General features: G+C 67.9%; 101 protein-coding genes and 6 pseudogenes (1 of these 107 only partly in view). 36 read left to right on the top strand and 71 right to left on the bottom strand.

The annotated features are described in order from the left end of the window. Positions 1 to 53, bottom strand: the start of a protein-coding gene (locus MMSR116_RS01055) for an anthranilate synthase component II (protein ID WP_010686813.1). 562 nt of this gene lie to the left of the window's left edge; the window shows 53 of its 615 coding nt (coding positions 1–53); its start codon is at positions 51 to 53; its stop codon lies beyond the left edge, outside the window. Beyond that, positions 50 to 1,438, bottom strand: coding sequence for an aminodeoxychorismate synthase component I (gene pabB / locus MMSR116_RS01050; protein ID WP_010686814.1), 1,389 nt, complete (start codon positions 1,436 to 1,438; stop codon positions 50 to 52). Before pabB ends, MMSR116_RS01055 begins: the two co-directional genes overlap by 4 nt. A gap of 375 nt (positions 1,439 to 1,813) precedes the next feature. On the opposite strand from pabB, the gene rimO reads away from it, so the two are divergent. The 3 genes from rimO (at position 1,814) to MMSR116_RS01035 (ending at position 4,874) form a co-directional block, all read left to right on the top strand. Continuing rightward, positions 1,814 to 3,160 (top strand): 30S ribosomal protein S12 methylthiotransferase RimO, encoded by a 1,347-nt coding sequence (rimO, locus tag MMSR116_RS01045; RefSeq protein ID WP_010686815.1) that lies wholly within the window; start codon positions 1,814 to 1,816, stop codon positions 3,158 to 3,160. Positions 3,161 to 3,371: 211 nt separating this feature from the next. Beyond that, positions 3,372 to 4,454, top strand: a complete 1,083-nt coding sequence (gene dinB, locus MMSR116_RS01040; RefSeq protein WP_010686816.1) for a DNA polymerase IV — start codon at positions 3,372 to 3,374, stop codon at positions 4,452 to 4,454. 162 nt (positions 4,455 to 4,616) lie between these two features. Then, complete coding sequence (locus tag MMSR116_RS01035) at positions 4,617 to 4,874, top strand: hypothetical protein (protein ID WP_010686817.1); 258 nt, start codon at positions 4,617 to 4,619, stop codon at positions 4,872 to 4,874. A gap of 45 nt (positions 4,875 to 4,919) precedes the next feature. Here the strand turns inward: MMSR116_RS01035 and MMSR116_RS01030 are convergent, their stop codons facing one another. The 3 genes from MMSR116_RS01030 to MMSR116_RS01020 form a co-directional block, all read right to left on the bottom strand. Further along, the gene (locus MMSR116_RS01030) at positions 4,920 to 5,120 is read right to left on the bottom strand and encodes a hypothetical protein (RefSeq protein WP_010686818.1); all 201 of its coding nucleotides are present in this window, start codon (positions 5,118 to 5,120) and stop codon (positions 4,920 to 4,922) included. A gap of 109 nt (positions 5,121 to 5,229) precedes the next feature. After that, positions 5,230 to 5,856, bottom strand: coding sequence for a bifunctional nicotinamidase/pyrazinamidase (gene pncA, locus MMSR116_RS01025; RefSeq protein ID WP_010686819.1), 627 nt, complete (start codon positions 5,854 to 5,856; stop codon positions 5,230 to 5,232). A gap of 9 nt (positions 5,857 to 5,865) precedes the next feature. After that, a complete protein-coding gene (locus MMSR116_RS01020) occupies positions 5,866 to 6,843 on the bottom strand; it encodes a quinone oxidoreductase family protein (protein ID WP_010686820.1) in 978 nt (325 codons plus the stop codon). A 191-nt stretch (positions 6,844 to 7,034) separates the two neighbouring features. Here MMSR116_RS01020 and MMSR116_RS01015 point away from each other — a divergent pair, with 191 nt between their 5' ends. From MMSR116_RS01015 to mfd, 3 genes and pseudogenes are all read left to right on the top strand, one after another. Beyond that, positions 7,035 to 7,331 carry a succinate dehydrogenase assembly factor 2 gene (locus MMSR116_RS01015; RefSeq protein ID WP_010686821.1) on the top strand — a complete coding sequence of 99 codons (297 nt, stop codon included), beginning with the start codon at positions 7,035 to 7,037 and terminating at the stop codon, positions 7,329 to 7,331. Positions 7,332 to 7,356: 25 nt separating this feature from the next. Next, positions 7,357 to 7,587 carry a hypothetical protein gene (locus MMSR116_RS01010; protein ID WP_010686822.1) on the top strand — a complete coding sequence of 77 codons (231 nt, stop codon included), beginning with the start codon at positions 7,357 to 7,359 and terminating at the stop codon, positions 7,585 to 7,587. A 397-nt stretch (positions 7,588 to 7,984) separates the two neighbouring features. Next, positions 7,985 to 11,588: pseudogene (gene mfd, locus MMSR116_RS01005) on the top strand (transcription-repair coupling factor). A gap of 72 nt (positions 11,589 to 11,660) precedes the next feature. Here mfd and MMSR116_RS01000 read toward each other — a convergent pair. The 3 genes from MMSR116_RS01000 to MMSR116_RS00990 are packed head-to-tail and all read right to left on the bottom strand — an operon-like array spanning position 11,661 to position 18,386. After that, the gene (locus MMSR116_RS01000; RefSeq protein WP_010686824.1) at positions 11,661 to 12,560 is read right to left on the bottom strand and encodes a transglutaminase family protein; all 900 of its coding nucleotides are present in this window, start codon (positions 12,558 to 12,560) and stop codon (positions 11,661 to 11,663) included. Then, the gene (locus tag MMSR116_RS00995; protein ID WP_010686825.1) at positions 12,557 to 15,094 is read right to left on the bottom strand and encodes a circularly permuted type 2 ATP-grasp protein; all 2,538 of its coding nucleotides are present in this window, start codon (positions 15,092 to 15,094) and stop codon (positions 12,557 to 12,559) included. Before MMSR116_RS00995 ends, MMSR116_RS01000 begins: the two co-directional genes overlap by 4 nt. 13 nt (positions 15,095 to 15,107) lie before the next feature. Continuing rightward, positions 15,108 to 18,386 (bottom strand): DUF2126 domain-containing protein, encoded by a 3,279-nt coding sequence (locus MMSR116_RS00990; RefSeq protein WP_010686826.1) that lies wholly within the window; start codon positions 18,384 to 18,386, stop codon positions 15,108 to 15,110. Positions 18,387 to 18,602: 216 nt separating this feature from the next. Between MMSR116_RS00990 and MMSR116_RS00985 the strand changes: the two genes are divergently transcribed. After that, the gene (locus tag MMSR116_RS00985; protein ID WP_010686827.1) at positions 18,603 to 19,799 is read left to right on the top strand and encodes a zinc-binding metallopeptidase family protein; all 1,197 of its coding nucleotides are present in this window, start codon (positions 18,603 to 18,605) and stop codon (positions 19,797 to 19,799) included. A gap of 15 nt (positions 19,800 to 19,814) precedes the next feature. Here MMSR116_RS00985 and mntR read toward each other — a convergent pair whose 3' ends face one another. Further along, positions 19,815 to 20,276: a manganese-binding transcriptional regulator MntR gene (gene mntR / locus MMSR116_RS00980; protein WP_010686828.1), complete on the bottom strand. Its 462-nt coding sequence runs from the start codon at positions 20,274 to 20,276 to the stop codon at positions 19,815 to 19,817. 156 nt (positions 20,277 to 20,432) lie between these two features. Here mntR and MMSR116_RS00975 point away from each other — a divergent pair, with 156 nt between their 5' ends. Continuing rightward, complete coding sequence (locus MMSR116_RS00975; protein WP_010686829.1) at positions 20,433 to 21,761, top strand: Nramp family divalent metal transporter; 1,329 nt, start codon at positions 20,433 to 20,435, stop codon at positions 21,759 to 21,761. Positions 21,762 to 21,899: 138 nt separating this feature from the next. Continuing rightward, on the top strand, positions 21,900 to 22,643 hold the full coding sequence (locus MMSR116_RS00970; protein WP_010686830.1) for a dienelactone hydrolase family protein: 744 nt from the start codon (positions 21,900 to 21,902) through the stop codon (positions 22,641 to 22,643). 25 nt (positions 22,644 to 22,668) lie between these two features. Here MMSR116_RS00970 and MMSR116_RS00965 read toward each other — a convergent pair whose 3' ends face one another. The 4 genes from MMSR116_RS00965 to MMSR116_RS00950 form a co-directional block, all read right to left on the bottom strand. Continuing rightward, positions 22,669 to 24,357, bottom strand: coding sequence for a thiamine pyrophosphate-binding protein (locus MMSR116_RS00965; protein ID WP_010686831.1), 1,689 nt, complete (start codon positions 24,355 to 24,357; stop codon positions 22,669 to 22,671). Between the two features lie 72 nt (positions 24,358 to 24,429). After that, positions 24,430 to 24,606, bottom strand: a complete 177-nt coding sequence (locus tag MMSR116_RS00960) for a hypothetical protein (RefSeq protein WP_010686832.1) — start codon at positions 24,604 to 24,606, stop codon at positions 24,430 to 24,432. Positions 24,607 to 24,623: 17 nt separating this feature from the next. Beyond that, positions 24,624 to 24,968, bottom strand: coding sequence for an MliC family protein (locus tag MMSR116_RS00955; protein WP_010686833.1), 345 nt, complete (start codon positions 24,966 to 24,968; stop codon positions 24,624 to 24,626). Between the two features lie 180 nt (positions 24,969 to 25,148). Beyond that, positions 25,149 to 26,033 (bottom strand): LysR substrate-binding domain-containing protein, encoded by an 885-nt coding sequence (locus MMSR116_RS00950; RefSeq protein ID WP_010686834.1) that lies wholly within the window; start codon positions 26,031 to 26,033, stop codon positions 25,149 to 25,151. Positions 26,034 to 26,553: 520 nt separating this feature from the next. On the opposite strand from MMSR116_RS00950, the pseudogene MMSR116_RS00945 reads away from it, so the two are divergent. Further along, positions 26,554 to 27,654: pseudogene (locus tag MMSR116_RS00945) on the top strand (HD-GYP domain-containing protein); the annotation flags it as partial. 246 nt (positions 27,655 to 27,900) lie between these two features. After that, on the top strand, positions 27,901 to 28,926 hold the full coding sequence (locus tag MMSR116_RS00940) for a histone deacetylase family protein (RefSeq protein WP_010686836.1): 1,026 nt from the start codon (positions 27,901 to 27,903) through the stop codon (positions 28,924 to 28,926). A gap of 168 nt (positions 28,927 to 29,094) precedes the next feature. On the opposite strand, the gene MMSR116_RS00935 is transcribed toward MMSR116_RS00940, so the two are convergent. From MMSR116_RS00935 to MMSR116_RS00865, 15 genes are all read right to left on the bottom strand, one after another. After that, on the bottom strand, positions 29,095 to 30,066 hold the full coding sequence (locus MMSR116_RS00935) for a class I SAM-dependent methyltransferase (protein ID WP_051072298.1): 972 nt from the start codon (positions 30,064 to 30,066) through the stop codon (positions 29,095 to 29,097). Between the two features lie 319 nt (positions 30,067 to 30,385). Further along, positions 30,386 to 31,012, bottom strand: a complete 627-nt coding sequence (locus MMSR116_RS00930) for a response regulator transcription factor (protein ID WP_039894650.1) — start codon at positions 31,010 to 31,012, stop codon at positions 30,386 to 30,388. Between the two features lie 59 nt (positions 31,013 to 31,071). Then, positions 31,072 to 31,596, bottom strand: a complete 525-nt coding sequence (locus MMSR116_RS00925) for a hypothetical protein (protein ID WP_010686839.1) — start codon at positions 31,594 to 31,596, stop codon at positions 31,072 to 31,074. Then, a complete protein-coding gene (locus MMSR116_RS00920; protein WP_010686840.1) occupies positions 31,593 to 32,624 on the bottom strand; it encodes a YncE family protein in 1,032 nt (343 codons plus the stop codon). Before MMSR116_RS00920 ends, MMSR116_RS00925 begins: the two co-directional genes overlap by 4 nt. Next, on the bottom strand, positions 32,621 to 33,154 hold the full coding sequence (locus MMSR116_RS00915) for an SRPBCC family protein (protein ID WP_010686841.1): 534 nt from the start codon (positions 33,152 to 33,154) through the stop codon (positions 32,621 to 32,623). Before MMSR116_RS00915 ends, MMSR116_RS00920 begins: the two co-directional genes overlap by 4 nt. 2 nt (positions 33,155 to 33,156) lie before the next feature. Beyond that, entirely contained in the window at positions 33,157 to 34,167 is a 1,011-nt protein-coding gene (locus MMSR116_RS00910; protein ID WP_039894613.1) for a vWA domain-containing protein, read from the bottom strand. A 14-nt stretch (positions 34,168 to 34,181) separates the two neighbouring features. Further along, a complete protein-coding gene (locus MMSR116_RS00905; protein WP_010686843.1) occupies positions 34,182 to 34,778 on the bottom strand; it encodes a hypothetical protein in 597 nt (198 codons plus the stop codon). Further along, positions 34,775 to 35,875 (bottom strand): vWA domain-containing protein, encoded by a 1,101-nt coding sequence (locus MMSR116_RS00900; protein ID WP_010686844.1) that lies wholly within the window; start codon positions 35,873 to 35,875, stop codon positions 34,775 to 34,777. The genes MMSR116_RS00905 and MMSR116_RS00900 overlap by 4 nt, the downstream gene beginning before the upstream one ends. 1 nt (position 35,876) lies before the next feature. Beyond that, the gene (locus tag MMSR116_RS00895; protein ID WP_010686845.1) at positions 35,877 to 36,785 is read right to left on the bottom strand and encodes a hypothetical protein; all 909 of its coding nucleotides are present in this window, start codon (positions 36,783 to 36,785) and stop codon (positions 35,877 to 35,879) included. Positions 36,786 to 36,789: 4 nt separating this feature from the next. Continuing rightward, complete coding sequence (locus MMSR116_RS00890; protein ID WP_039894655.1) at positions 36,790 to 37,671, bottom strand: DUF58 domain-containing protein; 882 nt, start codon at positions 37,669 to 37,671, stop codon at positions 36,790 to 36,792. 20 nt (positions 37,672 to 37,691) lie between these two features. Then, the gene (locus MMSR116_RS00885) at positions 37,692 to 38,723 is read right to left on the bottom strand and encodes an AAA family ATPase (RefSeq protein ID WP_010686847.1); all 1,032 of its coding nucleotides are present in this window, start codon (positions 38,721 to 38,723) and stop codon (positions 37,692 to 37,694) included. A gap of 68 nt (positions 38,724 to 38,791) precedes the next feature. After that, a complete protein-coding gene (locus tag MMSR116_RS00880) occupies positions 38,792 to 39,082 on the bottom strand; it encodes a methanol dehydrogenase [cytochrome c] subunit (RefSeq protein WP_010686848.1) in 291 nt (96 codons plus the stop codon). 79 nt (positions 39,083 to 39,161) lie between these two features. Beyond that, positions 39,162 to 39,761 carry a cytochrome c(L), periplasmic gene (gene moxG / locus MMSR116_RS00875; protein ID WP_010686849.1) on the bottom strand — a complete coding sequence of 200 codons (600 nt, stop codon included), beginning with the start codon at positions 39,759 to 39,761 and terminating at the stop codon, positions 39,162 to 39,164. 51 nt (positions 39,762 to 39,812) lie between these two features. Beyond that, on the bottom strand, positions 39,813 to 40,715 hold the full coding sequence (gene moxJ, locus MMSR116_RS00870) for a methanol oxidation system protein MoxJ (RefSeq protein WP_010686850.1): 903 nt from the start codon (positions 40,713 to 40,715) through the stop codon (positions 39,813 to 39,815). Between the two features lie 185 nt (positions 40,716 to 40,900). Next, positions 40,901 to 42,790, bottom strand: a complete 1,890-nt coding sequence (locus MMSR116_RS00865; RefSeq protein ID WP_010686851.1) for a methanol/ethanol family PQQ-dependent dehydrogenase — start codon at positions 42,788 to 42,790, stop codon at positions 40,901 to 40,903. Positions 42,791 to 43,188: 398 nt separating this feature from the next. On the opposite strand from MMSR116_RS00865, the gene MMSR116_RS00860 reads away from it, so the two are divergent. Beyond that, entirely contained in the window at positions 43,189 to 43,950 is a 762-nt protein-coding gene (locus MMSR116_RS00860) for a S1 family peptidase (protein WP_010686852.1), read from the top strand. 115 nt (positions 43,951 to 44,065) lie between these two features. Further along, the gene (locus MMSR116_RS00855) at positions 44,066 to 44,476 is read left to right on the top strand and encodes a hypothetical protein (protein WP_010686853.1); all 411 of its coding nucleotides are present in this window, start codon (positions 44,066 to 44,068) and stop codon (positions 44,474 to 44,476) included. 41 nt (positions 44,477 to 44,517) lie between these two features. Here MMSR116_RS00855 and MMSR116_RS00850 read toward each other — a convergent pair whose 3' ends face one another. From MMSR116_RS00850 to MMSR116_RS00840, 3 genes and pseudogenes are all read right to left on the bottom strand, one after another. Beyond that, positions 44,518 to 44,874, bottom strand: coding sequence for a hypothetical protein (locus MMSR116_RS00850; protein WP_010686854.1), 357 nt, complete (start codon positions 44,872 to 44,874; stop codon positions 44,518 to 44,520). Positions 44,875 to 45,193: 319 nt separating this feature from the next. After that, positions 45,194 to 45,388: a hypothetical protein gene (locus MMSR116_RS00845; protein ID WP_010686855.1), complete on the bottom strand. Its 195-nt coding sequence runs from the start codon at positions 45,386 to 45,388 to the stop codon at positions 45,194 to 45,196. A gap of 993 nt (positions 45,389 to 46,381) precedes the next feature. Next, positions 46,382 to 46,902 (bottom strand): annotated as a pseudogene (locus tag MMSR116_RS00840) (DDE-type integrase/transposase/recombinase); the annotation flags it as partial. Between the two features lie 112 nt (positions 46,903 to 47,014). Here MMSR116_RS00840 and MMSR116_RS00835 point away from each other — a divergent pair. The 3 genes from MMSR116_RS00835 (at position 47,015) to MMSR116_RS00825 (ending at position 50,466) form a co-directional block, all read left to right on the top strand. Further along, positions 47,015 to 48,031 (top strand): hypothetical protein, encoded by a 1,017-nt coding sequence (locus MMSR116_RS00835; RefSeq protein ID WP_010686859.1) that lies wholly within the window; start codon positions 47,015 to 47,017, stop codon positions 48,029 to 48,031. Positions 48,032 to 48,482: 451 nt separating this feature from the next. Beyond that, on the top strand, positions 48,483 to 49,301 hold the full coding sequence (locus tag MMSR116_RS00830; RefSeq protein ID WP_010686861.1) for a hypothetical protein: 819 nt from the start codon (positions 48,483 to 48,485) through the stop codon (positions 49,299 to 49,301). Positions 49,302 to 49,584: 283 nt separating this feature from the next. Continuing rightward, the gene (locus MMSR116_RS00825; protein ID WP_039894618.1) at positions 49,585 to 50,466 is read left to right on the top strand and encodes a hypothetical protein; all 882 of its coding nucleotides are present in this window, start codon (positions 49,585 to 49,587) and stop codon (positions 50,464 to 50,466) included. A 1,401-nt stretch (positions 50,467 to 51,867) separates the two neighbouring features. Here MMSR116_RS00825 and MMSR116_RS00820 read toward each other — a convergent pair. The 6 genes and pseudogenes from MMSR116_RS00820 to MMSR116_RS00800 form a co-directional block, all read right to left on the bottom strand. After that, positions 51,868 to 53,396 (bottom strand): annotated as a pseudogene (locus tag MMSR116_RS00820) (ISL3 family transposase). A gap of 63 nt (positions 53,397 to 53,459) precedes the next feature. Continuing rightward, positions 53,460 to 54,740, bottom strand: a complete 1,281-nt coding sequence (gene tnpC / locus MMSR116_RS00815; protein WP_158168483.1) for an IS66 family transposase — start codon at positions 54,738 to 54,740, stop codon at positions 53,460 to 53,462. A gap of 334 nt (positions 54,741 to 55,074) precedes the next feature. Further along, positions 55,075 to 55,359: pseudogene (locus MMSR116_RS31640) on the bottom strand (transglutaminase family protein); the annotation flags it as partial. Positions 55,360 to 55,996: 637 nt separating this feature from the next. Next, on the bottom strand, positions 55,997 to 56,602 hold the full coding sequence (locus tag MMSR116_RS00810) for a hypothetical protein (RefSeq protein WP_039894154.1): 606 nt from the start codon (positions 56,600 to 56,602) through the stop codon (positions 55,997 to 55,999). A gap of 357 nt (positions 56,603 to 56,959) precedes the next feature. Next, positions 56,960 to 57,472: a hypothetical protein gene (locus MMSR116_RS00805; RefSeq protein ID WP_010685792.1), complete on the bottom strand. Its 513-nt coding sequence runs from the start codon at positions 57,470 to 57,472 to the stop codon at positions 56,960 to 56,962. A gap of 638 nt (positions 57,473 to 58,110) precedes the next feature. Continuing rightward, complete coding sequence (locus MMSR116_RS00800; RefSeq protein WP_010685790.1) at positions 58,111 to 58,341, bottom strand: hypothetical protein; 231 nt, start codon at positions 58,339 to 58,341, stop codon at positions 58,111 to 58,113. Between MMSR116_RS00800 and MMSR116_RS00795 the strand changes: the two genes are divergently transcribed. Further along, the gene (locus tag MMSR116_RS00795; protein WP_010685789.1) at positions 58,340 to 59,092 is read left to right on the top strand and encodes a hypothetical protein; all 753 of its coding nucleotides are present in this window, start codon (positions 58,340 to 58,342) and stop codon (positions 59,090 to 59,092) included. The genes MMSR116_RS00800 and MMSR116_RS00795 overlap by 2 nt on opposite strands. 33 nt (positions 59,093 to 59,125) lie before the next feature. On the opposite strand, the gene MMSR116_RS00790 is transcribed toward MMSR116_RS00795, so the two are convergent. Further along, complete coding sequence (locus tag MMSR116_RS00790) at positions 59,126 to 59,272, bottom strand: hypothetical protein (RefSeq protein WP_010685788.1); 147 nt, start codon at positions 59,270 to 59,272, stop codon at positions 59,126 to 59,128. 430 nt (positions 59,273 to 59,702) lie between these two features. On the opposite strand from MMSR116_RS00790, the gene MMSR116_RS00785 reads away from it, so the two are divergent. Beyond that, the gene (locus tag MMSR116_RS00785; RefSeq protein ID WP_051072267.1) at positions 59,703 to 60,347 is read left to right on the top strand and encodes a hypothetical protein; all 645 of its coding nucleotides are present in this window, start codon (positions 59,703 to 59,705) and stop codon (positions 60,345 to 60,347) included. A 556-nt stretch (positions 60,348 to 60,903) separates the two neighbouring features. Here the strand turns inward: MMSR116_RS00785 and MMSR116_RS00780 are convergent. The 10 genes from MMSR116_RS00780 to MMSR116_RS00735 form a co-directional block, all read right to left on the bottom strand. Further along, complete coding sequence (locus MMSR116_RS00780) at positions 60,904 to 61,914, bottom strand: transporter (protein ID WP_010685786.1); 1,011 nt, start codon at positions 61,912 to 61,914, stop codon at positions 60,904 to 60,906. Positions 61,915 to 62,314: 400 nt separating this feature from the next. Continuing rightward, positions 62,315 to 63,154, bottom strand: coding sequence for a Pnap_2097 family protein (locus tag MMSR116_RS00775; RefSeq protein ID WP_039894150.1), 840 nt, complete (start codon positions 63,152 to 63,154; stop codon positions 62,315 to 62,317). Positions 63,155 to 63,311: 157 nt separating this feature from the next. Then, on the bottom strand, positions 63,312 to 64,580 hold the full coding sequence (locus MMSR116_RS00770; RefSeq protein ID WP_010685784.1) for an MSMEG_0569 family flavin-dependent oxidoreductase: 1,269 nt from the start codon (positions 64,578 to 64,580) through the stop codon (positions 63,312 to 63,314). 38 nt (positions 64,581 to 64,618) lie between these two features. Beyond that, positions 64,619 to 64,900: an MSMEG_0570 family nitrogen starvation response protein gene (locus MMSR116_RS00765; protein WP_010685783.1), complete on the bottom strand. Its 282-nt coding sequence runs from the start codon at positions 64,898 to 64,900 to the stop codon at positions 64,619 to 64,621. Continuing rightward, on the bottom strand, positions 64,893 to 66,068 hold the full coding sequence (locus MMSR116_RS00760) for an MSMEG_0565 family glycosyltransferase (protein ID WP_010685782.1): 1,176 nt from the start codon (positions 66,066 to 66,068) through the stop codon (positions 64,893 to 64,895). Before MMSR116_RS00760 ends, MMSR116_RS00765 begins: the two co-directional genes overlap by 8 nt. Continuing rightward, positions 66,065 to 67,060: a sll0787 family AIR synthase-like protein gene (locus MMSR116_RS00755; protein ID WP_010685781.1), complete on the bottom strand. Its 996-nt coding sequence runs from the start codon at positions 67,058 to 67,060 to the stop codon at positions 66,065 to 66,067. Before MMSR116_RS00755 ends, MMSR116_RS00760 begins: the two co-directional genes overlap by 4 nt. After that, entirely contained in the window at positions 67,060 to 67,605 is a 546-nt protein-coding gene (locus MMSR116_RS00750; protein ID WP_010685780.1) for an MSMEG_0567/Sll0786 family nitrogen starvation N-acetyltransferase, read from the bottom strand. The genes MMSR116_RS00755 and MMSR116_RS00750 overlap by 1 nt, the downstream gene beginning before the upstream one ends. Next, positions 67,602 to 68,705: an MSMEG_0568 family radical SAM protein gene (locus MMSR116_RS00745; protein ID WP_039894181.1), complete on the bottom strand. Its 1,104-nt coding sequence runs from the start codon at positions 68,703 to 68,705 to the stop codon at positions 67,602 to 67,604. Before MMSR116_RS00745 ends, MMSR116_RS00750 begins: the two co-directional genes overlap by 4 nt. Further along, positions 68,659 to 69,735 carry a Nit6803 family nitrilase gene (locus tag MMSR116_RS00740; RefSeq protein WP_010685778.1) on the bottom strand — a complete coding sequence of 359 codons (1,077 nt, stop codon included), beginning with the start codon at positions 69,733 to 69,735 and terminating at the stop codon, positions 68,659 to 68,661. The genes MMSR116_RS00745 and MMSR116_RS00740 overlap by 47 nt, the downstream gene beginning before the upstream one ends. 83 nt (positions 69,736 to 69,818) lie before the next feature. Next, positions 69,819 to 70,301: an MSMEG_0572/Sll0783 family nitrogen starvation response protein gene (locus tag MMSR116_RS00735; protein ID WP_010685777.1), complete on the bottom strand. Its 483-nt coding sequence runs from the start codon at positions 70,299 to 70,301 to the stop codon at positions 69,819 to 69,821. A gap of 363 nt (positions 70,302 to 70,664) precedes the next feature. Between MMSR116_RS00735 and MMSR116_RS00730 the strand changes: the two genes are divergently transcribed. Further along, positions 70,665 to 72,104, top strand: a complete 1,440-nt coding sequence (locus MMSR116_RS00730) for a PLP-dependent aminotransferase family protein (RefSeq protein ID WP_039894180.1) — start codon at positions 70,665 to 70,667, stop codon at positions 72,102 to 72,104. Positions 72,105 to 72,173: 69 nt separating this feature from the next. On the opposite strand, the gene MMSR116_RS00725 is transcribed toward MMSR116_RS00730, so the two are convergent. From MMSR116_RS00725 to MMSR116_RS00680, 10 genes are all read right to left on the bottom strand, one after another. Beyond that, entirely contained in the window at positions 72,174 to 72,575 is a 402-nt protein-coding gene (locus tag MMSR116_RS00725; protein ID WP_010685775.1) for a DUF983 domain-containing protein, read from the bottom strand. Positions 72,576 to 72,680: 105 nt separating this feature from the next. Continuing rightward, complete coding sequence (locus tag MMSR116_RS00720; RefSeq protein ID WP_003603363.1) at positions 72,681 to 72,839, bottom strand: hypothetical protein; 159 nt, start codon at positions 72,837 to 72,839, stop codon at positions 72,681 to 72,683. 144 nt (positions 72,840 to 72,983) lie between these two features. Next, positions 72,984 to 74,786 (bottom strand): NADPH-dependent assimilatory sulfite reductase hemoprotein subunit, encoded by a 1,803-nt coding sequence (locus MMSR116_RS00715; RefSeq protein ID WP_010685773.1) that lies wholly within the window; start codon positions 74,784 to 74,786, stop codon positions 72,984 to 72,986. A gap of 65 nt (positions 74,787 to 74,851) precedes the next feature. Next, the gene (locus MMSR116_RS00710; protein WP_010685772.1) at positions 74,852 to 75,781 is read right to left on the bottom strand and encodes an oxidoreductase FAD/NAD(P)-binding domain protein; all 930 of its coding nucleotides are present in this window, start codon (positions 75,779 to 75,781) and stop codon (positions 74,852 to 74,854) included. Between the two features lie 51 nt (positions 75,782 to 75,832). Next, complete coding sequence (locus MMSR116_RS00705; protein ID WP_010685771.1) at positions 75,833 to 76,789, bottom strand: carbon-nitrogen hydrolase family protein; 957 nt, start codon at positions 76,787 to 76,789, stop codon at positions 75,833 to 75,835. A 49-nt stretch (positions 76,790 to 76,838) separates the two neighbouring features. Further along, positions 76,839 to 76,976, bottom strand: coding sequence for a DUF2474 domain-containing protein (locus MMSR116_RS00700; protein ID WP_003603371.1), 138 nt, complete (start codon positions 76,974 to 76,976; stop codon positions 76,839 to 76,841). Further along, positions 76,976 to 77,983 (bottom strand): cytochrome d ubiquinol oxidase subunit II, encoded by a 1,008-nt coding sequence (gene cydB, locus MMSR116_RS00695; RefSeq protein ID WP_010685770.1) that lies wholly within the window; start codon positions 77,981 to 77,983, stop codon positions 76,976 to 76,978. Before cydB ends, MMSR116_RS00700 begins: the two co-directional genes overlap by 1 nt. A 10-nt stretch (positions 77,984 to 77,993) precedes the next feature. Continuing rightward, positions 77,994 to 79,412: a cytochrome ubiquinol oxidase subunit I gene (locus MMSR116_RS00690; protein ID WP_010685769.1), complete on the bottom strand. Its 1,419-nt coding sequence runs from the start codon at positions 79,410 to 79,412 to the stop codon at positions 77,994 to 77,996. A gap of 43 nt (positions 79,413 to 79,455) precedes the next feature. Next, complete coding sequence (gene hemA, locus MMSR116_RS00685; RefSeq protein WP_010685768.1) at positions 79,456 to 80,682, bottom strand: 5-aminolevulinate synthase; 1,227 nt, start codon at positions 80,680 to 80,682, stop codon at positions 79,456 to 79,458. A 99-nt stretch (positions 80,683 to 80,781) separates the two neighbouring features. Then, positions 80,782 to 81,159 carry a DUF983 domain-containing protein gene (locus MMSR116_RS00680; RefSeq protein WP_010685767.1) on the bottom strand — a complete coding sequence of 126 codons (378 nt, stop codon included), beginning with the start codon at positions 81,157 to 81,159 and terminating at the stop codon, positions 80,782 to 80,784. A 219-nt stretch (positions 81,160 to 81,378) separates the two neighbouring features. Here MMSR116_RS00680 and MMSR116_RS00675 point away from each other — a divergent pair, with 219 nt between their 5' ends. The 4 genes from MMSR116_RS00675 to MMSR116_RS00660 all read left to right on the top strand — a co-directional run bounded on the left by MMSR116_RS00675 (position 81,379) and on the right by MMSR116_RS00660 (position 85,703). After that, complete coding sequence (locus tag MMSR116_RS00675; RefSeq protein WP_039894142.1) at positions 81,379 to 82,770, top strand: PLP-dependent aminotransferase family protein; 1,392 nt, start codon at positions 81,379 to 81,381, stop codon at positions 82,768 to 82,770. 1 nt (position 82,771) lies between these two features. Next, positions 82,772 to 83,791 carry a dicarboxylate transporter/tellurite-resistance protein TehA gene (gene tehA / locus MMSR116_RS00670; RefSeq protein WP_083920287.1) on the top strand — a complete coding sequence of 340 codons (1,020 nt, stop codon included), beginning with the start codon at positions 82,772 to 82,774 and terminating at the stop codon, positions 83,789 to 83,791. Between the two features lie 169 nt (positions 83,792 to 83,960). Further along, positions 83,961 to 85,040 carry an acyl-CoA dehydrogenase family protein gene (locus MMSR116_RS00665; protein ID WP_039894141.1) on the top strand — a complete coding sequence of 360 codons (1,080 nt, stop codon included), beginning with the start codon at positions 83,961 to 83,963 and terminating at the stop codon, positions 85,038 to 85,040. 150 nt (positions 85,041 to 85,190) lie between these two features. Then, positions 85,191 to 85,703, top strand: a complete 513-nt coding sequence (locus MMSR116_RS00660) for a c-type cytochrome (protein WP_010685763.1) — start codon at positions 85,191 to 85,193, stop codon at positions 85,701 to 85,703. 526 nt (positions 85,704 to 86,229) lie between these two features. On the opposite strand, the gene dctP is transcribed toward MMSR116_RS00660, so the two are convergent. The 4 genes from dctP to MMSR116_RS00640 all read right to left on the bottom strand — a co-directional run bounded on the left by dctP (position 86,230) and on the right by MMSR116_RS00640 (position 90,862). Beyond that, complete coding sequence (dctP, locus tag MMSR116_RS00655) at positions 86,230 to 87,255, bottom strand: TRAP transporter substrate-binding protein DctP (RefSeq protein ID WP_010685762.1); 1,026 nt, start codon at positions 87,253 to 87,255, stop codon at positions 86,230 to 86,232. A gap of 162 nt (positions 87,256 to 87,417) precedes the next feature. Next, positions 87,418 to 89,391, bottom strand: coding sequence for an aconitate hydratase (locus MMSR116_RS00650; RefSeq protein ID WP_010685761.1), 1,974 nt, complete (start codon positions 89,389 to 89,391; stop codon positions 87,418 to 87,420). A 136-nt stretch (positions 89,392 to 89,527) separates the two neighbouring features. Beyond that, positions 89,528 to 89,791 carry an aldehyde dehydrogenase family protein gene (locus MMSR116_RS00645; protein ID WP_083920286.1) on the bottom strand — a complete coding sequence of 88 codons (264 nt, stop codon included), beginning with the start codon at positions 89,789 to 89,791 and terminating at the stop codon, positions 89,528 to 89,530. A 6-nt stretch (positions 89,792 to 89,797) separates the two neighbouring features. Then, on the bottom strand, positions 89,798 to 90,862 hold the full coding sequence (locus MMSR116_RS00640; RefSeq protein ID WP_010685759.1) for a catalase family protein: 1,065 nt from the start codon (positions 90,860 to 90,862) through the stop codon (positions 89,798 to 89,800). Between the two features lie 256 nt (positions 90,863 to 91,118). Here MMSR116_RS00640 and MMSR116_RS00635 point away from each other — a divergent pair, with 256 nt between their 5' ends. From MMSR116_RS00635 to MMSR116_RS00595, 7 genes are all read left to right on the top strand, one after another. Next, complete coding sequence (locus MMSR116_RS00635; protein WP_010685758.1) at positions 91,119 to 92,201, top strand: catalase family protein; 1,083 nt, start codon at positions 91,119 to 91,121, stop codon at positions 92,199 to 92,201. A gap of 37 nt (positions 92,202 to 92,238) precedes the next feature. Then, positions 92,239 to 92,808 (top strand): type 1 glutamine amidotransferase domain-containing protein, encoded by a 570-nt coding sequence (locus MMSR116_RS00630; protein ID WP_010685757.1) that lies wholly within the window; start codon positions 92,239 to 92,241, stop codon positions 92,806 to 92,808. Between the two features lie 58 nt (positions 92,809 to 92,866). Then, positions 92,867 to 93,631 (top strand): SDR family NAD(P)-dependent oxidoreductase, encoded by a 765-nt coding sequence (locus MMSR116_RS00625; protein ID WP_010685756.1) that lies wholly within the window; start codon positions 92,867 to 92,869, stop codon positions 93,629 to 93,631. Between the two features lie 245 nt (positions 93,632 to 93,876). Further along, on the top strand, positions 93,877 to 96,225 hold the full coding sequence (locus tag MMSR116_RS00620; protein ID WP_244625583.1) for an HWE histidine kinase domain-containing protein: 2,349 nt from the start codon (positions 93,877 to 93,879) through the stop codon (positions 96,223 to 96,225). Between the two features lie 20 nt (positions 96,226 to 96,245). Next, positions 96,246 to 96,611, top strand: coding sequence for a response regulator (locus MMSR116_RS00615; RefSeq protein WP_010685754.1), 366 nt, complete (start codon positions 96,246 to 96,248; stop codon positions 96,609 to 96,611). 304 nt (positions 96,612 to 96,915) lie between these two features. Next, a complete protein-coding gene (locus MMSR116_RS31635; RefSeq protein ID WP_051072266.1) occupies positions 96,916 to 99,753 on the top strand; it encodes a GAF domain-containing protein in 2,838 nt (945 codons plus the stop codon). A 22-nt stretch (positions 99,754 to 99,775) separates the two neighbouring features. Then, the gene (locus MMSR116_RS00595) at positions 99,776 to 100,141 is read left to right on the top strand and encodes a response regulator (RefSeq protein WP_039894174.1); all 366 of its coding nucleotides are present in this window, start codon (positions 99,776 to 99,778) and stop codon (positions 100,139 to 100,141) included. A 236-nt stretch (positions 100,142 to 100,377) separates the two neighbouring features. On the opposite strand, the gene MMSR116_RS00590 is transcribed toward MMSR116_RS00595, so the two are convergent. The 3 genes from MMSR116_RS00590 to dps all read right to left on the bottom strand — a co-directional run bounded on the left by MMSR116_RS00590 (position 100,378) and on the right by dps (position 103,013). Beyond that, positions 100,378 to 100,791, bottom strand: a complete 414-nt coding sequence (locus MMSR116_RS00590) for an ester cyclase (protein WP_010685751.1) — start codon at positions 100,789 to 100,791, stop codon at positions 100,378 to 100,380. A 213-nt stretch (positions 100,792 to 101,004) separates the two neighbouring features. Beyond that, positions 101,005 to 102,084 carry a molybdopterin-dependent oxidoreductase gene (locus MMSR116_RS00585; RefSeq protein ID WP_010685750.1) on the bottom strand — a complete coding sequence of 360 codons (1,080 nt, stop codon included), beginning with the start codon at positions 102,082 to 102,084 and terminating at the stop codon, positions 101,005 to 101,007. A 392-nt stretch (positions 102,085 to 102,476) separates the two neighbouring features. Beyond that, entirely contained in the window at positions 102,477 to 103,013 is a 537-nt protein-coding gene (gene dps, locus MMSR116_RS00580) for a DNA starvation/stationary phase protection protein Dps (RefSeq protein WP_010685749.1), read from the bottom strand. 295 nt (positions 103,014 to 103,308) lie between these two features. Here dps and MMSR116_RS00575 point away from each other — a divergent pair, with 295 nt between their 5' ends. Then, on the top strand, positions 103,309 to 104,115 hold the full coding sequence (locus MMSR116_RS00575) for an SDR family NAD(P)-dependent oxidoreductase (protein WP_010685748.1): 807 nt from the start codon (positions 103,309 to 103,311) through the stop codon (positions 104,113 to 104,115). Between the two features lie 36 nt (positions 104,116 to 104,151). Here MMSR116_RS00575 and msrA read toward each other — a convergent pair whose 3' ends face one another. The 3 genes from msrA to MMSR116_RS00560 all read right to left on the bottom strand — a co-directional run bounded on the left by msrA (position 104,152) and on the right by MMSR116_RS00560 (position 106,181). After that, positions 104,152 to 104,670 carry a peptide-methionine (S)-S-oxide reductase MsrA gene (msrA, locus tag MMSR116_RS00570; protein ID WP_010685747.1) on the bottom strand — a complete coding sequence of 173 codons (519 nt, stop codon included), beginning with the start codon at positions 104,668 to 104,670 and terminating at the stop codon, positions 104,152 to 104,154. A 255-nt stretch (positions 104,671 to 104,925) separates the two neighbouring features. Beyond that, positions 104,926 to 105,138, bottom strand: coding sequence for a hypothetical protein (locus tag MMSR116_RS00565; protein WP_010685746.1), 213 nt, complete (start codon positions 105,136 to 105,138; stop codon positions 104,926 to 104,928). A 170-nt stretch (positions 105,139 to 105,308) separates the two neighbouring features. Continuing rightward, complete coding sequence (locus MMSR116_RS00560) at positions 105,309 to 106,181, bottom strand: LysR substrate-binding domain-containing protein (protein WP_010685745.1); 873 nt, start codon at positions 106,179 to 106,181, stop codon at positions 105,309 to 105,311. Between the two features lie 328 nt (positions 106,182 to 106,509). Between MMSR116_RS00560 and MMSR116_RS00555 the strand changes: the two genes are divergently transcribed. From MMSR116_RS00555 to MMSR116_RS00545, 3 genes and pseudogenes are all read left to right on the top strand, one after another. Further along, complete coding sequence (locus tag MMSR116_RS00555; protein ID WP_010685743.1) at positions 106,510 to 107,214, top strand: YoaK family protein; 705 nt, start codon at positions 106,510 to 106,512, stop codon at positions 107,212 to 107,214. A gap of 222 nt (positions 107,215 to 107,436) precedes the next feature. Then, positions 107,437 to 108,069, top strand: a complete 633-nt coding sequence (locus tag MMSR116_RS00550; protein WP_010685742.1) for a tyrosine-type recombinase/integrase — start codon at positions 107,437 to 107,439, stop codon at positions 108,067 to 108,069. A 200-nt stretch (positions 108,070 to 108,269) separates the two neighbouring features. Beyond that, positions 108,270 to 108,728: pseudogene (locus MMSR116_RS00545) on the top strand (IS110 family transposase); the annotation flags it as partial. Positions 108,729 to 109,133: 405 nt separating this feature from the next. Here MMSR116_RS00545 and MMSR116_RS00540 read toward each other — a convergent pair. After that, complete coding sequence (locus tag MMSR116_RS00540; protein ID WP_010685740.1) at positions 109,134 to 109,364, bottom strand: hypothetical protein; 231 nt, start codon at positions 109,362 to 109,364, stop codon at positions 109,134 to 109,136. 353 nt (positions 109,365 to 109,717) lie between these two features. Between MMSR116_RS00540 and MMSR116_RS00535 the strand changes: the two genes are divergently transcribed. Beyond that, positions 109,718 to 110,281 (top strand): fasciclin domain-containing protein, encoded by a 564-nt coding sequence (locus tag MMSR116_RS00535; RefSeq protein WP_010685739.1) that lies wholly within the window; start codon positions 109,718 to 109,720, stop codon positions 110,279 to 110,281. A 33-nt stretch (positions 110,282 to 110,314) separates the two neighbouring features. Here the strand turns inward: MMSR116_RS00535 and MMSR116_RS00530 are convergent, their stop codons facing one another. Both MMSR116_RS00530 and MMSR116_RS00525 read right to left on the bottom strand, forming a co-directional pair. Beyond that, positions 110,315 to 111,010, bottom strand: a complete 696-nt coding sequence (locus MMSR116_RS00530; protein ID WP_010685738.1) for an anti-sigma factor — start codon at positions 111,008 to 111,010, stop codon at positions 110,315 to 110,317. Continuing rightward, positions 111,007 to 111,564 (bottom strand): sigma-70 family RNA polymerase sigma factor, encoded by a 558-nt coding sequence (locus MMSR116_RS00525; RefSeq protein ID WP_010685737.1) that lies wholly within the window; start codon positions 111,562 to 111,564, stop codon positions 111,007 to 111,009. Before MMSR116_RS00525 ends, MMSR116_RS00530 begins: the two co-directional genes overlap by 4 nt. Before the next feature lie 132 nt (positions 111,565 to 111,696). On the opposite strand from MMSR116_RS00525, the gene MMSR116_RS00520 reads away from it, so the two are divergent. After that, the gene (locus MMSR116_RS00520; protein ID WP_010685736.1) at positions 111,697 to 112,128 is read left to right on the top strand and encodes a hypothetical protein; all 432 of its coding nucleotides are present in this window, start codon (positions 111,697 to 111,699) and stop codon (positions 112,126 to 112,128) included. Positions 112,129 to 112,183 lie beyond the last annotated feature (55 nt).

Below are 112,183 nucleotides of genomic sequence, written 5' to 3'. Positions count from 1 at the left end.
TAGCGGACGACGTTGAAGACGAACGAGTCGTAATTGTCGAGGACGAGGATCATGCGAAGGCCTCGAACACGCGGGCGGCCTTGGCCAGGGTCTCGTCGTATTCCGGGCCCGGCTCCGACAGCAGGGTCACCCCGCCGCCGGCCTGCAGGACCGCCTGGCGGTCGTCCATGAACACCGTGCGGATCGCGATCGAGGTGTCGAGGGCCCCGTCGAAGCCGATCCGGCCGATGGCGCCGCAGTAGAGTTCCCGGGCGTCGCCCTCGATCTCCGTGATGATGTCCATGGCACGGATCTTCGGGGCCCCCGTGATCGAGCCGCCCGGAAAGGTCCCTTCCAGGAGGTCGAGGGCGTCGAGCCCGTTGCGGAGTTGTCCGGTCACCACCGACACCAGATGGTGGACGTTGGCGTAGGTCTCCAGTCCGCACAGGGTCGGGACGGCGACGCTGCCCGGCTTGCAGACCCGGGACAGGTCGTTGCGCAGCAGGTCGACGATCATGACGTTCTCGGCCCGCTCCTTGACGCTGGCCTGGAGCGCCTCGGCCACCGCCCGGTCGGCCTCCGGATCGTCCAAGGGGTTGTCCGCGCGGCGGGCGGTGCCCTTGATCGGCCGCGTCTCCACGTGCCGGCCGTCGAGGCGGATGAACCGCTCGGGCGAGGACGAGGCGACGGTCAGGCCCTCCAGTTCCAGGTAGGCCCCGAAGGTCGCCGGGTTGGTGGCGCGCAGGCGCCGGTAGAGGGCGAACGGGTCGAACCCGGCCGGCAGGTCGGCGGTGAAGCGCTGGGCGATGTTGGCTTGGTAGATGTCGCCGGCGCGGATGTAGGCACGGACCTTTTCGACAGCTTCCTCATAACCTTGTCGGTCGAAGTTCGAGTGCCAAGCGAGCGGTTCCGACGGCGCTTCGGAGGTCCCGAGGGGGGGTTCCGCGGCGCCGAGCCGATCCGCGAAGCGGGCGAGCCGCGCCGCCGCGCGGGCCTGCCGGCTCTCCGGGTCGCGTTCGGGAAAGCCGGTGGCGACGAGCCGGCAGGTGCCGGCGGCGTGGTCGATCACCAGGGCCGTGTCGTAGAGGTTCAGGGCGATGTCGTCGGTGAGCCCCGCCCGCCGCGCCGGGGCCGCGACCCGCTCCAGTGCCGCGCCGAGATCGTAGGCGAAGTAGCCGATCGCCCCGCCGGGGAAGGGGTGTTCGGCGTCGGGGTCGATCCGGTACGGCGCGAGGCACGCCCGCAAGGCCGCGAACGGACCGCCCGGGACCGGGTTCCCGTCCAGGGTCGCGCGCTCGTCGCGGTAGCGGAAGCGCGCGAACGGCTCGGCCGCCACGATCGAATGGCGCCCCAGGGAGTCGTGCCGCATGGCGCTGTCGAGGAAGGCGAGCCCGGGCAGGGCGCGCAGCCGGGCGGCCGCCGCGACGGGATCGATGAAGGGGATCTCTCGGGTCCACATGACCGGGTTCGGGCTATCGTCCTGGGCGCGGGTGGGGCGGATCGTGTCACGCTGCCGTCGCACAGGCGATGCCGCGGGGGAAGCGGCAGTTGCACGCAGGGGCCGCCTCGGAGGCGCAGACGGGGCGCGCGCCCGACGCAGGCCGCCGTTCCGCGTCTTCATGTGGGATCTCAGGACCGGCGCGCAAACGCCTTCCGAACAGCCAAGTTTCCGGCTCGACGTCAGACTCGCGCACGAGGCCGGTCACCCCTGCGGCGGCCGGTCTCGCGCCGGGGGCCGGGAGCCTGTATAGAAAGCGCGACCCCGATCCTTTTCGTCCTCAGCTCCGGGCGACCGACCTTCGGTCGCCGGCCGGGACCGCCCGATCCGAAGGCCATGACCGCCACGCCCGCCCCCCGCGGCCCCGCTCCCGGAGCCGCCCCCAAAATCTCGTTCGTCTCGCTCGGATGTCCGAAGGCGCTCGTCGATTCCGAGCGGATCCTCACGCACCTGCGGGCCGAGGGCTACGAGCTGGCGCGCCGGCACGACGGGGCCGACGTGGTGATCGTCAACACCTGCGGCTTCCTCGATTCGGCCAAGGCGGAGTCGCTCTCGGCCATCGGCGAGGCCATGGCGGAGAACGGCCGGGTGATCGTCACCGGCTGCATGGGCGCGCAGCCGGAGGAGATCCGCGAGAAGTACCCCGACCTCCTGGCGGTGACCGGGCCGCAGGCCTACGAGTCGGTGGTGGCGGCCGTCCACGAGGCGGTGCCGCCGGCCCACGACCCGTTCCTCGACCTCGTGCCGCCCCAGGGGATCAAGCTCACCCCGCGCCACTACGCCTACCTGAAGATCTCGGAAGGGTGCAGCAACCGCTGCAGCTTCTGCATCATCCCGTCTTTACGCGGGAACCTCGTCAGCCGCCCGGCCGCCGACGTGCTGCGCGAGGCCGAGAAGCTCGTGAAGGCCGGCGTGAAGGAGCTGCTGGTCGTCAGCCAGGACACCAGCGCCTACGGGGTCGATATCCGCTACAGTGAGAGCCCGTGGCAGGACCGCCAGGTCCGCGCGAAGTTCTACGACCTCACCAAGGAACTCGGCGCGCTCGGGGCCTGGGTCCGGCTGCATTACGTCTACCCCTATCCGCACGTGGACGAGGTCATCCCGCTGATGGCCGAGGGCAAGGTGCTCCCCTATCTCGACATGCCGCTCCAGCACGCGAGCCCGTCGGTGCTCAAGCGCATGCGCCGCCCCGGCAACCAGGAGCGCCAGCTCGACCGGATCCGGAGCTGGCGGCAGACCTGCCCGGACCTCGCGATCCGCTCGACCTTCATCGTCGGCTTCCCCGGCGAGACCGAGGCCGAGTTCGAGGAGCTGCTGGCCTGGCTGCAGGAGGCCAAGCTCGATCGGGTCGGCTGCTTCGAGTACGAGCCGGTGGCGGGCGCCACCGCCAACGCGCTCGGCGACCTCGTGCCGCCGGCGGTGAAGGCCGAGCGCAAGCGCCGGTTCATGGAGACCCAGAACGGCATCGCGCTCCGGCTGCAGCGGGCCAAGGTCGGCAAGCGGCTGCCCATCATCGTCGATGCCGTCGAGGGCGGGGTCGCGAAGGGCCGGTCCAAGGCCGACGCGCCGGAGATCGACGGGAATGTCCACGCCGCCTTCCGGCGCCCGGTGCGGGTCGGCGACATCGTCACCGTGAAGATCGACCGGGCCGAGGCCTACGACCTGTACGGCAGCGTCGCCTGACGGCGGCCCCCGTCTTTGCGAGCGCCGCGAAGCAATCCAGGGTGACGCTACGCTGCCGGGAGGTCCCGCTGCCCTGGGTCGCTTCGCTGCGCTCGCGATGACGGGCGCGGACAGGACTCCTGTTGAGCCCTGACCAATACACCTTGACCCCACCCTCCCGCCGCCGTCTCTGGAACAGAGCAGGAACTCACGGCGGATCTCCGAGGCAGCGATGGATCCGGAGGTCGCGCTCCGAAAAATCATCCACATCGACATGGACGCGTTCTACGCCTCCGTGGAGCAGCGCGACGATCCCGCCCTGCGCGGCCTGCCGCTGGCGGTGGGCGGCTCCCGGGAGCGGGGCGTGGTGGCGGCGGCGAGCTACGAGGCGCGCCGGTTCGGCGTCCGCTCGGCCATGCCGTCGGCCACCGCAAGACGGCTCTGCCCGGACCTGCTGTTCGTGAAGCCGCGCTTCGAGGTCTACCGGGCGGTCTCCGACGAGATCCGCGCGGTCTTCGCCCGCCACACGGCGATCATCGAGCCGGTCGCCCTGGACGAAGCCTATCTCGACGTCACCGAGAATTTTTTTGGACTCCCGACCGCGACGGCCGTCGCCAAGGCGATCCGGGCCGAGATCCTGGAGCGCACCGGGCTCGTGGCCTCGGCCGGGGTCTCGTACAACAAGTTCCTCGCCAAGGTGGCGTCCGACCACAGGAAGCCCGACGCCCTGTTCGTCATCACCCCCGCCATGGGGCCCGACTTCGTGGCCGCCCTGCCGATCGGCCGGTTCCACGGCGTCGGCCCGGTCACCGAGGCGAAGATGAAGCGGCTCGGGATCGAGACCGGGGCGGATCTGCGCGCCTGGACGGTCGAGCGGCTGCGCGAGACCTTCGGCTCCGCGGGGGCCTACTACCACGCGGTCGCCCGCGGGATCGACGAGCGGCCGGTGCGCGCCCACCGGGTGCGCAAGTCGATCGGAGCGGAGACCACCTTCTCGGACGACACCGCCGCCTTCGAGATCCTGGCCGCCCGGCTGGCGCCGCTGTTCGACAAGGTCTGGGCCGGGGCCGACGCCAAGGGCATGCGCGCCCGGACCGTGACCCTCAAGCTCAAGTTCTCGGATTTCGCCCAGGTCACCCGGGCGAAGTCGCTCCCCGGCCCCGTAGCCGACCGGGCCGGCTTGGAGCGGATCGGCCTCGACCTGCTCGCCGGCCTGTTCCCCCTGCGGCGCAGCGCGCGGCTGATCGGCGTGTCGCTGTCGGGCTTCGCGCAGGACGAGCCGGACGGGCCGCTGCAACTCGGGTTAGAACTCTGACGCAGAAGTCAATTTCCGGCTGCAAGTCCTAGTCTATGACCCGGCGCCTATTGTGCGATGTCGCACTTTCGCACCGGCAAGACGTCTCCAGATTGCCGATACGGCGTGCGGCGCCGTACGGATAGGCGCCGCCGGACCTGAACCCCTGCGAGGACCCGCCTCATGTCGAAGCCTGCTTCCCTGGTCGCGGCCTGTGCGCTGACCCTGGCCGCCTCGGCCGGTGCCGCCTTCGCGGACGGCAATTCCGAGTTCAGCGCCTCCAATACGGCCCTGCTGAGGGGCTACACCGCGAGTCCCGGTCGCCTCTATGTGCCGACGACCGGTGACGAGGCTCGGCTCGTGACCGGCTCCGTCGGTACATCCGCCCGCTCGCCCGTCCTGCGGCAGGAAAAGGCACCGGACCGCGTGCCCGTCCGCTGAACGAGCCGCAGATCCGGGCGCTCGTCCAACGCCCGGTGAGGCCGATCAGGCGTTCTTGCGCGGCCGGTGGTCCGGGTCGATGCCGCCGTCGAGCTTCGTCTCGTTGTCCACGTCGCCTTCGAAGGTCGAATCCGCCTGCAGATCCGCGGGATCGGCGCCGCTCATACCCTTCGAGGTGCCGATACCGGGATTGCCCTTGAGATCGGCATCCGTGGGCGTCTCGGTCTTCGGGTGCTTGCCTGACATACTGGCTCCTTGCGGGTGCTGCTGGCAGGCCAACGCCTCGGGACGGAGGCGGTCTCACGCGTCCCGTGCGGCGGTTCGCCTCCCGTACCTGGAGGAGCTCAGCCAAGGCTCAGCCGATCTCCGCCGCCGCGATCCGGCGCACGCCCGCCGCGTCCATCCGCGCCCAGGCCTGCGCGAGCGACCCGTCCACGTCGATCCCCCGCACCGCATCCTCCACCACCCAGACCTCGAAGCCCGCGTCGCTTGCGTCCAGCGCGCTCCAGGCGACGCAGAAGTCGGTGGCGAGCCCGCACAGGGCGACGCGGGTGATGCCGCGCTCCCGGAGCGCCCCGGCCAGCCCGGTGCGGGTCGTCCGGTCGGCCTCCAGGAAGGCCGAGTAGCTGTCGACCCGGGGATCCAGCCCCTTGCGAACCACGAGGCTCGCCCGGTCGGTGGCGAGGTCCGGCGCGAACCGCGCGCCCGGGCTGCCCTGCACGCAGTGCCGGGGCCACAGAACCTGCGGTCCGTAGGGCAGCGCCACGGTCTCGAACGGCGCCCGCCCCGGATGGGTGTCGGCGAAGGAGACGTGGTCGGCCGGGTGCCAGTCCTGCATCAGCACCACGTGCCGGAAGCGGTGCTGGATCGCGTTGATCGGCCCGATCACCGCGTCGCCCCCCGGGACGGGGAGGGCGCCGCCCGGCAGGAAATCGACCTGCACGTCGATGACGAGGAGCAGGTCGGCGCTGCCGGGCGTCACGGCCGGTCCCTACGGCAGCATCACGATCGAGCCGGTGGTCTCCCGGCCCGCGAGGTCGCGGTGCACCTGCTGCGCCTCGGCCAGCGGGTAGGTGGCGTTGACGGCGATCTTCACCGCGCCGTCGCGGACCACCTTGAACAGGCGGGCGGCGGCCTCCTCCAGGGTGGCGCGGTTCGCCGAGAAGGTCGCGAGCGTCGGGCGCGTCACGTAGAGCGAGCCGCGCGGGGCGAGCAGGCCGAGGTCGAGCCCGGTGATCGCCCCGGAGGCCGAGCCGAAGCTCGCCAGCAGGCCGAGCGGCGCGAGGCTGTCCAGCGAGCCCATCAGGGTCGCCTGCCCGACGCCGTCGTAGACCACCGGCACGCCCTTGCCGCCGGTGATCTCGCGCACGCGCTTGGCCACGTCCTCCTCGCGGTAGAGGATGACGTGGTCGCAGCCGTTCTGCTTGGCCAGTTCCGCCTTCTCGGGGCTGCCGGCGGTGCCGATCACCGTGGCGCCGAGGTGCTTGGCCCACTGGCAGGCGATCAGGCCGACGCCGCCGGCGGCCGCCTGCCACAGGATCGTATCGCCGGGCTTCACCGCGTAGGTCCGGTGCAGCAGGTACTCGACGGTGAGGCCCTTGAGCATCATCGCGGCGGCGGTCTTCTCGTCGACCCCGTCGGGGATCGGCACGGCCGCGGAGGCCGGGATCACCGGCTCCTCGGCGTAGCAGCCGTCCGCCACCGAGCCGTAGGCGACCCGGTCGCCGGGCTTGAACTGGGTCACGCCCTCGCCGACCGCCGTGACGGTGCCGGCACCCTCCTTGCCGGGGGTGTAGGGCATGTGCGGGGACTTGTAGGCGCCGGTGCGGAAGTAGATGTCGATGAAATTGACGCCGATGGCGGCCTGCTTGACGCGGATCTGCCCGGGGCCGGGCTCGGCCAGGGGCACGTCCTCGAAGCGCATCACCTCGGGACCGCCGTATTCGTAGACCCGGATCGCCTTCGGCATCGTTGGACTCCCGCTCGCCGCCCCGTCCGGGGGCGTTGGCCTCCGAGATAACGGAGCGTCCGGCGGAGGCAATTTCTTTTTGCCCGCCCACGCTCCGGTTGTAACCCGTCCGGCAGAAGCCCCGTTCTGGATCCGCCGGCCCCGGACGCCTATCTAGGCCCTGCCATTCTCCGAGCCGAGGTCCGACATCCATGTCCGGCACCACCCGCACGAGCGCCGACCTCGATCCGCGCCGCCGCCGACTCCTCTACCGCGCCTGGCACCGGGGCATCCGCGAGATGGACCTGATCATGGGCCGCTTCGCCGATGCCGAGATCGGCGACCTGTCGGAGGACGAGCTCGACCAGTTCGAGGCGCTGATCGAGGTCCCGGACCGCGACCTGTTCAAGTGGCTCACCGGCGAAGTGGAGACGCCCTCGAACTACGACACGTCGGTCTGGCGGCGGGTGCGGGCGTTCCACCGGCACGACGCGCCGATCCATTCCTGAGAGAGCCCCTTCGAGAGAGCCCGCGATGGACGAACCGAAGCCCAATTACGACCACCCGGCCCGGTCGATCGCCACCGAGCTGGTGGTGCGGATCATGCTGGAGATGATGGAGCGCTCCGACCCGGCCCTGCGCGCCGAGATCCTGCGGCAGGCGACGGGCCGGGCCGCCGCGATGACCGAGCACATGCCCAACGCGGATTTCTTCCGCGGCCGGGTCGAGGCGGCGCTGGCGGAGATCGTCGGGCCGGACGCGTGAGCGGCGTGGGCCGCAGGCTTCCGTCGCATCCGATCGAAGCTCTCGGCCATTGAAGCTCTCGGCCGATGCCGCGCGCTGCGTCATCACGCGCGCAGTGAAGTGACCCAGGGCAGCGCGACTTCCGGAGGTGCGGCGCTGCTGGATTGCTTCGCTGCGCGCGCAAAGACGGTGCGGCCGATCTCTTCCGCCTGGAAGAGGCGATCCGCAAGGCGCTCCGGGCCGGGCCATGCGTGTCCCCGAAGCGCGGCCGAACAGCCGTTCCATGCCGCGGCGGAGCCGCCATATAGGGTGCGTTCAGCCGTGACCGCGGGAACGCTTTATCGCGCTGGCCCGATGGGCTAACGCCACCCGACATCTGCCCCTGATGCGCCCGGCGGGATTCCCCGCGAAAGACCCGATGGCCAAGCCGCAACCCAAGCCCCCCGCGTCCGCCCCAGCCCCCAAGCCTCAGGTCGCGCGCTTCGCGCTGCCGAAATCCTCGGCCCTCGCCCGGGCGATCGACGCCCTGAAGCGCGGCGACAGCCCGGTCCTGGCGAACGCCCCGGAGGGCTTCGACGCCCTGGCCCTCGCCGACCTCGCCCGCGCCCTGGCGCCCACCGTCGATGCGCCCGCCGTGCTGGTCCACGTGGCCCGCGATTCCGGGCGCTCCGCCGCGTTCCAGGCGGCTCTGGGCTTCGTGGCGCCCGAGATGGACGTGATGAGCCTGCCGGCCTGGGACTGCCAGCCCTACGACCGGGTCTCGCCGACGACCGCGGTCGCCGCCGCCCGGATGACGGCGCTGGCCCGCCTCGCCCGCACCCGCTCGGCCGAGGACCGGCCGCGCATCCTCTGCACCACCGTCAACGCCCTGGTGCAGCGGGTCCCGCCCCGCACCCACATCGCCCGGGAGGCGTTCTCGGCGGCGATCGGCAACGTCGTGGCGATGGACGACGTGGTGGCGTGGGTCGAGGCCAACGGCTTCCTGCGCACCGGCACCGTGCGCGACACCGGCGAGTACGCGGTCCGCGGCGGCATCCTCGACCTGTCGCCGCCGGGCTTGGCCGCGCCGATCCGCCTCGACTTCTTCGGCGACACGCTGGAATCGATCCGCGCCTTCGACCCGGAGACGCAGCGCACCACCGGCCAGCTCCGCTCGCTGGACCTGATGCCGATGAGCGAGGTCCAGCTCACCACCGAGACGATCCGGCGCTTCCGACAGAACTACATCCAGAGCTTCGGCGCGGCGACCCGGGACGACCGGCTCTACGAGACGGTGAGCGAGGGGCGGCGCTACGCCGGCCTCGAGCACTGGATGCCGCTGTTCTACGACCACCTCGACACGCTGTTCGACTATCTCGGCGGCGTGCCGCTGGTCTTCGACCCGCAGGTGGAGGACGCCGCCGCCGAGCGGATCGCCCTGGTCCAGGACTACTATCAAGCCCGCGAGGGCGCGATGAAGACGCCGCAGGCCGGCGTCGCCCCCTACAAGCCCCTGCCGCCGCGCGCCCTCTACCTGACGCCGAACGAGCTCAAGGAGCGGATCGCCACCGCCACCGTGGCGCGGCTGACGCCCTTCGCGCAGCCGGAATCTCCCGAGCGTGCGGTCATCGATTGCGGCGCGAAATCCGGACGGAACTTCGCCCCCGAGCGGGCCGACGAGAACGCCAGCGTGTTCGACGCCGCGGTGGCGCATATCCGCGACCTCCAGGGATCCGGTCATCACGTGATCCTGGGAGCCTGGTCCGACGGGTCGCGCGACCGGCTCTGCGGCGTGCTCACCGACCACGGCCTCAAGAAGCCCGTGGCGATCACCCGGCTGACCGACGTCTACGCGCTGAAGCGCGGCACCGACGCGGCGGTGGCGGTCTGGGGCCTGGAGGCGGGCTTCACCGCGGGCGAGCTGGCCGTCGTCTCCGAGGGCGACATCCTGGGCGACCGGCTGGTCCGCCAGAAGCGCAAGGCCAAGCGGCCCCAGGACGTAATCCTGGAGGTGCAGGCGCTCCAGCCCGGCGACATCGTGGTCCATGCCGACCACGGCATCGGCCGTTTTTCCGGATTGAAGACGATCCACGCGGCCGGCGCCCCGCACGATTGCCTGGAACTCGCCTATACCGGCGGCCTGCTGCTCCTGCCGGTGGAGAACATCGAGCTCCTGACCCGCTACGGCTCGGAGGATTCCGAGGTCGCCCTCGACCGGCTCGGCGGCGGCGCGTGGCAGGCCCGCAAGGCCAAGATGAAGCGCCGCATCCTCGAGATGGCGGGCGAGCTGATCAAGGTCGCGGCCCAGCGCTTCGTCAAGAAGGCCCCGTCGCTCAAGGCGCCGGAGGGCCTGTACGAGGAATTCGCCGCCCGCTTCCCCTTCGAGGAGACCGAGGATCAGGCCAACGCCATCGACGCGGTGCTGGACGACCTCAACGCCGGCCGGCCGATGGACCGGCTGGTCTGCGGCGATGTCGGCTTCGGCAAGACCGAGGTGGCGCTCCGCGCGGCCTTCGCGGCGGCGATCGCCGGCAAGCAGGTGGCGGTGATCGTGCCCACCACGCTGCTGGCCCGCCAGCACTACAGGACCTTCGCCGAGCGCTTCAAGGGCCTGCCGGTCGAGGTGGCGCAGCTCTCCCGCTTCGTCTCCGCCGGGGAGATGAAGCAGACCCGGGCCGGGACTCATCGCCGGCACCGTCGACATCGTGGTCGGCACCCACGCGCTGCTCGCCAAGAACATTGCGTTCAAGGATCTCGGCCTGATCATCGTGGACGAGGAGCAGCATTTCGGCGTGGCCCACAAGGAGCGGCTGAAGGCGCTCCAGGCGGACGTGCACGTGCTGACCCTCTCGGCGACCCCGATCCCGCGCACGCTCCAGCTCGCCATGACGGGCGTGCGGGAACTGTCGATCATCGCCACGCCCCCGGTCGACCGGCTGGTGGTGCGCACCTTCGTGACGCCGTTCGACCCGCTGACCATCCGGGAGGCGCTGCTGCGCGAGCGCTACCGCGGCGGTCAGGCCTTCTACGTGGTGCCCAGGATCGAGGATCTCGCCGAGGTCAAGAAGTTCCTCGACGCCGAGATGCCCGAGATCAAGGTCGCGGTGGCCCACGGCCAGATGGCGGCGGGGCAGCTCGAGGACGTGATGACCGCCTTCTATGAGGGCAAGTTCGACGTGCTGCTCTCGACCACGATCGTGGAATCGGGCCTCGACATCCCCACCGCCAACACGCTGATCGTGCACCGGGCCGACATGTTCGGTCTGGCCCAGCTCTACCAGCTGCGCGGCCGCGTCGGCCGCTCGAAGGCCCGCGCCTACGCGCTGTTCACGACGCCGGCGAACCGCCAGCTCACCGCCCAGGCCGAGCAGCGCCTCAAGGTGCTCCAGAGCCTCGACACGCTGGGCGCGGGCTTCCAGCTCGCCTCCCACGACCTCGACATCCGCGGCGCCGGCAACCTTCTCGGCGACGCCCAGTCGGGCCACATCAAGGAGGTCGGCTACGAGCTCTATCAGCAGATGCTGGAGGACGCGGTGACCGCGCTCAAGGCCGGCATCGAGGACGTGCCCGAGGAGGCGTGGTCGCCGACCATCGCGCTGGGTGCCCCGGTCACGATCCCGGAGGATTACGTCGAGGATCTGGGGGTGCGGCTCGCGCTCTACCGGCGGCTGGCCACCCTCCAGGACGATGCCGAGATGGAGAGTTTCGGCGCCGAGATGATCGACCGGTTCGGGCCGCTGCCGCCGGAGGTGGAGCAGCTCCTCAAGATCGGCACGATCAAGATCCTGTGCCTCAAGGCCAACGTCGAGAAGGTCGAGGCCGGCCCGAAGGGCGTGGTGGTCCATTTCCGCGACCGCTCCTACGCCAACCCGCAGGGGCTCGTGGCCTTCGTCGCCGAGCAGGCGTCGTTCGCGAAGGTGCGGCCCGACATGAGCGTCGTGTTCGTGCGCGAGCTCAACACCGTCCCGGCGCGGCTCAAGACCGCCACCGAGGTGCTGCGCAGCCTCGTGAAGATCGCCGAGCGGGGGAAGAAGGCGGCGTGAGGGCAGGGGACTTGAGGGCAGGGGACTTGAGGGCAGGCGGGCGCTGCCCCCCGCGCCCGTCTCCGGTGGCCGTCACCCGACCAGCGCGAGATCCTGCGTCTCGGTGTCGGGAATGACGTCGACCTCGACCTTGAGGCGCTGCTTGCCCGAGCCGCTGACGATGCCGTCGACCGGCGCCACGTCGCCGTAGTCGCGGCCGCGGGCCACCACGATGTGGTCGTCCCGCACCGCGACGCCGTTGGTCGGGTCGAGGCCGAGCCAGCCGTCGCCGCACCAGACCGCCACCCAGGCGTGGCTCGCATCCGCGCCCCGCAGGCGCGGCCGGCCCGGCGGCGGCACGGTGCGCAGGTAGCCGCTGACATAGGCCGCCGGCAGGCCCATGCCGCGCAGGGCCGCGATCATCACGTGGGCGAAGTCCTGGCAGACCCCGGCCCGCAGCGCGAAGGATTCGGCGAGCGGCGTGTAGACGGTGGTGGCCTTGGCATCGAAGCGGAAATCCTGGCGGATCCGCAACATCAGGTCATGGGCCGCCCCGTAGGCGCTGCGGCCGGGCGCGAAGCTGGCGCGCGCGTAGTCGGTGACCGCGGGCAGCAGCGGGACGCGGCCGCTCGGGAACAGGAAATGGACCGGCGCCCGGCCGCCGAGATCACGCCCGGCCACCACGCCCGCGCGGACCTGCTCCCAGGGGATCCCGGATTCCGGCGGCGGTGGGGCCGGACGCTCGACCCGCACGGTGGAGAGCGCCTCGACGCTGAAGGTCGTGTGGGGCACCTCGAGGGTGAGCGCCACCGCGTCGATCCCGAAATAGTCGCGCCGCATCACCGCCCGGGTGGGGCTCGGATCGATCGTGACGGCGCTCGCCAGCACGCTCTGCCCCTCGCCGTCCTGCGGCTTGAGCCGCAGGGTGCAGCGGGCGAAGTGCACGGGCTTGCCGTAGCGGTAGGTGGTGCGGTGGCGCAGCGTGTAGATCACGCGAGCCCCGTCAGCTTCTCGGGACGCAGCGCGTTCGGCCCCGTGGGGAAGTAGCGGGCCGCGATGCCGTCGGCGAGGCGCTCCAGGTCGGTTCCGAGGGCGGTGAGGCGTACGGCGTCGAAATCGGCGGCCTCGCCGCTGCGCAGCTCCGACAGGATGCGGATGGCGAGGCGGCGATGGGGCTCGGGAATGCCGTCCGCGGCCAGCGCCGGCAGGTCGGCGAGGTGCCGGGTGATCGCCTCCGCCTGGAAGGCGATCGAGCGCGGGTTGTAGGGATCGAGAAGGACCATGTCGCGGACCGGGTCGAGGGCCGCCCCCTGCAGGTAGCGGCGCCCGTAGCTGATCTGCGAGTCGCTGAGCGACAGCATCACCCCGAGGCAGCCCGGCGTCGCCTCGTCGTTGGCGAAGGCCAGCGCGAAGGCGCAGGTGTTGATCGCCCGCTCGATCCGCCGGCCGAGTTCGATGAAGTGCCAGCCCTCGGCGCGGCTCATGTTCTCGTGGGTGAGGCCGGCGAGCGCCGCGAGGTGGCTCAGGGCCCGCTCGGCGCGGCCCGCGAGCTGCGACTCGGTGAAGGCCCGCTCGGCGTTGAGGGACAGGAACTCGTTCAGGTCGGCCAGCACTCGCCAAGCCTCGCCGGACAGGCGGGCGCGGAGCGCGGCGGCGTTGCGGCGGGCCGCGCCGATGTGGGACCGGGCCGAGCCCGGCCGCTCGCGCCCGGCGAGCGCCTCCTGGGCGAGGCGGGCGGTGGGCAGGTCGGCCGCGCCGGTGGCACCCCAATCGTGCAGGAGGGCCCGGAGTGCCAGGGCCGCCGGGGTGTCGAGGGCGCCCGAGATGTCGGTCCCGACCGCGTCGCCGACGCTGCGCAGATGGGCGAGCACCAGCCGGATCACCGCCTCGCTGCGCTCTAGGTAGCGCCCGAGCCAGAACAGGCCGTCGGCGGCCCGGGCGGGGAGGTGGCCGCCGACCCGCCGCACCCGCGGGGCCGCCTGCGCGCCGATCAGGGGCGCGGCGACCGGCTTCTCCGACAGGACCCAGACATCCGCCGAACGGATGCCGAGCCGCAGCTCGATCGGGTCGACATCCTCGCGCTCCGCGACCCGGCAGAAGCCGCCGGGCATCACCTGCCAGCCGAGCGGCGTCCGGGTGGCGAAGACGCGGACCACGAAGGGGCGGGGCACCAGGGAAAGGCCGTCCGCGCCGCGCCCCCACCCCGGCATGGTCGAGAGCGGCGCGGCCTCCTGGGCGACGTAGTCGAAGGGCCGGTCGCGCAGGGCCGCCACGACCCGCTCCCGCTCGGCCGCCAGGACCGGACCCGCCAGGATCGCGTCGCGCCCGGCCCCGCGCTGGGGCGTGGCGGCCGGGCGCAGGGTCAGGCTGTCGAGGTTCGCCTGGGCGTGCGCGAGACCTTCGAGATCGCCGCACCACCACGCCCGCGGATGGCCGAGCCGCAGGGGTTCGCCGAGCACCCGGCGGGCGATGCCGTCGAGGTAGGGCGCGAGCGCGGCCGATTCGACGAGTCCCGATCCCGGCATGTTGGCCATCACCAGGGAGCCGTTGCGCAGGGCCTCCAGGATGCCCGGCACGCCGAGCCGCGAGGCCGGGTTCAGCTCCAGGGGGTCGAAGAAGTCGGCGTCGATCCGCCGCCATAGGGCGTCGGCGCGCTTCAGGCCCGAGACGGTGCGCACCTGCAGGCGTCCGTCCTGCATGACGAGGTCGTCGCCCTCCACCAGCATCAGCCCGAGATAGCGGGCGAGCGCCGCCTGCTCGACATAGGTGCTGCTGTAGGGCCCCGAGGTCAGCAGGCAGATCCGCGGGTCCGACCGCTCGGCGCCCAGGGCCAGGCCGTCGCGGAACGCCTGGAAGAAGGCCGGCAGGCGCTCGACGTGGAGATCCTGGACGAAGTCCGGAAACGTCCGGGCCAGGACCATCCGGTTCTCCAGCGCCCAGCCGAGGCCCGAAGGCGCCTGGGTCCGGTCGGCCAGCACCTGCCAGCGGCCGTCCGGGCCACGGCCGAGATCGGCGGCGTAGAGCTTCAGGTAGTGGCCGCCGGGGGGCGTGACGCCGTGGAGCGGGTGCAGGAATTCGGGCGTGCCGGCCACGATCGCGGCGGGCAGGAGCCCGTCGGCGACCAGCCGGCCCGGGCCGTAGACGTCGGCGAGGATCGCCTCCATCAGCTCCGCGCGCTGGACGATCCCGGCACTGAGCGCCTCCCACTCAGACCCCTCGATGACCAGGGGCAGGCAGCCCAGAGGCCAGGGATGCTCGCGCTGGTCGCCGGCGATGCGGAACGAGATGCCCGCGTCCCGGATGTGCCGCTCCGCCGCGACGAACCGGGCCATGATCTCCGGCTCGGTGAGGCTGCCGAGTGCGTCGAGCAGGCGCGGCCAGGCTCCGCGGGGCTGTCCGTCCGGGCCCAGGAACTCGTCCGGCCGGCCGGGGGCGGGGCGGTACCCCGCGGCCCAGCGGGCGACGCGCGCCCGCGGATCCTCCGCCGGCTCGGCCCGGGCGGGGCTCGCCGCGAGCGCCGCCTCCATCACCGTCTCCCGGTCATTGCGGGGCCGGTGTCCGCAGGTCGAGGGTGAGCGGGAACTCCGCGCTCGATTCCGCCCGGGGCATCTCCACCCGGCCCGGGGTGTGGCCGTGCGGCTGGAACCGGGCGAGGCGCCGCCCCTCCGCCTCGTAGGCGTTGACCGGATGGGTCTCGTAGTTGCGCCCGCCCGGATGGGCCACGTGGTAGCGGCAGCCGCCCAGCGAGCGCCCGCTCCAGGCGTCGAGGATGTCGAAGGTGAGCGGCGCGTGGGCGGGAATGGTCGGGTGCAGCGAGGAGGCCGGCTGCCACGCCTTGAAGCGCAGGCCCGCCACGGCCTCGCCGCCGCGGCCGGTGGAGGTCATGGGCAGGCGGCGGCCGTTGCAGGCGATGACGTGCCGCTCCGGCACGAAGCCCTCGACCTTGACCTGCAGCCGCTCGACCGAGCTGTCGACGAAGCGCACGGTACCCCCGCTGGTCCCTTCCTCGCCCATCACGTGCCAGGGCTCCAGCGCCTGGCGCAATTCCATCCGGACCCCGCCCTGCTCGACCGTGCCGAAGACCGGGAAGCGGAACAGGGCCTGCGCCTCGAAGGCGACCGGATCGAAATCGTACCCCGCCGCCCGGAGATCCTCCAGCACCCCGAGGAAGTCGGACCAGAGGAAATGCGGCAGCATGAACCGATCGTGGAGGTTCGTGCCCCAGCGGACACAGCCACCGACCTGCGGCTCGCGCCACAGCCAGGCCACGAGGGCGCGGAGCAGCAGTTGCTGGGCGAGGCTCATCCGGGCGTCCGGCGGCATCTCGAAGGCGCGGAATTCCAGGAGGCCGAGGCGCCCGGTCGGCCCGTCCGGCGAGTAGAGCTTGTCGATGCAGATCTCGGCCCGGTGGGTGTTGCCGGTGACGTCCACGAGGATGTTGCGGAACACCCGGTCGACCAGCCAGCGCGGGATGTTGGGCGCGTCGGGGGCGGGGATCTGGGCGAGGGCGATCTCCAGCTCGTAGAGCCCGTCGTGGCGGGCCTCGTCCATGCGCGGGGCCTGGCTGGTCGGGCCGATATAGAGGCCCGAGAACAGGTACGAGAGCGCCGGGTGGCGCTGCCAGTAGAGCACGAGGCTCTTCAGCAGGTCGGGCCGGCGCAGGAACGGGGAATCGTCGGGCGTGACGCCGCCCATGACCACGTGGTTGCCGCCGCCGGTGCCGGTGTGGCGCCCGTCGGTCATGAACTTCTCGGCGCCGAGCCGGGTCTGGCGCGCCTCGCCGTAGAGGTCGGTGGTGATGGAAACCGCCTCCCGCCAGGAGGCGGCCGGGTGGACGTTCACCTCGATCACGCCGGGATCGGGGGTGACCTTGATGACGCCGATCCGCGGGTCGTAAGGCGGCTCGTAGCCCTCGATCTGGATCGGCAGGTTCAGCTCCGCGGCCGTCGCCTCCAGGTGGGCGGCGAGCTCGAGGTACTCGTCGACGCGCTGCACCGGCGGCATGAACACCCGCACCACCCCGTCCCGGGGCTCGATCGACAGGGCCGTGCGCACCGCGACGCCGGTGATCCCGGAGCCGTTGGCCGTCGTCGCGCCGGGATGGCCGTCGGGCAGCGCCGCGCGGGGTTCCAGCGGGTCCTGCGGCTGGTAGTAGGGATAGTGCTCCGGCGGCACGTAGGGCAGGGACGACAGGGGCAGGCGGAAGCCCACGGGGGAGTCGCCGGGCACCAGGAAGGCGGCGCCGCGCCGGAATTCCCACGTCTCCGAGATCCAGACGCGGTCGGCATCGCCGTCCTGGCCGGTCGGCAGGCTGGCGAGCGGCAGGACGTAGCCCGCCGCCTCGCCGAGGCCCCGCGCGTAGACCCGCTGGATCCGCGCATCGAACTCGGCCGAGCCGGACCGGGCCTCTGCGGGCGTGACGTTGACCGAGAGCGCCGCGACCTTCTTCTCCCAGAGCTCGCCGTCCTCGAAGGCCGGCATGACGTAGTCCGCCAGGCCGAGGCGGCGGGCCAGCCCGTCGGCGAGCGCCTTGGCCTGCGCGATGGTGGCGGTCCCCTCCGCCCCGGGCGCCGCCTCCGGGGCGATCAGGTCCGGGTTGCGCCAGATCGGCCTGCCGTCCTTGCGCCAGTACAGGGCGAAGGCCCAGCGGGGCAGGCTCTCGCCGGGATACCACTTGCCCTGGCCGTAATGGAGCAGGCCCCCGGGGCCGAACCGGTCGCGCAGGCGCCGGATGAGCTGGTCGGCGAGCCCCCGCTTCGTGGGTCCGACGGCCGCGATGTTCCACTCGGGCGATTCGAAATCGTCCACCGACACGAAGGTCGGCTCGCCGCCCATGGTGAGCCGCACGTCCTGCGCGGCGAGGTCGGCGTCGACCCGCTCGCCCAGCGCGTCCATGGCCGACCAGACCGCGTCCGAGAACGGCTTGGTGATCCGCGGCGTCTCGGCGACGCGGGTGATGCTCATCCCGAAGTCGAAGGTCGTCTCGGCGGGCTCCATCGCCCCCGAGATCGGCGCGGCCGAGTGGTGGTGCGGCGTCGCGGCGAGCGGGATGTGGCCCTCGCCGGTGAGCAGGCCCGAGGTCGCGTCCAGTCCGACCCAGCCGGCGCCCGGCAGGTAGACCTCGGCCCAGGCGTGCAGGTCGGTGAAGTCGGCCGACGCGCCCGTGGGGCCGTCCACCGCGGTGGTGTCGGGGACGAGCTGGATCAGGTAGCCGGAGACGAACCGGGCGGCGAAGCCGATCCGGCGCAGCACCTGCACGAGGAGCCACGCGGAATCCCGGCACGACCCGCTCCTGAGCCGCAGGGTCTCGGCGGGGGTCTGGACGCCGGGCTCCATCCGGACGCCGTAAGCGGTCTCCCGGGCGATCAGGCCGTTCAGCGCCACCAGGAACTGGACGGTGTTGGGCTCTTCCGGAAGGCGGGCCAGCAGCGCCTCCATCTCGGGGCACTCGGCATCCACGGCGGCGCGGTAGGGCGCCAGTTCCTCCGCGAGGTCGGCGTGGTACGGGAAGGGATGGGTCTGGGCGTAGTCCTCCACGAAGAAGTCGAACGGGTTGATCACCGCCATGTCGGCGGTGAGGTCGACCTCGATCTTCAGCTCGTCGGTCTTCTCCGGGAAGACGAGGCGGGCGAGCCAGTTGCCGCTCGGGTCCTGCTGCCAGTTCAGGAAGTGGTTGGCGGGCGTCACCGTCAGCGCGTAGGCCGGGACCTTGGTGCGCGCGTGCGGGGCCGGGCGCAGGCGGATCACCTGGGGACCGAGGCTGATCGGCCGGTCGTAGCGGTAATGCGTGACGTGGTGCAGGGCGGCTTTGATCGACACGATGGCTCCGTTTGAAGGATGAATACGGCCTCGTAGCCGGTACCGGACATCGCGGCAGGTCGAGCGTCGGCCCCCACCGCGCGGTTATGCGACACAGATCGGGGCACAAGCAATTTTCGTGCGGTGACGGCGGCTCCCCGCAGCTTTTGGCAGGAACTTTGCCGGCCGGCCCCGCTTGACCGGCTGGTGGACCGCCGGCCGGTCCGGGACCGCACGATGAAGATCTTCCAGTGCCAGGCCTGCGACCAGCCGGTCACCTTCGAGGCGACCGCCTGCGAGAGCTGCGCGCGGCCACTGGGCTATACCTGCGCGGTCCACGAGGTCTCGGCCCTGGAGCCGCAGGGTTTCTCGGCCCATCCGCTCATGGGCGGCGCCCAGGTCTTCCACGCCTACGCGGATCCCGGCCGGCGCTACCGGCGCTGCAACAACGCCCTGTCGGAGGCCTGCAACTGGCTGGTGCCGGAGGACAGCCCCGACATCTACTGCACCGCCTGCCGCCACAACCGCGTGGTGCCGGACCTGTCGCAGGGCTGGAACCTGACCCGCTGGCGGCAGATCGAGGCGGCCAAGCACCGGCTGTTCTACTCGCTGCTGCGCCTGGAACTGCCGCTGGCAACCCGCGCCCAGTACACCGACGGCCTGGCCTTCGACTTCCTGGTCGATCCGTCCGAGAGCTTTTCCGGCGGGCCGCCGGTGCTGACGGGCCACATCAACGGCCTGATCACCATGAACATCGCCGAGGCCGACGATGTCGAGCGGGAGCGCCGCCGGATCCTGTTCGGCGAGCATTACCGCACGCTGCTCGGCCATTTCCGGCATGAGATCGGACATTACTTCTGGTATCTGCTGGTGCTGAACAGCCCCTCCTGGGAATCCTTCCGGGCGCTGTTCGGCGACGAGCGGCTGAACTACGTCCAGGCCCTGCAGGACCACTACGCCAGGGGCGCGCCGGCCGACTGGGACGAGGCCTACGTCTCGGCCTACGCCACCGCCCATCCCTGGGAGGATTTCGCCGAGACCTTCGCGCATTACCTGCACATCGTCGACACGGTCGAGACCGCCTCGACCTTCGAGCTGCACGTGCGCCCGCGCCTGCGTCAGAGGGCGCATGCGGTGCCGCAGGCGCCGACCGTGATCGACTTCGATCCCTACAACACCCTGGATCTCGACCGGTTGATCGCCGCGTGGCTGCCGCTGACCTACGCGATCAACTCGCTGTCCCACAGCATGGGCCAGCCGGCGCTCTACCCGTTCAAGCTGACGCCCGCGGTGATCGCCAAGCTCGCCTTCGTGCACGAGCGGATCTACGCCTCCCGCACCGGCACCCTGCCGGATGCCGGCGAGGCCGGGGCCGAGATGCTCCGGGCGGTGATCCTGGGCCTGCGCCAGAAGGTGGCGGCGCCGACGGTGTGAGGGCGGGGCGGCCGGTCACGTCCGCCCGTGCCGCTCCGCGAAGGCCCGGAACGCCTCGAGCGTCTCGGCGCTGACGTGGTGCTCGATCCCCTCCGCGTCCCGCCGGGCGGTCTCGGGGCTCACCCCCAGCGCGCAGAGGAAGCGCTCCACGATCCGGTGGCGCTCCCGGGCCTGGACGGCCAGCCGCCGGCCGGCCTCGGTCAGGAAAACGCCGCGATAGGGCCGCTGCTGGACGAAACCGTCCTCGCACAGGCGCTTGAGCATCTTGGCGACGGTCGGCTGCGCCACGCCGAGGCGGGCCGCGATGTCCACCTGCCGCGCCTCGCCGCCGTCGCCGATCAGGTCGTCGATCAATTCGACGTAATCCTCGACCAGCTCCGAGCGCCTCGCCTCGCGCGCCTGGCGGAAGCTCTCCACGTGCCGCTCCGGATCGACCAGCACGGTCTCCGGCGAGCCCGGCTCGGATGCGTCCTGCATCGGCTTCCCCCTCTCGGCTCGCATGCGCCGCCCCCGCCCTGTCTAGCAAACACCGGGGCCGGCAGGGGAGTCCCGTGAGAGCGGCACGCACCTCTTGCATCCGACGGGCTCAGCCGCGAATATAGCCTACGCTATATCTTTGAGGTGGGGGTGATCATGGTGGCGCCGAACGCCGCGACGGCCCCGGGCGGCGCCGCGCCCGGAGCGATGAGCCGGCGGACCGAGGGCGCCATCCGCGACGTCCTCGACGGGCGGAAGGGCGGCCGCGGCCGGTTCCTGCTGTTCGCAGGTCCGGCCGTCACGGCGTCGATCGCCTACATGGACCCCGGCAACTTCGCCACCAACATCCAGGCCGGCGCCCGCTACGGCTACGGCCTGCTCTGGGTGGTGCTGCTCGCCAACCTCACGGCGATGCTGTTCCAGGCGCTCTCGGCCAAGCTCGGGATCGTGACGGGAAAGAACCTCGCGGAGCATTGCCGGGACGCGACGACGCGGCCGGTGCGCCTCGCCCTCTGGGGCATCAGCGAGGTCGCCGCCATGGCCACCGACCTCGCGGAGTTCCTCGGCGGCGCCATCGGCCTGTCGCTGCTCACCGGCATGCCGCTGATGGCCGGCATGGGGATCACCGCGATCGTCACCTACGCGATCCTGCTCCTGGAGCATGAGGGCTTCCGGCCGCTGGAGATCGCCATCGGCGCGATGGTCGGCACGATCGGCCTCTGCTACGCGGTCGAGCTGCTGGTGGCGCCCGTGGCCTGGGGCGAGGCCGCCAAGGGCCTCGTCACCCCAAAAATTCCGGACGCGCAGGCGCTCACCATCGCGGTGGGGATCATCGGCGCCACCGTGATGCCGCACGCGCTGTTCCTGCACTCGGGCCTCACGCAGAGCCGGGGCAATCCCCGCACCGAGGCCGACCGGCGCCTGCTGGTGCGCTACTCGAACCGCGAGGTGGTGGTGGCGCTGCTGCTGGCGGGGCTCGTCAACATGGCGATGGTGATCATGGCGGCGGCGGCCTTCCATCTCGGCCACAGCGAGGTGGCGGAGATCGGCGAGGCCTACCGCACCCTGACGCCGCTGCTGGGTCCCGCCGCGGGGGCGGCCTTCCTGGTGTCGCTGCTCGCCTCCGGGATCTCCTCCTCGGTGGTGGGCACGCTTGCCGGGCAATTGGTGATGCAGGGCTTCACCGGCTGGCGCATCCCGCTCCTCGTCCGCCGGCTGGTGACGATGCTGCCGGCCTTCGTGGTGGTGGCGATCGGCGTCGACCCGACGCAGGCGCTGGTCCTGTCCCAGGTGGTACTGTCGCTCGCCCTGCCGGTGCCGATGGTGGCCCTGGTGGTGTTCACCCGGCGGCGCAGCGTGATGGGTCCCTTCGCAAACGGGCCGCTGACCCAGGCGGCCGCGGTGGCGGGGGCCGCGGTGGTGCTCGCGCTCAACATGGTGCTGCTGGCGGCGGCCTTCGGGGTGCCGGTGCCGGGACTGGAGTGAGCCCGCGCGCCCGCTGCCGGCGCGCCCGTCCTGGATCCGGACGGGCAGGAACGGGTGTTCGACAAACCGGCCTCCGCCCCCTGGCGGTTTCCGGTGACCGGGCGCAGAAGGCCTCACCGCCCGGTCGAGGAACGCCCCATGGTCGTCCAAGAAGTCGCGATCCGAACCCAGGACGGGACGTGCCCGACACACGTCGTCACGCCCGAGGGCGCCGGGCCCTGGCCCGCGGCGATCCTCTACATGGATGCCGGCGGCATCCGGCCGGGTCTGCTCGACATGGCGCGGCAGCTCGCGGCGGGCGGCTATCTCGTGCTGCTGCCGGACCTCTTCTATCGCTACGGACCGTACGAGCCATTCGTGCCCGCGGAGGTGTTCAAGGGCGACTTCCGCACCATCCTGGGGCCGCTGATGGCCACGACCGACAACGTGAAGGCGGCCGCGGATACGGGTGCTCTGCTCGCCTATCTCGATACCCGGGACGACGTCGCGGGCCGCGTGGTCGGGGCGGTGGGCTTCTGCATGGGCGGCCGCATGGCGCTGACGGCGGCCGGGACGTATCCCGAGCGTTTCGCGGCCGTGGCCAGCTTTCACGGCGGCAATCTGGCGACCGATGAGCCGGCGAGTCCCCACCGCCTCGCGCCGCAACTGAAGGCGGAGGTCTACATCGCCGCGGCCGAGAACGATCGCAGCTACCCGCCCGAGATGGCCGAGCGGCTGGAGGCGGCGCTGAGCCAGGGGGGTGTCCGGTACGGGGCGGAGACCTATCCCGCCGCGCATGGCTGGATGATGCCGGATTTTCCCGTCTACGACCCAGCCGCCGCCGCGCGCGGCTGGGACGCGATGCTCGGACTCTTCGGGCGCACGCTGCGCCGCGCGGGCTGAGCGAGCGCCCGCGCGCCGGGTCCGATCACGTCGCCCGCACCACCACCTCCACGAGGTTGGCGCCCCCCGACCGGATCCCGGCCTCGATCGCCGGGGCGATGTCGGTGGCGGCCGTCACCCGCCGGGCGGGCACCCCCATGGAGGCGGCGAGCGCCAAGAAATCGACCCGCGGGTCGGTGAGGTCCATGGCGATGAAGCGGTTGGCGCGCACCGAGGCGTAGTGCGCCTGGCCCTTCATGAACGTCTTGAGGATGTTGTACTCGGCGTTGTTGATCACCACGAAGGTGACCGGCAGCTTTTCATGCGCGGCGGTCCACAAGGCCTGCGGCGAATACATCGCGGCCCCGTCGCCCACGACACAGACCACGGGCGCGCGGTCGAGGCCCAGGGAAAAGCCCACCGCCGCCGGCATGCCCCAGCCGAGGACGCCGCCGCGCATCGCCGCGTATTGATGCGCCGAGGGGCTGTCGAGGAAGGTGCGCAGGTGGGTCAGCGTCGCGGGCGCCTCGTCCACGATGGTGGTCTCGGCCCCGACCGCGCGGGCGACCTCCCGGGCGGCGACCAGCGGCGCGATCACCGGATCCTCGAAGGCCGCGTCGGCGGCGGCGGCGAGCTTCGCCCGCCGCTCGGCCCGGACGGTCACGGCTTGGCTGCGCAGCTGCGCGAAAGCCTCGGCCCGGTCGGCGAGGCGGGGAGCCAGCAGCGGCAGCAGGGCGTCCAGCGAGGCGCGGATGTCGCCCACCGTCGACAGGCAGGTGGCGTAGGTGCGCCCGAGGTCGCGGACGTCCGCCGAGAGCTGGAACACCTGAACGCCCGGCGGCACCGCCGAGACGTCCGAGTAGAGCACGGTGATCAGAGACTTGCCGCCGAGCGCGAACACCGCGTCGTAGCGCCCGAGGATGTCGGCGATGGCGTCGGCCCGGGTCGGGAGGTTGCCGGCCCAGAGCGGGTGCGCGGTGGGGAAGGGGATGTGGGCCGGCCAGGACGAGCCGTAGACCGGCGCCGCCAGCAGGTCGGCCAGCGCCACCATCTGCGCCGAGGCGTCGGAAGCGTCGATCTCGTCGCCCGCGATCAGGGCGAGGCGGCCCGGCGCGATGGCGGCGAGCTTTTCGGCCAAGCGGTCGAGGGAGCCAGCGACCGCCCGCTGGTCGATGGTCGAGGTCTCGCCGGCCGGCACGGCGCTCATCGCCTCCATCACGTCCATGGGCAGGGACAGGAAGACCGGGCCGGAGGGGGCGGCCCCCGCATCGTGGAAGGCGCGGCGCAGCAGGATCGGGATCTGGTCCGGGCTCGTCACCTCGCGGGCCCATTTCATCACCGGGTCGGCGATGGCGACGAGGTCGCCCATCAGCAGCGGGTCGGTCAGCGCGTGGCGGAGATCCTGCTGCCCGGCGGTGACCACCAGCGGCGTGCCCGAGACCTGGGAGTTCACCAGCCCGCCCATGGCGTGGCCGAGGCCGCCCGCCGTGTGCAGGTTGAGGAAGGCGGGCCGGCGCGCGCCCTGCGCGTAGCCGTCCGCCATGGCCACCGCGGTCGCCTCCTGCAGGGCCAGGATGTAGGCGATGTCCGGCGCCTCGGTGAGGGCGTCGATCAGCGGCAGTTCGGTGGTGCCGGGATTGCCGAAGATGTAGCGCACCCCCTCCGAGCGCAGCACCTCCACCAGGAGATCGGCGCCCCGGCGGCGGCCGGCGGCCTCCACGGTCTCGATCGGCATCGTCCCAGTCTCCTCCGACGGAATCAGCCGGAGGCTAAACCAAGGGCGGTCCGGGGCAATGCCCCGGCGGCTCTACGGCCCCTGCGCGAGGCCGTCGGCGTCGAGGCTGGCGCGCAGGCTGCGGAGGCCGCAGTCCCGCTTGACCGGGTCGGCACAGAAGGCCGCGATCGTGTCCCGGCCCATGGTGGCCCGGCCCATGCCGGGCGTGGCGAGCCGGGACGGCCCGTGGACCCGAATCGGACAGGTCATCGCGACATCCGCGGCACTCACTCGCCGGCGCCGGACTCCGTGCAGGTGAGCGGGGGCTTGCCCGCCTCCGTCCACGTCACCGTGCGCCCCCGGCCGCGCAGTTCGTGGCGCGCATCCCCGTACCAGATCCCGTCCGCGTGCGGCTGGACGGGCAGGGTGAGCGAGGGACCGGCGGGCGGGTTGACGACGGCCGGCGCGTTCAGGTCGCCGGTGTCGAACGCGACCCTGAGGGTCTGCCCGGCGGGGCAGGCGAAGGCGACCCTGCGGATCGCGGACGATGCGGCCCACGCCGGAACCGCCGGAACCAGGAACCCTGCGGCGAGAAGGAGCGCAATGCCCCTGCGTGACGGCGGACGGTTCACGATGGCTCCTGCGATTCGGCTCCGGCAGCCGTCAGTTTAGGGCAGCCGGATCGCGGCGGGCAGCCTGCCGGGAGACCCGTTTGCGCGGGTCGCGTCGGCAGCCCCTGTCCCGCACGGCATCAGACCCCTGATGACGGCGCTTCCTGATGCCGAACCGACCTCCCGTCGGCGGAGCGCGCTCTAGCCCCGAAGCTCCGCCACAAAGGCTCGGATGAACGGCGGCAGCCCGTCGAGGTCGCGCAGGCACAGGGTCAGGTCGCGCTTCGCCCAGGGGTCGGCGAGGGGCACCACCGCGAGGCTCAGCCCCTGCGCGGCCCGGGCGGCCGCGCTCTCGGGCAGGACCGCCAGGCCGACCCGGGCCTCGACCAGACGGCAGACGGCGTCGAAGCCGCGCAACTGCACCCGCAGGCGCATCGGCCGGCCCTCGCGCACCGCCTGCGCGACGAGGAACCGGCTGATGGCGCTGCGCCGGTCGAGGCCGACGAGGTCGTGGCCGAGCACCTCCGCGAAGGGGATCGCCCCGCGCCCCGCCAGGGGATGGTCCCGGGCCGCCACCAGCACGAACCGGTCCTCCCGGAACGGGAAGGTCTGGAGCGAGCCGGTATCCACGGTGCCCGACAGGATGCCGAGATCGGCCACCCCCTCGGCCACCAGTCCGACGATCTCCTCGGAGGTGCGCTCGTCGATCTCGACGCCGATCCCGGGATGCCCGGCCAGGAAGGCCGAGAGCGCCTCCGGCAGGAATTCGGTCAGCGCGTTGGTGTTGGCCAGCACCCGGATCTGGCCGAAGGCCCCGCCCGAGAAGGCCGACATCTCCTCGCGCAGCCGCTCGACCCCGGCCAGGACCTCCCGGGCGTGGACGAGGAGTGCGCGCCCGGCCGGGGTCGGGCTGACGCCCTGCCGGCTCCGGGTCAGGAGCGCGGCGCCGAGGGAGTCCTCCATCAGCCGGATCCGCGTCGAGGCCGCCGCCAGGGCGAGGTTCGCCCGCGCGGCCCCGTGGGTGATCGAGCCGGCCTCGACCACGTGCCGGAACAGGCCGAGATCGACGAGATCGAACCGCATCATCGCGCAGGCGCCTCCCGACGCGCCCTCCCCGCCGGCCGGGGGCCGACCGTAGCGCCGGCCCCTTCCGGTGTCAGCGTATCCCCCCGCCGCACAGGCCCGGAAGCCGAACCGCACACGCACGGCCGGGCCGATCCTGTTCATAAGCGCTCCGACAGGCCAGAGTTGTAAATACCTTCATTCTCGGAATTGTATCCGCCGGTTGACAGCATTTCCAGTATTTTCTGGAAAAATCACGCCTTGTATTTGTAGTTATTCAGATGTATTTATGTATTGAATTTTCGACAAATCAAAGACGATTCATCATCCCTTAACTCGCGCCGAACCAACATTTTCTACGAAATTCAGAATCCTTTGTGGCGATGGCAAAGTCCCCAATCTGGTCTGTCAGCGCGATGCGGCGCGTGCCGCGGCGGGGCCGCGGCGACTCCGTCGCTCGCGGGGCCGGCCTGCCGAGTTCTTCGGCTCACCTCCAACCCGGCCCCGCGCCCCGCGCGCCCGCGATCCGGCACGAGAGCCCATGATGGACGCGCTCCTGATCGACGACAGCGCGACCATGCGCCTGCGGCTGCGCCGGCTGCTGGAAGCCGAGCCCGGCGTGAGCGTGACCGATCACGCCGAGCTGGCCACCGCCCTCGTCGAGGCGCAGATGCGCGCCTTCGATCTGGTGCTGGTCGACTGCCACACCCGCGCGCGGGACGGGATCGCCTTCATCCGGTGCCTGCGGACCATCCCGCACTACGCCCAGGTGCCCATCGTGATGATCACCGACGACAGCGCGGACGCGGTGCGGCTCGCCGCCCTGGAGGCGGGGGCGACCGACGTCCTCGACACGTCCATGCGGGGCGTCGAGCTGACCGTGCGGCTGCGCAACGTGATCCGGCTCGCCAAGGCGGTGCGGCGGCTGGCCGAGCAGGCGGCCTGGCTCGACGGCGAGGTGGAGGCGGCCCTGCGGCACATGCGGGAGCGCGAGGAGGAGATCATCTTCCGCCTGGCGCTCGCCGTCGAGTACCGCGACAACGACACGGGCGACCACACATGGCGGGTCGCCCGCTACAGCCAGATCGTCGCCGAGGCGCTCGGCCTGACGCCGGAACTCTGCCGCAACCTCTACCTCGCCGCGCCGCTGCACGATGTCGGCAAGGTCGGGATCCCGGACGGAATCCTGCTGAAGCCCGGCCGGCTCGATCCCGACGAGTTCGCCCAGATCAAGACGCACGCGGCCATCGGCCAGCGCATCCTCGGCGGCAGCGCCTCCGCGCTGATCCGGCTGGCCGCCGAGATCGCCGCCGCGCATCACGAGCGCTGGGACGGCAGCGGCTATCCGGAGGGGCTCGCCGGAGCGGACATTCCCCTTGCGGCCCGGATCGTCGCGGTGGCGGACGTGTTCGACGCCCTGACCACGCCGCGGCCCTACAAGGAGGCCCTGTCGTTCGAGGCCGCGCTGGCCTGCATCCGCGCCGAGAGCGGCCGCCACTTCGACCCGGCCTGCGTCGAGGCCTTCTGCGCGCGCTGGCCCGCCATCCAGGCCGCCGGCGGCTCGGAGCGGGCCGCGCGCCGGCCGAACGTCCGGCCGGTCACCGAGCCCTGGGCGCGGGTCCCGACCCTGCTGCGCGAGATCGCGGCCACCCCCGCACCGTCGGGGTGGTGCGTGCGCGACCCCTCTTCCCCGGTGGACCGGGATGACGGACCGGCGGAGCCGGAGTCGGCCGGGTCGCGGGCGGCGCCTCGGCCAGAGGCCCCGTCGGAGGGCGCCGGCGCGCGGAGCGGGCGGGGTGCGCGGCCCGGCGCCCGCGCGCGGATCCGTCTTGCACGGGCGGCCTCGGTCCGGACGGATGACGCGCAGCCCGTGGGGGCCTAACCTTCCGGGATGCGCATCTTCCACACGCCCGACTCAGGCCGGCACGATCCCGAGCACTACTGGCGGCGCGGCACGCCGATCCCGCATCCCGAGCAGGCCGCGCGCTACGCGATCCTGCACGACGCGGCCCGGTCCGCCGGGCACGACCTCGTGGTCCCCGGCGATCACGGCCTCGACCCGGTCCGGGCGGTGCACGATCCGGGCTACGTGGCGTTCCTGGCCGAGGCCTGGGCCCGGCGGACCGAGATGCCGGGGATCGGCGACGAGATCCTCACCGGCGTCTTCGCCCGGCCGCAGATGCACCGGAAGCCCGCGGGCCTGCTCGGGCTCACCGGCCTCTACATGGCCGACACCTCGACGCCGATCCGGGCCGGCACGTGGCCGGCGGTCTACGGCTCAGCCCAATGCGCCGTCGCGGCCGCCGACGCGGCCCTGGCGGCGGGCCACGCCTACGCCCTGTGCCGCCCGCCCGGCCACCACGCCTACGCGGAGTCGGCAGGCGGCTTCTGCTTCCTCAACAACAGCGCGATCGCGGCCGCGCGGATGCGCGCCGCGGCGGGCGGCCCGGTGGCGATCCTCGACATCGACGTCCACCACGGCAACGGCACGCAGGGGATCTTCTACGCCCACGCCGACGTGCTCACCGTCTCGGTGCACGCGGACCCGTCGGACTACTTCCCATTCTACGCGGGCTACGCCGACGAGGCCGGGGAGGGGGCCGGCCTCGGCTTCAACCGCAACCTGCCGCTGCCGCCGGGCTCGGGCGACGCGCCCTGGCTCGCCGCCGTGGAGGCGGGGCTGGCGGCGGTCGCCGCCTGCAGGCCGCGCGGGCTCGTGGTGGCGCTGGGCCTCGACGCCTCGGAGGACGACCCGATCGGCGCCCTGCGGGTGACCCGGGCGGGCTTCGCGGCGGCGGCGGAGCGGATCGCCCGGGCCGGGCTGCCCACCGCCCTGATCCAAGAGGGCGGCTACCTCTGTGCGGCCCTGCCGGAGAACCTGACGGCGTTCCTCGGCGCCTTCGAGGCGGCGCGCTGAACCGTTTCCGATTGAACGCTTCGGTCGATCCGGCCGGCTCCGTCATCGCGAGCGCAGCGAAGCGATCCAGGGCAGCGGGAGGCCGAAGAGCGTGGCGCTGCTGGATTGCTTCGCTCCGCTCACAATGACGGTGGAACCGATCTGATCAACCGGAAACGGTATGCGCCCTCACCCGGCCTTGCGCGCCACCAGCAGGATCGCGTTCGTGGGCGTCCGATTCGGCAGCTTTAGCCAGCGATCGAGCCGGGACCCGACCGCGTAGGCGAAGGCCAGGGAGGCGAGCCAGCCCCAGTTGAACCGGAAGAACCGGTCCCGGCAGCGGACCGGCGACATCTTCACCATCCAGTGCACGATCGAATCGTGCTGGTCCATGCCGATCGGGTGGACCGCCTCCGGGGTGCAGCCGATCTCCCGGGCCAACACCTCCAGGGCGTTCGGCGTCCACCATGTCAGGTGATGGGGCGGCGCGTTGATCACGAAGTTCGGCAGCGTGGTGTTGGGCGAGGGCCAGAGCGGCGTGCCCAGGAGGACGAGCCCGCCGGGCTTGACGCAGGCCGCCATCGCCCTGGCGAACCCGAGCGGATCGGACACGTGTTCGAGCACCTGGAACGCGCAGGCCACGTCGTAGACCGGGCCGACCCGCCGTCCGTGCGCCTCGACGGTCTCGTCGAGGATCGCTCCGCTCGGATCGATGGCCGCGAAGTTCGGATCGAGCCCCGTGTAGTGGGCGCGGGGCACGTAGTGGCGGAACCCGCCCTCGCCGCAGCCGACATCGAGCACGCGGGCGCCGTCCGGAACCTGCTCGGCGGCCTTCTGGAACTCGCGGCGGACCGTCGCGGTGCCGGCGAGCTTCTCGTGTGCGCTGATGTGCTTGTAGAACCCCCGGTAGAAGGCTTCGTCGCCGTCCACCGGCGGGTGGAAGAACGCGAGACCCGTGGGCGATTCCCAGAGGCGGATCGGCCCGGCCCGCATCAGCAGCGGGCCGACATCGACGCGGCCGCAGACATGCCACAGCGCCGTGAGGAAGGTGGTGTCCAGGCGCTCGATGCAGCGGATCGCCGGCGCGCCGGTGATCGGGCAGGGCGGGATGTCGACGGATTCGGACGCGGCGAGCGTGGCTGTTACGTCGGCCGATGGCATCGCTTCTCGCACGGTGACGGCCCCGCAGAGCAGGGTTCCGAATCTCGCCTAGTCGATTCGACCCAGGTCGTCAAATGCGATACTTGATCGATCGCCGTATAGACAAAGACGAACATTGATCACGCGCTGACCTACGCCGTCGACATCTGAACAGGCAATCTGGACACGACCTCGACCTTCGCCGCGTCGCCGAATGCTGCGCGACTGCGGAGCGATCCTGGACGGGGCGACGGGAAGCCCTCGTCGGTGACGGGCGTCGCGCCCGCGAGCCCATGTCGAGACAGCCCTGACGCTTGGTCCCAGGCCCGGCTCATATCGCCTAAAGACCCAGAGATTTGTGCGATTGAGCGAACTGGATGAGATCGAAAATGTTCTTCGCTCCGACCTTGGCCCGCACGTTGGAAATTTCACTGATAAGCCTTCGATACTTGATGGGGATCTTCTTCGCGATTTCGGGATACGACTTGCCCTGACCGACGAGGGAGAGGATCTGCAGCTCCCGAGCCGTCAGGCTGGCGAGCGGAGCCGGCTGGTCGCGGAGATCCAGCATCGCGACCAGCGTGGCGATCTCATGCGGAAGGTATCCGCGACCCGCCCGCACCTCCGCGAGGGCCTCCAGCAGGATCGTGATGGAGGCGTGCTTCACGACGAAGCCGCCGGCACCGACCCGCAGCGCGTGCGCCACCAGGATCGGATCGTCGTGCATGCTGAAGACCAGAATGCGCGCCGCTGGATTGGCGGTCCGTATCCGGCGGATCAGGGTGAGGCCGGAGAGGCCGTCCTCCTCGAAGTACAGATCGGTCACGACCAGACGCGGTCTCTGGCTGTAGAAGACATCGTATCCAGCGACGATATCGGCCGCTTCCAGAACCCGGCCGATGCCCAGTTTCCCGGCGATGTGGCGGAAGCCCTCGCGGACGACCGGGTGATGGTCGACGACCAGCATGGATTCCTGGCCGCGGGAGGCGGTGCGGACGGTCCTCTGCGTCCCCACCGGGAGCGCAGTCATGGCCTCCTCCCCTCGCTCCGACGCTCGTCGAGCGGCCGCACGTCATGCGCGGCGAGATCCTCCAGCGCGGCGTGATGATCGAGTCCCCGGTTGCGCGTGTTGAAGTAGTGCTGGCACATCTCGCCATAGAGGCTCTTGTGCCGACCGCGCAGGGCCGCGACCTGCCCGAGTCCCTCGATCAGGCTGCGGTAGCTTTCCGTCTTTCCGACCTCGGCGAGCATCTGGCCAAGCTGGAGGGTCCGGTTGGCGATCATGCGCGGGTCCTCGATGAACCCGGCCGACGCGGTCGTCAGCGTCGCGCGCAGGGCGCGCACCGGCGGGGCATCAGCCGGAAGCGGATGCCCCGCCTCGCGACCGGCGAGCCACCGGGCCGGGTCTGTTCCGTCCGTGGGCGCGAGCCAGGCGGGCAGCTCGGATTCCGAGGTACGGGCGACGACCGATGGGTCCGTGTTCTCGGCCTCCGTGCCGCGGTCACAGGCCGACAGCGTCAGCACGGCGAGGGCAGCGCGCAGCGCTCTCATCGGGATCGTCCCTCGGCCGCCGTCCCGGCCGCAGCTCCGGCTGCCGGCCCGGCACTGGTACCGGCCGGCGGCAGGGCGACGATCGTGCGCGGGCCCTCGGCGACCGGGATCCGCCCCATCGCGCGCTGGCTGTCGAGATCGATGACGGACACATCGTCCGAGAACCAGTTGGCGACGTAGGCGCGCGTCCCCAGCAACGCCACGCCCTCCGGATATCGGCCGACCGGCACGGTTGCGACGACCGACAGGGCGGCGGCATCGATCACCGAGACCGACGCCGCGTGCTGGTTGGTGACGAGGACGCGGGCCCCATCCCCGCTCACAGCCACGCCGTAGGGGCTCGCCCCGACCGTCACGCGCCCCAGCACGCGCGCCGCCGCGGCATCGATCACGGTGACGTCGTTGCTGCGGACATTGGCGACATAGAGCCGCTGACGGACCGGGTCGTGGGCGAGCGCGAACGGCCCGTCCCCGACCGGCAGGCTGGCGACCCGCTCCATCCGCCCGGTGTCGATGATGCCGACGGAGCGGCTCTCCCGCTCGGCGACGTAGAGGCGCCCGTCCGCGCCGAGGACGAGGCCGGCGGGGTCGCGTCCGACGTCGACCGCCGCTTCGACCGCCCCGGTCGCGGCCGAGAGGCGCGCGACCCGGTTGCCCGACCAGTCGCCGACATAGATCGCCCGCCCGTCCGGCTCGACCGCCAGTCCGAAGGCTTGGCCGGCGAAGGGCAGCCGGCGCAGCGCGCCGTCCGGCTCGACCACCGTGATCGCGTGCCCGTCCGGATGGCTGACGTAGAGGCGTCCGCCCGCATCCGCGGCCACGACGGCCGGGGCGGGCGCCACCGCCACCGCGGCCGACAGGGCCCCTGCCGCGATCCGCGAGACCCGCGCGCCCTGCTGGCTCACCACCGCCAGTTCCTGCGCCCCGGCGGATCCGAGGAACGCCGACAGGGTGGCCAGCAACGCCGCCAGCGTCGCGCCCCGGCCTATCCCCGGAGGTCCTCCGGCGGCGGTCCTGGCGGCACTCATCGCGTCGCCCCACCCTCCACCTTGGCCTTCAGGCCCTTCAGGCCGTCGGCGAAATAGCGGTTCATCGCCGCCCTGCCGGCCGCGTCCGAGAGGTTCTCGGGCGGCTCGTTGCCGGTATCGCCGCGGTAGAAGCGGCCCATCCATTCGACCTTCGACCCGTCCCCCTCCGGCGTCACGGTCACGGTCGCCGAGTAGGACGAGACCGGCAGCGCCTTCAGGTCCGGATCGGACATCCGGTAGGAATAGGTGCGCCCCTCCGCCTTCCACTCGTCGAGGCCCTCGACCAGGGTGCCGCCGGCCTTGAGGGTCACCTTGCGCACGCCGCCCTCGGAATCCCCGCCGGTCGCCTCCACGGACGCCACCCCGGGATGCCAGGAGCCGATGCCGCCGAAGGGGCCGACCACCTTCCAGACCGCATCCGGGCTCGCCCGGATCGTGATCGTCTGATCGACCTTCTGGGGGGTCGGGCCGTGGGCCAGGGCCGTGCCCGCCGCGAGGGCCAACAGGAGGGCGGGGGCGGTTGGGCGCATGGTCAGGCACTCCGGGTACGCGGGACGGGAAGGCGAAGGGGATTGCCGCGCGCGGCGAGCAGCACGCCGAGCACGAGGAGGAGGGACGCGGCGGCGAGGTACGGCCGCGGATCGATCCGTCCCGGGAGCGGCCGGGGCGTCGCCGCCGCGAACAGGGCGGTCGCGAGGCCCCCGGGCCCGTCGAGATGCGCGTAGGCGAGGCCGGTGGCCGCCGCGAGGCTCTTCAGGTAGCTCTCGCGCACCGACGAGAGGTGCTCGGTGCCGTGCGCGGCCGCCGCGCCGAACGGGGCGTTGCGCGGATTGTAGCCCTCCCGCGTCTCCGCATCCTCCGGCGGCGGCCCGAACCGGTTCTCCTGCGGCACGTCGGTCTCGGCGTAGAAGCCGCGCTCGCGGCCGCGATCGTCGAATCTGGGGATCGGCGAGAGCCCGTATCCGCCGACGCCGACGATCAGACCGCGCACCGCGCCCGGCTCCGCGTCGAAGGCCGGCCTGCGTCCGGCGGGCAGCGGCGGCGACTCCTGACCGTCCGAGATGAACAGCAGGTCGGTCCCGAGATCGGCCGCCATCGCGAGGGCCCGGTCGAGGCCGGCGGCGATGCGGCTGTCGCCTTCCCAGGCCATGCGCCAGTCCAGGGCCGCCAACGCCCCGTCGAGCGGCGTGACGTCGGCGCAGACCTCGACCGGCGTGAACAGCAGGAACGGGCGCCGCTCGGTGAACAGGCCGAGCGCCATCCGGGAGCCGCAGGGCAGGTCGGCCACGAGGCGGCGCAGGGCGGTCTTCACCGTCTCGAGGCGACTCTCGGGTTGACCGTCGCGCACGGAATCGCGGGTGTTCATCGATCCGGTGATGTCGACGATGGCGAGCACGGCGACGCCGGTGCGCGTGACCGGCAGCGGTGGCGTCACCAGCGCCACGAGCACCAGCACGAGGGCGAGGGCGAGGGCCTGGAAGCGGCGTCCGCGCAGGTTGCGCGCCACGGGTAGCCGGAGGGCCGAGGAAGGCCGTGCGGTCATCGAAGGCCGAGCAATCATGGGCCGCCCTTCGGCTGACCGGGGATATCCGTCCAGATCTGCTTCGGATCGGCTTGAAGCTCCTCGCCCGCCTTGCGTTCGAACTCCGGGTAATCCCGGATCAGGCGCGAGGCGACGTCGAGGTTGAACTTGGCGTCCCAGAAATCCGGCCGGTCGCGCAGGGCGCGGCGATAATCCTGGCGGGCGAGCGTCACCTGCGGGCCGGCCTTGTCGAGCGCGCTGCGGGTGATGAGGGTGAAGGCGTCGCGCACCCGCGCGTTGGCGACGAGATAGCGCGCCCGCGCGGCGGACTCGGGCGCCTCCGCCCGATCGAGGGCCGCCACCAGGGGCTCGGTCTCCCCGAGCCGGTCACGCTGGGCCAGGAACCGGACGCGGGCCGCCAGCACCGGGGCCGGCGCGTCCAGGGCGACGTCCGCATCGGTCCCGGCCTCAAGGGCCGCGATCGTGCCGTTCGCCCGTTCCGCCCGCCAGGCCGCGGCGCCGAAGCCGGCGGCGGCCAGCGCGAACAGGATCGGCAGCGCGAGGAGCAGGTTCGGCCGCACGCGCCCCCAGCCGCGACGCGCGGCCTGCCGAGGATCCCGGGACGCGCTCATGCGGTCTTCCTCGCGGCTTCGGGCAGCGGCTTCGCACCGGCACCCGGTCGCGCCGGTGCCGGCCGCCGGGCCAGATCCGCCTCGGCCAGGGCGGCCGCGACGAGGAGCGCGAGCCCGAATGCCGCCAGCGCGTCGCCGATCCAGGTCAGGTCCCGGCGGGGATGCACCTCCGTGTAGGGGATCGGATCCCGCTCCAGCGCCTCGATCTGCGCGATCGCGTCGGCGACCGCCTGCGGCCCCTCCGCCTCGAACGCCCGGTAGGGCACGCCGAGGCTCTTGAAGAACAGGTCGAGATGGCGCTCCGGCGCCGCCTGCGGGGTGTCCTCCCCGGCCGGCCGGTCGTGGATCGACGGGGCGCCCTTGGTGCGCAGGAACAGCCAGTACAGGTTCGGCCGCAGCTTCGCGAAGGCGGCGCGGAGCTGATCCTGCACCCGGGGATCGATCACGGCGGCGCCGTCCGAGATGAACAGCAGCACCCGGGAGCCGCCGCCCTCCGGCCCGAACTGCGACAGCGCCATGGCGAGGCCGCGGGCGACGTTGGTGTAGTCGAGGCCCGGACGGTCGATCGCCGCGATGGCGGCCCGCACCGCGTCATGGCGGTCCGTCATCGGCATCACCAGCATCGGGGCGGTCGAGAACGCGGTGACGGCGAACAGGTCGTGGCTGCGGGCCCCGACGAAGCCTGCAAGCAGGCGCCGCGAGGCGGCCGCCTTCGATTCCTCCAAACCCGAGGGCTGACGTCCGGCGAAGGTCTCGTTCATGCTGCCGGACCGGTCGATCAGCATCGACACCTGCGCGCCGATGCCGATCCGGGTGACGCGCTCGCCCAGCCGGTAGGGGCCCGCCAGCGCGACCACGAGACCGCCGACCGCCAGGATCCCGGCCGTCGTCAGGGCGCGGCTGATCCACCGGGACACGGGATCCTCCGGGACGGCGGAGACGGCCGGGATCGCGGCCCGGCGCCGGCCGGAGACCACGAGCGGGATCAGGGCGAGCGGCAGCAGCGACAAGGCCCAGGGCGCGGCTGCGCCGAAATCGGTGACCCAGCCGGCGGCCAAACCGGCGGCCCAACCGGCGAACGCGGAACCCGTACCCATCTCAGGCCGTCCGCTCGACCGCCGCGAGACGACGGAGACTCGCCTCGATCTCGGACCGGGGGCACACGGCCCGGGCGGCGGCCGGATCCCGGCCGAAGAAGGCGCGACGCGAGGCGGCGAAGAAGCGGTCGAGCGCCGCCGCCTCGCTCCGGAAGGCGGGATGCCGCGCGAGGAAGGCGGGCAGGTCATCGGCCAGCACGCGGCGCGCATCGGTCTCGTCCAGCCCGCGATGGACGAGGCGCAGGGCCTCGCGGTAGCCGCCGTCGCCGTCCCGTCCGAGGCCGCGCAGGGCCCGCGCGGCACGGGTGAAGGGACGCTTGCGGCGCCGCCCGAACCACGCCCGGTCATAGGCGAGCGCGGCCAGGGACAGGACGGCCAGGACGAGGCAGAGCAGCGAGGCCTGCTGGAGCGGTGCGGGATCGAGGCGCCGCGCCCGCCCGTCCGGGCGCAGGTACTCCGCCGGATCTTCGCGCTGGGGCGGCTGGATCTCGCGCAGGGACGCCATGCCGAGCGACCATCCCGGGATCTCGGCCCTGGCCGATGTCGTCCCGCCCGCGGCCGCGCTCTCCAGCACCACCGAGAAGCCCGGCACCGCGACCTGGCGCGTGTCGAGGGCCGCGTAGAAGGTCTGATAGGTCAGGTTCAGGCGGATCCGACCCGCACCGGTCGCCACGTCGATGGCGCGCAGGTCGAGCCAGTACGTCACCGGGCCGGGCTGCGGCAGGGACGCCCTCTGCAGGCTGAAGCCCGGATCGACGGCGATGTCGACCTGGGCGTGCAGGAGATCGCCGAGGAAGTAGCCGAACGGCCGCGGCACGCGCACTTCGATGTCGCGGACCTGCGCGCCGGCCGTCCCGGGATGGAACGGCAGCGCGATCAGGGCGAGGAGGGCGAGGGAGGCCAGCCGCATGTGATCAGGTCGCCAGGAGATGACGGCTGAGGGCGTCGGCGTCGAACCGGTCGGCGAGGACGAACGGGGTGCGGGCCCCGGCGGCGAGAGCCGCGACCCTCAGCTCCTCCCGCCGCTCGCGCTCCCGGTCGAGCCAGCGCCGCCGGAGGCTCGGCCGCAGGAACACGAGACGGCGGCCGCCGCCCTCCAGATCGTCGAGTTCGACCAGCCCCCAGGCCGGCAGGCCCGCATCCTCGGCGCTGTCGGCGAGGAGCACCGGCACGGTGTCGTGCAGGGCCAGGGCGCCGAACACCGTGCCGACCAAGGTCTCGGGCCACCGGAAGTCGGAGATGACGAAGACGAGTTTCGGCCGGCCGGTCAGCTGGCGCGCGGCGTCCAGCATCCCGGCGGCGCTGCTTCCCCGGCGGGGGACGCGCGTCAGCCGGTCGGCGGTCGCCAGCGCCGGTCCGCGCCGGCGGGTGGCCGGAAGGTAGAGGTCGGCCCGGATCGCGGCGTCGCAGCCGATCACCCCGAAGCCGTCGCCGATGCGCGTCGCCGAGGCCGCCAGGCCGGTGCAGAGGTCGCGCGCCAGCATCATCCGGTCGGCCGCCCCCCGGTAGCGCATCGAGCCCGACAGATCGACGAGGGCCCAGATCTCGACCGCGGTGCGGGCCTCGAAGCGCCGGACATGCACGCCCTCGAACGGGTCGCGCAGGGTCGCGCGCATGTCGATCCGGCGGGCATCGGGCAGGCTCAGGAACGAGACCTGATCGCGGTAGGTGCCGAGCCCGCCGGCGTCCCGCCCGCGATGGGCGCCGACGCGGCTGCCGTGCGGCCGCCAGCGCGGCAGGTAGAGGATCTCGGCGGTCGGCCGTCCGGTCGTGGGACCAGTCGCGGGGCCGGTCATGAAGCCGGTCATGAAGCCGGTCATGGGGCCGGCACCGTTTCGAAGACTGCCCGGCACAGCGCCGGAACGATCTCGGAGCGCCGAATCTCGTGGATCGGTTCGAGGAAGACCCGGTGGGCCATCACCTCGGGAAAGACCGCGCGCACATCCTCCGGCACCAGCCAGTCGCGCCCCTCCAGCCAGGCGCGGACCCGGGCGGCCCGCACGAGGAAGGCGACGCCGCGCGGCGAGGCGCCGCCCTGTATGAGCCCGCCCATATCGACGTCCGGGAGGCGGATGCCGGCCTCGGCCGGCCGCACCAGGGCCTCCCAGAGCGCGACCACGTAGGCCTCGATCTCGGGCGCCGCCTGGATCGCGTGCTGGATCGCCGCGCTGATGCCGCCGATGCCCGCGTGGTCCAGGACGCCCTCGGCCACGGTCTCGATGAGACGGTCCGTGTCGTGGAACCGCGGGTCGAAGACCAGGGCGCGCCGCGCCTCTGCGTCCCGCGGCGCCTCCATGCCGATCTCCATCAGGAACCGGTCCCGGGCGGCGGCCGGCAGCTCGAAGGTCTCCTCGCGCTCGACGCGGTTGCGGTCGGCGAAGACCTGGAGGTTCGGAAACCGGTACTCGCGGTTGAAGGCGCTGACCGTCCGCTCGGCCATGATCCGCAGGAGCAGCGCGTGGACCTGCGGACGGGCGCGGTTGATCTCGTTGAAGAAGAAGACCGACAGGTCCTCCGCCCGGCGCAGCACCGGCCCGGGCTCGACCCGGGGGCGGCCGTCCTCGGCGAGGTAGGTATGATAGACGAGGTCGGTGGGCATCATGTCCACCGTTCCCTCGACCCGCTCGTAGGCGCCGCCGAGGGCCCGGGCCACGGCCCGCAGCAGCGTGGTCTTGCCGACGCCGACATCGCCCTCCAGCATGACGTGGCCGCGGGCGAAGATGGCGATGGTCACGAGGCGGATCGCCCGCTCCTGACCGACCACGGCCTTCGCGACCTCCTCCTCGAACCGGGCGGCCGCGGCCCGCCAGTCGATCAACATCGCGTCGCCGGAGCGCGGAGTGTTCATGGGTGCTGCTCGGACGCGTGGGTCAGCACGGACGGCCGCCGAGGCGCGCCGCCCGTGCCGGAGACCGGTTACTTGGCGGAGATCTTGGCGACGTCGTACTCGAACTTGCCCGTCTTCTGGGCGTGGTCGACGCGCTGCCTGTTGCGCTCCTCCATCTGCTTGATGGAGTCGGCCTGCTTGCTGACCTCCTTCGGGTCGTGCTTCGGATCGTACTTGGATCCAGCGACCTTCTCGGGGAAGCCGGGCTTGGGCTCCCAGCAATTGCCCGGCGCCTTGCAGGTCTGCCCGTCATAGGCGACGGCCGGTGCCGCCAGGATCGTTCCTGCGGCCAGAACCGCCGCCGTGATCATCATCCGCATCGTCAGGCTCCTTCTCTCCCTGGATGGCCGGTCAGGCCGTTCGACCGCGTCCCGGGTGGGCGCAGCATCGCGCGAACGCTCACTCCGGCAGCGGCTTGCACTGTCCGGGGGCGTCCTTGGCGAAGGTCTCGCCCTCCTTGAAGGGCTTGTAGTTCTTCTTCTGGTCGTCGCTGAGCCAGGCCGCATCCTTCACGGGGCCCGTGTAGAGATGCCGGATCCACGCGATGACCTGCAGCATCTCATCGGGATTGAGGTCCTCGTTGTGCGGGCCCATCATGCCGTTGGCGCCGCCCCAGAGTGTCGAGAACAGGCCAACATCTTCGGTGTTGGCCGGGTAGGTCCAGTAATTGTCGTTCAGGCCTGGCCCGACCTTGCCCTCGGCGAGGTGCCCGTGGCAGCCCGAGCACGAGGTGAGGAACAGGCTCTCGCCGTTGCGCAGGCAGGACTTGTCGTCGATGTAGACGTTCTTGCCGGTCTGGAAGAAGGTCTGAACGGCCTTGGTATCCCGGCCGCCGGGCTTGCCCTCGCTGGTGTCCATCACCTCGCCGGTGATGGTGTTGTGGAATTGGATGCCGGTCTGTGGCCCCGCCTGCGGCTGGGCGAGCACGGCCCCGCCACAGGCGAGGGCCGCGAGGCCGAGACTGGCGATCAGCGCGAGATGAGGAATGCGATGAGACATGCGCGGTCTGCGAACTCTGGGAAATCGTGATGTGAGCGGTGCGACGCGACGCTAGTTCGTCGCCGCGACGGGCACGCCGTCCTGCTTCAGGATCGCGTCGATCTGCGGCCCGGCCTTCGCGACGGCGGCGTCGAGGGCGTCCTTCAGGGCCGGGTCGTCCTTGCGCACGCCCATCGCCTGATCGAACATCTGCGGCATGGGACGGCCGTCGCTGCTCACCGTGTCGTTCGGCACCAGCGTGATGCGCAGGGGCACGGTCGAGGCCTTGACGTAGCGCGCCACGTCCGGGGCGAAGGCCACGCCGACATCGGCCTTGTCGTTGGCGACCTCGCTGACGATCCGGGCCGGGTCGATCTGGGTGTACTGGTTGCGCGGCGAGCGGAAGTTCACGAGCGAGTAGAGGTAGGCCATGTCCTCCTCGTAGCGGCCGATATCCTTGAGCATCGCCTCGCCGGGGGAGCCGAACGGCACCACCATGTGATCGACGCTCTTGAGCCGCGGATCGGACCAGGACTTCACGTCGAGATCCTTGTCGGCGCGCGTGATGAAGACGTAGCCGCTGCGGTAATAGGGCTTCGTGGTCAGCACCCGCGGGTCGTCGCTGTCGAGGCCGACCACCACGTCGCAGATCTTCTTCTCCAGGCCGTCGCGCACGAGGTAGATCGCCGGCTTGTCGATCCAGGCGAAGGCCGGCTTCCGGCCCATCGCCTCGGCGACGGCGACGGCGATCCGGTTCTCCAGTCCCGAGCCGTCCCGCATCGAGAGCGGCGGCTGCTTGGCGGAGGCGCAGATGCGAAGGGTGGACGGATCCGCCGGCGGCGTCACCGGTGCGGCGGGCGTGGGCCGACGGTCCGCCTGCGCCTCCGATTCCTGCGCGGCGGCCGGTGCCGTCGCGAGGGCGAGGAGTGTGGCGCAGAGTCCCGCGCGCAGCATCGATCTGCTGGACAGCGGCATGGGTTCTCTTCCCTCATCTGATCTTGTTCTTCTGCGGACGCAGGTCCCGATCCGCTTCGGCGCGCTCGCTGGGGCCGAACCGGTGTCCATTTCGGCGGAGCGCGCTCCGGGACCCAGACCGGTCCGGCGCGCGGGCCGCTCGGTCGAGGGCACCGCCGGCCGGGGGCCGGCGGTGCCGATGCGCGTTACTTGGCGGCCGCCTGCTGGTACTCGCCGACGCTCGGGTCGTCGTAGGGGCCCTTGCCGTCGAGCGAGAAGACGACTACGCCGCCGCCCATCTGGGTGTAGTTGGCGAGCTTCTTGAAGGCGCCCACCGCGCCGAGGCCGGCGGTCGGGTCCTGCAGGTCGAAGACGAGGCCCACGCCCGGCCAGCCGCCGACGCCGTAGTAGATGGCGACGTACTGCGTGCCCTTGTGGCTGTAGGTGATCGGGTAGCCGATCGCCCCGGAGGGCAACTTGAACTTCCAGAGCAGGTCGCCGTTGTCGGAGTCCCGCGCCTTGATGAAGCCGTCCAGCGTCCCGTAGAGCACGATGTTCCCGGCGGTGGCGGTGGTGCCGCCCCAGACCGCGAAGCGCTCCATCTTCTCCCAGTTGAACTTGCCGGTGATGGCGTTGTAGCTCTTGATCTGGCCGAGCCCCTCGTAGTTCTGGCGGTCACCCTTCGGGCCCGGATACATGTTCAGCGTCGCGCCGACGAAGAACTGGCCCGCCCGGTAGGGCAGCATGAAGGGCTCCCAATCCATGCAGATGTGGTTGATGCCCATGAAGAAGGCCTGACGCTTCGGATCGTACGAATCGTGGCCCTGGTTGTGGTAGCCCATCGCCGAGGGGCAGATGTCCTTGGCGAGGTGGTCCATCCGCGTGCCGTATTCCGGATCGCGGACCGGGGTGCCGGACTTCAGATCGACCGACTTGAACACGTTGACGGTGTCGTCGATCTTGTTGGCCGAGACCAGCGAGCCGTCGGTCCGGTCGAGGGTGTAGACGATGCCGTTGCGGTCCGGATGGGTGAGGAGCTTCCTCATCTTCCCGTCCTTGTCCTTCTGCTCGGACAGCATCATCACGTTGACGCCGGCATAGTCCCACTCGTCGTGCGGCGTCTTCTGGTAGCCGAAATGGGCCTTGCCGGTATCGGCGTCGCGGCCGAAGATGGTCATGGTCCACTTGTTGTCGCCCGGCCGCATGGTCTCGTTCCACGGTGCCGGGTTGCCGGTGCCGAAGTAGATCATGTTCGTGCCCGGGTCGTAGGCGTACCAGCCCCAGTTGGTGCCGCCGCCGATCTTCCAGGCATCGCCCTCCCAGGTGGCCGTGCCGAGGCCCTTCTGGCCGTAATGGGCGTTCTTGACGTTGAAGTCGTCGGCGAGCAGCAGATCCTGATCCGGACCGGTGGCGTAGGCCCGCCAGACCTGGGCGCCGGTCTTCACGTCGTAGGCTGTGAGATAGCCGCGCACGCCGAGCTCGGCGCCCGAGGAGCCGATGATCACCTTGTCCTTCACCACGTAGGGGGCGATGGTCAGCGTCGAGCCGACCTTGATGTCGGAATTCTCGACCTTCCAGACCGTCTCGCCGTTCTGGGCGTTCAGGGCGGCGACGTTGCCGTCGAGCTGGGTCTTGAGGATCAGCGGCGGGGTCTTGCCGTCGCCCGGCCAGTAGGCGAGCCCGCGATTCACCAGGTCGCAGCAGGCGACCGAGCGGGCGGCCGGGTTCTGCTTCGGCTTGTCCTGCCAGAGGATATGGCCCGGATCGTCGAGGCCGATGGCGAAGGTGTTGTTCGGAAACGATGTGTGGATGTACATCTTGCCGTCGACGACGAGCGGCGCGCCCTCGTGGCCGTTGAGCAGGCCGGTGGAGAAGGTCCAGGCCGGCTTGAGCTGCTTGACGTTGTCCTTGTTGATCTGCGTCAGATCGCTGTAATTGTTCGAGTCGTAGTTCTTCCCGGGCATCACCCAGTTGTCGTCGCTCTTCGACAGCTGCTCGAGCTTGTCGTTGGCGGCCGCCATGCCGGCCATGGCGACCGGCGCCATGGCCAGGATCGCCAGGGTCGAGACTGAACGCGCGAGCCTTCTCGTCCTCATCATGCATCTCCTCACCAAGCCGCCTCGCCTCACGGCATCGCGGCTATAATAATTATTGCGGTGCGGGATATCTTGAGATCTATCCTGCCGCCTGCACGCCTCTCTTGCGAACTTCAGAAGTTATTCTCTTATGAGAGACTTATTACAGACGTTTACGCATTTGATCTCTAGCAAGTTCAACTGGGGACTGTCTCTAGGAATTTCCAATTTTTACTCCGGGAACATTCGGCAATTCGGTCAGGAACAATGAGGCGCAGCCGAGCGGCTTGACCGGCCTTCAAACACCGTCACGAATACGCGGTGCTGAGCGCCTGAAATCACGCGGTGTCCCGGAGGTCTTGATGAGGTCGAGTTGGACTTGGCGCTTCCGGCTCCGGGCCGCGGCCGCGATGACGACGATGCTGATCCTTGGCCCCTCCGCGGCGGAGCCGCTTCGGGTCGCGGCCCTCTACCCGCGCGACGGCCGGCGCGACCTGCAGAGTGCCGACTTCGCGCTCTACAAGGGGGCGGGCGTTCTCTGGTGCCAGCGCCCCGACGGCGTCCCCCAGAAGGCGGCGGCGGCCTGGCTCATCGCCGATCCGTCGATCGTCGTGCTCAACGCCCACAATTTCCGCACGCGAAAACTTGAGGTGACCCGCTCGGTGTCGGACTGCTACTTCCAGATCGCGGGACGTAACTATGATTTTCTGGCCGACAGCCTGCACCTCGGGACGGGGGCAGAGGCGCGCAGCCTGCACATCACCGACGATTGGGCGATCCTGCGGCTCGCGCAGCCGGCCGACGTCATGCCCCAGCCGCTGCCCGAGCTCCCCGACCTGCCGTCCGGCGAAGTCGCGCTGCCCGTGACCCTGGTGTCGCCTGCGGGCCACGAGAATTATCGCGGGCCCAGCAGCTTGGAGCACTGCACGATCCACCGGATCGATCCGCCGAGCGAGGACGCGATCCGCCGCGTGCGGCACGATTGCAACGACGGCTACGGCGGCTCGGGCTCGGGCCTGTTCGATGAGGCGGGCCGCCTCATCGCCATGCAGAGCGCGTCCTCGGTCATGAACGCCAAGCATGCGTTCGATCCGGAATTCCACTACGGATCGGCCCTGATCTTCGAGGGCGAACTCCTCACGGCGCTCCGCAAGGAAGCCGGCCGCACCCGCCCGCGCTGATCTGCGGGAACGCGGTCGTACGGCGCGCGCCGCTGCACCGACCGCGGCGATGCGCGACCCGTCCGGGTGACGGGATGCGCGGCCTTGATTTGTCAATCTTCGGGAGGGGAACGGGATGGGTCCGCACGGTTGGCGCAGCAAACGCCCTGTCGTCGCGGCGGTGCTGGCCGTCCTGTCGGCGATGCAGGGACCCGTCCTCGGTCAAACAGTCGAGGACGGCTCCGACGCCGCCCTCGGCCCGGCCGACACCGGAACCGTCCTGCCGCTGATCGGCCGCAACCTGAACAGTCCAGACGCCAAGGTCTCCGTGCTGCGGCGGCGAGACGGCCTGTATGTCTGCGGGTCGGTCAACGTCAAAAATCGCGACGGCTTGTACACGGGCGAGCGCGGATTTCTGGTCGATCTGAGGACGCGGGAATTCGGCCGGGTCCCCGACGGCCCGGAACTGCTCAACCCCCGCGCCGAGGGGTTCCGCGAGAAGGAGGCGATCCGGGCATCGTATTTCCGGCTCTGCCTGAATGACTGACGGGCTCGCGGCGTTGGCCGGCAACGCTCCGGGATGCGCCCCTACCGCGGGAGGAACAGGCCGGGAATGACCTTGCCGCCCGGGCCGAACAGATCGTCCGCCCGCTGGCAGCTGCTCGGGACGTCCTTCTCGTACGCGGCGAGATAGGACCGCGCCTCCAGTAGCAGAGCATCCCGGTCGAGCTCGGCCGGATCGACGCCCAGCGCCTGAACGGCGCGCTTGAACCTGTCACTGTCGGTCCGAAGCTGCCCGCAATGAACATTCACGAAGCCGACGAGACCGGCGATCTTGGCGGCGTTTCGCTTGGGAGCCGGGAGATCCGGCGGCGCCTCGGCGCGGGCGGTGGCTGCGCTCAGGATCAGGACGGCGGCCGCCCCCAGGATCGCGTGACGTCGCATGGCGGGTTTCCTCCGGTTGGACCGCGGCGCGGGAAGAGAAGCCGGTCGGGGGCGTCTGGCGGGAGACGGTGTTGAACGCGCAGAACAGGGCCGCGGTCGCCGTCCGGGGCGTGGCAACCATGTGTCCAGCCCCCACCGGAATCGGGCCCGAACCCGTCTCGGATGGGCTCGATCGGACGATGAAGGCGACCGTCAGCGCCACAAGGACCGCGGCCGAGACGATCGACGTGAACAGAAGGCGCCACACGGAAGAGCGCCGCCAATGGCCGACATGGCCATTCCCGCCAAGCTCTGACGGGTGCGGCGAACACCGGACGGATCAGGGATCATCGGAGGGGGGAGCGCCCTGCAGCGACACGCATGTGCGGACCATGTCGCTCAGCGTCAGCTGCTTCGTATCGCCGACATTGGCAGTCTCTTCCAGGCAACGCATGAAGTATTCGCGTGTCAGATCGGGCGAGAGAGCGCTCATCGCCTTTCCCATGCGGTTGGTGAAATCGATCTTGTCGGACATCGACGCACGCGGCCATGAGGACGCCAAATCGTCTATCTTGAGACGCGCCAGAGCCGGCCCGGACAGGAAAGTCGATGAAGATAATAATATCATTATAAATCTTATCATCGACTCACCCCATTCGACGCCGTACCGTTAATAGAATGCTTGATACGTGTCGAGAGTGACTGGAGGACGCCGCGACAAAGTGGAGCTGAGCGTGAACGCATGCTGTCGTCGCACCGATGGGCGGGACGCAAATGCTCCGTCCACCTGCGCCACCGCGCCCGGCATCCGGAGGCCAACCCGGTCTTTAGAGAGCCCCCCTGCACGTCCGGAGGCGATCACGCAGGCCGTTGGCGGCAAGCCGATGGAGACCTGCTTTGCCGATGTCCCTCGACAGGCTCGGGATCAGGACCTGTGACGGTTCATGCGCGGCGACCGGCTCGGGAACCGCGCCTCCGAATCGTGCGCCGACATCCGCGATCCCTGCTGCGATGCCCGGAACGCCCTCATCATCCGACCCTGGGGCATCAGGTCCTTCGGAGGGCGCACCGGGACCTGCAGGTTCTCGTCAACGAGGTTTGCGCTTATCCGGCACAGCATCCGCCTCCGCACCTTGAGCGTGGATCTGGCCGAACACCGGCGGACGCTCTCGGGCGGTTGATCCGCGCGGCTGCTTCCGGAGCAACGGTGTCTGGACGATCGCGGGTGCCGGCGGACCGGTTTCTGGCGGAAGCGGATGTCCGCCTAGGTCGCCAATTTTATGCTATCTCCTCAGTGGCTTAATAGAATAGGCAGATCTCCTACCCACATTTCAACCCACCAACGTGATATGGCTGCAAACGCATGCCGTCGGACGACATCGGACGATACTCAGTCAGAAAAGGTGCTTCAAAATATCGCGGCGAGGGACCTGAAGCGACGCGATGCTTGCTCTGTTGCGGCAACGATAATGCTATTCGACGGCCGGCCCTTAATTTCCAGCGTCGAAGCCCGGAAATAGCGCACGGCCTAGCTGTCTGGATGTGAGACCTCCTTTGCGTCTTCAACGATACGGAGGGCGCGTTTCATGAGGCTGGGATTCGGTGGTCTCTGTGTTGGGTTGGCCAATGCGGGATCGGCTTCGAGACGCTGGCGCAGCACCATTTCGGGCGAGATCCCACACAGTACGCGCTGCCGGCGGCCGTTGTAGGCTGCGTTGAAGCCACGCAGCACGATCTCCAGGTCAGCGTGGCTGTCGAGGGTGAGCCCACCACCTCCCGCTGGACGCGGCCATTGAAGCGCTCGACCATGCCGTTTGTTTTGGGTGTGTAGGGACGCGTCTTGCGATGCTGCACACTCTGCCGCTCGCAGGCGGCCTCGAATCCATCCGCCGTGAAGCAGAAGCCGCGGTCAGTAAGCACGTGCGTGACCCTGAACGGAAAGGCCCTGAGGGCGTCCCTGAGGAAGGCCACCGCCGAGGCGGTGGTCTCGTCGTCTCTGACGGCGAGATGCACATAGCGGAACGCCCGGTCGATGGCGACGTACAGGTAGCCGCCCATTTGCCCCACGCGGTAATAATTCTGGAAGCGCCACTAGATGCACTCTATTTTTCGCATACTATACGTGAAACAATCATTTTAAACACCAACGGCTGAGGAAATGATGACTAAGCGTTACGCTCCTGAAGAGAAATTAGAGTACAATCGACTTTTTCTCGATGATTTCCTGGCGGAACTAACGGTCGATCAGATTGCTGAGAAACACGGCGTATCGAAAGCGTCAATATATCGTTGGAAAAGAGAACAAGATCAAGTTATTTCACAGCTCGGAGTATTTAAAAATTTTGATATCGAAATCGAAAGCGCTTTTGACATAGTTCATAGACGCAACAGCACCGATCTTTGGACACTCAAAGATGCTCTGTTCCGCATTGCTATCTGGATAAGATGGCCCAGCGAGCCACACCAACAAAGGGCAATGTTGATAACATGCATTTGTAATTATCTAAGGCAGCATTACTCCTCTCCGGAGATACAAAAATTGAGTATAGATGAGCAGAAATTTCTGTACAAATATGTCGACCTTGATTTTCTCGGCTCAATTGCGACGCCGAATGCTCCGTATTTCGATTTCTTCAACATCCAGTCACATGGCAAGGCACGATACTCTGATCTCGATTTTTTTGGAGCCATCACGAAATATATGCTTTCACCGCTAGCTGTGCGCGGCTCGACAAGTAGATATATTCAACTCGCCGAAGTACATCATTTGATTCAAAACGAGGTCTTTGGCCCTACTTGGATTATGTCTAAACGGACATTCGAAGATATTTGGGCAAAACGGGCAGCAACATTCCCGTTTTTATTTGTCGAAAGGCACAACAAACCCGAATACAAAGTTGACTGGAATTTTGAGCCTCAATCGCCTGAATTCCATCAAGATTTTGACGATATTATTGAGAATGCGGGGCACGTTAAGCGCTATTTATCGCATTGTCGTTGGGCGACCGAGACGCTTCGCTCCCGACTTCACCCTCGAACTCTAAAGCACATCCGCTTTCCGAATTTTCCTGATGGGCTCGCGTCGATCGCACTGCCAACGGAGCCCTTCGATGCCGCCGAGACGGCGAAACTGAAAAGGGCAGGTACGGATTTTTATAAAGCAAAATCAGACACTTAGCTTGGCATCATTCCGCGGAAAGTTCTCGCGTCCAAGAATGTGCCGAGAAGCCTCATCATGTCCTTCATCGAACCAACAGTGGTTCGAGAGATACGGTGAGCACATGGAACGTAAAAGTAGATCATCTGAAGTGAAAGATCAGCAGATCTTCCCAAAGACGGGCCTAGTACGACTTCGACAGATTCTGGCACCAATTGGGCCTATCCCTGTCAGCCGCTCGGCCTTCTGGGCGGGCGTAAAAGTCGGGATCTATCCGGCCCCGATAAAACTGTCACGACGTGTCACCTGCTGGCGTGCCGAGGAAATTCAGAACCTCTTCGACGGCAAACCTGATGCCTGAAGCATCATAGTCAGGCAATCATCCCACCTGCCGAAGCTCACAAGAGCTTCGGCAACTCTCAAAATATTCGGATCCCCAAAAATTGCTGTCCGACGCGGCGAAGGAGAACTCATGTCAAACCTGCGAGAGAAGTCCAAAATTAATCCGAATTGGAGCGACGACTCGGAATTTTTCGACGAAATTAGGCCCATGATCGATGAAAGTCCGATCAAAGCTGTCAACCTACTTCGTCGGTTTCATCGTCAGTCGCTCAAGGGACATCACAAGCGCGTAAAACACACTATCGTGCATGCTTACGCTTGTGCCATAAAACTGAAGAAAAGCGAGAAGATGACCAAAAAATTCTACGGCCAAGACTTCTTTTTAAAGAGAAAGTACAAATTAGATGAAACGAATCTGCTTCGTATGACTATGTGCTACATATTCGGAAGCCTCGAAGGAAGCAACTACGGGCAGGCTCTAAGCTACGAACGTGCAATTCGACCGTTTTTTATGCGGCAAGCAAGTAAAGACGAGGTCGCAGAGGCTCTTTCAAACAAGAGTTTGGATAAACTTGAACAGGAAGCTAAGGCTGAAATTGAAGAGCATGAGAATGCCGAAACAGGTCAGTCTGCCGCTGATCGCGAAGATGATCCCAGTACAAACAAAAATGACGCTATAGATAACCAGGAGGAAGAAGATGACGATGAGGAACAATCCGAAGAATCATCAAATTCTAATTCCGCACCTCAAGATACTGAAACGCGAAGCACCACTGCTCCCAAACGTGAAATCAGATTGAGTGACCTACGGCTAGTATCGACGGATCAGATATCGCTCCAATTATTCAATGATCCGGCCTACAAACGCGGTTCAATCGACTACGAGCGCGAAGAGAATTCCTCAGGATTCGTTCGTATTATCGTAACTGAAGTGCACCCTAAGCCGTAAAATCTGACTGGCTAGTGAAGGCACAAATGCCTTCACTAGCCTGGCATGGTTGAAGTATTCGTACGAAGCGAGATTTGATGAGGCAAATCCCCGGCGAAATGCTTCGAGTTTCACATCTCACACATACCTTATAGCACCTATCACCTCATCAATGCAGGCAACTCATGCTCGATTATGCCCATTTCCTATCACCTTCACGCTCGTACAGGCCAACAAGACAGGTTTTCGAAATTCGACCCCCCGACCTTACGAACCACGGTCACCACTGCCCACCATCGTGGATATGCCCACCTTTGCCGAGGTTCACCTGCGAACGGATGACCGGATCAAGGACTACCTCGAATACCCGCGTAAGAACTACAAGCAGGTCGCCTGCCGCGATGCGATCGATGAGCTTCAGCGTTCCAACGCGTACGCACTCTATGCCAACAACGCCTATTCTCGGATCGCCTTCGCCGAAATCGCCTTGAAGCACGTCGCCGCTGAGCCGGGCATCGTTTACGGCCCGCGCTGCTTCGTGACCATCTCCCCGGCGCGTTTCGCTTTCTCTCTTGCAGACCGCGGAATGCTTGATCCAGAAAATCGCTCCATAATGCGACGTTTGAGCGAAGCCGCGCACTTCAAGATCCACCACCTGCAGCAAGTGGCCCGTCAGGCGTTCGGTGATCTGCCCTTCATCGGCATGGTCGAGGTCGCGCTGTTTCCCAGTTGGACCTCATCGGGCTGGGCCGTGTTCGACTCGGCGTCCTGGCACTGTCACCTCCTCGCCTGGGGGGCTACGCATGAGGAGCTTAACGGTACTCTCCGGCCACTTCGTGAGCGGCATACCAGCATCAAAGAAGGCGTCACCTCGGTGCACATTCAAGCGGTGCCTGACGACGACCTCGTGCGCCAGTTCGTTTACGCCCTGAAGGCCCCACAGAAGGTCTATCGCACCGCCTTTTTGCGAACCGTCTCGCGCGACCAGGCATTGACCGGCTTCGACACTCGGGCTTGGCGGATCAAGAAGGATTGGCTGCGCACCGGTCAGCGGGTCCGCCTGCTCGACATCATGGTTGGGCGCACCCTCGATGGACTGCTGTTCGGCAACCGCGAGGGCACCACGCTAGCGAGGGCCATCCGGGATGAGGCGCTGAAGCCGTTTCGGGCCTGTGAACAGCGGTAGCCCTTAGTATTGGGGCTGAAGAGCGACAGGGGGCGATGTCGCTGTCCTCACCAGCCACGCGTTTGCCATCGGTAGGCCCGAAATCCGTATTCGATGGGCTAGGGAGAGGCCAGTGATTTCACATCGGCCCCTCGCTGCAGCGGCAACCGGTCCTTTCGGCGAAGCTCAGCTGTTAAAGGGCGAACTGCCATTCGACGCGACCACGAATAGCGTGCGTTTTTGTTCGATGGCATGAGTTCAAAATCAGATTAATGATAGATCTTGGTGTCGAATATGCACATCACACCAAAGTGATCAGGTCAAACTCGGTTGCCATCGGTCATATATGGATGGGCCTGGACAAACTATAGATCCTTGTAGTGTTTGACAAGACTGAAATATGATTGCTTGCCTTCACCTCCATCAACCGGAGGCAACCTATGACTGACTTCAAGGCTTATATATCTCGCTACGAATCTCTCGAAATTTGCCGACGAGCAGCCAGCCGCACCATAGCGCGCTTAGCGCTAAACAGGGGTCGAGCGGGTCAAGGGATCCTTGAGAGACTGAAAAGCTGCCGAAAGGGCAGCCGATGCTTTTCTGGAGTTTGCCCTGTGTGCGCACGGCGATATCGGCTGCGGCTCCTCGCGCAAGCTGAGCATGTCCTCGGGGAGGATGATCCGTGGGTCCAATTGTGGTGGACTCCGCCCAGCGCACTAGTGGCAAAAGGCTTGCTCGTCGATTTTGATCTTGGAAGACTACTCGATCAGCAAAAGCAAGCTTTGCTCGAATCGATGCCCGGTGCCATCGCAATCGGTGGCATCGATGTCTCGCTAGGAACTAGAGGTAGCATCGCTGCAGTATGGCGGGTTTCTAGTTGTGTGCTCGTTTCTGGTTCAATCAGTCAAGAGGCGTTCGACCGGCTCACCCATACATTCCGACCCGGTAGCACCTCCTGTCACTCTTTCAGTATTGAACCGGTACTAAATCAGCCTCATATGCTTTCTTACGTCTTCAAGCACCGCATCTTCGCTCGAACTTACGATGACAACACGTCATCCGAGAGGCGACCAAAATTTAATCCCCTACATCCTTCTTTCGCAGACGAGGCAGATCTATTTCAAGAACGATGGCCCTTGTGGAACCGGCTGCTCCTTCACAACGTGAGCGCGGGTGAGGATCCTCACCGGCCTACGTTGCGCCGGCTCATCTAACCGGAACGTGCCTGCACTTGGCGGGACTCAGTCCCGCCAAGTACTTGACGCCCAAGTTGGACCTGAAAAATAAGCTGTTGCCTTTGCTCCGTCCGCGCGCCTGATACAGATCCCTTCGAGTGACCGTGTCAAACGGCACTGAACTTTGGTTCATCCGCACTTTCGGTGCTGAGGGTCTCTCGTCCATTCAAGCTCTGCCGGTCTCGGCTCACGCGGCATGTAGGACGCGCTGGCGCAGGAGATCGAATCCGGCTCGGCCGTACATGCTGCGCTTGTTCAGTTTCAGGCGGTTGACATGCCCCTCAACAGGACCGTTGCTTCAAGGTTCGACGATGGCCGCGCGTACGGCTGCCTCGTCCTGGCGGAGCCCGGTCACGAAGCCACCGAGATCGGTCGCGGCTGCGACCTCCAGCCGATGTGTCAGTCCGGCGAGATCTCCCTGGCGCAGGAGGTCGGCGAAGGCACATACATCCTCGGCGGCCTGCCTCAGTTTCGGCGCGGCAATGCAGAGCGCTTCAGTGCAGTCGCGATTGTCCCGCGATAATGCGGCTGGATCGCTGGTGAGCCATCGAGTGACGCGTCGATGGGATCCGGGCGGACGGTGGTCGCGCCATTGCACCCTGCTTCCGTCGCGCGATCCAGCGTCGGACGATGTCGTAGCCGCCGGTGACTCCTTGCGCGCGTAGCTCGCGATGAAGGACGGTGGTGCTATGCTGGCCGTCCTGCCAGCGCGCCATGACAAAGGGGAGATGGCGGTCGAGCTAGCTCGATCCCGGTGCTCGACGGTAGGGCACGAACCGGCCAGCCCAGACCCAGCGGCGCACGGCGTTGCAGGACGCACCGATACCGAGAGGGCTGCTTGGTCGGCAAACCTTCGCCGTGGAGGCACAGGGCCGCCTCGCAGCAGCCGCGTCGCCGGCTGTTCACCTCCGGCGTGGGTGCAATCTTGCTCAGGTCAAGGTAGGCAGAGGCGGCATGCACGGCACGGTGCGCCACGCCCCGGATCTTGAGCTAGTGCCGTTCGACTATGCTTCGTAACGCCTCGGACGCGTTGACGAGCAGGTGCCAGCGATCCGCGACCTGCGTCGCCGCCGGCGCTCCTGCGCGCGCGGCCTCGGCGTAGGGCCTCGAACGGTTACGGCTGATGACGGTCACGCTCGAATGGACGGCGAGCCAGTCTCGCCCCGGTACCGAAGAGCGGCCAGGCAACAGGTTGATGACGCGTCGGCGTTCCAGGTCGCACGCGATGGTGCCGTAGGACCGGCCGCGCCGCCAGGCCCAGTCGTCGATGCCGACCACTCGCGGCGGCGTAGACAGTACGGTCTCGCGACGACGAACTAAGCGCAGGACGGTGTCGCCGCTGACCGGCATGGCCAGTCGCCGCGACAACCTTGCGCCGGCCTCACCGACCAGCACCATGCCGATGTCAGTCTGCACCTCGGCCAACCGGTCGCTGCGGCGCGCCTTGCTCGTGCCCAGCACCGGCACGTATTCGGCGAAGATCCGCCCCGGGCAATGGCCGCAGCGGAAGCGGCGCATCTGCACCCGCCACATTACTGACTGGTTATGCTAAGCCAAGTCGTTGAACGTCCGCTAATACCTACTGTGCACCCGGGTCGAAGCGCGTCTGCAGCCCCGACAGGACGCCTGAGTCTCCGTAGTCCGGGCGGTGATCAGCAATCCCGTTTTATCCAGCATCAGGTCATCGACGTGCAGGCCGTCCAAGACCGACGGCAGCGACCGGTTCGAGATCGGTATCGCGCTGCCCTCGGTAATTACCCACGCGTTTGATGGCAGGGTTCAAGCGCCGATGGTTTTGAGGATGGCGTCGAAGGAACTGCTGCCTGTGAGGCGCGCGGTGTCGACGACGGTGCGGATGGCGGCCTCGCCCTCGGCCGCCCACATGGCGCGGTAGCCGTTGGTCACCTTCCGCTGCACGACGGCCGGACGAAGCAGCCGCTCGGAGCCGTTGTTGGTCGGCTCGACCTTTCCGGGATAGGCGAGGAAGACCAGGAGCTGATCGCGCGCGCGGCTGATCTTGGCCTGCAGGTCGCGGGTCAGGTCACAGCGGCTCGGCGTGGCCAGGATGGCGCCGAGCTGCCGATCAAGGCTCCGGCGCTTGGCCGAGAGCGTCGAGGCAGCCAAGTCTGTGACGCGCTCGGCCAGGGCGAACACGTTCTGTAGCCAGAGTTGCAGACGCCGAGGGGACGGATCGTCGCTGGCCTCGACGGCGTAGGCAACGTCGCGGGCCAGATGAGCCAGGCAGGTCTGGTGCTCATCCGCATGGCCCTGTTGGGCGGTGTAGCGATCCGAGATCCACACTGCGGGCCGATGCCCGTCCATCATCTCGCGCACCACGACAGCACCGCGCGTCGGCGAGGCCGTGTGCACCACGGCTTGCGCCGAGTGGAACAGCCAGTGATAGGCGTTCGAGCCCTCGATGCGCACGCCGGTCTCGTCGCAGGCGACGACCTCAGCCTTGCGCAGGGTCGTGATGGCCGCGTCGCGACCAGGATGGAAGCAGCCCTGCGCGCGGCGGAGCAGGTTCATCAGCCCGCCCTGGCTGAGCGTGAGGCCGAACAGGTCGGAGAGCGCCGCCTGCAGCCGCTCATACGAGAGCGCCTGAAAGGTCTTCAGGTACGTCGCCACCGCATGCAGCCGCGGACCAAACGCGGTGCCGCGCGCCGCCTCCGGCACCGGTGCCACCACCCGCTCTCCACAGCGCGGGCAACGGACCGCGAGACGCTGGTGCTGCGTCACGATCGGCTCCACCGCGGGCAGCTCGATCTGCTCGGCGACGCTGATGATCTCTGCCGGAAGAGCGGCGTGCAGGCTGGCGCCGCAGCACGCACACGCCTCGGGACGATGCTCGACGACTGCGTCGGGATCATCGCTGACGACGCGGCTATGGCCCTCGTGACCGGGCTTGGCGCCGCCGGGCTTTGAGTGCTCCCGCTGCTCCTTGCGATCGGTCGCGGGCGGCTTGGACGAGGTCCGCGAGGTCTTCTCTGGCCGCTGCAGCCGCAGCACCAGCTCGATCAGCTCCTCGCGGCTCAGCCGTTCCAGTTCGCTGCGGCCCATCCCACGAAGGAATCAGCGAAATTCGCCCCGCGCAAGAGACGACCCGCGCAAGAGGCAAGCTTGGCTCGGCAGGAGCGCAGCCGCGGGCGTTCAACCGACGACCAAGCTACCCCGTGGGTAATTACTGCCCTCGGGCCACCACGCGAATTGACGACCGAACCAACACTCAGCAGCGAAAGTGTGGATAGACCAAAGCTGCACGCCGAAACATATCGCGTTCCAGGGAGACAGGAACGGAAGCCCGTCGCCGCCGAAGCGTCGTCTTTTACAAAATGTCGTTGGGTTGACCGTAAAATCGTGACGCTGTCCCAAGACTAGAGCAGTTCGACCATGCCTAAAGTGGTTCGCATCTCGTCCAGCCCACAGACCAGCTCGGTTCGACCTCGTCTGCATGCACCTTGAATGCCGCCAATAGCGAGGGCCCGAAATTCGTTGTGATCGCGCAGTCCGTGGCGTCGCGATCGTAGGCCATGACGATGCGGCTGATGCGAGGACGATTGTGCCGGGCGTCGAACGTGTATCAGCGTGGGCCGGAGCACCCGTCGAGGTAGACCTTGAACTAGGCGGAGAAATCTATTGGCGTGGGTTCCGTCGGCACGCCGATGTCGGCGAGGTAGCCAACTCGGAGGCTCACAATTCGAAAAAACCAAGATCCAGGGCTGGAGCAGAGCGTGATTTATCGACCGCCACAACAGCTAGTCAGACAGCTTCTATCCCATTACTCCAGTAGATTAGAAACGTTTTTGCGTTGGCATTTAAATTTCGTTGATCTCTCGTATGACAAAGATATTTTCGCCGGTAACTTCGATTGTGAAAATTTCTGATACTCTTATAATCCTAGAAATTAAATTTGTAGAAAGATGTCTCTCGGATTCATCGAAACAAGATCCAAAATCCATATTCCCCTCCTTATTAAGTATAAACGGATAAGTTTCGATGACTCCTCGCCCATCACTTCCCCTGAATGTGCTGAAATCTAAGTAATTCCATCGCTGAACGACTTTTTCATCATCAATGACGAGATCGAAAGCGTAGGTGTAAGGTTTGCCTGGGCCTCGCAGAAATTCGCACTTCAGTCTGACAAAGCGTCGTCCCACGGGCGGCCCCCATTTCGATCCAAAAGCTGCGCTATATAGCTCACGTTTATACGATTTGGTTAGATATGAGCCGCAAGAGCCATCGGTATTTTTCTACACCTTCAGCCGTGGTGGGGCGGGGGGGGACGCTAACGATAGCCGCCAATTAGTCAGGGCAACTCACGCTGCCGCGCTTGCACATAACCGCTCAGACTGCATTTCGCCCGCGGTGCGCGGGAGCACGATCAGACCGTCGACGCCGATCGAGGCCCGTCTGACCACGGTTTTGAAGCCGTATCCGACGACGTAGCGCTCCTCGGTCTCGATCCGACTGATATGCATCCGTAAGAGCTCGTGCTGTCCGTGGATGTAGATATGCATTAGGTCGGCGAAGTGGTCTTCTATGCTGCACGTAAACCGCCGGTCGCGGTGATACAGGGCGGCGACGTGCAGGTGCAGGCCGTCGTTGATCCGCACCTCGTCGAGCAACACTTTCTCATGTTTGGCAACGGGATAGTCGGGCGAAGCGATCCAAATCGGCAGCTTGCCGCGGTTGGCGGGTGCGTTTGGCCGGCGGAATAGGCGGCTGAGGTGGGTGGCGTACACCCGGTACAGCTCCTGTTCCATCACCCGCAACTTAGCCGCTTCGGATCCAGGGATTTGCTTGAACATCAGGGTGATGAGGTAGCCTTCCCACCCAGCATCCATCTTTTCCTTGAAGTATGTACCCCATTCCTCGATGTAGGCTTTGCGGGTGGGGTAGCTGTCTGTATCAGGCATCGTCATTTCAGCTGTTCCTTGTCCCATCAAGCAAAAGGCCGCCATATACACAGCAGGTCTGCAGTGCATTGGCTCGTCTGATGAAGTAGGGTCGGCGCAGCGGGCGCTTCCACGCATTGCCTTAACCTACATTTTCAATTGGCTTTTACGAGTTTGGCAAAGGCCGCTTCTTGGCCTCACAGTTGCGCCTCTAGAGATCTCGACAAACACGCGATGGCGGGTACAAGCTATTTCAGTCGGCCTACCCAACTGATGGGCGCGCCGATGTCTGTGTTTTGGGCGTTACAACTACTTGAGCATCCCTACGTAACGGCAGCTGCCGGGATCGATCGACCAAAACCGTTCCCGCCAGCCATGAAGTGCCTACTGATCCGCCGCTACAGTCCAGCTCCAGTCCGCATCAGCTTCGTAACGGACGCTTCCGACGAGTTCGACCGAACTTAAACCGCGCCGGCACATGGCATCTCGTCCCGATTTTATGGGTTTTGAGCTCGCACCTATGCCCAATCTGGCAATCTCGGTAAGACACTCTCGTGCCAGCCTAGCCGAACTTGCTTCAGACGGCGCCGTTACTAACGCGTTGAAGGCGGAAAACATCGCAGCTACAGCGAAATCGCATGGCCCCGCAAACCTACGAAGATCACGAGCGCCTGTTGCCTCAATCCATTCGACGAACGCATCTAAATTTTCGATCTTGAATTTGAGCGCAGGATCGCTCGCACCAAGCCCCTCGATCTCGACCGCAGAACAAGGCCACTTTAAATTAAATGTGTTTTCGCAGTTGATATGAAGTTCAGAAACTGCAGTCCTGCCTCTGCCGCAGAAAACCGGACGAGTGATCGCCATGGCGATGGAACTTGTAAACAGCTCTATCATTATTAACCTCCTTGGGTCGATCGCGAATGGATCACCCAAAGATATTTTACGAGTTTCAATTTTGCTGGATCTGCCCATAATACTGCAGCAAGTAATTTCAAGCGACAACTTCCGGGCGACAATACCACGATAATGATTCCGTAATTATCAATAAATTTAGCTTATAGCTTTTAAATCTCCTGGTGACGCAACTCGTAAATATTAAATGCCGGTGAAGTATGGCCGGCGCCAGGAGGTCGTCATGCATTTATCAGGACAGAAACTGCTATCTTACGCAGGATGGACTTGGAGCAAGCGCCAGATTGCGCGTAACGACGTCCTCAAATTTTTGAACCGTCGCGTTTTCAAACGGTTAGGCGCCTACGGTTCGAGGGTCGGTCGGTTGCAGATCGTGATTGGGATTATGGCCGAGTACGTGGTCCGCGTGAGCAACCGCGATATCGCCGTAAGCGTACTGTGCGATGTCCTGGAAGAAGTTCGGAACGGACCGGAGATGTACGAGCCTGAAAACGACAGTTGGTACCGATAGGTCGTGCCGATGGGCTCGGTCTCGCGAAATACGGAGAGGCATGTAACCGCTTCTCGGCTGCCAGTTGATCAGAAGCGGACATCGGGAAGGTGGCTCTGAAGAGTCCGAGTTACATGCCACGCCTATGCGAAGCGATGCCAGTCAAGGCATTGTGAGCGCGGATCTTCGGACTGAGCGTGAGGGCGTCGCAGCTTCTCACGTTCAGCGCAATTGCACGCAGATGCATTTTGGAACAAAGTGTGAGCATGTCGCTGCCCGCGGAGGCACGCACCGCGGGCAGCGACATGTAATCTCCGAGTTCCGGCCGCACGCTGTTCTTCGTCGAGAAGCCATCGGCCATGCGGCAGCCGCAGCGTTTCTTCAGTTCGCCGAACACCGTCTGCGTGGCCGCCGACCCAGCTATTGAGGTGACCGAGGTCGGGCTGGCCTTCATGACGGCGGTGCGGCGCGTGTTTCCGACCTCCAGCGACCCGGTCGGACGCGCCCTGTTCGAAGCGGAACTGGCCGAGATCGGTCGTGCGGCCACGCGTGCCGAGGCCGTCGAGCGCGCGAACGCCTTCCGGCAGCGCACGCGCACGCGCCTGGATGAGCTGATCGCCGCGATCGCGAACTCACCGGTCGTCAGCCTCGATCCGAGCCTGATCCCGCCCGGTCAGGCCGACAACCGGCCGCCGACGCCGGCCATGGTGTCGTTTGCGGCGAGCTTAGCTGAGAGAAAGGGCGTGAAGCTGCCGCGTGGCTGCAAGAGCAGCATCAGCGTGTGCCGGGCTTTTCTCGACACCCACGCCGAGCCACGCGTACCTCAGGAGCGCGACGCCGATCAATCCCGCGACCGCGGGACTCCGAGCGCGGCGATGCTCAAGTACGCACACAATCTGGCCCAGCAGCGTGGCATCACCTGCCCGCCGGAGGCTGAGACCGACTTCGACGCATGCCGGCGCTTCCTCGACGCGCACGCCGCTCGGCCGCAGCGTGGAGCGGAGACGCCGAGTTCCGGCGCAGCCAAAGCCAGGGAGCCTGCCGGGCGAGGCAAGCGGCGTGGCAGGGCGGCACCGGCGTCGCGACAGCCAGCACCACGACGTCGAGCCTGATGGGACCGGCGGAGAGTTTATGCCTGGGCGCCGTCAGTCCCTCGGCATTTTGGCGGGATCATCACCGCCCAGCTGGTCGGTGCCCTGACCCGGCCGTTCAGACTTCTCACTGTTGCCCGTCTGCTTGCGGGCATCCTCGATCAGGTCTTCAGCCACGTCGCGGTCGCGCTCACGGTCCATGGGCTCATTTCCTTCGCTTGGTGGACGACAAGGTGCGCCCGGCTCGATCGATAGAAGTTACGCGGATGTCGATTGGCTCCCAACGACGATCGCAGCGCAATCAGTGCCCCTCAGATTGCCGGCAAGCAAACGTTCCCGAGGACCGAGAGGGTCGGAGGGGGGTCAGCAGCGGTAAGCAACCATCAGCATCACCCCATCGGCGTAGTACGCCCGGGTGGGCTCACCTTGACAAATAGGAATATAATCTGATAAGGCGCTATTGGGCTGCCGTTTCGTGGCCTTTACCGAGGGCTGTCATGAGGCACCCACCACCATCGCTGAAGCCGAGCCGCCGGGCACCACCGCGCGGCTCTACGCATCGGCCTCAGCCATCCGCAACCATCCAAAGGGGGTCTCATCCGAGGCCCCCTTCGCATTTCTGGAGCCTGTTATGACCGCAGCCACGGCAACGAAAACCAAAGGTGCCATCACCCCCGCCGAGAGCCCGCTCGCCAAACCGATGCCGGCTCTCGTCGTGTTCGGCACCGACAAGGGCGGCAAACCTCATGCCGCCTGGTTTGCCACCCCGGACGTCAGCTTGGCCACGAAGGCCGCCGAGACCATCGGGTTTCGCGCCCTCGTGCTGTGTGACGATGCCCACCGCTCGGCTGCCGCCGAGCTGCCGCAAGGCCGGGTGTTCAGCTCGGGGCGGGCCTTCGTGCCGTTCATTGGCAAAGAGGTGTACGAACGCCTGCAGGCCCTCGCCGCTGGATCTACGGGAGCCACCAGCGCCGACATCAGATTGGCAACCCAGAGCCCTGAGAAGCCCGTGGTCGGCGACGGGGGCTGCTTCGGCGGTTCGGGCCCAGCTGATCCTCGATACCCCCGTAGCTGGGCGGGCATCGCGATCGGCAGCTTGGTCCTGATTACCGAGGGCGAGGAAGACGGCTGGTACGAGGCGGTCGTGGTCGCCTCGAAGCCAGGCGGCGAGTTCACCCTGCAGTGGCGTGACTGGCCGGATCTGCCGCTGCTGATGCGTCGTCGCGATGAGATGGCGCTGTTGCACCCGAACGCTGCCGCGGCGGCTGAAGCCTGACATCGAAATTAACGTGCAGACCGGCCGGCGGGGGTGTTCAAGCTTTGCCGGCCGACGAGCTTGGAAGAGGCGTGAGCTTCTACGATCGGAAGGCACGCATGTTGATCGTGCGGACGGTTGCCGTAGCTTCCCCAAAGAGGTCGTGTGCCCAACGTCGACAGCGTTGGCTCAGGGTGGACCGTAGAGGTTGAGGGGCTGCCCGCAAGCAGACATTCTGCAATGAGCCCATTGCAGTCACTTAGCGGAACGTCGTGACAACCCAAAAGCGGACGCCGCGGCATCGTAGGCTTCCGAACATGGAGAGACCAAACGTTAGGAAATCTGCACCAACTCACCATCCAAGTGGATGCCTCTGCTCCCAAGCATGGCCTTTGAATGAGGAGATTTGAGCTGAGAAGGCCTATGACGCCGCTGCGAGAGCGAGCGGGGCCGAGCGGGTTTAGCTGTTGAGACCGGGCCGCTCGGCCCCTATCGAAGCGATGACCCTGGGAAGGATTTGCACTTCGATCCTGTATGCGCCGCGACCCTGCGGATCGCGGCGCGTAAGCGTGTCCGCTCAGCCCTTGCGCACCAGCGGCGATACGACTGGCGCGGCCGCGGCTGGCGTGTAGAGCGGGATGATGAACCGCACCCAGCCGTCGGTCGAGTAGTTGTCGCGCGTGCGGCCCAGAGCGTTGGTGTACTGCGCGCCGGTGACCACGTCGCGGGCAACGTAGGCCTGCACTGTGAAGGCCTTGAAGTCGTAGCCGATCAGGCCGCCGATGGCGAACCGCCCGCGGTTGTTGTACGCCGCGCTGTACTGGCTGATGTCGAAGTTGTAGGTGCCGTAGGCGACCGGACCGATCTCGAAATTGCCGAACTTCTTCGTCGCCGTCAGGTCGATGTTGAGCGCGTCCGACAGGCGCAGCGGCCCGATGGCCGAGCCCACGAGACCACCGAAGCGACCGGGCGAATCGTAGATGTTGGCGGTCAGGTTGGCGGTGATGTCCCAGCCGTCGCCGGTGTAGCTGCCGGCGACGCCGAACCGGTACGTGTTCGAGGAGAACTGCGCCAGCACCGGGGTGCCGACCGGGCTCAGGCCGCCCGGAACGCGCGGGTTGGGGGCGAACGCACCGGAGTACAGCGAGCCGCGCCCGGCATCGAGGTCGTTCAGGTGGACGCCGCCGAGGAAGCTGACACCGAAGTTGCCGCCGAGGTCAAACGCCCAGATGCCGGCGAGCAGGGTGCCGACGTTGATCGAGATGTCCTTGTTGCCCTGGCCGGCCGCGTTGCGCGTGAAGGCGAACACGGTGGGCTGCGCCACGAGCGCCTCGATGCGTCCGCCGAGGGGCGTCAGCGGCGTCGACCACAGCAGGAACGGGACGTTGACCGACGTGTCCGGCGAGAACGGCTGGTCCGTGCGCCGATAGGTGAACGTGTCGACCGCGTAGATGCCTTCCGGCAGCGGCGCGCCGGCCGCGAGGCCGACCTGTTCGCCCGGAACCGTGGTCGATTGCGCGTATGAGGCGGTCGCGCTCAGCGCAACCGCCGCAGCTCCAGTGAGTGTTGCCGTGATCCCCTTCAGCATCCTCGATCCCCTTCTCGTTCGTCGCAGGACAAGCGCTCTCATTCACCGAGTGGATCGGTGCGCGCGTCGGCGCTTGTATTGCTTGGTTGCCAGAAATTGGTTGTATGGATATGCAATCAATTTGATCGCATCGCGATAACAACCTGATCGTGCCAGGATTATACTGTGAGTCTATTATAAAGTGAGGACGGATATCGGGGAGCCGCGGTGTGTTGCAGCAAGACCACGGTCGTGGCATGCAATGGCATGAGGCGAACGGTCGGCACGACTGGCGCGTCGCCGCCGACGTTCACGGAAGCGCCGAACCGCGAGCCTCAAGCAGGATACGTGCAAGATGGCCGACCGACCGCGGCTGGAGCCCTCAGGTCGGTCCTTCGAACTGTCCAGTCGGTCCGGTCGATCACGCGACCCGGTGGGTCACGACCTCCGCGAGCAGCTTGCCGTCGCTGGCTGCGTGGAGCAGCGCACGGTGCCGGCGGATCGCTCCTTCTCGCGAGACCAGAACCCGCACCGTGAGGTCGTCGCCCGCCTCGATGTTGGCGTGAAAGACAGCACGTCGCTCCAGGGTAGCGTAAAGGCGTGGCCGCTTGCCGAGGAGACGCCACTCGGCACGGTCCACAGCCGCGATGAAGCTGCTGAAATACAGCAGGCCGGCACCGTTGAAGTCTAAATGAGGACAAGGCTCCACGATCATGACGCCGACGTCGCGCTCGTCGCCGGCCGCGTCATCACCTTGGCTCGTATTCCCTACGGTCGCCGCCAGGGGCAGCGGATTACCATCGAACGGGGCGAAGCGCCTCTGCGCGTCGATCCTCACACGGGCGACCGAGCGGTTCTTGCCTTCGGCTCGCCGCCTCACGAACACCGAGGTCATCTCAACATCCGCAATAAGCTGGTCCTGGCATACCGCGACGTGACGACTGACGACCCGCGATCCCGATAGGTGCGTGACCGTCGAGCGCACGTCCAACGCGTCGTTCTCCCCCACGGAGGCGAGATCGCCGTCGCGCAAAGCGATGTTCCGGAACGCGGCGTAGATGGGCGGCTCGTCCGAGGGACCGAAACCGGAAGCTCCCCTGCCGAACGCCTCGGCAATCAGGCCCCAGTGTCGATGGCCCAGCTCCTTCCAGAGCCAGTTCTCCGATAAGCCATTCACGCAGAGATGCGGCATCCCCAAGGTGTAGCGCCCGATGCTCGTCAGAGGCGGTGCGGCCTCGACGGCCCTGATGTGGAGATTCACCGCGCTTCTCCTGCACGAATGGTCGGAGTCGGTTGGCCCCAGCCGTCGAGGCTGCCTTTCGGCTCCGTCGGGTAGGTGTCGGCGACGATGCGACAGCCACGCCGGCAGAGATGAAGGGTACCGGCGCCTAGCGGCCGCCCCCTGCGGCGGTACCGCTTCACACGGCGAACTTGAGGGCGAACCGCCCCGCGCCGAGGCGCTTCTGGATCACCTGCACGACGTACTCGGCATCGCGGCCCACCGCCCCGAACCGTCCTGACCCCCAGGTATTCAGCCACGGCAGGCCGATGAAGTAGACGCCGTCCTCGTTCGTGACGCCCCGTTTGTGCTTGGGACTGCCTGCGCCATTGAACACGGAGGCATCCAGCCACCGGAAGTCCGGCGTGAAGCCGATGCACCAGACGATGCTGGTGATGCCGGAGCCGTCGAGGGCGAGGCTGAGGACCGGCTCGCCCGGCTCCCAGACCGGGGCGTAGTGCTCCTGCGCCGGGGCATCGATGCCCTTCTCGGCGATGTACTTGTCGATGGCCGCGTTGATGCCGTTATAGGTTCGGTCGGCTTGGTCGAGGGAGCGCTTGAGGTCGTCCCGGAAACGCAAGCTGCCGTCCTGGTAATCCTCCATCAGGCCGTAGAGCTTCATGCCCTCGGTTGCGAAGCGGCGCAGGTCGATGTCCCGGCCGCCGTCGCGACCCGTCACGTAGTGATTGGTGTTGTCGCGGACGCCGTCGCGCAGCGGATGGTTGTCGACGGTCATCTCGTAGTAACCCATGTCGGCGAGCCACGTGACGACGTCGCGGCCGCGGTAGAAGCGGGCGCAGCGTGGCGCATCGCCCACCGCCAGGTGCACCTTGCGTCCGGCGAGATGGAGGTCCTCGGCGATCTGCGCGCCGGACTGCCCCGAACCGACGACGAGCACCTCGCCCTCGGGCAGTTGCTCCGGGTTACGGTACTGGTTCGAGTGGATCTGGGCGATCGCGGGCGGCAGCTTCTCGGCCATGCGCGGGATGATCGGCGTGTGGTAGCCGCCTGAGGCGACGACGACCTCGTTCGCCGTGTAGTCGCCCTCCGAGGTCTGGACCGAGAAGATGCCGTCCTCGCGCCGCTCCACGCGCGTGACCGCGACGCCCTCGCGGATCGGCGGGTTCAGCTTGGCCACGAAGGCCTTCAGGTAGGCGACGATCTCGTCTTTCTTCATGAAGCCGTCCGGGTCGGGGCCATCGTAGCGATGATCCGGCAGGTCGCACTGCCAGTTCGGCGTGACCAGGCAAAACGTGTCCCAGCGCTGCGTCGACCAGGTATGCGCGGCGGTGTACTTCTCGAACACGAGGTGCTCGATGCCGCGCTGCTTGAGGTGGTGGCTGACCGAGAGGCCAGCCTGGCCGCCGCCGACGACGACGACGGGGACGTGACGGGGGGTAGAAGTCATGGCTCCAACTCCGTGAAGATCAGGGGAAGGACGTCGGCTCAGGGTTCGAAAGACTCGACGGTGACCTGGCCACCGGGCTCCTGCCGCTTCGCGGCGGCCTCGATGCGGGCGAGCTGGTCCAGGGCCGACGAGCACGCGAAGCCGTACTTCTCGCGAACCCGCTCGCTCGCGATGTTCAGGGCCGTGCGGGTCTTCGCGACGAACTCGTCGAGGGGGTAGCTCTCGCCGGGCGTGAGAAAGTCCTTCACGACGAGAGAGGGCGAGTAGCAGGCCTCGCGGCGTCCGTCGGGCCATCGAACGTGGAAGTGCATTTCAGGCATGGATCGGCTCCTGCTGGACGCGGGCACAGGCCGCGTAGGCGTCGAGGTGGCGCTCGGCGCAGCCGCGCCAGGAATGGGCAGCGGCGCGCGCGAGGCCGGCCAACTGCAGGCGCGTGCGGGTATCTGGCACCAAGGCCGCCGCCATGGCCTGGGCGATATCTTCTGAGTCGGCCGGGTCGACGAACAGCGCGTCCGTCGGCTCCAGGTATTCGGTGAAAGGCGGCTGCCGTGAGACGAGGGCCGGCGTGCCGCAGGCCATGGCCTCCAGCACGCACAGGCCGAAGCCCTCCTTCCAGGACGGAAAAGCCAGCAGGTCCGCAGCCCGGTAGAGCGCCGGCATGTCGGCTTGAAGGACGGGGCCGGTCTCGATCACCGGCAGGCCCGGGCCAACGTCCAGGCCGGCCGCGACCAGCGCCGCCCGACACCGCGCACGGTAGGCGGCGTGATCGAGGAGCGAGGCGCCTCCGACGACGACGAGCTGCGCGTGAGGGTGGCGCCCCCGCAGCCGGGCGAAGGCCTCGATGATGCCGAGCGTGTTCTTGCGCTCCTCGAAGCCGCCGACGGCGAGGATCACCGGCCCGTCGCCAAGGCTCCAGCGCTCCCGCACGACCGCGTCCGCCTCGGTCGGCTCGCAGCGATAGACCGAGAGATCGACCCCGTTCCCGACGATCCGGGCCGCGGCGCCGAGGTCGTCCTTGATCCAGTCGGCCCAGAGGCGGCTGACGCTGAGGAGGCGGGTGGCCTCGCGGATCGAGCGGCTCTGCCACGCCGCGAGCTGCGGGTCCGCGAAGCTGTCGACGTGGTGGACGGTGCGGGCGAAACCCGGGATCAGGCGCCTATGCCTCAGGGTCGCGAGCGCGTTGCCGCCGATGCCGTCATGGGCGTGGAAGACGTCGAAGTCGCAGGCGGCCGATGTCGAGAAGTGGCGCAGGTAGTCGTGGATGCGGGTCCGGACGAGATCGACCGTCGCGCCGCCGACCGGCTCGGCCGCCACCGCCACGGTGGGGCAGGCCGCGGCCCGGAAGAAGCCGCGCCTGCCAGGGTCGGGGGCGTGCACCACCGCCTCGTGCCCGAGCTCGTACAGGGCCTCTGCCAGGGACAGGCAGTGCGCGACGCCGCCGCGCGGGTTCGTGGAGTGGGTCAGGATGGCGATGCGCAGGCCCGTCACGCTGCGGCCTCCGCTTCATCCTGGCCGCAGCCCATGAGCGGGCCTACAGCGAAATCCCAGACCACGGCCTCCTCGCCCGTGGCACCACGGACCCGGGCGACCCGGCTCGCGTCGAGGCGCCCGATGCGTGCCGCCGCGATGCCGCGGTCCGCGAAGCGCGCGCAGACGGCTGGCGTGCGGTCAGGGCGGACGCTGACGAGGTAGCCGAAGCTCGGAAACGCGGTGAGCCAGCGCGTGAGCGGGACGTGGTCCGGGCGCGGGATCGCGTCGAGGTCGATGACGCCGCCGACCCGCGAGCATTCGAGCAGCATCAGCGCCGTGCCGACGACGCCGGCCATGCTGATGTCCTTGGCGGCGCAGGCAAGCCCGTCCTCCGCGAGGCCCGGTAGCAGCGCGAGGTCGCCGCGCAGACGCCCGCCCGGCGCGCCGGTCGAGGCGTCCCAGTAGGGATGGGGCTCGCGGAAACGGCCGCGAAGGTCGATGGCGGCCACGAGGTCGTCGCCCGGCGCGGCGTCGAAGCTCGTCAGGAGGCGCGGGCCCGCCCGACCGAGCACCGCGACCGCGAGGTTGCCGCAGGACGCGCGGGTGTTGGTGTGGCCGCCCACGACCGGGACGCCGTAGAGAGCGGCGGCGTCGGATAGGCCGGCCAGGATTGGGTCCGCCTCAGCCGCATCCCGGCTCCACAGTGCGTCGACGACCGCGAGCGGGCGCCCGCCCATGGCGGCCACGTCGCTGAGGTTGACCATGATGCCGCAATAGCCCGCGAAATACGGGTCGGCGGCGACGAAGCTGTCGAGGAATCCCTCGATGGCCAGCAGCAGGTGGCCGTCGCCGTCCGGGATGGCGGCGCAGTCGTCGCCGACCGGAACCGCGGCGTGCCGGCTTCCCAGACCCAGCCGTGCCACCACGGCGTCGATGTCGCGCTTGTGCGCGATACCGCGCGCGTCCTGGATCTCACGGGACAGGGCCTGAATATCGAATGGGACCGTCATCACGCGGCCCTGCGGAACGTGACGAGCCCGTGCTCCGGGTCGTGCATCGGAGGGTAGGCCGCGAGGTCCGCCTGCATTAGGTGATGCGAACGCCCATGCAGGTCGACGGCGTCGAGGCTTGCCCAGTGCAGGGCCTGGAACAGCGGCACGTTCCGCTCCTGCACGTGGGCGAGGAAGCGGGTGCAGCCCCGGGCATGGGCCGAGGAGACCGCGACCTGGATAAGTCCGGCACCCAGCGCGGCGGTGCCCCGGAACGCGCGGGCGACGGCGAGGCGCGAGCCCCACCACTCGCCGGGACGCTCGGCCACATCGTGGATGCGCACCGTGCCGACGACGGCGTCGGCGTCGCCGCCAAGCGTCGAGAGGGCGCAGATCGGGATGGCCCGCGCGTCGATGGCGTCGCGGTCATCGTCCGCGAAGATGCCCTGCTCCGTGCAGAAGACCTGGCGGCGCAGGGCCGCGCAGGCGCGGCTCTCCCAGGCACTCGTAGCGAACTTCACGCGGAAGTGGCTCGGCCGATAGGGCGCGACGGGTTCGAGGATCATGCCGCCACCCCCGCGCGCTCGTAGGTGGACAGGGCCGAGCAGGCGCCGCATCGGCCGCAGCCGGCCTTGATATCGGTCGAGCGCAGGTTCGCGCCGGCCAGCATGTCGGCCAGCGGCTTCAGGACGGTGTGCATGAAGTCGGGTCCAGGGGCCGGATGGCTCTCCAGCGGCGTGCCGGAGATCGGCACGAAGGGCACCACGAACGGGTAGACGCCCATGCCGATCAGGCGCTCGGCCATCGCTAGGATGGCCTCCGGTGCGTCGCCCAGACCGGCCAGGATGTAAGTCGAGACCTGGCCGCGCCCGAAGACCGGAACGGCGGCTTCGAAGGCCGCATAGTACCGCTCCAGAGGCACCGACGCCTTGCCGGGCATGATCCTGGCCCGCACCTCCGGCGTGACCGCCTCCAAGTGCATGCCCAGCGCATCGATGCCGGACGCCTTCATCCGCTCGAACCAGCGGTCGTCGTTGGGCGGCTCGCACTGGGCCTGGATCGGCAGGTCCACCGCAGCCTTCACGGCGAAGGCGCTCTCGCAGAGCACGGCGGCGCCCCGGTCGGTGGCGTTCGGGGTGCCGGTCGTCATGACCATGTGCTTCACGCCGTCGAGGAGCACGGCGGCACGGGCGACCTCGGCCAGCTGTTCCGGCGACTTGTGCGCCACGGTGCGACCCGCCGACAGGGACTGGCCGATGGAGCAGAACTGGCAGGTCTTGGCCCGGCTCGCGTAGCGGATACAGGTCTGCAGCACCGTGGTGGCGAGAACGTCCCGGCCATGCAACACGGCGATCTTGGAGTAGGGCACGCCGTCGAAGGTCGAGAGCGCGTAGAAGCGCGGTTTGCCCGGGAAGGTCGCCTGTCCGATCACCACGCCGTCGTGCTCGATCACCGAGACGCCGTCCGCATCCGGGCGACGCACGAGAAAGGGCGAGTCGAAGGCGGTCTCGGTATGGACCGGGACCATTACGGTGCGGCCCGCGATGGTCATGGCCTTGTGGTCCGAAGGGCCGGCACCGCCGCGACGGCTCGGGGCTCCGGCCCGGCTGTCGGCGAGCCTAACGCCGTAGGACTGCAACGCGTTGATCAGGCGCTCCGTCGGCATCCCGACCAGGCCCGCCACGACCGGCGGACAGGAGGGTTCGTTCGTCAGAAGCGGGCTGGTGCTCATGGTCGAAGCTCCGGGAATCGGACGGTGAACGGACCGGCTGGTGCACGAACGAGGCCGGGCGGTCGTCGTGGAGGAGGCTGAGGAGCTCGGGGCGCGCGTAGTGGCCGACCGAGTCCATCATCCGCTTGCGCTTGGTCACCAGCGCCATGTCCATGTCGGCGATCAGGATGCCCTCGCCCGGCCCGAGCGGCTCGGCGAGATGCTTGCCCTCGGGCGAGACGATGGCGGTGCAGTTGCCGCCGCGGCAGGCGCCGCGCAGCCGCTCGTCCGGGCAGAACTGCGCCACCTGCTCGTCGGTGAGCCAGCCGGTGGCGTTGACCACGAAGCACGCCGCCTCCAGGGCATGGTGGCGGATCGTCACCTCCATCTGGTCGGCGAAGATCTGGCCGACGAGGGAGCCCGGGAACTGCGCGGCGTGGATCTCCTCATGGCGCGCCATGAGGGCGTAGCGCGCGAGGGGGTTGTAGTGCTCCCAGCAGGCGAGCGCCCCGACGCGACCGACGGCCGTCTCCACGACGTCGAGGCCGGCGCCGTCGCCCTGACCCCAAATCATACGCTCGTGGTAGGTCGGCGTGATCTTGCGCCGCTTCAGCTTCAGGCTGCCGTCCGCGTCGAAGATCAGCTGGGTGTTGTAGAGCGATCCGTGGTCGCGCTCGTTGACCCCGAGGACTACCACGAGTCCGTGGCGGCGGGCGGCAGCGGCAACCGCCTGCGTCACCGGCCCGGGGACGGTGGGGGCCCGCTCGTATAGCTTGAGGTGCTCGGCCCCCTGCATCGCGGGCGGGAGGACGAAGGAAAAGTAGGGGTAGTAGGGCACGAAGGTCTCGGGGAAGACCATGAAGCGCGCGCCCTTGGCGGCGGCCTCGTCGATGGCGTTGAGCACGCGCTCCAGCGTGCCGTCCGGCCGGTCGAGGTCCGGCGCGATCTGGACGGCGGCGGCCCGCACGATCCGGGTCTCTGACATGGATGATTCTCCGGCTGTGACTGCGGCCGCGTCGTGCGCGGCCGCCGGATGCGACGTCCCGGTCGGCGGACCCGAAGGCTCGCTCAGACAGTCCAGGTGTCGATGATCACCGCGTTGTCGCGCTTGTGCAGGAGGATGCAGTCGAGCACGTCGAGGGGGTTGATCATGCGGATGCCCTCGATGAAAGCCGCCTCGCCGTGGCCGTACAGCGCCTGGGTCGAGAACCGGCAGGCGTAGACCTTGCCGCCTTCGGCCATGAACTTCTCAAGCTGGTTGTTGAAGTTGAGGTGTCCCGGGAAGGCCTCGTCGCCGAGCCGGGGGAAGCCGCGCTGCACGCCGAGCGTGATGCCCGGGCCGTAGAGCAGGATGGAGGTGTCGAAGCCCTTTCGCTGCAAGCGGGTGGCCTGGAGCAGATTCACGAGGCCGATGGAGCCTTCGAAAGCGACAGTGTGGAAGGTTACCAGCGCCTTCTGGCCCGGCTCGGCCTTCACGTCCTCGAAGACCTTTTCTTCGTAGTCGACCAGGAAGTCGCCCTTCTTGTGGGCTTCACGGTTCACGGCAGGCATTGGGCTCGCTCCTTGAAGGATGGGGCCGCGGCAGGCAGGGCTGCGAGCGGTCACGGGACCTTCATGGCAAGCGGTGTGCCAAGCACGCGGCAATCAATGGGTCGGTCAATGAGCCGAAGTTAGATGCATACAATTATGCGATCAAAAGACCGAGCTCCGATCTTGAACGCTCAAGTGGAAGGCGCCCGTTTCCAGTGCATTGCCTGCGCATCGTGTGATCATGGGGTGCACGTTCGAAAGTCAGCGATTGCTCGTATTGTATGGATATCGTGAGCGGATCGTCAGAGATGCTCGCGCGGTACGACGCTTGCTAGCCATACAATCAAATATTGATCGCATATCGATGGTGCAGGCGTGGAGCTGATGAAGGCGACGAAGAGAGAAGGGCCAACGAGCCCCCAGGACGTCATGGCCGTGGCCTGGACGCCGGACCTGAAGCGCTGGGGCAAGCCGCATTACCTGGCTATCGCGGAGGCGCTGGCGGATGACATACGGACGGGGCGCCTGACGCCCGGCACGCGCCTGCCGACCCAGCGGGCGCTGGCCGAGGCCCTCGACCTGAACTTCACGACGGTATCCCGCGGCTATGTCGAGGGCCATAAGCGCGGCCTGATCGAGGGACGCGTCGGCCAGGGAACCTTCGTGGTCGATCCGGCGCGTGCCGCGCAGGCGGGTGTCCCTGCGCGGTCGCAGCGGGTCGGACCGGTCGACTTCACCATGAACCTTCCGCCCGAGCCCGACGCACCGGCCCTGCGGGCGCGCATGCAAGCCTCCTTCGCGGAACTCTCCGGCGATCTGGCCAACCTTCTGCGTTACCAGGGCTTCGGCGGGACCGACGACGACAAGGAAGCGGCACTGCGATGGCTGAAGGGTCGTGGGGTCGAGGCGACGCGGGAGCGCCTCCTGATCTGCCCTGGCGCCCACAGCGCCCTGTTCAGCGTGCTCGGCCAGGTGGCCCGGCCGGGAGACGCCATCTGCGCCGAGCGCATCACCTACCCGGGTATCCGCGCGCTCGCCGCCCATCTGGGGCTGCGCCTCGTCGACCTACCCATGGACCGGCATGGGGTCGACCCCGACGCCTTCGCGGCCGCCTGCACCAAGGTCGCGCCGAAGGCGATCTACCTGAACCCGCTGCTGCAGAACCCCACTACCGCGACCCTGTCCCGCACGCGGCGGGAGGCCATCATCGCGGTGGCGCGGCGCTACGCCGTCAGCATCATCGAGGACGACGCTTACGCGCGCATATGCCCGGCACCGCCACCGAGCTTCGCCGAACTCGCACCCGAGATCACCTACTACGTGGCAGGGGTGGCCAAGTGCCTGGGCGCCGGGCTTCGCCTCGCGTTCCTGGTCGCCCCGAGCGCTCGGTCCGCCCTGCCGCTCGCGGGTGCGCTACGGGCCGCGACCGTCATGGCCTCGCCGATCTCGACGGCCCTGACGACGCGCTGGATCATGGATGGCACGGCGGATGCCATCGTCCAGTTCGTCCGCGAGGAGGCGGCCGCGCGCCAGCGCATCGTGGCCTCGCTGCTTCCGGCCGAGACCTACACCGCCGATCCGCACGGCTTCCACGTCTGGATCACGCTGCCGGAGGGCTGGACGCGCTCGGCCTTTGCCAGCCAGGGCCGGGCGGCGGGGCTCGGCGTGGTCGGCAGCGACCCGTTCTGCGTGGCTGGTACGCCCCCGGAAGCGGTGCGGCTCTGCCTCGGCGGCCCATCGACACGGCAGCAGATCACGCACGGCCTGGAAGTGCTCGCCCACGCCCTCGAAGGCTCACCGGCCCTCGCCTCGACCTACATCTGAGCCACGCTCCCAAGAGCTGGATGGTCAGGAAGGTCTTACTTCGTGCAGTGGTCCTCTATTCTCCTCGGGCTAGGTTGGATCGCGTGCCGACGCTTCGGGGCGAGCGATGCGACCTTCCTCGGCTTTGCGGATGTACTGCTCGGCGACGAGCCAGCCCTTGAAGAACCGAAGCGGCAGCGTGCAGGCAATCAGCACGATAGGCAGCGTCGCGACGGCATGCACCCACAGAGGGGGCGAGTAGGTGAGTTCGAGCCAGATCCCGAACGCGGTCGCGGGCACCGCGGCCGTCATCATCACGAAGAAGGCCGGGCCGTCGGCAGGATCGGCAAAGGAATAGTCGAGGCCACACGCGTCGCAGCGGGGGGCAAGCTTGAGGAAGCCGCTGAACAGGTGGCCTCGCCCGCAACGCGGGCACCGGCTTCGCATTGCCACCCCGATAGGTGACTGCGCGGCATAAGACGGTTCGGCCATGCGGACTCCTCTTCGAGGGTGCAACGCGCCAGCGCCGGCAGCGATGCGCAACATCGCGTGGATCGCGGCCTCTCCTCGGGGTCCCTGCCGCAGCCTGCCCACGCCTCAGCGGGCGACGGACAGCGTAATGGCGGTCGCGTAGGCCGCGGCAAGAAAGCAGTCCCGTGCGGCATGCTCGAAGCCGGCGGACGTCAGGAACCGCGCGGCCGCGATGGAGAGCAGGGTCACCGCGAGGGTAGCCCCCTGTGCGAGTGCGAACTTCATCCTTTCACCATCTCGCTCCGAACTGTCGGGTAGGCCTAGCCCGTCCTTCGGGTCGTCGTGAGACGTTGCCGAGGAAATGTCCTTCGGGCGCGGCGCGGATGCCTGGCCCGACCAATCCTCGGAAGGACCGGGCAAGGCCAAAGGCTATCCCGCATGTGCGGTGGCACCGAGCAGGGCTCCTGTTCGCTCATGGAAATCCGGCCCGTTCGTCGTGCGGGCCACGTGCCCAGCGCGCACCAGGAAGTCCCCAAAACGTTCGCCGGCGCCCCGCTCAGCCTTGTAGGCGCCCAGGAGCGGGTCGAGCGTCGCGACGATGGCGGAGGCGTGGACATCCTCGGCGTAGAGCTTGCCCAGACGCGACCCGTCAAAGGCGGCGCCGAGATAGAGGTTGTAGCGCTCCGGTCCCTTACCCACGAGGCCGATCTCGGCGATGTAGGGACGCGCGCAGCCATTCGGGCAGCCCGTCATGCGGATCGTGATCTCGTCCTCCGCGAGACCATGCCCGGCCAGGCAGGCCTCCAACTCGTCGATGAGCGTCGGCAGGTAGCGTTCGCTCTCGGCAAGGGCGAGGCCGCAGGTCGGCAGCGCCACGCAGGCCATGCTGTTGCGACGGAGGGTGCCGGCATGGGCGGTCAGGCCGTGCTCGGCCACGAGCGCCTCGATCTCGGCGCGCTTCCCGGCAGGGACGTTCGCGACGAGCACGTTCTGGTTGGCCGTCAGGCGGAACTCGCCCTGGTGGACCTCGGCGATGTGACGCAGGCCGGTCAGGAGCTGTGGCCCTCCCTCGAAATCCCGCACCCGCCCGTTCTGGATGAACAAGGTGAGGTGGTGACGCCCGTCCTCGCCCTCGGTCCAGCCGTAGCGGTCGCCGTTGTTCTCGAACTTGAAGGGCCTCGGTTCGGCAAAGCCCTTGCCGACGCGCCGCTCGACCTCGGCACGGAAGGCGTCGAGGCCGAACCGCTCGATGGTGTACTTCAGGCGGGCGTTCTTGCGGCTCTTGCGGTTGCCCCAGTCGCGCTGGACCGTCATCACCGCCTCGGCCACCTTCAGGGCGTCCCCCGGCTCGCAGAAGCACATCACCTCGGCGGTGCGCGGGAAGGTGTCGGCCTCGCCATGGGTCATGCCCATGCCGCCGCCGACCGTGACGTTCCAGCCCGCCAGATCGCCGGCCTCGTCGAGGATGGCGATGAAGCCGAGGTCGTGCGCGAAGATGTCGACGTCGTTCGACGGCGGCACGGCGACGACCACCTTGAACTTCCGGGGCAGGTAGGTTTTGCCGTAGATCGGCTCGACCGTCTCGTCCTCGCCCCCGACCACCTTCTCGCCATCGAGCCAGATCTCGCGCCAAGCGCCCGTCCTAGGCAGCAGGTGGTCCGAGATGGCCTTGGCGAGGTCGTAGGCGGCCGCGTGCGCCTCGGATTGGTAGGGGTTGGAAGCCGAGAGCACGTTGCGGTTGACGTCCCCACAGGCCGCGATGGTGTCGAGCAACGCCCCGTCGATGGCCTTCATCGTGCGCTTGAGGTTCGACTTGATGACGCCGTGGTACTGGAAGGTCTGCCGCGTCGTCGCCCGCAACGAGCCGTTGGCATAGGAGCGGGCGATCTCGTCGAGAACGAGCCACTGCTGGGAGGTGAGCACGCCGCCCGGAATCCGCAGCCGAATCATGAAGGCGTAGGCGCGGTCGAGCTTCTTGCGCATCCGCTCGGGCCTGAGGTCCCGGTCGTCCTGGAGGTACATGCCGTGGAACTTGACGAGCTGGCCGTCGTCGTCGGAGACGGCGCCGCTCGCGGGCATCAGGAGCGCCTCGGCGAGCTTGCCACGCAGGTACCCGCTGGCTTCCTTGATGTGCTCGTTGCGCGAGAGCTGGTCGCGCTCGGCCTGGATGAGGTCACCCGTGCCGGCGTTGGCGGAGTTCGGCGGAAGGACCTGAAGGTCGTCGTCGCTCATGGATCTTACCAAGTTGGAGAAGCGTCGGTTGGGTCGCGAAGGACGGGCGCGGCCGGAGCCGGTCCCTAGGAATGCCGCTCGCTGAAGCGGCCCTGGCGCGCCATTTCCGCGACGAGGCCGCCGGCCACGTCCGTCGAGCAGGCCCTGACGTCGGCGATGGCCTTCACAAGCGCGGAGCGGGCTCGTTCCGCGCTGTCCGGGGCGGCGCAGATGGAGAGGCTCGCGCCGCTCTCGATCCACGCGACGAGCTCTTCCCGCCGGTCGAGGAGACGGTCCTCGACGCCGAGCCGCTCTGGCTGGTCGTGGGAGAAGGCGACATCCATCCGGGTCAGGGACCGGTCCGCGAGCGCGGCCTGCCATTCGAGTTGGTAGAGGAAGTCGTGGGTGAAGCGCCGGCCGCCGAAGAACAGCCATGACCGGCCGCCGGCCCCGAGCGCGCGCCGCTCCTGGGTGAGCGCCCGGTACGGGGCCACCCCCGCCTCGACGCCGATCATGATGACGTCGGTCCCCGGCTCGGCCGGCAAGCGGAACCCGGCCTCCTCCCGGATCCTGACCGTCACCTGCGAGCCGAGGCGGATGCGCTCCGCGATGGTGGCGTCACCGGCGCCGACCGGCATCACCGCGTGCACCTCGCCGGCGACCTCCCTGCGTGAGGATGCGACCGGCAGGACCCGCGCGGGCATGCTCGCGCCGTCAATGCCGATGAGGTCGATGACCGATTCCGGCCCGTAGGGCGGTGCGCCGGCGGGAAAGGCGACCGCCACGTGCATCGTCGTCCGGTCCGAGCGGGACGAGTTGAGGTTGACGTACTCGACGACCTCTCCGACGGACACGTCCGCATCCCTCGTGCCCTGGCCCGGAGGGTTGCCGCCGGCCACCAGGTAGTCCGAGAGCCACGTGCGCTGTTCCCGGGATGCGGCCGCCAGCACCTGGTCGAGCGCGACAAGGGCGTCGCTCTCGAAGGGGGCGTGGCGGGGCAGGAGCCGTGTCGTCATCGTTGCCGCTCTCGGTTGCGCGGATTTGGTCGGGGGCCTTGGCGCCTAGGGCTAGGCCTCGCGGGCGCCGGGGCCGGTCGCCGTGACGGGATCGAGCGGCCGCTCTTTCACGCCGAGGCTGAAGATGTCCGGGCGCGCGTAGTGGCCGACCACGTCGAAATCGAACTTGCCGCGGACGATGTCCGCCCGGTCCAGTTCGGCGAGGCGCACGCTCTCGCCCGCGAAGTCGGGCTCGACCAGGACGTTCCCGAGGGGTCCCACGATGCACGAGCCGCCCCGGATGAGGACCGTACCCGGGTCGCTCCCCTGAACGGCGTCGTACTCGGCCGGGCAGTCCTTCCGGAGGAGGTACTGGCTGGCGGACAGGACGAAGCACCGGCCCTCCAGGGCGATGGTCTGCATCGTCGGCAGCCACGTGGCGCGGTCGTCGACCGTGGGCGCGCAGTAGATCTCGACGCCCTTGGCGTACAGAGCCGTGCGCAGGAGCGGCATGTAGTTCTCCCAGCAGATCGCGGTCCCGATCCGGCCGAGGGGCGTGCGGGCGACATCGAGCGTCGAGCCGTCGCCGAAGCCCCACACGAGCCGCTCCGAGGCGGTGGGCATCAGCTTGCGGCGGTGTGCCAGTAGGGCGCCGTCGGGCCCGAACGTCAGGGCGCTGCAGTAGAGGGTGCCGCCGGACCGCTCGATCACGCCGACGACGAGGTGCAGCTTGCTGGCACGGGCGACGGTGGCGATGGCCTCGGTCGCCGGTCCCGGAACGTCGATGGCGCTCGCGTGATAGCGCAGGAAGTCGTCCCGGCCCGCCGGCGTGCGGGAGCCGACCGTCGCGCCGAAGTCGAGCCCCTTCGGGTAGCCGCCGACGAAGGCCTCGGGGAACACCGCCAGGTCGGCTCCGCGGGCCGAGGCGTCGCTGGCGAGGTCCGCGAGCTTGTCCAACGTCCGAGCGGTGTCGAACAGGATCGACCCGGCTTGCACAACGGCGGCCGTGACAACGGGCTTCGACGACATGGATGGTCCAACTTTGGGTTTGAGGGCGGCCAGGGTCGAGGGACGGGCGTCAGCCCGCCTTCAGCCAGGTCCTCAGGATGCCGGCGACGACCCCGAGCGAGAGGACGCTGCCGGCCCACAGGGAGGCGAACCACACGAGGCGGCGCCACAGGGGTGCGGGGTGTCGGGGAGCGGAGGTGGTGCCCATCAGTGATACCCCGCCGCGTCGACCTTCCCGCGGAAGACCCAGTACGAGTAGGCCGTGTAGGCCAGGATGACCGGGATCAGGACGGACGCGCCCACGAGCAGGAAGACCTGGCTCGAATGCGGTGCCGCCGCCTCCCAAATCGTGATCCGGCCCGGCACGACGTCGGGGAAGATGCTGATCCCCAGCCCGACGAAGGACAGCAGGAACAGGCCGAGCGCCAGCAGGAACGGCGTACTCTCCGCCCCGCCGCGCAGCAGGCGGAAGAACAGGAACGACGCCACCGCGACGAGGAGCGGCACCTGGGCGGTGAGCAGCACGCTCGGCATCGAGAACCAGCGCTCCCAATACTTGCCCTCCAGGAACGGCGTCGCCGCGCTGACGACGGCGATCACAGCGACCGTGGCCGCGCCGAGCCAGAGCGAGAAGGTGCGCGACCGCTCCTGGAGGCTCCCCTCCGTCCGCATCACCAGCCAGGTGGCGCCGAGCAGGGCGTAGCCGCAGATGATGCCGAACCCGACGAGCAGGCTGAACGGCGTGAGCCAGTCCCACCAGCCGCCCGCATAGGCGCGCCCCTCCACCTTGATGCCCTGCAGCAGGGCGCCGAGGGTGATGCCCTGGGCGAGCGCCGCCACGACCGAGCCTCCGGTGAAGGCGACGTCCCAGAGCGCCCGGTGGCGCGGGTCGCGCCAGCGGAACTCGAAGGCGACGCCGCGGAAGATCAGCCCGAGCAGCATCGCGATGATCGGCGCGTAGAGCGCCGGCATGATCACCGCGTAAGCCAGCGGGAAGACCGCGAACAGGCCACCGCCGCCGAGCACCAGCCAGGTCTCGTTGCCGTCCCAGACCGGCGCGATGGAGTTCATCGCCGTGTCGCGCTCGTGACCCGGCCGGAAGGCCGGGAACAGGATGCCGATGCCAAGGTCGAATCCGTCCATCACGATGTAGGCGAAGACCGCGAAGGCGATGATGAGCGCCCAGACGACCGTCAGGTCGATGTTGGCGAGCATGACGGGCTCCTTACTCGGCCGGGTGGAGGGTGCGGTCGAGGTCGACCGACGGTGCGGGCGTGATGCCAGCGGTGCGGATCGGCGCCCCGGGCTCGATCCCGTGCTCACCCCGGTGCGGGGACTTCGCCATGAGGTGCAGGATGTAGAGGATACCCATGCCGAACACGGCGAAGTAGACCAGCACGAAGGCGGTGAGCGACGCGGCGACGGCGGGCGCGTGGAGGGGCGAGGCCGACTCCGCCGTGCGCAGGAGTCCGTAGACAGTGAAGGGCTGGCGCCCGACCTCGGTGGTGATCCAGCCGGCCACCACGGCGACGAAGCCGGCCGGGCCCATGGCAAGGGCGAAGCGGTGCAGCGCCGCCCACTGGTAGAGCTTGCCCTTGAAGCGGGCGAGCAGGCTGAGGCAGCCCAGCAGGAGCATCAGCATCCCGAGGCTGACCATCACCCGGAAGGACCAGAACACCACGGGCACCGGCGGCCAGTTCTCCCGCGGCACGCTGTCGAGACCCTTCAGGGGCTCGTTGAGGCCGTGCTTCAGGATCAGCGAGGACAGCTTCGGCACCTCGACGGCATACCGCACCGTGCCGGCCGCTTGGTCGGGCAGGCCGAACAGGATGAGCGGCGCGCCGTCGGGGTGGCTCTGGAAGTGGCCTTCCATCGCCATGACCTTGGCCGGCTGGTGCTCCAGCGTGTTCAGGCCGTGGGCGTCGCCGGCGAGAATCTGGATTGGCGCGACGACGGCGAGCATCCACATCGCCATCGAGAACATCGTCCGCGCGCCCTCGTTGGCGCGGTCGCGCAGCAGGTGCCAGGCGCCGACCGCGCCGACGACGAGCGCGGTGGTCAGGTAGGCGGCCAGGACCATGTGGACGAGGCGGTACGGGAACGAGGGGTTGAAGACGATGGCCCACCAGTCGGCCGGCACGAACTGGCCGGCCGCGTTGACCGTGTGACCCTGCGGCGTCTGCATCCAGGAGTTTACGGACAGGATCCAGAATGCCGAGAAGAAGGTCCCGATGGCCACCATCAGGGTGGCGAGGAAGTGCAGCCGCGGCCCGACCTTGCTCATGCCGAACAGCATGACGCCGAGGAAGCCGGCCTCCAGGAAGAAGGCCGAGAGCACCTCGTAGGCCATCAGCGGGCCGAGCACGGGCCCGGTCTTGTCGGCGTAGACCGACCAGTTCGTGCCGAACTGGTAGGACATGACCAGCCCGGACACGACGCCCATGGCGAAGCCGATGGCGAAGATCTTGATCCAGTACCGGAACAGGTCGATGAACACCTGCCGTCCGGTGGCCAGCCAGAGCCCCTCCAGCACAGCAAGGTAGCTGGCGAGGCCGATGGAGAAAGCCGGGAACACGATGTGGAAGGCCACCGTGAACCCGAACTGCCACCTTGCGAGCAGCAGGGCGTCAACGTTCGCCAGCATGTCGGTCACCTGTTGCAACTGTCGATGAGGCCGGGAGCCACGGTCACGCGGCCAGCGAGACCTCGTCCCAGCCCAGCCGTGTGCGAATCTCGACGAGCGCCCCCACGAGCGCCCGCATATGCTCCTCGGTGTGGAGCGGCGTCGGGGTGATCCGCAGCCGCTCGCCGCCGCGCGGCACGGTCGGGTAGTTAATGGGCTGGACGTAGATGCCGTGGCGCTCCAGCAGCTCCTCGCTGATCCGCCGGCAGAGGTGGGCGTCGCCGACCATCACCGGCAGGATGTGGCTCTGGCTCGGCAGGACCGGCAGGCCGGCCTTGCGCAGCATCGCCATCAGGGTCGCCGCGTTCCGCTGTTGCGCCGCCCGTTCCGCCTGGCTGACCCTGAGGTGCCGCACCGCCGCCCGCGCGCCGGCGGCCAGGTGCGGGCACAGCGAGGTCGTGAAGATGAAGCCGGCCGCGTGGCTGCGGATGACGTCGACGACCGTGGATGGTCCGGCGACGTAGCCGCCCATGACGCCGAACGCCTTGCCGAGCGTCGCCTCGATCAAGGTGACGCGATGGGCGACGCCCTCGCGCTCGGCGATGCCGGCGCCGTGCGGGCCGTACATCCCGACCGCGTGCACCTCGTCGAGGTAGGTGAGCGCCCCATGGCGCTCCGCGACGTCGCAGATCTCGGCGATGGGCGCCACGTCGCCGTCCATGCTGTAGACGCTCTCGAAGGCCACGATCTTCGGCCGGCCGGGCTCGTACCGGGACAGCATGGCATCGAGCGCGGCGACGTCGTTGTGCGGGAAGATCGCCTTCTCGGTTCCCGCGCGGCGGATGCCCTCGATCATCGAGTTGTGGTTGCCGGCGTCCGACAGGATCACGCTGCCCGGCAGCACCTGGCCTAGAACGCTCAGCGCCGCGAGATTCGAGACGTAGCCAGAGGTGAACAGGAGGGCGGCCTCCTTGCCGTGGAGGTCGGCCAGGTCGCGCTCCAGCAGCACGTGCTCGTGCGCCGTGCCGGAGATGTTGCGGGTGCCACCCGCGCCGGCGCCGTAGCGGTCCAGGGCCTCGTGCATGGCGCCGAGGACCTCAGGGCTGTGTCCCATCCCGAGGTAGTCGTTGCTGCACCAGACCGTGACCGGCCGGCGGCTGCCGTCCGGATGCCTCCAGACGGCGGTCGGGAACGTGCCGACATTGCGCTCAAGCTCGATGAACGTCCGGTAGCGGCCGTCCCCGCGCAGCTTCCGGAGGGAGGCCTCGAACACGTCGGAATAGGGTAGCATCGTCCCGGTCCTCGTCAGGTCGGATGAAGTCACGGCAAGCCCGGGGGCGGGCGATGCCGCCGGCGCGCATCCACCCGGGAGCGCGCGGGGGCGGCGCGGTCAGTCCCTGGTCGTGGGACCGACGATGGGCGCCTTCGGGACCGCGAAGCGTCCCTCCTCGGCCTTGTGGATGTACTGGCTGGCGATGAAGAGTCCCTTCAGCGGCCGGATGATCGGCACGCAGGCCAAGAGGAGCAGCGGCAGCGTCACGACCGCATGGACCCAGAGCGGCGGGTCGTAGGCGAGCTCCAGCCAGATCCCGAAGGCGGTGACCGGGAAGGCCATCGTCATCATGATGAAGAAGGCCGGCCCGTCCGCCGGGTCGGCGAAGCTGTAATCGAGGCCGCAGGCCTCGCAGCGCGGCCTCAGGGTGATGAAGCCGTCGAACAGGCGACCCTGACCGCAGCGTGGGCAGCGGCACCGCAGGCCGACTGACATGAGGGATTGATCGGTCGTCCTTTGCATCGTTCACGTTCCCGAACCGCTCGCCATCCGGCGGCCTGAAGGTGCGCCTTGCGCGCACCAAATGTATGGCTTAAATATCCATACATTCGTGGTGGAAGCTGGCTGCTTCAAAGGCGACATCCCAGACAAAGCTACGTCTCGCCTTGTCTGTATGATTGATGTATGCATACACCAATGCGAGAACAGGGGTCAATGATGGAATTCTGGAGCCCGACAATCGCCGGCGACGCAGGGCCGAAATATCTGGCCATCGTCAAGGCCCTGGCCGACGACATCCGCGCCGGACGGCTCCCGCCGGGCGTGCGCCTGCCGCCGCAGCGTGTCCTGGCCAAGCACCTCAACGTCGACCTCACCACCGTCACGCGCGCCTTCAACGAGGCGCGCAGGACGGGCTTGATCGATGCCACCGCCGGACGGGGCAGCTTCGTTCGCGGAGCCGCGCCGGCGGCTGCGGAGGTGCGCAGGCCGGACCCCTCCGGAAGCGTCGACTTCAGCATGAACATGCCGCCCCAGCCGGTCGCGGCGCGTCTGGCCGGGCGTATGGAGGCGGGCCTGTCGCGGCTGACCCGTTCGCCGGGCTTCCTCGACCGGATGCAGTACCAGGACAGCGCAGGGAACATGGCCGACCGCGCCGCGGCGGCGCAGTGGCTCGGCCGGCGGCTCGGGCCGCTTCCGGTGCAGCGCGTCCTCGTGGCCGGCGGCGCCCAGGTGGTGCTCGCCGCCGTGCTCGCCGCCATTCTCAAGTCGGGCGACGCACTCTGCGTCCCGTCGCTCACTTACCCCGGACTGCGCATGGCCGCCGAACGCCGCGGCGTCCGCCTCGTGCCGGTGACCTGCGACGCAGAGGGTCTCGACCCGGACGCGTTCCTGGACAGCTGCAAGGTCGCGCGCCCCCGGGCCCTGTACGTGGTGCCGACGCTCGACAACCCGACGACTGCGACGCTGCCGGCAACGCGCCGTGCGCGGATCGCCGAGATCGCCCGCGCGCACGGGGTCGCGATCATCGAGGACGACGCCTACGGCGCGCTGCCGCCCGACGCTCCCGCTCCGATCGGGGCCCTGGCCGCGGACATCACCTGGCACGTGGCGACCCTGTCCAAGTGCGTCAGCCCGGGCCTGCGCATCGCATACGTGGCGGTACCGGGGACCAACGAGGCGGTGCGGCTCGCCGCCGAACTGCGGGCCATCAACATGATGGCCGCGCCGCTCACGGCCGCGCTCGCCTCGCAGTGGATCGCGGACGGGGAACTCGACGCGGTCGTCGCGTCCATCCGGCAGGAGAACGGCCTCCGGCAGGCGGTCGCGCGCGAGGCCCTGCGCGGGCTCGATGTCCGGGCCCACTCCTGCGGGCATCACCTGTGGCTCCGGCTGCCCGATCCGTGGTGTCGCGGCGAGTTCGGGGCGCATGCGCGTCAGCTCGGGTTGTCGGTCATCCTGAGCGACGCCTTCGCGGTCGGACCCGCTCCGGAAGCCATCCGCGTCTCCCTGGGCGCTGCCCCCGACGCCGAGACCCTGCGGTACGGTCTCAGCCTGCTGGCGACGCTCCTGTCGCATCCGCCCGGCGCGATCTCCACGATCGTCTGACATGGCGGACGCGGCGAGCGCATCCGGCGAGGACGAAAGCTCGGCCAAGCTCCGGCGGGACTTCACCTGGCTTCGGCGGACCAGGGTACCGGCCACCTTCTTCGGGATGGTCCTGGGGCTCTGCGGCCTGGGCAACGGCTGGCGCGCCCTGGCTCGCCTCGGACTGGCACCCGCCTGGGTCGGCGAGGCGCTCTCCCTCCTCGGCGTGGCGGTCTGGGCGGCGTGGCTGGTCTTCTACGCCGCTCGGTGGTTGAACGACCGGGACATTGTTTTGGTCGAGGTGCGCGATCCGACGTCGTCGTTCTTCGCCTCGCTGGCTCCCGTCGCCACCATGATCGCGAGCGTCGGCCTCGCGCCGCACTGGCCGGGCGCCGCCTGGGCGATGGCTCTCACGGGGCTTGTCGGCACGACCCTCTTCGCCGTCTGGGGCGTGGGAGGACTCTGGATGGGCGACCGCGCCTTCGAGGCGACGACGCCGATCCTCTACATGCCCACGGTCGGCGGGGGCTTCGTGGCGGCCATCACCTGCGCCGCCTTCGGCATGAAGGAACTCGGACTGCTCTTCTTCGGGGCTGGACTCCTCTCATGGCTGACGCTCGAATCGGTCGTCATCCACCGGCTGATCCTGCAGACCCTGCCGGTATCGTTGCGGGCCTCGCTCGGGCTGCACCTGGCGCCGCCCGCGGTGGCCTGCGTCGCCTACCTGGCGGTCACCGACGGCCCCCCCGACCGGCTGGCCCAGATCTTGTTCGGCTACGCCCTGCTGCACGCCCTGGTCATGGTACGGTTGGTGCCGTGGCTGCGGCAGCAGCCGTTCTCGCCGGCGGCCTGGGCTTACACGTTCGGCGTCTCGGCTCTTCCGCTCGCCGCGTTGCGCCTGACGGAGCGAGGACTGGAAGGGCCGAGCGCGTCCCTCGCCGTCCCGTTGTTCGCGGCAGCCAACCTGATCATCGGATGGATCGCGCTCAGGACCTTGAGCCTCCTGTTGCGCGGCAAGCTCCTGCCTGTCCGACCTCTCTGAATTTCCCCCGGATGGCCACCGCCGTCCATCCAACCCGGAACCGCCCTTTCGGCCCAGCGGAATACGGACACCTCGCCCCCACCAAGGGCAACCCTGTGGAGACATCCCCGTGACCGATCTGTTCACTCCAAGCGTGGGTCGCGAGAGCCGTGATGCCCCAAGCGAAACGATGAACTCGACAGCGGCATCCTCCGGAGCCGGTACGCTCGCAAACCTCGCCGAGATCGTCCGGACGGATGTGTGGCCGCAGGTCAAGGCCATCGACGCCGGGGCCTATCCGGAGGCGGTGCTGCGCAGGCTCGGCTCCGCCGGAGCCTTCGAGCAGCATGTGGACAGAACCGCCGCGGGACTGCTGCGGGCGGTCGATGCCATGAGCGAGGTCGCAACCGCGTGTCTTTCGACGGCCTTCTGCACTTGGTGCCAGGATGCGCTGGTCTGGTGCCTCGCGCGCAGTGCCGAGCCCAGGACAGGGAATGAGCTCGCCGCGGTGGCGAGCGGAACCCGGCTTGGCGGGACAGGCTTGTCGAACGCGATGAAGGCCGTTTCCGGCATCGAACCCTTGGCCCTGTCCGGCACCAGGGTGTCGGGCGGATACCGGGTGCGCGGGCGGCTGGCCTGGGTCTCGAACCTCGCGCCGGGGCACCGGTTCGTCGCCCTCTTCGCGCTGGAGGACGGTACCCGGGTCATGGCCGTCTTGACCGCGGGTACGGAGACCGTGGAGTTGAAGGCTAACACGCGCTTCGTGGCGCTGGAAGGCACCGGCACCTACACGGTGACGGTGCGCGGCGCCTTCGTGCCCGACTCGGACGTGGTCGCGCCCGACGCGGCATCCTTCGTGCCGCGCATCCGCAACGGTTTCATCCTTCTACAGACCGGTATGGGACTGGGACTTGCCCGCGGGGCCGCTGACTTGATGCGGGCGGACGACCGGGGGCGGCAGCAGGCATCCGCCCTGCCGCTCGGTCCGGAGGCGGTGGAGGAGCGCGTGGACGCCTTACGAGGGCAGATCGCCACGCTGGCAGGGCGCCAGGAAGACCCGTCCCGCGCGGCCTTCCTCGACGTGCTGCGTCTGCGCCTCGACGTATCCTGGCTGGCGCTGGAGGCGGCGCAGGCCGCGATGCTGCAACTAGGGGCCCGCGGCTACCAGGAAGGATCTGAGGCCTTCCGCCGCCTGCGCGAGGCGCAGTTCGTCGCCATCGTGACCCCGTCGGCGAAGCACATCGCCGCCGAACTCGCCAAGGCCGCCTGACATGCCCGGGCGTGGTCGGTCCCGCCTTCAGCCCCGGTACGCAGCCGCGGTGTCGAGGCCGCGGCTGCGGCACTTCGTTCGAGTGCGTTCGAGCCGTATCACGACACTGGGCCGCATCCAGGACCGCCTTCCGCCCGCCCCGTGCCGCACATGCTTATAATTGGATGGGTGAGGCGCCCTTTCCGTCCTTCCTCCCTCGGCTTGCGCACCGTGCTGCTCGCGCTGCCCTTCCTCGTTGCGGCCTGCTCGGATGATGGCCAGGAGCGTCGCCGTTCCCTGGGCGACACCCCGAGCTTCGGCGACTTCATGCGGGTGGCCGACGCGCAGCGGGGCGGCCGCCTGTTCGGCCAGTGCGCCGCTTGCCACACGGTCAGGATGGGGGCCGGCGACCGAGATGGTCCCGGTCTCTACAACGTGATTGGCAAGCCCGTCGCCACCAACAGCAAGCGCTTCGGCTACACCGGGGCGCTCCGGTCATTGGGCGGCGTCTGGACTCCCGATAGGTTGGACGTTTGGCTTGCCGCGCCTGCGAAGCTCGCGCCGGGCACAAGCATGAGTTTTCGCGGGCTTCAGGACCCGCTCGACCGGGCGGATGTCATCACATACCTGCAGACGCAGACGGATGGTGGACGCGGCGCCGAGTCGGTCCCATCGCGACAATGATCCTAAGGTGTTCCCCAAGCTCGTTGCTGGGTCGAGTGATCCATGAGCTTTTGCCGCCCTTCAACCCGGGCAAATCAGCCTGAGCGTATTATGACCAGAATGATAGCTTGGCGGTCGAATGCTTCTGGGCCTCTACGAAGGCGCCTTGAAGGGTAAAGTTGGCTCAGTAGAAGCTTGTCCGCTATCGCGACGGAGGTTCTCCGAAGCAGTCAGTCTGCTGTCGGCCAAATTGCGCCATGCTGGATCGCCGATCAGCGCAAAAGCAGCCGTTCGGCTTTGCGCCCAACCCGGTCATCTTGGTTGAAGCGCAGACATCCCGAAAGCAGACCTGCGGCTTGAGCGGACATGCAACTTGACGACCGCGCTGCAGGCCGCCGCGGAAGGCTTTGGAGGCCCCCTTCGGTCCTACCGCGTATCGGTATTCAATGAGACGATGCCGCGCTCACAAATCCCGGCAGACGTCGGGGCGAGCGTCGGACAGCGCTTACGCGCCGCCCCATAAGGCGGCGTGGCATCCGAGCGCGCCTCACTGAACCTGCTCTGCGAGCTTGAGAAGCTCGGCGCACGAGGCGTTCTTGCCGGCGAAATCCTTCCAGGCCGTGTCGCGGGCCGCCTCACGCCATTTCTGAATATGATCGGCCGTGAGATCGTGGATCTTGGCGCCGCGGGCGGCGTAGATCTTGGTGATCTCTTCGTCGTCCGTCTTGGCGGCCGCGAAGGAGAAGGCCTCCAACTCCTGGCCGATCTCCTGAACAGCCCTCTGCTGCTCCGGCGTTAGGGCCTCGAACGTCGCCTTGGAGATGATCAGCGGCTCCAGGATGAACCAGAAGGAGCGCCCCCGGCCGGCGGTGAGGTTCTTGGTCAGCTCGTCGAGACGGAACGAGATCAGGCTGGTGGAGGCGCTCACCGCCGCTTCCAGCGCGCCGGTCTGCATGCCGATATACATCTCGCTCGACGGCATGGTGGAGACGATGGCGCCGGAGGCCTGGAACACGAGGTCCATCTCGCGGCCGCCGCCGCGGATCTTCACGCCCTTCACGTCAGAGGGCACCAGGATGGGGTGGACACGCGAGGCGACGGCTCCCGATTGCCAGACCCAGGTCACGATCATCACGCCCTTGTCGTTGAGCGTCTTGGCAAGCCGTTCTCCGACCGGGGCGGTGCGCCACTGGGCGGCCTGATCGTAGTTCGTCACAAGGGCCGGCATAAGGGCGATGTTGGCCTCCGGCACTTCGCCGCCCGCGTAGGAGAGCGGCACGAGGCTCATGTCGACGGCTCCTTTGCGCACGGCGCTGAACTGCGCGAGTGTCTTCACCAGCGAGGAACCCGGATAGACATGCACCGTCAGGCTGCCGCCGGTGCGCCTCTCGAGCTCCTGGCCGAAGCGGCGGCAGATGCGGTCGCGGGCGTCACCGTGCTCCAGGGTGCCGCCGGGGAACTGGTGCGAGATGCGCAGCACCTTCGGCGCCTGTGCCCGTAGCACGGCCGGGCTGGTGATCAGGCCGGCGCCGAGCGCCGCCGAGCCGAGCAGGTTGCGGCGTGTGACAATCATTCTGAGTCCTCTATCTTTCCGCAACGGTGAGGCCTGTCACCGATAGACTTGTTCGATCTCGGGTTCTGGAGCGACTGGCCGGGCGGAACCTGACCCCGGCCGGGTGCCAATGTCTGCGGCACGCGCCTCACGGGTGTTGCTCGCCGGCCTGATCGACGAATCTCAGGCGACGGTGCGGGTGGGCTCCGCCTGGATGCGCCCGCGCAGCCAGTTGATCACCCCGCCCGCGAGCAGGATCTCGATCTGCCGCGGCGACAGATCGTGCCGCAGCTGCATCTTCGCCTTGCCGCCGCGGACCGTCGCGGTGATCTCCCGGCCCGCCGCCAGTGCGTCGGCGACACCGGCGATCTCCACCGTGTCGCCGAGTTCCAACCGGTCGTAGTCGGACGGGTCCTGGAAGGTCAGCGGCAGGACGCCGAAATTCACGAGGTTCTGCCAGTGGATCCGGGCGAAGCTCTTGGCCAGCACCGTCTCCAGCCCAAGGTAGCGCGGGGCGAGCGCGGCGTTCTCGCGGCTCGAGCCCTGGCCATAGTTCAGACCGCCGACGATGGCGTGGCCGGCACGCTCCCGGCCACCCTGCTTCGCCCGCTTCGGATAGGTGTCGTCGATCGGCTCGAAGGTGAATTCGCTGGTCTTCGGGATGTTCGACCAGTAGGGCATCACCCGGGCGCCCGCCGGCATGATGTCATCGGTGGAGATGTCGTCGCCGGTCTTGAGCATCACCGGCACGCGGATGTCGGCGCCAAGCTTGCCGAGGTCGGGCAAGGTTGTGATGTTCTCCGACTTCTCCAGCCGGACCGCTCGAGCCTCCGGCTCCGGCAGGGGGGCGACCAGCATCGTGGTGTTGCCCGGCGCCATCGCGGGTGCCACGATCCGCGGATAGGGCATGTCGAGCGTGCGCGGATCGGTGATGACGCCGGAGAGCGCCGAGGCCGCGGCCGTCTCCGGGGAGCACAGGAACACGCTGTCCTCGCGGGTGCCAGAGCGGCCGGGGAAGTTGCGCGGCACAGTCCGCAGGGAGTTGCGCCCCGAGGCCGGGGCCTGGCCCATGCCGATGCAGCCGTTGCAGCCGGCCTGATGGACCCGGGCGCCGGCGTGAATCAGGTCGGAGAGCTGGCCGTCCCGGATCAGCGTCTCCAGCACGACCCGGGTCGAGGGATTGATGTCGAACGACACCCGGTCGTGGGCCGTGCGGCCCTTCACAATAGCGGCCGCCACGGCGAAATCACGAAACCCCGGATTGGCCGAGGAACCGATATAGGCTTGGTAGATCTCAGTGCCGGCGACCTCCGAGACGGGCACGACGTTGCTGGGGCTGGACGGCTTGGCGATCATCGGCACGAGTGACGACAGGTCGACCTCGTCGTGATCGTCGTAGATCGCACCGTCATCGGCTGCGAGTGGTGTCCAGTCGCCGCCGCGCCCGACACCTTCGAGGAAGGTCTTGGTCGACGCGTCGGAGGGGAACACGCTCGTGGTGGCCCCCATCTCGGCGCCCATGTTGGCAATGACGTGCCGATCCATCGCGGTCAGGCCCTCTAGGCCCGGCCCGTAATACTCGATGATCCGGCCGAACCCGCCCTCTACCCCATGGCGCCCAAGCAGCGTCAGGATCACGTCCTTGGCGCTCACCCAGTCGGGCAGCGCGCCGGTGATCTTCACGCCCCAGACCCGGGGCATGCGCAATTGCAGGGGCTCTCCCGCCATGGCGAGCGCCACCTCGACGCCGCCGGCTCCGAAGGCCAGCATACCGAGCGAGCCGGCCGCGGGGGTGTGGCTGTCGGAGCCGACCAACGTCTGGCCGGGCTTGCCGAAGCTCTGCATGTGGACGGGGTGGCTGATGCCGTTGCCCGGTCGCGAGTACCAGACACCAAACCGCCGGCAGGCAGAGCGCAGGAACATATGCTCGTCGGCGTTCAGCTGATCGTTCTGGACGAGGTTGTGATCGATGTACTGCGCCGCGAGACCGACCTTGACGCGGTCGACGCCCATCGCCTCCAGCTCGAGCATGACGAGACCGCCGAGCACGTCCTGCAGGAGGGTTTGGTCGATCTTGAGAGCGATCTCGCCGCCCGGGGTGAGGTCGCCCTCAGCGAGGTGGGACTGGACGAGCTTCTGCGTCAGGTTCAACGCCATCGGGGGCCTCCCTCGTGATCCGTGTCGCGGGCCACCGGGCGCTGACCCGGGCTCCCGTCTTGTCGTCGCGTCTAAGCGTCCCGGTCCAACAGTATTGTCCGGCTTGGACCGGGGCGCCGTATTCCTAGCTACCTCATTACAGAGTGAATGAGTCCGCGATGCACAATTTCGGATTGATAAAGACGCTCTTTGTCTCAAGGTACTCATGGATCGCCGCGAGCCCGTTCTCTCGGCCGATGTCAGAATTATTGAACCCGCCGGAGGGCGCGAGGTAGCTGACCACACGGTAGGCGTTCACCCAGACGGTGCCTGCACGGAGACTCCTGGGCAGGCTCAGGGCCCGCCCGAGATCCGTCGTCTTGAACACGGCGGTGTCGTCGCAACAGGTGCTATTTTGGATGTCGCTTCAGCGGACTGCACCCGGCTCGTGGATCGGGCAGCGGTTGAACCTCTCGCGGAACTCGGCCGAATGCCGATAGGGGGCGTTGCGGGCGCGGTTGATGTTACCGAGAGGCTGGTGTGCTGCAAGGCCGGTCCAGACGCTGAACCGCATCTCCTCGTCCACTGCCTGGACCCGTGCAGGATCCCAACTGTCCTGCGGCTGAACCCGGACAATCCCGACTCGCTGGAACGGTGCCTCGTCCTCTTTCCACTCCACCGTCGGGTCCTCGACCGGCTGGCGCTCGAGGTCGCGACAGAGCTGCACGCGAAATTCCCACTCGCCGGCGATGTCGATCATCTCAGACTGTACGGTCTCGCGGATGGCGTTCGGGCGACCGGAGGCATCGATCTCGGTGCCGGTCAGGGCGGTCAGAGTTGGCGCTACGGGGGCCAGCGAGAACTTGGCGATGTAATCGCCGTACCGGAACGGGGTCAGGCTGTAGTAGGTCTCGCCGAGCGGATCGACATTGGGCGCACCGCCCAGAGAGCCGATGGTGGGGCTGTCGATGCCCACCGCGTGCAGGGCCTTGTTGACGCCGCGCAGGACCATGGAGGCGGCGACCTTCAGCCCCTCGGCGCGGTCCGTGGTGCCGGCCAGCAGCTTGAGGCTGCCCAGAAACTTCTCGGCGTTCGGTGCCTGGAACACTTTGCCGTTGACCATGATGAAGTTCTGGGTCGTCCCCTCCGCATCCGGCAGGCGCTCGCCCTCGACGTTCAGCACCTTGAGGGCGAGGCCACGGGGCAGGGAGACCGCATCGGGAAGGATATCGCCGGCGTTGGTCGACAACCGCATGTAGACCTTATGCTGGCCGGGAGTGGCGAACAGGCCTTGGGCCAGCTCGGGGGGCAGGCCCGCATCGACCGTCAGAGCCCCTTCGAGGATGCCATGCGACTTCGCATGGACCGAGCGCACGGCATGGCCCGAATGCTCCGCGACCCTGGTCAGGATCTTATCGAAGGTCTGGTTGAGCTGCTCGATGGTTTGCCCTTCGTCCGGCAGCACCGCCTCGACGTCGGGAGTGTATCGCACCGGTGATCGCAAGGTCTGTCTCCGGCTAGCGGCCAGGACAGAACACCCGCTCACCCGACGACGTTCCAGGTTGTGCGGCATTCAATCGCCCATGAACTAAGGTGGGGAACGGCAGGGGGCCGGCGCGGCTTGTCGGCGGTGCTATCTTTCTCTCCGCTACGGCGCGGCCGCGATCCGGCGGCCTGCGGACCCCGCGTCCCGATCCCAGCCTTCATGAAATCACCCCGCAGGCGGACGACACGTCGAGGATACGCCGATGACATTCCTTCGCTACGCACCCGACATCGAGACGCCCGCCCCGGACGAGCAGAAGTCCATCGACGGCATCATCCAGGGGATGACCCAGCAGTCGCAGGTGGTGGAGAAGCGTGAGCACCGCGCGGTACGCGCGAGCCACGCCAAGAGCTCGGCCTGTGTCGTCGGGGAGCTGGTCATTCCGGAGAACCTGCCCCCGGAACTCGCGCAAGGCCTGTTCGCTAGGCCGGGTACGCACAGGGTGGCGGTGCGCTTCGCACAGGGGCCCGGGGAGATCCTGGGCGACCGGGTGTCGACCCACCGCGGCATGTCGATCAAGGTCTTCGGAGTGCTGGGTGAGAAGCTCCCCGGGCACGACGTCGACACTCAGGACTTCGTGCTCGCTACCGGCACGACCTTCCCGTCTGGCACGGCAGCGGGCTTCCTGCGGGACGGCACGGTCATCGGGAAATCGACGGGCCTGCCGGAGGGCGTGAAGAGCGCCGTCGCGGCCACGGCCCGCAACCTCAACCGAGTGCTGCACGCCTTCGGCACCGAGAGCGCCATGGCCGATTTCCTTGGCCATCCCTACAGCCACCCGCTCGCCGATAGCTACTTCAGTCAGGCCCCGATGCGGTTCGGCGACTACGTCGCCAAGCTCGGGGCGGTCCCGGCTTCGTCTGCCCAACGGGACCTCGCCGAATGGCGCCTTGATCCGCACGGTGACGAGGACGGTTTCCGCCACGCGGCGGCGGCCTTCTTCCGCGACAACGCGGTGGTCTACGATCTAAAGGCGCAGCTCTGGGCCGATGCCGAGCGCCAGCCCATCGAGGATGCCTCGGTCGACTGGCCGGTCTCGATCAGCCCGTACCGTACGGTGGCGATGATCCGCCTGCCCCGGCAGGACGCCTATTCCCCCGAGCGGGTTCGCTACTTCGACGAGGTGATGACCTTTCGCCCCGCGCACAGCCTCGCGGCGCACCAGCCGCTCGGTTCGGTGATGCGGGCGCGGCTTCAGGTCTATCGGGCACTGAGCGATTTCCGCCACCGGGAGAACGGCGTGACCGCCGAGAATACCGCCTCGCGCGAGAGCATCCCGGCTTGAGCCAACCCCTTCCCGTTCGCGCACAGAGGAGCCAACCATGACCCTTCAGGGCAAGACCATCGCCATCCTGATCGCCCCCCGTGGGACGGAGGAGCAGGAGTTCACCAAGCCCCGCGACGCTCTGCTCGCGGCCGGCGCGACGGTCACGGTGGTCGGGCTTGAGGCAGGCGAGGCCGAGACGGTCAACAACGACCTCGACCCCGCCGGTAAATACCCGGTCGACAAAACCATCGACGCTGTGTCCGCGTCGTCCTTCGACGGGCTCGTCATCCCCGGCGGCAGCGTTGGGGCCGACAAGCTCCGGGGTAGCGAGGCCGTGGTCGGCTTCGTCCGGGAATTCTTCCAGCAGGCCAAGCCGGTTGGCGTCATCTGCCACGGACCCTGGACGCTGGTTGAGGCCGACGTCCTGAAGGGGCGCAAGCTGACGTCGTTCCCGACCGTGAAGACCGACATCCGCAACGCGGGCGGGGAATGGGTCGACGCGGAGGTAGTGGTCGACAAGGGCCTCGTCACCAGCCGCAACCCGAAGGATCTGCCGGCCTTCTGCGCCAAGATCGTCGAGGAGTTCGCCGAGGGGCGCCATCCGGACCAGGCCCGCAGCGCCTGAGGCCGCCCTTCATCATGGCGTCGGGCGGGTTGCCCGGCGTCCAAATTCAGGAATCGCGATGTCACGTTTCTCGAACAAGGTCGTCCTGGTCACGGGTGCCGCATCCGGCATCGGCGAGGCCGCCGCACGCCGCTTCGGCGAGGAGGGGGCGAGCCTCGTCCTGGCCGACATGAACGGTGAAGGCCTTGACCGGGTCGCCGCCGAGATCGCGGCGGACAGGACGCTCGCCCGGGTCGCCGACCTTTCGAACGCCGACCGCTGCCGGGAGGTCGTCGCGGCCGCAATCGAGCGCTTCGGCCGCCTCGACGTCCTCGTCAACAACGCCGGAAAGGACCACCTCGGTCGGGTCGACGAAGGCGACATCGCCGACTTCTCGACGATCATCGAGACTGACCTGTACGGCGTCTTCTACATGACGCGGTTCGCCCTGCCGCACCTGCGTGAGAGCCGCGGGTGCATCGTCAACGTCTCGTCCGTGTCCGGGCTCGGCGGCGACTGGAACCACAGCTTCTACTGCGCAGCCAAGGGTGCGGTGACGAATTTCACCCGCGCGGTGGCCATGGACGAGGCGGCCCAGGGCGTCCGGGTGAACGCGGTCAACCCGACGCTGGTCTACACGCCGTTCACCGCCGGCATGCAGGACCAACCCGAGCTCGTGGCCAAGTTCAACGAGCGCATCCCGATGGGTCGCGGCGCCCAGCCTAACGATATCAGCGGGGTCATCGCCTTTCTTGCCAGCGAGGATGCGCGCTTCGTCACCGGCGTGAATCTGCCGGTGGATGGCGGCGTCTCGGCCTCGAACGGTCAGCCAAAGCTAAGCTAGGCGCGTCTTTGGACCTCGGTCCGCTAAGCCAAACCGCTAGTACAGGGGCACGGGCCGCACATACCTCGCCCATACGTCTCATGCCCAATCGAACCTCATGTGATAAGGGCTTGGCACCTGACACCGCTTGTCGCCGATGTCCCTCCATACCCCCCAGAAAACCTCGCCCTTCTCAGACGCGCAATTCTCCCCGCCACACAGGTTGGCAGTGAGCGCAGGCAAGCGGATCGGCAGCGACCTCGTCCATGGTTGAACCAGCAAAGTCGCCTGTGGCCGTCGCGGGCCTCGCCGCCGAGGATCCCCGCTTGGCGGCCCTCCACGGCTACCGGATCGTCGATACGCCGCGCGAACCGGCATTCGACGAGATCGCCGCGCTTGCCTCAGCGGTCTGCGGCACGCCCATCGCGGTCGTCAACCTGATCGACGAGGGCCGCCAGTTCTTCAAGGCCGAGGTCGGCCTCGGCGTGCGGGAGACTCCGCTCGACAGCTCCTTTTGTGCCGCCGCCATACTGGAAGACGAGTTCCTCCTCGTCCCCGACGCTACCCGCGACCCGCGCTTCGATTGCAACCCGCTGGTCACCGGCGACCCCCATCTGAAGTTCTACGCGGGGGCCTTGCTGAAGACCGCCGACGGCCATGCCATCGGGACCGTCTGCGTGCTCGACTATGAGCCGCGCGATCTCACCACCGTCCAGCAGCAGACCCTGCGCGTCCTCGCGCATCAGGTGATGACGCAGCTCGAACTGCGGCGCGCCCTCAGGGAGAGGCGTGAGGAGGCCGCGTTCATGCGCAGCGTGCTTGCCTCGTCCGCCGACTGCATCAAGGTCCTCGACCTGGATACGCGCCTCACGTTCATGAGCGAGGGTGGCAAGCGCGTGATGGAGGTCGGCGACTTCAACGCCATCCGCGGCTGCCCCTGGCCGGACTTCTGGCAGGGCCAGGGCAACGCGGACGCCAAGGCTGCCGTCGTGGCGGCCAAGGCAGGAGGCGTCGGCCGCTTCCAGGGCGGGGCTAGCACCATGGCCGGTAACCCGCGCTGGTGGGATGTCCAGGTCACGCCGATCCTCGACGCGCAAGGCGTCCCCGAGAAGCTGCTCTCGGTCTCACGGGACATCACGGTCCAGAAGGATGCCGAGCGCGCCGCCACGGCGAGCGAGGACCGCTGGCGGAGTCTGTTCACCAGCATGCACGAGGGGTTCTTCTCCGCCGAGATCCTGCGGGACGACGAGGGTCACGCGGTCGATGTGCGCTTCCTGGAGGTCAATCCCGCCTTCGAGATCCAGTCGAGCCTACCGGCGAACCAAACCGTGGGCAGAACCATCCGCGAAGTGATCCCGACCATCCCGCAATGGCTGATCGACATCTACGCGGGCGTGGTCGACACCGGCGAGCCCGCGACGTTCGAGGTCGCCGTGCCCGCCCTGAACCGCACCTTCGAGGCACACGGCCATAAGGAGGCGGATCAGCGCCTCGCCGTGATGTTCATCGACATCACCGAGCGCAAGCAAGCCGAGGAACGCCGCAACGCCCTGATCGAACTCGGCGACCGGCTGCGCCACGTCACCGCCAAGGCGGATGTCGCTCCGGTCGCGGCGGACATCCTGGCGCGGACGCTAGGGCTCAGCCATGTGGGGTACGGCGATGTCGACCATGTGCGCGACACCGTCACCATCGCCGACGACCACGTCGCGGAGGGCGTCGATCGCCTGAACGGCGTGTACCCTTTCCGGAGCTACGGGTCTTACGTCGACGACCTCAAGGCGGGCCGGGCCGTGTTCATCGCCGACGCGACGGACGATCCGCGCACGGCCGGCGGCAGCGACGCCCTGGCCGCCGTCGGCGTCCGGTCCATCGCCAATATCCCGCTGATGGAGCACGGGCAGTTCGTCACCCTTTTCTTCGCCTTGAAGGCCGAACCGCACGCTTGGACGGCTGAGGAGCAGGCTTTCCTGCGCAACGTCGCCGACCGCACCCGGGCCGCCATCGGTCGCCTGGAGGCGGAGGAGCAGCAGAGAGTGCTCAACCAGGAACTGAGCCACCGCATGAAGAACATGCTGGCCATGGTCCTCTCCATCGCGACCCAGACCCTGAAGACGGTGCCCGACCGAGAACCAGTCGAGGCGTTCGAGCAGCGCATCCACGCGCTCTCGGCGGCGCACGACGTCCTGCTGCAGCAGGAATGGGCGGCGGCCCCCCTGGACACGGTCGCCAGCGCGGTTCTGCGCACCTTCGCCCAAACCACACGGCTCAAGGTTTCTGGGCCGCAGGTCTCGCTCGGGCCGCGCGCGACCCTATCTGTCTCCCTTCTCCTGCACGAACTCGCGACCAACGCGACGAAGTACGGGGCTCTCTCCAACGACGAGGGTCGCGTCGGGGTGATCTGGCGTATCGACGGCGATAGCGATGAAGGTGACCTAGTGCTCGACTGGGAGGAGAGCGGTGGGCCGCCCGTGAAGGAACCCGCCAGACGCGGCTTCGGCTCGCGCCTGATCCGCCTCGGATTGGTCGGGACGGGCGACGTCGACCTGCGCTACCCGCCCACCGGTTTCCGGGCCGAAATGCGCGCGCCGCTCGCGCAGATTTATCAGCCGTAGAGTGCCAAGTGGGACAATCGATGCCAGCGGCCCCCGCCGTGATCCTCGTGGTCGAGGACGAACCCCTGCAGCTCATGATGGCGGTCGACCTCGTCGAGACGGCTGGCTTCGACGTCGTCGAGGCGCGTAGCGCCGACGAGGCGGTCCGCATCCTGGAAAACCGTCTCGACATCCGGGTGGTCTTCACGGACATCGACATGCCCGGCGGGGTCGACGGGATGAGGCTCGCGGCCATGATCCGAGACCGCTGGCCGCCCATCGAACTGATCATCATTTCGGGCAAGCATCGTCCCACGCCCGAGGAACTCCCTGTACGCGGCGTGTTCTTCTCCAAGCCGTACAAGCGGGATCAGGTGACCCGCGCACTGCGGCAGTTCGCAGCCTGATTGGCCTGAACCGGCGGACGTTCCAGATCGCAGGGAGAGGAGTGCCGGGCACGCGATGGTGATTGTCGCTTCCCTGTTCTGATCCTCCGGAATCGGACCGCTCCTTTCCACCCGGAGTCGCCCTCCCGCTTGCGACCTCATCCAATCGCCCAATCCGCCATCGATTCTTCTCCAAGGCGGACTGCGTGCCCGGTTCAACCCTTCGGTAGGACGGGTTGATACCTTACGCTCCGCTGGCCATAACGGTCGTAACGGGACATGGCCGCGGTCATGCAACGCGATGACGCCGCGCGCTCAAGGATCGATGGCCCGATCGAACTCAGCCCCGTCGACCGCAGCAGGTGGCATCCCGCTCGACAATCCGACGCTCGGGCTGTTCGAGGCCACGCCGAACCCGTACCTGCTGCTCGCCCCGGACAGCCCGGCTTACACGATTGTCGGGGTCAACGAGGCCTACCTGCAGGCTACCATGACCGAGCGGCAGGCGATCATGGGCCGGTCGATCTTCGAGGTGTTCCCCGACGATCCGGGGGCGCCGGAAGCCTTCAGCGTGCGGGATCTGCGCGCGTCGTTTGATCGGGTGCTGGCCTCGGTCCAGGTGGACCGGATGCCAGTCCACCAACATAACATCCGCCGCCCGGACGGGACGTTCGAGGAGCGGCACTGGCGGCCCTTGCAAGTGCCGGTGCTCGGCCCCGGTGGAGAGATCGTCAGCCTGATCCATTACGCCGAGGACGTGACCCAGAGCGTCCTGGACGCGCGCGTCGCGCGGACGGCGCTCGTCGCCAGCGAGGCACGTTTCCGCACGATCACCGAGACGATCGAGGCGGCCTTCGCCATCGTCGAGGTGAAGTTCGATGCCGACGACCGCCCCATCAACTACCGATTTCTGGAGGCCAACCCCGCCTTCGAGCGCCAGGCCGGCATCGACCTGCGCGGCAAGTGGGTGACCGAATTCGCGCCGAACCTGGAGCGGTTCTGGTTCGAGACCTACGGGCGCGTCGCCCTGACCGGCGAGCCGACGACTTTCGAGAGCTATGCCGAGGCGTTCAAGCGCTGGTTCGACGTGCGGGCCGTGCGCGTCGGCAAGCCCGAGGACCGCCAGATCGCGATCTTCTTCAGCGACGTCACGGCGCGGCGCGAGCTGCAGGCCCGCAACCTGGCCACGCTGCAACTGAGCGACCGTCTCCGCGACGTGACCGAACCGCGTGAGATCGCGGCCATCGCGGCCGAGGTTCTGGGAGAGATCCTGCAGGCCAGCCTCGTCGGCTACGGCCAGGTCGATGCCGCGACCGCGACCATCACGGTCGAACAGGATTGGTCGGTCGCGGGGGTCAAGAGCCTGCCGTCGTTGATCCGGTCCCGCGACTACGGCAGCCACTTCGACGACCTGCTGCGGGGCAAAACGGTCGCCATCGCCGACGTGTCGCTCGATCCCCGGACCTCGGCGTTTACGGACGAGCTCAACGCCATCGGGGCACGCGCGTTCGTCAACGTACCGGTGTTCGAGCAGGGACGTCTAGTCGCCCTGCTTTACGTCGGCCAGAGCGAGCCGCGCACCTGGACGGATGACGAGCTGATCTTCATCCGCGATGTGACCGAACGTGTCCGGGTGGCCTCGGAGCGCGCGCAATGGGAGAAGGATCTACGGGCCAGCGAGGCGCTGGCGCGTACCAACATCGAGCGCGTGCAGCTGGCGCTCGCGGCCGGCGCGATAATCGGTACCTGGCACTGGGACCTGCCCACCGACCGCTTCACGGTCGACGACGCGTTCGCCCGCTCCTTCGGCCTCGATCCGGCGCTGGGGCGCGAGGGTATCCCGCTCGCCCAGATCGTGGCGACAGTGCATCCCGACGACCAGGCGGGGCTGGCGGCGGCGATCCAGGAGGCCGTCGCCCGCGGCGGCGCCTACGCGCACCAGTACCGGGTGCGGCGGACCGACGGGCACTACTACTGGATCGAGGCGAACGGCCGCGTCGACCATGCATCGGACGGCACGCCCTTGAGCTTCCCCGGCGTGCTGCTCGACGTCGGCGAACGGCGGGCGGCGGACGTGCGCCGCGACGCGCTGCTCGCGCTGGGCGAACGCCTGCGCGAGGCGGACGACGTGCCCGCGCTGGTCCAGGCCGCCGCCGAGGTCATGGCCGGCGCGCTCGGCGCGGTTCGGGCGGGCTACGGCTTCATCGACGCGGCCGGGGAGACCGTGGACATCACGACTGACTGGTGCGCGCCGGGCGTCGATACGATCACCGGGCTGCACACGTTCCGTACCTACGGCAGCTTCAGCGACGGGCTGAAGCGCGGCGAGATCGTTGCGGTAGACGACGTCGAGGAGGATCCGCGCAGCCGCGTCACGGCCGGGGCCCTGCTCGCCATCGGGGTACGCGCGATGGTCAACGTGCCGATCATGGAACGCGGGCAGCTCGTGGGGGTCGGCTTCGTCCACCACTCACACACCCACGCCTTCACCGACGACGAGATGGCCTTCGTGCTGACGGTCGCCGACCGGACGCAGACCGCGGTGGCGCGGGTGCAGGCCGAGGCCGACCAGCGGGTGCTGAACGAGGAGATCTCGCACCGGCTCAAGAACTCCTTCGCGATGGTCCTCTCCATCGCCGGGCAGACGCTGCGCACCGTGCCCGAGCGCGCGCCCGTCGAGGCGTTCGAGCAGCGCATCCACGCGCTCTCGCAAGCTCACGACGTCCTCCTGCGCAGGAGCTGGGCGGCGGCGCCGGCCGAGGAGGTGGTGAAGGCCGTTCTCGCGAGCGCCGGGCATGGCGACCGCATCGACGTGTCGGGCCCTGAGGTCGACCTCGGGCCGCGCGCCACCTTGTCGTTGTCGCTCCTCCTGCACGAGCTTGCGACGAACGCGGCGAAGTACGGGGCGCTGTCCGTACCCGCCGGCAGGGTCGCGATAGACTGGCGGCTCGACGGAGACGGCGCGGACCGGGAGGTCACCCTCGACTGGACCGAGCGCGGCGGCCCGCCAGCCACGCAGCCCGCGAGCGGCGGCCGCAAGGGCTTCGGATCGCGTCTCATCAGCATGGGACTTGCCGGAACGGGCGGTGTCGACCTCCGTTACTCGGCGCTGGGGTTCGAGGCGACGATGCGGGCCCCGCTCGCGCAGCTGCAGCATTCCTGAGGAGTTGGGCGTGGGTCAGGCGATGCCGCCGACGAAACATGTCGTCCTCGTGGTCGAGGACGAGCCAATGCAGCGCATGATGGCCGTCGATCTTGTCGAGGACGCCGGGTACGAAGCCGTCCAGGCGATGGGTTCGAACGACGCGGTGTGCATCCTGGAGAGCCGGCCCGACATCCGCATCGTGTTCACGGACATCGACATGCCCGGGGGCCTCGACGGGATGAAGCTCGCGGCGCTGATCCGGGACCGCTGGCCACCCATCGAGCTCATCATCATCTCGGGCAAGCGCCGGCCATCGCCCGCAGACCTGCCGAAGCGAGGCGTATTCTTCTCCAAGCCGTACAAGCGTGAGGAGATCACGGCCGCCTTACGCCGTTTCGCCGCCTGAGGGATCGGGGAGGCCGATGTTCCGGACCTCCCCGAATGTCATCGACGGTCGTCGTAACGATGACCGCTTCCTCGAAGCCTCGGCAGCCGCCGATTCGCGCTGTCGCCCGCTCCGACGCTTGTCCCGCTAACCCGTCGCTCGCTTCAGCATGTATGGCAACGCCTCGACCGGGTAACTCGACCGCAGCCAGGATGACGTGGGCCTCCCTGGCGCGGACGCCCCGGCGGCGTCCTCCCTCATCCCTCGATGGCGCCGATCTGCTTGAGGATGCCGAGCTCGTCGGAAGAGCCCCACCGCTCGACCATCTTGCCGTCCACGAAGCGGCCGATCTGCATGCCGCGGACCTTGATGGCCTTCCCGGTCGGCTTGTGGCCGTTGAAGTCGCCCTGGTGCGTGCCGGTGAGCGTGTAGGCGAATGCGACGCTATCCCCGTCGGCGACGAGCTTCTTCACCTCGACCTGCATGTCGGGAAAGGCGGAGCGAAGCTGCGTGAAGAAAGCCTGGTATCCCTCGGGACCCATGTGCTGGCCCGGCGCCGGGTCGTGGTCGTGGCAGTCCGGGGCGACGACCTCGGGGAAGGCATCGAATTGACCGGCGTTGACGAGTTCGCCGAACTTTTCGGTCGCCTGGATGCTGGTCTCGCGGGACATGATGTTCCTTAGGGCTCGGGGCTGGTGAAGGCGCGCCCGGCGCCTCGACGCACGGGAAACGCCCGCTACGGTCGGACGTTGCCGACGCCACGCACGACGGGGTCGGGATGACAGACAGGCATGACGTCGGACCGTGGCGCGGTGCTTGTTCGGCCGCTGGCTAGGACGTCGTCCACGAGGGCGGCCGTAGCCGACGTGCCATGTCGCCCGTCCCTAGGTGACGTTCACCCGCACCCGATGCCAGCAGGTGCATAGGTAGCCCTTGTGGTTCCACGTCTCGTCCGGCATTGCCGGCTGCGTCTGCCCCGCCTCGTCCCAGGCGCGCACGGCGAGTTCATGCCCGCCCGGAGGCAGATCGAGGTCGGTGCTCCAGAACGTCCAGGCGAACGGGGCGTCGGCCTCGTGTTCGAGTTCGGCCTGCACCCAGGACCGGCCGCCGTTCCCGGAGACGTCGACGCGTACGACGGCCCGGTCCCCGCTCACCGCGTAGCCGCGGACCCTGTTGCTCCCCGACTTGAGGGCGGCCCCGGACCCGGGCTCGCAGATCGCCGCGTTCAGCGGCATCGTATCGATGGTGTGCCCCTTGGCCGGATCGGCGGTCTCGGCGGTCACGTCGGCCGGATACAGCTTGTAATCGCCGGCCTGGATCGGGTTGTCCGAGGGGTGGTCCTGGACGCTCAGGCGCCGAAGCCATTTGGGGCTGCGCACGCCGGCGAAGCCCGGCACCACCGCGCGGACCGGAAAGCCGTGCTCCGGCAGCAGGGCCTCGCCGTTCATGGCGTAGGCGAGCAGGGTCTCGGGTGCCATCGCCTTCGCAAGCGGGATCGAGGCCCCGTAGGGATGGCCTTCAACCGTGTCGTGGCTCTCGAAGGCGACATGGAATCCCAGGCGCTCGGCGACCCCCGCCTCGCGCAGGACATCGCCGAGCCGAACCCCGGTCCATTTCGCGGTGCCGATGGCGCCGGCGTCCCACGGGTCGCCCGATACCGGGGCGACCGCCCGCATGTCGGCGCGGCGATTGCCGGCGCACTGCATCGTGGCCATGACCGCGGTTTCGGGGAAGCGGGCACGCAGGTCCGATAGCGACAACTCAAGCATGGTGCCGGTTCCGCCATCGATGGTGAGGCGCCAGGTTGCCTCGTCGAGGTCCGGCAGGTCGCCGTGCGAGCGGACGTAGAAATCCTTCGCCGGCGTCCGGTAGGTGGCCCGCAATCGGTCGAGAGGAGGTTCGGCGTTGTAGGGCCGGTCGCCGTGGACGATTAGGCGTGCCTTGCGCTCGGTCAGGCTCGACATCGGGGCTCCCGTCCGGGTGGAGTTACGGGAGTGAACGCGTCGGCGGCGGTAAGGGTCATTCAGCGGCCAAGAGACCAGGGCGGCGGCAAGGGGCATAGCCGCTTTCGGAGGACCAACCGGCCTTGGTGCTCGTTCGCCCGGACGGTCCATCGCGTCCCGTGGGTCCACCGATCAGCTCGAGCGCCTCACGGCGTACGCATCTTCGGCGACCCGATCCAGCCGTAGGTCACCGTCCACCAAGCTGCCGAGAAGCGGACCTTTGAGGATCCGCGAAGGATGGGAAGCGAGAGTGGGGTTGGCGCCTGCTTCAGGCCCCTGCCTCCCCGATATCCGGGGGCGACGCCACCTGCGGTACCCCTCCGTCCGACCGGGTACGGAGGGGCGGACCTTCCTCAGTTGCGGGCGTTGCCGTCCCGCATCTGGCCCGTCGGCTCCTGGACATGGGCTTCCAGGAACCACAGCTGCTTGTCGACGGCCCGCGAGACCTCGGTGAACAGGTCGGCGGTGTCGGGGTCGCCCGCCTCGTCCGTCTCGTCGATGTTCTCGCGTACGGCGTTGGCGTAGGCGGCGTAACTGTCGATCAGCGCGGCGACGTGGTCGGCGATGGCGTAGATGCCGGTCGGGTAGGCGGGCAGCTTGGACGACCCCGCCACGACCTGCGCCGTCCCCAGGGCCGTGCCGCCGAGCTGCACCGCCCGCTCGGCCACCTTGTCGTTGAGGTCGCTGATCTCGGCGCGGAAACCATCCAGCATCAGGTGGATGCCGATGAACTGCGGGCCCTTGAGGTTCCAGTGGGCCTGCTTGATCGCCAGGGCGAGGTCGATGCCGTCGGCCAGCCGCGCGTTGAGGGCCTCGATGGACACCCTCTTGGCGTTTGAATTGGTGTCGTTGCGGGTCTGGTGGGTGCGCGGGGTGCTGCTCGTAGCCATGCTGGTGCTCCACTGTGTCGAGGCGGCAATTGAGGAGCGTAGGGGAGGTTCCCTTTGTCGGAGGGCGAGACGCGCGGTTCTGAGACCCCGGCCGTCCAGGCTCACGCCGGTCGGTCATGCCGCCGCCGGGGGCGGGCGAAGGTGGCGGCCCAGACGAGGCAGGCAAATGTCGAGCTTGTATCACCGGTGGCTGATGACGGGCGAGCAAGGAACTCCCATCGCAAAGCGGACTTCTCAACCGCCGCTCTCGTCGTGACCCGAGGCGGTCCCCTCGAACGATGGCGGAGCGGTACGGATGGATCTCGGCATCAGCGGACGGGTGGCCGTCGTGACAGGGGCCAAGTCGGGCATGGGTCGCTCGACCGCCGAGCATCTCTTGCGCGAGGGCGTCCACGTCGTCCTGACCGATAAGGAAGGCCCCGAGTTGCAGGCCACCGCCGCGGAGCTGTCGGCGCTGGGCCAGGTCCGTGCCGTGGAGGCGGACCTGAGCACGGCCAAGGGCATCGAGGTGCTCGCCGCCTTCGCCAACATGGCTTTCGACGACAAGCCCACCATCCTCGTCTGCGCCGCGGGCATCACCGGTGCGTCCGGCGACTTTCTCGAACTCACGGACGAGGACTGGATCGAGGCGATCCAGACCGACCTCATGGCCGGCGTGCGCGCGACCCGTGCCTTCATACCACACATGCGCAAGGCGGGTTGGGGCCGGGTCGTGCTGTTCTCCTCGGAGGACGCCGTGCAGCCCTACATTGAGGAGCTTCCATATGCGGCCGCGAAGGCCGGCGTCCTGAACCTCGCGAAAGGTCTTTCGAAGGCCTACGGCCCGGACGGCGTGCTTGTGAACGCGGTCGGCCCGGCTTTCATCGCCACGCCGATGACCGACGCGCAGATGGAGAAGAAATCGAAGGAGAAGGGTATCTCTTTCGACGAGGCGATCAAGCTGACGCTCGACGAGGAGCGTCCCGGCATCGTCGCCAAGCGCCGTGGCAAGGCGGAGGAAGTCGCGGCGGCCGTGACGTTCCTCTGCTCCGAACGTGCCAGCTTCATCACCGGCGAGTTCCTGCGGGTCGACGGTGGTTCCGTGATGGCCATGGGAACCTGAGACGCCGGCCATTCCGGCGTCCCAGCTTGGGCTGGCTTACGCGTCCTGCGTCGCGCGAGCACGCGAGGGCAGCACCCAGTTCGGCCTGATGAAGTGGCAGGTGTACCCATTGGGGATGCGCTCAAGGTAATCCTGGTGCTCCGGCTCGGCCTCCCAGAACGGCCCGGCCGGGGCGACTTCCGTCACAACCCTGCCCGGCCAGAGACCGGAGGCATCGACATCGGTGATGGCCTCTTCCGCCACCCGGCGCTGGTCGTCGTCGACGTAGAAGATGGCTGAGCGGTAGCTCAGGCCCCGGTCGTTGCCCTGTCGGTTCGGCGTGGTCGGGTCGTGGATCTGAAAGAAGAACTCCAGCATCTTGCGGAAGCTCGTCCGAGTCGGGTCGTAGACGATCTCGATGGCCTCCGCATGGGTTCCGTGGTTGCGGTAGGTCGCGTTGGGTACGTCGCCGCCGGTGTAGCCGACGCGGGTCGAAACCACGCCGTCCTGGCGCCGGATCAGGTCCTGCATGCCCCAGAAGCACCCACCGGCCAGCACGGCCCTTTCGGTTCTCATCGCAACTCCTCGATAGTCGTTTTGCTCGAACCCTGGATATGGGGACGCGAAGGGCGCCTCGCCCAGTGGCCCAGCGCCACGCCTGCGCAAGCGAGGCGATGCCGGAAGCACATCTCTCCTTTGGCGGCGCCTGGCTGATCTCGCTGCTCCGGATCAACCCAGTCTCAAGGCCACCCATTCACTGGGCGGCCTCATTACCTCAGGTTGTTGCGATGCGGAACTTTGGGGTCCGAATGCGGATCTTTGCGGCGGCTATCATCCGGCATCGGCTAGCACGGTGGGCAGCAGCAAGGCGATGATGTTGGTGATAGTGATCGCCGGGTTCACGAAGAAGTCCGCGTCGCCGTAACGGCGTAGCTGTGTCTGTCGGAGGAACACGACTTTGGCCAAGCGGAAGCTTGAAGACAGCGGGAAGCGTCCGCTTACCTGCAGCCTGAGCTCCGAAGCGAACCAGCGGCTTTCGGCCACTCCCAGCCTCGTTGGCTGGCGTCACCGAACGGCTGGGTTGGGTGGATTTGAGAAGTTCTGCTTATGTGGGGCATCGGCATCAGAGCGGACAACGACGGGCGGTCGCCGCGTCAATGAACAGCATGGTAGAGGCTGCGAAAAAGGCCGGGCCGAGGATCTGGGCGTTACGGTCATGAACTATCGCTCCCCTGAAGCTCGGCCGTGCTAGTCAGGATCGCCTCCTGCAGCGCAGTGGCCGCGCGGTCGTGACGGCCCGGACCGAGCACGACAAACTCGACGTCGCCGAGTGCGGGCAGGCCCGCCGTCTCCGGGATCGCGGCCAGTCCTGGCGGCAGGACCTTGGCGGAGTGTGGCGCGATGCCCAGGCCCGCCTCGACGGCGGCGCACAACCCCATCAAGCTGCCGCTGGTGCAGGCAATCCGCCAGGATCGGCCCGCCGCGTCGAGCGCGTCGAGCGCCAATGTGCGGGTCATCGACGGCGGCGGATACAGCACCAGAGGCACGGGCTTGTTCAGATCTAGAACGAAGCCGGGCCGTCCTGTCCAGATCAGGGGTTCGGCCCAGGCCAGTGCGCCCCGCGGGTCGCCGCGCCGACGCTTGCAGAAGATCACATCCAACTCGCCCGCATCGTAGCCCTGATAGAGGGACCGGCTCAGCCCGACCGTGATCTGCAGATCCACGGCGTCGTGCCGGTCGGCGAAGCGTGCGAGGACACGGGCCAGCGCCGACAGGGTATAGTCTTCCGAGACGCCAAGCCGGATGCGGCCGCGCAGGCCACCGGGCGAGAAGAAGGCGCACAGCCGGTCCTGCGCTTGCACCACGTCGCGCGCGAAGCCGATCAGGGCTTGACCATCAAGCGTCAGGGCGACTCGATGCGTGTCCCGCGCCAGAACAGGGCGACCGAGAGCCTGCTCCAGCCGCGCGATGTGCCCGCTCACCGTGGATTGCCGCAGCCCGAGCGCCTGCGCTGCGGTCGTAAAGCTGTTGCTCTCCACAACCGCCAGAAACGATCGGAGCAGCGCGATGTCCAGGTTGCCCATCATAGTCCATGATAACCGATATCGCTAACGCCCCGACACGGGGCGGCTTAGGGTTCGGTTCAAACCCGCTTTACCGCTCCGCCGAGCCGCGTCCGATGTCCGTACCCGTGATCATGACCACACTCTTCGTCGGCGGTCTCGTGGCGATTCCGACGTTCGGAAGATGGACGACGCAGATAACGGAGGCGCTGGCCTTCCTCCTCGCGGTCGTTACCCTTCTGACTGCGGTCCTATATTTCTGCCATCGCTGGCCGGAATACTATGCCAATCCTCGGATACCGCTTGTCATGACCGAACCCCCTCTCGCCGATTAATTTTGAGGTCAGGTCGCGTGCGGTCTCAGAACACGAGTAGCAGCACCTTCACCGGAGCTGCCCTTGCCTTCGTCGCCGGCTTTGTCGATGCGGCGGCCTTCATCGCGCTGACTGGGCTCTTCACCGCCCACGTCACCGGTAATTTCGTACTCATCGGTGCCGAGTTGGTGGCGACCTCAGCCGGTGTGCTGGCTAAACTCCTGGCGTTGCCCGTCTTCATAGCAGCGGTGGCGAGCGCGCGGGTTCTGACCTTGATGCTGAAGCGTCAGGGGGGCGATTCTTTGCCCTGGCTCCTAACCATCGAACTAGGCCTGCTCGCAGCGTTCGGCCTGTGTGGCGCCCTTTGGTCGCCGCTGGGTGCAGCAGATGGAACTCCGGCCATTTCCGTAGGCATGTTTGCGGTCGCCGCAATGGGCGTGCAGAACGGCATAGGTCGCCTCTGTCTCGGTCATCTCGCCCCTACGACGGTGATGACGGTAAGCGTCAGCCAAGCCGTCATCGACGCGACGGATCTTACCCTCGGTACCGCTGAGAATTTTGATCTAACCCGCACGCGATTTTTAAGCGTCTTGCCGGCGGTCGCAGCCTTCGCCGCAGGTGCGTTGTGCGGGGCCTTCGGGATCGCACATCTCGCCTTCGGCTGTGTCGTACTACCACTCGCAGTTCTAAGCTCTCTGATTGTCTTGACTATGAAGCCGGCCGAAATGAACGCGAAAACGTAATATATCTTGAGGATGTCTATAATCCCATCCTGTACCAGATCGGAAGCGACGACCATCATTTGAGAGCGAGCGCGGTCCTGATGTCTGCTTTGCGTCGCGCTGTCGGAAGGAACTTACGACCGGAACGGGTCGCCAGCGGAACGTCCGCATATGCCCGCTCTCCGAAGCATCGATTCGGGTTTCCTCTCGCCTCGTCGGCATGGGCCGGCGAGGAGAAAGATGATGGGACACTCTGCACACGATCCTGCCACGAAAGGGCGGCCGGCCTGGAACGCTGGCCGCAAGCTCGGCGCCAAGCGCGCCCTCAAACCTCAGCAGGTTTGGGCCATCCGATTCTGGTTAGACCGCGAACGGCGCACACGCGACCGGGCGATGTTCGACCTCGCCATCGACAGCAAGCTGCGCGGTTGCGACATCGTCAAACTCAAGATTGGCGACCTCGTCAGCGGTGGTCGCGTCCGTAGCCGGGCTATCGTCATCCAGCGCAAGACCGGCCGGCCGGTGCAGTTCGAGTTGCTCGAACCTGCCCGCACCAGCATCCTGGCATGGCTCGAGGCCAGAGGCGGAACGCTCGACGATTATGCCTCCCCGAGCCGGCTTGAGGGCGTCACGCACATCAGCACCCGGCAGTATGCGCGCTTGGTCGATGAGTGGGTCACCGGCATCGGGTTGCGCAGCGAGGACTACGGCACGCACTCCCTCCGCCGCACGAAGGCGTCGTTGATCTACAAGCGGACCGGCAACCTGCGGGCGGTTCAGATCCTGCTCGGCCATACCAAGATCGAGAGCACGGTCAGGTATCTCGGTGTCGACGTCGAGGATGCTCTGACCCTGGCCGAAGGAACTGAGATTTGAGTGCTCGGCCCCTCGGCTTCTGAGTCGAGGGGCTTCGAAGCCAGCCTGGCTGCAAAGCGCCCATCCCGGTCATCCGGCGGTTTCCAGGGAAATTCGCAAAGCAGATGGGGTGGATGGCTCCCGCTCCGACTGACGGCATCTCGATGCCAAGATTTGGTTGCTGTCAAAGCAGCAGCCACGCTCATGCAGGAGCCATCCCCATGGAGATCACCACCGTCGGCATCGATCTGGCCAAAAGCATCTTTCAGGTTCACGCCGTCGATGCAGTTGGGCACGTCGTCGTGCGCAAGGCCTTGAGGCGGGCGCAGGTCGTGCCGTTCTTCGCCAAGCTGCCGCGCTGCCTGGTCGGCATGGAGGCGTGCGGCACGGCGCACCACTGGGCCCGGGAGCTCATGAGCCTCGGCCACGACGTGCGGCTGATGCCGCCAGCTTACGTGAAGCCGTACGTCAAGCGCGGCAAAACCGATGCGAACGATGCCGCAGCCATCTGCGAGGCGGTGACGCGCCCGAGCATGCGGTTCGTGCCGGTGAAGTCGACCGACCAGCAAGCGGCGCTGGCGCTGCACCGGACGCGCGACCTGCTGGTCAAGCATCGCACGCAGTTGGTGAACATGATCCGCGGCCTGCTCGCCGAAATCGGGATCGAGATGGCGCGGGGCGCCGAGATCCCGACGCCGGATCGCACGTGAGTCATATAGACGGAGACCGGCACCTACATCTGCGGCCAGAAGGGCTGCGCCCGAGCATCGTGACGTTGGCCGCCACCATCAAGGTTGGGAGGGGCGGCGCCGACTCGGTTTCGGTCCCGGCCGGCCCGCGCTCAGATCGGCTATTCGGATCTGGCCCACGATCATGGCGGCTGCCTTGGTCGCGTAAGGGTAGGTCGATTGCTCGGAGAAGAGGCCGTCAGAGGACGACACGATCCAGCGGAAGCATCCTTGATGTGATGAGCAGGGCACCGCCGCGAGCCTATAGGTGCGGGACAAGGTGTGGGCCTTCTTGATCAGGCAAAGCGACGTGATGGAAGGGCTCGATAGGAGCCCTCCCGTCTTTCCGGTGGGCCGTTACATGCGGTTCATCATGCGCTTCTTCATCATGTGCCGGCGCATCATCTTCTTCCGCATCATGCGCTTCTTCATCATCATGCGCTCGCTGTGCGTCATGCGAACTTGCGTGATGCCTGTCGGCGCGGCCTGAAGGCCATTTGGGCTGATCGGAGCAGCTAAGGCGGGCCCGGCGAGGGCGGCAGCGCCGATCAGGACGGATGCGGCAAGGGCGAGCTTCATCTTGGCCATGTAGTTTCTCCTGTAGCGAACGGATCGTATGTCCGAATCATTCGTAGAAGCACACGAGATATGTTCGTGTTCCCACCTGTATTATTTTTATCTATTTTGCAAATACTACAAGGCGCGACTGTAGGCCGCGAAACATTCGCTCCACGCTGCGCCCTCGTATGGGCGTCAGTGGGCTTTACGGATCAAGGCAGGGCAAAGTTTCAGAGATCGACACAGCGGTGCGAGTCGCAGGTTGGCGACCGTCGCGAAGGGTCAGCTTCCGGGTTCATCGCGCGGGTGAAACTTCCTGAGATGCGGCCTCGTAGAGGGCGGCGAGGCCTCAGTTCACAGGGCCGATAGGAAGGAAACCTCGCATGCTCAAGGCAATCACACGCGGCAACGCCGCTCGGGCCATCGCCCTCTCGCTCGCCCTTACGGCTGCCGGGGCGGCAGAGGCCAAGAACCCGATGGTCGGCGGTGCGCCGATGTACGCCCAGAAGACCATCGTCGAGAACGCGGTCAATTCGAAGGATCACACCACGCTGGTCGCCGCTGTGAAGGCCGCCGGCCTCGTCGACACGCTGAACGGTCCGGGCCCGTTCACGGTGTTCGCGCCGACCAACGCCGCCTTCGCCAAGCTGCCACCGGGCATGGTGGAGAACCTCGTGCAGCCGCAGAACAAGGCGACGCTGACGAAGATCCTGACCTACCACGTGGTCCCGGGCGTCTACACCGCCAAGGACCTGATGGCGCTGGCCAGGAAGCCGGAAGGGCAGAACCAGATCACCACCGTTGCGGGCGAGCCGCTCGCCGTCTCAGCGCAGGGCAAGAAGGTTTACCTAACCGACGTGAAGGGTGGAACCGTCGCGGTCACGATCCCGAACGTGATGCAGTCGAACGGTGTCATCCACGTCGTCAACGGCGTGCTGATGCCCTGATAGCAATAGGGCTCTGGCCGGGTTCAGGCGTCTCTACTCGGGGATGAGTTTGCCCGTGTAGATCACCGGCCCGGTCGGCTGCCCGGTTGGAGACCCGCCGACTGGCTCGACCGAAACCGCGATTGCCCCATCTGGTGAGGCCCCGGCCGGGAGTGTCACTCGGATTGAAGTCGTACCTACGAGGCCGAGCGGCTTCGCGCCTTGAGCGCCAACGAACCACAGTTCCAGGTTTCGATCCGCGGGCGTTTCGGCGCCGACCGGTCTGACCTGCGCCGTGCCGGTACGCGTATCAACGCGCACGATCAGCGCCGGGAGCGCCCCGCCGCCCTGTACGACCGCCAGGTAGCGGCCACCCTCCAGCTCCGGCCTCGGCCCCACCACTACGAACAGCGCGAGGCCGGCCGCCAACAGCCCCGCTCCGGCGGCTGCGAACCGCCACAGCCGAACCTGTCGGCGCAGACCGTCAAGCTGATCCGGCGGCCCTGGGAGCGCATCGGACAGAGACTGTAGCAGTGCCGCGCGGACCCGCGGCGGCGGCGGCACGGACGGGATGGCATCGAGCAGCGGCGATAGCCGCCGTTCCCAGACTTCCACCCGCTTCGCCATGCTGGGATCAGCGGCGATCTCGCGCTCCACGTCTGCCCGCTCCTGCGCGGCGAGGGTGCCGAGCACATACTCGGCAGCGCGCAGATCAGGATCTGAGACGGGCTCGCCGCTGCCGCCGCTCACGACACCGTCTCCAGGCAGGACTTCAGGGCCGAGAGCGCCCGGTGCAGCCAGGTCTTGATGGTGTTGACCGGGCGGTCAAAGCGCTGGGCCAACTCCTCTCGCGAGTAGCCCTCGCAGTAGGCCAGCACCACGCAGTCCCGGTGCATCGGCTCCAGCCGACGCAGACAGGTGCTCAGCGCATCCCGATCCAAGAACGCCGTCGCATCGTCGTGCGGGTCCATCAGCCGCGCCACCCAATCCTCGCCATCGTCGTTCGCGAGCACCTGTGCCTCGCCTGAGGACTTTCGGCGTAGACCGTCGATCGCTCGGTTGCGCGCGATGGTACACAGCCACTGAAACGGGCGCCCGGCCGCGGGATCATAGCTTCCAGCCGCCTGCCAGATGCGCAGATACGCGTCCTGCAAAACGTCTTCGGCCAAGCCTCGGTCCTTCTCGATACGCAGGATGACGCCGAAGAGTTTCGGGCTGGTCAGGTCGTAGAGTTGGGCGAGGGCTGCGGCATCTCCGCGGCCGACCTCGGCGAGCAGTCGCCGCAGTGAATCGTCGTCGGCCAATCCCAGCACTCAGCTTCTATGCGCGGCTGCTCCGGATGTCTCGTACCTTCCCGGATCCAATTTTAAAACCGCCCCCGTCACATCCGCGTTGGGCAGCTTCCGAAACTATTTAACCGACGTCCCCGTTCTGCCATGGCGTTGCCAATCCCGGTGGCGCAACTGCCAGAGCTGTTTGTGGCACGTATCCTCACCCTGATCCTCGCGACTTGCCTGTCGGCTGGCGCCTTCCTTCCAGCGGATGCCGCGACCAAGAAAGTAAAGGTTCCGGACCAATTTGATGGATCCTGGACCATCGTGGCGACCACGGCTGAGGGACCTTGCTCAGCGAGCACGAGTTATAACGTGCAGATCAGGGACAGCGACGCCTCGATCCCCGGAGAAGAAGTCGACATTGATGGCGGTGTGTCGGCCGGCGGTACCGTACAGGCGACAATCGTTCAGGGCTCGAACAAAGTGCCGATCTCCGGCAGCCTCGATCCCAAGGGCAGCGGCAGCGGCACATGGCGCACCTCAGGCGGGCTAGTTGAGTGCAGCGGCAGCTGGAGTGCGAAGCGGGCAGGCTGAAGCGCCCCGTCGCCCGATCCGATCACGGGCTGACGGGGCTCGGTGCCGTTCCTCA

Origin of the sequence: Methylobacterium mesophilicum SR1.6/6 (assembly GCF_000364445.2) — a bacterium.
GTDB classification, from domain to species: Bacteria; Pseudomonadota; Alphaproteobacteria; order Rhizobiales; family Beijerinckiaceae; genus Methylobacterium; species Methylobacterium mesophilicum_A.
The sequence above is the reverse complement of the archived record's forward strand: the minus strand, read 5'-3'. Positions and strand labels throughout refer to the sequence as shown.

Bases quoted from the DNA above. Each gene is read 5' to 3' on its own strand.
- MMSR116_RS00595 (WP_039894174.1), top strand. From the start codon at position 99,776: ATGCCGCCGACGAAACATGTCGTCCTCGTGGTCGAGGACGAGCCAATG.
- rimO (WP_010686815.1), top strand. From the start codon at position 1,814: ATGACCGCCACGCCCGCCCCCCGCGGCCCCGCTCCCGGAGCCGCCCCC.
- MMSR116_RS00845 (WP_010686855.1), bottom strand. From the start codon at position 45,388: ATGTCCGACAAGATCGATTTCACCAACCGCATGGGAAAGGCGATGAGC.
- MMSR116_RS00710 (WP_010685772.1), bottom strand. From the start codon at position 75,781: ATGACGACACGGCTCCTGCCCCGCCACGCCCCCTTCGAGAGCGACGCC.
- MMSR116_RS00560 (WP_010685745.1), bottom strand. From the start codon at position 106,181: ATGATGGGCAACCTGGACATCGCGCTGCTCCGATCGTTTCTGGCGGTT.
- MMSR116_RS00625 (WP_010685756.1), top strand. From the start codon at position 92,867: ATGTCACGTTTCTCGAACAAGGTCGTCCTGGTCACGGGTGCCGCATCC.
- MMSR116_RS00835 (WP_010686859.1), top strand. From the start codon at position 47,015: ATGACTAAGCGTTACGCTCCTGAAGAGAAATTAGAGTACAATCGACTT.
- MMSR116_RS00805 (WP_010685792.1), bottom strand. From the start codon at position 57,472: ATGATAGAGCTGTTTACAAGTTCCATCGCCATGGCGATCACTCGTCCG.
- MMSR116_RS00520 (WP_010685736.1), top strand. From the start codon at position 111,697: ATGGCGTTGCCAATCCCGGTGGCGCAACTGCCAGAGCTGTTTGTGGCA.
- MMSR116_RS00830 (WP_010686861.1), top strand. From the start codon at position 48,483: ATGTCAAACCTGCGAGAGAAGTCCAAAATTAATCCGAATTGGAGCGAC.
- MMSR116_RS00895 (WP_010686845.1), bottom strand. From the start codon at position 36,785: ATGCGGCTGGCCTCCCTCGCCCTCCTCGCCCTGATCGCGCTGCCGTTC.
- MMSR116_RS00780 (WP_010685786.1), bottom strand. From the start codon at position 61,914: ATGCTGAAGGGGATCACGGCAACACTCACTGGAGCTGCGGCGGTTGCG.
- moxG (WP_010686849.1), bottom strand. From the start codon at position 39,761: ATGTCTCATCGCATTCCTCATCTCGCGCTGATCGCCAGTCTCGGCCTC.
- msrA (WP_010685747.1), bottom strand. From the start codon at position 104,670: ATGAGAACCGAAAGGGCCGTGCTGGCCGGTGGGTGCTTCTGGGGCATG.
- MMSR116_RS00590 (WP_010685751.1), bottom strand. From the start codon at position 100,791: ATGTCCCGCGAGACCAGCATCCAGGCGACCGAAAAGTTCGGCGAACTC.
- MMSR116_RS01030 (WP_010686818.1), bottom strand. From the start codon at position 5,120: ATGTCAGGCAAGCACCCGAAGACCGAGACGCCCACGGATGCCGATCTC.
- moxJ (WP_010686850.1), bottom strand. From the start codon at position 40,715: ATGCCGCTGTCCAGCAGATCGATGCTGCGCGCGGGACTCTGCGCCACA.
- MMSR116_RS00750 (WP_010685780.1), bottom strand. From the start codon at position 67,605: ATGATCCTCGAACCCGTCGCGCCCTATCGGCCGAGCCACTTCCGCGTG.
- MMSR116_RS00905 (WP_010686843.1), bottom strand. From the start codon at position 34,778: ATGAGCGCGTCCCGGGATCCTCGGCAGGCCGCGCGTCGCGGCTGGGGG.
- MMSR116_RS00925 (WP_010686839.1), bottom strand. From the start codon at position 31,596: ATGAGAGCGCTGCGCGCTGCCCTCGCCGTGCTGACGCTGTCGGCCTGT.
- MMSR116_RS00730 (WP_039894180.1), top strand. From the start codon at position 70,665: ATGAAGGCGACGAAGAGAGAAGGGCCAACGAGCCCCCAGGACGTCATG.
- MMSR116_RS00705 (WP_010685771.1), bottom strand. From the start codon at position 76,789: ATGTCGTCGAAGCCCGTTGTCACGGCCGCCGTTGTGCAAGCCGGGTCG.
- tnpC (WP_158168483.1), bottom strand. From the start codon at position 54,740: ATGGGCCGCAGCGAACTGGAACGGCTGAGCCGCGAGGAGCTGATCGAG.
- MMSR116_RS00825 (WP_039894618.1), top strand. From the start codon at position 49,585: ATGCCCACCTTTGCCGAGGTTCACCTGCGAACGGATGACCGGATCAAG.
- MMSR116_RS00930 (WP_039894650.1), bottom strand. From the start codon at position 31,012: ATGCTGGTCGTCGACCATCACCCGGTCGTCCGCGAGGGCTTCCGCCAC.
- MMSR116_RS00860 (WP_010686852.1), top strand. From the start codon at position 43,189: ATGCTGATCCTTGGCCCCTCCGCGGCGGAGCCGCTTCGGGTCGCGGCC.
- MMSR116_RS00650 (WP_010685761.1), bottom strand. From the start codon at position 89,391: ATGGCGTTGAACCTGACGCAGAAGCTCGTCCAGTCCCACCTCGCTGAG.
- tehA (WP_083920287.1), top strand. From the start codon at position 82,772: ATGGCGGACGCGGCGAGCGCATCCGGCGAGGACGAAAGCTCGGCCAAG.
- MMSR116_RS00890 (WP_039894655.1), bottom strand. From the start codon at position 37,671: ATGACCGGCCCCGCGACTGGTCCCACGACCGGACGGCCGACCGCCGAG.
- MMSR116_RS00810 (WP_039894154.1), bottom strand. From the start codon at position 56,602: ATGACGATGCCTGATACAGACAGCTACCCCACCCGCAAAGCCTACATC.
- MMSR116_RS00935 (WP_051072298.1), bottom strand. From the start codon at position 30,066: ATGCCATCGGCCGACGTAACAGCCACGCTCGCCGCGTCCGAATCCGTC.
- MMSR116_RS00535 (WP_010685739.1), top strand. From the start codon at position 109,718: ATGCTCAAGGCAATCACACGCGGCAACGCCGCTCGGGCCATCGCCCTC.
- MMSR116_RS00615 (WP_010685754.1), top strand. From the start codon at position 96,246: ATGCCAGCGGCCCCCGCCGTGATCCTCGTGGTCGAGGACGAACCCCTG.
- MMSR116_RS00975 (WP_010686829.1), top strand. From the start codon at position 20,433: ATGGTGGCGCCGAACGCCGCGACGGCCCCGGGCGGCGCCGCGCCCGGA.
- MMSR116_RS00635 (WP_010685758.1), top strand. From the start codon at position 91,119: ATGACATTCCTTCGCTACGCACCCGACATCGAGACGCCCGCCCCGGAC.
- MMSR116_RS00550 (WP_010685742.1), top strand. From the start codon at position 107,437: ATGGGACACTCTGCACACGATCCTGCCACGAAAGGGCGGCCGGCCTGG.
- MMSR116_RS01020 (WP_010686820.1), bottom strand. From the start codon at position 6,843: ATGCCGAAGGCGATCCGGGTCTACGAATACGGCGGTCCCGAGGTGATG.
- MMSR116_RS00735 (WP_010685777.1), bottom strand. From the start codon at position 70,301: ATGCCTGCCGTGAACCGTGAAGCCCACAAGAAGGGCGACTTCCTGGTC.
- MMSR116_RS01015 (WP_010686821.1), top strand. From the start codon at position 7,035: ATGTCCGGCACCACCCGCACGAGCGCCGACCTCGATCCGCGCCGCCGC.
- MMSR116_RS00985 (WP_010686827.1), top strand. From the start codon at position 18,603: ATGAAGATCTTCCAGTGCCAGGCCTGCGACCAGCCGGTCACCTTCGAG.
- MMSR116_RS00795 (WP_010685789.1), top strand. From the start codon at position 58,340: ATGCGGCAGCCGCAGCGTTTCTTCAGTTCGCCGAACACCGTCTGCGTG.
- MMSR116_RS00910 (WP_039894613.1), bottom strand. From the start codon at position 34,167: ATGACCGCACGGCCTTCCTCGGCCCTCCGGCTACCCGTGGCGCGCAAC.
- MMSR116_RS00680 (WP_010685767.1), bottom strand. From the start codon at position 81,159: ATGTCAGTCGGCCTGCGGTGCCGCTGCCCACGCTGCGGTCAGGGTCGC.
- dps (WP_010685749.1), bottom strand. From the start codon at position 103,013: ATGGCTACGAGCAGCACCCCGCGCACCCACCAGACCCGCAACGACACC.
- MMSR116_RS00965 (WP_010686831.1), bottom strand. From the start codon at position 24,357: ATGCCGATCGAGACCGTGGAGGCCGCCGGCCGCCGCCGGGGCGCCGAT.
- MMSR116_RS00675 (WP_039894142.1), top strand. From the start codon at position 81,379: ATGATGGAATTCTGGAGCCCGACAATCGCCGGCGACGCAGGGCCGAAA.
- MMSR116_RS00995 (WP_010686825.1), bottom strand. From the start codon at position 15,094: ATGGAGGCGGCGCTCGCGGCGAGCCCCGCCCGGGCCGAGCCGGCGGAG.
- MMSR116_RS00785 (WP_051072267.1), top strand. From the start codon at position 59,703: ATGACCGCAGCCACGGCAACGAAAACCAAAGGTGCCATCACCCCCGCC.
- MMSR116_RS00865 (WP_010686851.1), bottom strand. From the start codon at position 42,790: ATGAGGACGAGAAGGCTCGCGCGTTCAGTCTCGACCCTGGCGATCCTG.
- pabB (WP_010686814.1), bottom strand. From the start codon at position 1,438: ATGTGGACCCGAGAGATCCCCTTCATCGATCCCGTCGCGGCGGCCGCC.
- MMSR116_RS00915 (WP_010686841.1), bottom strand. From the start codon at position 33,154: ATGCGCCCAACCGCCCCCGCCCTCCTGTTGGCCCTCGCGGCGGGCACG.
- MMSR116_RS00740 (WP_010685778.1), bottom strand. From the start codon at position 69,735: ATGTCAGAGACCCGGATCGTGCGGGCCGCCGCCGTCCAGATCGCGCCG.
- MMSR116_RS00960 (WP_010686832.1), bottom strand. From the start codon at position 24,606: ATGACCTGTCCGATTCGGGTCCACGGGCCGTCCCGGCTCGCCACGCCC.
- MMSR116_RS00585 (WP_010685750.1), bottom strand. From the start codon at position 102,084: ATGTCGAGCCTGACCGAGCGCAAGGCACGCCTAATCGTCCACGGCGAC.
- MMSR116_RS00855 (WP_010686853.1), top strand. From the start codon at position 44,066: ATGGGTCCGCACGGTTGGCGCAGCAAACGCCCTGTCGTCGCGGCGGTG.
- MMSR116_RS00885 (WP_010686847.1), bottom strand. From the start codon at position 38,723: ATGAACACTCCGCGCTCCGGCGACGCGATGTTGATCGACTGGCGGGCC.
- MMSR116_RS00745 (WP_039894181.1), bottom strand. From the start codon at position 68,705: ATGCCGACGGAGCGCCTGATCAACGCGTTGCAGTCCTACGGCGTTAGG.
- MMSR116_RS00940 (WP_010686836.1), top strand. From the start codon at position 27,901: ATGCGCATCTTCCACACGCCCGACTCAGGCCGGCACGATCCCGAGCAC.
- MMSR116_RS00715 (WP_010685773.1), bottom strand. From the start codon at position 74,786: ATGAGCGACGACGACCTTCAGGTCCTTCCGCCGAACTCCGCCAACGCC.
- MMSR116_RS00900 (WP_010686844.1), bottom strand. From the start codon at position 35,875: ATGGGTACGGGTTCCGCGTTCGCCGGTTGGGCCGCCGGTTTGGCCGCC.
- MMSR116_RS00665 (WP_039894141.1), top strand. From the start codon at position 83,961: ATGAACTCGACAGCGGCATCCTCCGGAGCCGGTACGCTCGCAAACCTC.
- MMSR116_RS00630 (WP_010685757.1), top strand. From the start codon at position 92,239: ATGACCCTTCAGGGCAAGACCATCGCCATCCTGATCGCCCCCCGTGGG.
- MMSR116_RS00620 (WP_244625583.1), top strand. From the start codon at position 93,877: ATGGTTGAACCAGCAAAGTCGCCTGTGGCCGTCGCGGGCCTCGCCGCC.
- MMSR116_RS00770 (WP_010685784.1), bottom strand. From the start codon at position 64,580: ATGACTTCTACCCCCCGTCACGTCCCCGTCGTCGTCGTCGGCGGCGGC.
- MMSR116_RS00720 (WP_003603363.1), bottom strand. From the start codon at position 72,839: ATGAAGTTCGCACTCGCACAGGGGGCTACCCTCGCGGTGACCCTGCTC.
- MMSR116_RS00540 (WP_010685740.1), bottom strand. From the start codon at position 109,364: ATGGCCAAGATGAAGCTCGCCCTTGCCGCATCCGTCCTGATCGGCGCT.
- MMSR116_RS00575 (WP_010685748.1), top strand. From the start codon at position 103,309: ATGGATCTCGGCATCAGCGGACGGGTGGCCGTCGTGACAGGGGCCAAG.
- MMSR116_RS00690 (WP_010685769.1), bottom strand. From the start codon at position 79,412: ATGCTGGCGAACGTTGACGCCCTGCTGCTCGCAAGGTGGCAGTTCGGG.
- MMSR116_RS31635 (WP_051072266.1), top strand. From the start codon at position 96,916: ATGGCCCGATCGAACTCAGCCCCGTCGACCGCAGCAGGTGGCATCCCG.
- cydB (WP_010685770.1), bottom strand. From the start codon at position 77,983: ATGCTCGCCAACATCGACCTGACGGTCGTCTGGGCGCTCATCATCGCC.
- MMSR116_RS00950 (WP_010686834.1), bottom strand. From the start codon at position 26,033: ATGATGCGGTTCGATCTCGTCGATCTCGGCCTGTTCCGGCACGTGGTC.
- MMSR116_RS00725 (WP_010685775.1), bottom strand. From the start codon at position 72,575: ATGGCCGAACCGTCTTATGCCGCGCAGTCACCTATCGGGGTGGCAATG.
- mntR (WP_010686828.1), bottom strand. From the start codon at position 20,276: ATGCAGGACGCATCCGAGCCGGGCTCGCCGGAGACCGTGCTGGTCGAT.
- MMSR116_RS00850 (WP_010686854.1), bottom strand. From the start codon at position 44,874: ATGCGACGTCACGCGATCCTGGGGGCGGCCGCCGTCCTGATCCTGAGC.
- MMSR116_RS00790 (WP_010685788.1), bottom strand. From the start codon at position 59,272: ATGGACCGTGAGCGCGACCGCGACGTGGCTGAAGACCTGATCGAGGAT.
- dctP (WP_010685762.1), bottom strand. From the start codon at position 87,255: ATGATTGTCACACGCCGCAACCTGCTCGGCTCGGCGGCGCTCGGCGCC.
- MMSR116_RS01010 (WP_010686822.1), top strand. From the start codon at position 7,357: ATGGACGAACCGAAGCCCAATTACGACCACCCGGCCCGGTCGATCGCC.
- MMSR116_RS00800 (WP_010685790.1), bottom strand. From the start codon at position 58,341: ATGGCCGATGGCTTCTCGACGAAGAACAGCGTGCGGCCGGAACTCGGA.
- hemA (WP_010685768.1), bottom strand. From the start codon at position 80,682: ATGCTACCCTATTCCGACGTGTTCGAGGCCTCCCTCCGGAAGCTGCGC.
- MMSR116_RS00765 (WP_010685783.1), bottom strand. From the start codon at position 64,900: ATGCCTGAAATGCACTTCCACGTTCGATGGCCCGACGGACGCCGCGAG.
- MMSR116_RS00660 (WP_010685763.1), top strand. From the start codon at position 85,191: ATGCTTATAATTGGATGGGTGAGGCGCCCTTTCCGTCCTTCCTCCCTC.
- MMSR116_RS00700 (WP_003603371.1), bottom strand. From the start codon at position 76,976: ATGGGCACCACCTCCGCTCCCCGACACCCCGCACCCCTGTGGCGCCGC.
- MMSR116_RS00755 (WP_010685781.1), bottom strand. From the start codon at position 67,060: ATGACGGTCCCATTCGATATTCAGGCCCTGTCCCGTGAGATCCAGGAC.
- MMSR116_RS01035 (WP_010686817.1), top strand. From the start codon at position 4,617: ATGTCGAAGCCTGCTTCCCTGGTCGCGGCCTGTGCGCTGACCCTGGCC.
- dinB (WP_010686816.1), top strand. From the start codon at position 3,372: ATGGATCCGGAGGTCGCGCTCCGAAAAATCATCCACATCGACATGGAC.
- MMSR116_RS00970 (WP_010686830.1), top strand. From the start codon at position 21,900: ATGGTCGTCCAAGAAGTCGCGATCCGAACCCAGGACGGGACGTGCCCG.
- MMSR116_RS00880 (WP_010686848.1), bottom strand. From the start codon at position 39,082: ATGCGGATGATGATCACGGCGGCGGTTCTGGCCGCAGGAACGATCCTG.
- MMSR116_RS00920 (WP_010686840.1), bottom strand. From the start codon at position 32,624: ATGAGTGCCGCCAGGACCGCCGCCGGAGGACCTCCGGGGATAGGCCGG.